At 67.6% G+C, this 112,283-nt stretch carries 105 protein-coding genes and 4 pseudogenes (1 of these 109 running past the window's edge); 57 read left to right on the top strand and 52 right to left on the bottom strand.

Annotated features, from left to right (window positions below; genetic code table 11):
- Together DIE02_RS05945 and DIE02_RS05940 are read right to left on the bottom strand one after the other, a co-directional pair.
- Positions 1-297 carry the 5' portion of a 2Fe-2S iron-sulfur cluster-binding protein gene (locus DIE02_RS05945; RefSeq protein WP_059527056.1) on the bottom strand. 6 nt of this gene lie to the left of the window's left edge, so only the first 297 of its 303 coding nucleotides appear in the window; its start codon is at positions 295-297; its stop codon lies beyond the left edge, outside the window.
- Positions 298-431: 134 nt separating this feature from the next.
- A complete protein-coding gene (locus DIE02_RS05940) occupies positions 432-2,321 on the bottom strand; it encodes a sigma-54-dependent Fis family transcriptional regulator (RefSeq protein ID WP_124485268.1) in 1,890 nt (629 codons plus the stop codon).
- 426 nt (positions 2,322-2,747) lie between these two features.
- Here DIE02_RS05940 and DIE02_RS05930 point away from each other — a divergent pair, with 426 nt between their 5' ends.
- Together DIE02_RS05930 and DIE02_RS05925 are read left to right on the top strand one after the other, a co-directional pair.
- Complete coding sequence (locus DIE02_RS05930) at positions 2,748-2,939, top strand: DUF2964 family protein (RefSeq protein WP_124485269.1); 192 nt, start codon at positions 2,748-2,750, stop codon at positions 2,937-2,939.
- Positions 2,940-3,182: 243 nt separating this feature from the next.
- Positions 3,183-3,470, top strand: a complete 288-nt coding sequence (locus DIE02_RS05925) for a DUF1488 domain-containing protein (protein WP_014898618.1) — start codon at positions 3,183-3,185, stop codon at positions 3,468-3,470.
- A 171-nt stretch (positions 3,471-3,641) separates the two neighbouring features.
- Here the strand turns inward: DIE02_RS05925 and DIE02_RS05920 are convergent, their stop codons facing one another.
- From DIE02_RS05920 to DIE02_RS05910, 3 genes are read right to left on the bottom strand one after another with little or no spacing between them, the layout of a single operon-like run.
- Positions 3,642-4,505 (bottom strand): MBL fold metallo-hydrolase, encoded by an 864-nt coding sequence (locus tag DIE02_RS05920; RefSeq protein ID WP_124485270.1) that lies wholly within the window; start codon positions 4,503-4,505, stop codon positions 3,642-3,644.
- 4 nt (positions 4,506-4,509) lie between these two features.
- Positions 4,510-4,836, bottom strand: a complete 327-nt coding sequence (locus tag DIE02_RS05915) for a hypothetical protein (RefSeq protein ID WP_124485271.1) — start codon at positions 4,834-4,836, stop codon at positions 4,510-4,512.
- Between the two features lie 13 nt (positions 4,837-4,849).
- Positions 4,850-5,389, bottom strand: coding sequence for a sugar ABC transporter (locus tag DIE02_RS05910; RefSeq protein ID WP_124485272.1), 540 nt, complete (start codon positions 5,387-5,389; stop codon positions 4,850-4,852).
- Positions 5,390-5,590: 201 nt separating this feature from the next.
- Here DIE02_RS05910 and DIE02_RS05905 point away from each other — a divergent pair, with 201 nt between their 5' ends.
- Positions 5,591-6,442 carry a LysR substrate-binding domain-containing protein gene (locus DIE02_RS05905; protein WP_124485402.1) on the top strand — a complete coding sequence of 284 codons (852 nt, stop codon included), beginning with the start codon at positions 5,591-5,593 and terminating at the stop codon, positions 6,440-6,442.
- A 229-nt stretch (positions 6,443-6,671) separates the two neighbouring features.
- On the opposite strand, the gene DIE02_RS05900 is transcribed toward DIE02_RS05905, so the two are convergent.
- Together DIE02_RS05900 and DIE02_RS05895 are read right to left on the bottom strand one after the other, a co-directional pair.
- Positions 6,672-7,070: a hypothetical protein gene (locus DIE02_RS05900; RefSeq protein WP_124485273.1), complete on the bottom strand. Its 399-nt coding sequence runs from the start codon at positions 7,068-7,070 to the stop codon at positions 6,672-6,674.
- A gap of 627 nt (positions 7,071-7,697) precedes the next feature.
- Positions 7,698-8,999 (bottom strand): NCS2 family permease, encoded by a 1,302-nt coding sequence (locus DIE02_RS05895; protein ID WP_044846874.1) that lies wholly within the window; start codon positions 8,997-8,999, stop codon positions 7,698-7,700.
- A 778-nt stretch (positions 9,000-9,777) separates the two neighbouring features.
- Here DIE02_RS05895 and DIE02_RS05890 point away from each other — a divergent pair.
- The gene (locus tag DIE02_RS05890) at positions 9,778-10,056 is read left to right on the top strand and encodes a hypothetical protein (RefSeq protein WP_027807295.1); all 279 of its coding nucleotides are present in this window, start codon (positions 9,778-9,780) and stop codon (positions 10,054-10,056) included.
- Positions 10,057-10,229: 173 nt separating this feature from the next.
- Here DIE02_RS05890 and DIE02_RS05885 read toward each other — a convergent pair whose 3' ends face one another.
- The 5 genes from DIE02_RS05885 to DIE02_RS05865 form a co-directional block, all read right to left on the bottom strand.
- Positions 10,230-10,604 (bottom strand): DUF2917 domain-containing protein, encoded by a 375-nt coding sequence (locus tag DIE02_RS05885; RefSeq protein ID WP_124485274.1) that lies wholly within the window; start codon positions 10,602-10,604, stop codon positions 10,230-10,232.
- Between the two features lie 252 nt (positions 10,605-10,856).
- Positions 10,857-11,144, bottom strand: a complete 288-nt coding sequence (locus DIE02_RS05880) for a hypothetical protein (protein WP_124485275.1) — start codon at positions 11,142-11,144, stop codon at positions 10,857-10,859.
- Positions 11,145-11,233: 89 nt separating this feature from the next.
- Positions 11,234-12,139 (bottom strand): metal-dependent hydrolase, encoded by a 906-nt coding sequence (locus tag DIE02_RS05875; RefSeq protein ID WP_124485276.1) that lies wholly within the window; start codon positions 12,137-12,139, stop codon positions 11,234-11,236.
- Between the two features lie 34 nt (positions 12,140-12,173).
- A complete protein-coding gene (locus tag DIE02_RS05870; RefSeq protein WP_124485277.1) occupies positions 12,174-13,961 on the bottom strand; it encodes an SDR family oxidoreductase in 1,788 nt (595 codons plus the stop codon).
- A gap of 49 nt (positions 13,962-14,010) precedes the next feature.
- Positions 14,011-14,910, bottom strand: a complete 900-nt coding sequence (locus DIE02_RS05865) for a M24 family metallopeptidase (protein ID WP_124485278.1) — start codon at positions 14,908-14,910, stop codon at positions 14,011-14,013.
- 499 nt (positions 14,911-15,409) lie between these two features.
- Between DIE02_RS05865 and DIE02_RS05860 the strand changes: the two genes are divergently transcribed.
- Positions 15,410-16,687 carry a haloacid dehalogenase-like hydrolase gene (locus DIE02_RS05860; RefSeq protein ID WP_124485279.1) on the top strand — a complete coding sequence of 426 codons (1,278 nt, stop codon included), beginning with the start codon at positions 15,410-15,412 and terminating at the stop codon, positions 16,685-16,687.
- Between the two features lie 127 nt (positions 16,688-16,814).
- Here DIE02_RS05860 and DIE02_RS05855 read toward each other — a convergent pair whose 3' ends face one another.
- The 3 genes from DIE02_RS05855 to DIE02_RS05845 form a co-directional block, all read right to left on the bottom strand.
- Complete coding sequence (locus tag DIE02_RS05855) at positions 16,815-17,588, bottom strand: slipin family protein (RefSeq protein ID WP_124485280.1); 774 nt, start codon at positions 17,586-17,588, stop codon at positions 16,815-16,817.
- On the bottom strand, positions 17,585-19,162 hold the full coding sequence (locus tag DIE02_RS05850) for a nodulation protein NfeD (RefSeq protein ID WP_124485281.1): 1,578 nt from the start codon (positions 19,160-19,162) through the stop codon (positions 17,585-17,587). Before DIE02_RS05850 ends, DIE02_RS05855 begins: the two co-directional genes overlap by 4 nt.
- 121 nt (positions 19,163-19,283) lie before the next feature.
- Complete coding sequence (locus DIE02_RS05845; RefSeq protein WP_124485282.1) at positions 19,284-20,318, bottom strand: AraC family transcriptional regulator; 1,035 nt, start codon at positions 20,316-20,318, stop codon at positions 19,284-19,286.
- A gap of 137 nt (positions 20,319-20,455) precedes the next feature.
- On the opposite strand from DIE02_RS05845, the gene DIE02_RS05840 reads away from it, so the two are divergent.
- The 6 genes from DIE02_RS05840 (at position 20,456) to DIE02_RS05815 (ending at position 28,030) form a co-directional block, all read left to right on the top strand.
- The gene (locus DIE02_RS05840) at positions 20,456-21,589 is read left to right on the top strand and encodes an acyl-CoA dehydrogenase family protein (RefSeq protein WP_044846910.1); all 1,134 of its coding nucleotides are present in this window, start codon (positions 20,456-20,458) and stop codon (positions 21,587-21,589) included.
- 245 nt (positions 21,590-21,834) lie between these two features.
- Positions 21,835-23,541: an AMP-binding protein gene (locus DIE02_RS05835; protein WP_124485283.1), complete on the top strand. Its 1,707-nt coding sequence runs from the start codon at positions 21,835-21,837 to the stop codon at positions 23,539-23,541.
- A gap of 114 nt (positions 23,542-23,655) precedes the next feature.
- A complete protein-coding gene (locus tag DIE02_RS05830; protein WP_124485284.1) occupies positions 23,656-25,185 on the top strand; it encodes a CoA-acylating methylmalonate-semialdehyde dehydrogenase in 1,530 nt (509 codons plus the stop codon).
- An 18-nt stretch (positions 25,186-25,203) separates the two neighbouring features.
- On the top strand, positions 25,204-26,106 hold the full coding sequence (gene mmsB / locus DIE02_RS05825; RefSeq protein ID WP_124485285.1) for a 3-hydroxyisobutyrate dehydrogenase: 903 nt from the start codon (positions 25,204-25,206) through the stop codon (positions 26,104-26,106).
- The gene (locus tag DIE02_RS05820) at positions 26,103-26,894 is read left to right on the top strand and encodes an enoyl-CoA hydratase (RefSeq protein ID WP_044846887.1); all 792 of its coding nucleotides are present in this window, start codon (positions 26,103-26,105) and stop codon (positions 26,892-26,894) included. Before mmsB ends, DIE02_RS05820 begins: the two co-directional genes overlap by 4 nt.
- Positions 26,891-28,030: an enoyl-CoA hydratase/isomerase family protein gene (locus tag DIE02_RS05815; protein WP_124485286.1), complete on the top strand. Its 1,140-nt coding sequence runs from the start codon at positions 26,891-26,893 to the stop codon at positions 28,028-28,030. The genes DIE02_RS05820 and DIE02_RS05815 overlap by 4 nt, the downstream gene beginning before the upstream one ends.
- A gap of 42 nt (positions 28,031-28,072) precedes the next feature.
- On the opposite strand, the gene DIE02_RS05810 is transcribed toward DIE02_RS05815, so the two are convergent.
- Positions 28,073-29,008 (bottom strand): LysR family transcriptional regulator, encoded by a 936-nt coding sequence (locus DIE02_RS05810; RefSeq protein ID WP_044846889.1) that lies wholly within the window; start codon positions 29,006-29,008, stop codon positions 28,073-28,075.
- 188 nt (positions 29,009-29,196) lie between these two features.
- On the opposite strand from DIE02_RS05810, the gene DIE02_RS05805 reads away from it, so the two are divergent.
- Positions 29,197-30,735 carry an MFS transporter gene (locus DIE02_RS05805; RefSeq protein WP_124485287.1) on the top strand — a complete coding sequence of 513 codons (1,539 nt, stop codon included), beginning with the start codon at positions 29,197-29,199 and terminating at the stop codon, positions 30,733-30,735.
- A gap of 176 nt (positions 30,736-30,911) precedes the next feature.
- On the opposite strand, the gene DIE02_RS05800 is transcribed toward DIE02_RS05805, so the two are convergent.
- Complete coding sequence (locus DIE02_RS05800) at positions 30,912-31,493, bottom strand: HD domain-containing protein (RefSeq protein WP_124485288.1); 582 nt, start codon at positions 31,491-31,493, stop codon at positions 30,912-30,914.
- A gap of 109 nt (positions 31,494-31,602) precedes the next feature.
- Positions 31,603-32,160: a helix-turn-helix transcriptional regulator gene (locus DIE02_RS05795; RefSeq protein WP_124485289.1), complete on the bottom strand. Its 558-nt coding sequence runs from the start codon at positions 32,158-32,160 to the stop codon at positions 31,603-31,605.
- Positions 32,161-32,705: 545 nt separating this feature from the next.
- On the opposite strand from DIE02_RS05795, the gene DIE02_RS05790 reads away from it, so the two are divergent.
- Both DIE02_RS05790 and DIE02_RS05785 read left to right on the top strand, forming a co-directional pair.
- Positions 32,706-34,109, top strand: a complete 1,404-nt coding sequence (locus DIE02_RS05790; RefSeq protein WP_124485290.1) for an HdeD family acid-resistance protein — start codon at positions 32,706-32,708, stop codon at positions 34,107-34,109.
- 416 nt (positions 34,110-34,525) lie between these two features.
- On the top strand, positions 34,526-35,257 hold the full coding sequence (locus tag DIE02_RS05785) for a ribonuclease T2 (protein ID WP_124485291.1): 732 nt from the start codon (positions 34,526-34,528) through the stop codon (positions 35,255-35,257).
- A 79-nt stretch (positions 35,258-35,336) separates the two neighbouring features.
- Here DIE02_RS05785 and DIE02_RS05780 read toward each other — a convergent pair whose 3' ends face one another.
- Entirely contained in the window at positions 35,337-35,972 is a 636-nt protein-coding gene (locus DIE02_RS05780; protein WP_124485292.1) for an isochorismatase family cysteine hydrolase, read from the bottom strand.
- Between the two features lie 260 nt (positions 35,973-36,232).
- On the opposite strand from DIE02_RS05780, the gene DIE02_RS05775 reads away from it, so the two are divergent.
- The 6 genes from DIE02_RS05775 to DIE02_RS05750 all read left to right on the top strand — a co-directional run bounded on the left by DIE02_RS05775 (position 36,233) and on the right by DIE02_RS05750 (position 43,067).
- Positions 36,233-36,859, top strand: coding sequence for a bifunctional 2-polyprenyl-6-hydroxyphenol methylase/3-demethylubiquinol 3-O-methyltransferase UbiG (locus DIE02_RS05775; RefSeq protein ID WP_185702592.1), 627 nt, complete (start codon positions 36,233-36,235; stop codon positions 36,857-36,859).
- Positions 36,860-37,079: 220 nt separating this feature from the next.
- Complete coding sequence (locus DIE02_RS05770; protein WP_124485294.1) at positions 37,080-38,033, top strand: LysR family transcriptional regulator; 954 nt, start codon at positions 37,080-37,082, stop codon at positions 38,031-38,033.
- A 63-nt stretch (positions 38,034-38,096) separates the two neighbouring features.
- Complete coding sequence (gene tcuA / locus DIE02_RS05765) at positions 38,097-39,506, top strand: FAD-dependent tricarballylate dehydrogenase TcuA (RefSeq protein WP_124528846.1); 1,410 nt, start codon at positions 38,097-38,099, stop codon at positions 39,504-39,506.
- Positions 39,493-40,707 carry a tricarballylate utilization 4Fe-4S protein TcuB gene (gene tcuB / locus DIE02_RS05760; RefSeq protein ID WP_124485296.1) on the top strand — a complete coding sequence of 405 codons (1,215 nt, stop codon included), beginning with the start codon at positions 39,493-39,495 and terminating at the stop codon, positions 40,705-40,707. The genes tcuA and tcuB overlap by 14 nt, the downstream gene beginning before the upstream one ends.
- A 58-nt stretch (positions 40,708-40,765) precedes the next feature.
- On the top strand, positions 40,766-42,085 hold the full coding sequence (locus DIE02_RS05755; protein WP_124485403.1) for an MFS transporter: 1,320 nt from the start codon (positions 40,766-40,768) through the stop codon (positions 42,083-42,085).
- A 598-nt stretch (positions 42,086-42,683) separates the two neighbouring features.
- On the top strand, positions 42,684-43,067 hold the full coding sequence (locus DIE02_RS05750; protein WP_124485297.1) for an ATP-dependent protease: 384 nt from the start codon (positions 42,684-42,686) through the stop codon (positions 43,065-43,067).
- Positions 43,068-43,144: 77 nt separating this feature from the next.
- Here the strand turns inward: DIE02_RS05750 and DIE02_RS05745 are convergent, their stop codons facing one another.
- Positions 43,145-43,894, bottom strand: coding sequence for a PGN_0703 family putative restriction endonuclease (locus tag DIE02_RS05745; protein ID WP_124485298.1), 750 nt, complete (start codon positions 43,892-43,894; stop codon positions 43,145-43,147).
- Between the two features lie 376 nt (positions 43,895-44,270).
- Between DIE02_RS05745 and DIE02_RS05740 the strand changes: the two genes are divergently transcribed.
- Positions 44,271-44,831, top strand: a complete 561-nt coding sequence (locus DIE02_RS05740; RefSeq protein ID WP_124485299.1) for a hypothetical protein — start codon at positions 44,271-44,273, stop codon at positions 44,829-44,831.
- Positions 44,832-45,138: 307 nt separating this feature from the next.
- Here the strand turns inward: DIE02_RS05740 and DIE02_RS05735 are convergent, their stop codons facing one another.
- Positions 45,139-46,110, bottom strand: coding sequence for an aldo/keto reductase (locus DIE02_RS05735; protein ID WP_260426272.1), 972 nt, complete (start codon positions 46,108-46,110; stop codon positions 45,139-45,141).
- Positions 46,111-46,217: 107 nt separating this feature from the next.
- Positions 46,218-47,195, bottom strand: coding sequence for an oxidoreductase (locus DIE02_RS05730; RefSeq protein ID WP_124485301.1), 978 nt, complete (start codon positions 47,193-47,195; stop codon positions 46,218-46,220).
- Between the two features lie 152 nt (positions 47,196-47,347).
- Between DIE02_RS05730 and DIE02_RS05725 the strand changes: the two genes are divergently transcribed.
- Entirely contained in the window at positions 47,348-48,229 is an 882-nt protein-coding gene (locus DIE02_RS05725; RefSeq protein ID WP_124485302.1) for an AraC family transcriptional regulator, read from the top strand.
- A 384-nt stretch (positions 48,230-48,613) separates the two neighbouring features.
- On the opposite strand, the gene DIE02_RS05720 is transcribed toward DIE02_RS05725, so the two are convergent.
- On the bottom strand, positions 48,614-49,558 hold the full coding sequence (locus DIE02_RS05720) for a LysR family transcriptional regulator (protein ID WP_124485303.1): 945 nt from the start codon (positions 49,556-49,558) through the stop codon (positions 48,614-48,616).
- Positions 49,559-49,696: 138 nt separating this feature from the next.
- Here DIE02_RS05720 and DIE02_RS05715 point away from each other — a divergent pair, with 138 nt between their 5' ends.
- Positions 49,697-50,461 (top strand): SDR family oxidoreductase, encoded by a 765-nt coding sequence (locus tag DIE02_RS05715; RefSeq protein WP_124485304.1) that lies wholly within the window; start codon positions 49,697-49,699, stop codon positions 50,459-50,461.
- Between the two features lie 76 nt (positions 50,462-50,537).
- Entirely contained in the window at positions 50,538-51,329 is a 792-nt protein-coding gene (locus tag DIE02_RS05710) for an SDR family NAD(P)-dependent oxidoreductase (protein WP_124485305.1), read from the top strand.
- A gap of 228 nt (positions 51,330-51,557) precedes the next feature.
- Here the strand turns inward: DIE02_RS05710 and DIE02_RS05705 are convergent, their stop codons facing one another.
- Positions 51,558-52,472 carry a glutaminase gene (locus DIE02_RS05705; RefSeq protein ID WP_044846902.1) on the bottom strand — a complete coding sequence of 305 codons (915 nt, stop codon included), beginning with the start codon at positions 52,470-52,472 and terminating at the stop codon, positions 51,558-51,560.
- A 220-nt stretch (positions 52,473-52,692) separates the two neighbouring features.
- Between DIE02_RS05705 and DIE02_RS05700 the strand changes: the two genes are divergently transcribed.
- Together DIE02_RS05700 and DIE02_RS05695 are read left to right on the top strand one after the other, a co-directional pair.
- The gene (locus tag DIE02_RS05700; RefSeq protein WP_124485306.1) at positions 52,693-53,403 is read left to right on the top strand and encodes a response regulator; all 711 of its coding nucleotides are present in this window, start codon (positions 52,693-52,695) and stop codon (positions 53,401-53,403) included.
- 64 nt (positions 53,404-53,467) lie between these two features.
- Entirely contained in the window at positions 53,468-54,598 is a 1,131-nt protein-coding gene (locus tag DIE02_RS05695) for an ATP-binding protein (protein ID WP_124485307.1), read from the top strand.
- 71 nt (positions 54,599-54,669) lie between these two features.
- Here DIE02_RS05695 and DIE02_RS05690 read toward each other — a convergent pair whose 3' ends face one another.
- Entirely contained in the window at positions 54,670-57,087 is a 2,418-nt protein-coding gene (locus tag DIE02_RS05690) for a patatin-like phospholipase family protein (protein WP_124485308.1), read from the bottom strand.
- A gap of 270 nt (positions 57,088-57,357) precedes the next feature.
- On the opposite strand from DIE02_RS05690, the gene DIE02_RS05685 reads away from it, so the two are divergent.
- From DIE02_RS05685 to DIE02_RS05675, 3 genes are all read left to right on the top strand, one after another.
- Positions 57,358-58,392 carry a rod shape-determining protein gene (locus tag DIE02_RS05685; RefSeq protein ID WP_124485309.1) on the top strand — a complete coding sequence of 345 codons (1,035 nt, stop codon included), beginning with the start codon at positions 57,358-57,360 and terminating at the stop codon, positions 58,390-58,392.
- A 320-nt stretch (positions 58,393-58,712) separates the two neighbouring features.
- Positions 58,713-60,938, top strand: coding sequence for an amylo-alpha-1,6-glucosidase (locus DIE02_RS05680; RefSeq protein WP_124485310.1), 2,226 nt, complete (start codon positions 58,713-58,715; stop codon positions 60,936-60,938).
- A gap of 100 nt (positions 60,939-61,038) precedes the next feature.
- Complete coding sequence (locus DIE02_RS05675) at positions 61,039-61,293, top strand: hypothetical protein (protein ID WP_044847902.1); 255 nt, start codon at positions 61,039-61,041, stop codon at positions 61,291-61,293.
- Between the two features lie 494 nt (positions 61,294-61,787).
- Here the strand turns inward: DIE02_RS05675 and penR are convergent, their stop codons facing one another.
- Positions 61,788-62,678 (bottom strand): beta-lactamase transcriptional regulator PenR, encoded by an 891-nt coding sequence (gene penR / locus DIE02_RS05670; RefSeq protein ID WP_124485311.1) that lies wholly within the window; start codon positions 62,676-62,678, stop codon positions 61,788-61,790.
- Between the two features lie 116 nt (positions 62,679-62,794).
- Here penR and blaPEN-bcc point away from each other — a divergent pair, with 116 nt between their 5' ends.
- Entirely contained in the window at positions 62,795-63,688 is an 894-nt protein-coding gene (gene blaPEN-bcc, locus DIE02_RS05665; protein ID WP_124485312.1) for a PEN family class A beta-lactamase, Bcc-type, read from the top strand.
- Between the two features lie 488 nt (positions 63,689-64,176).
- Here blaPEN-bcc and DIE02_RS05660 read toward each other — a convergent pair whose 3' ends face one another.
- The 3 genes from DIE02_RS05660 to DIE02_RS05645 all read right to left on the bottom strand — a co-directional run bounded on the left by DIE02_RS05660 (position 64,177) and on the right by DIE02_RS05645 (position 67,272).
- Complete coding sequence (locus DIE02_RS05660) at positions 64,177-64,377, bottom strand: membrane protein (RefSeq protein ID WP_044847905.1); 201 nt, start codon at positions 64,375-64,377, stop codon at positions 64,177-64,179.
- Positions 64,378-65,236: 859 nt separating this feature from the next.
- Entirely contained in the window at positions 65,237-66,613 is a 1,377-nt protein-coding gene (locus DIE02_RS05650; RefSeq protein WP_124485313.1) for an ATP-binding protein, read from the bottom strand.
- Positions 66,610-67,272: a response regulator gene (locus DIE02_RS05645; RefSeq protein ID WP_044847907.1), complete on the bottom strand. Its 663-nt coding sequence runs from the start codon at positions 67,270-67,272 to the stop codon at positions 66,610-66,612. Before DIE02_RS05645 ends, DIE02_RS05650 begins: the two co-directional genes overlap by 4 nt.
- 226 nt (positions 67,273-67,498) lie before the next feature.
- Here DIE02_RS05645 and DIE02_RS05640 point away from each other — a divergent pair, with 226 nt between their 5' ends.
- From DIE02_RS05640 to DIE02_RS05610, 7 genes and pseudogenes are all read left to right on the top strand, one after another.
- Positions 67,499-67,852 carry a YgiW/YdeI family stress tolerance OB fold protein gene (locus DIE02_RS05640; protein WP_044847908.1) on the top strand — a complete coding sequence of 118 codons (354 nt, stop codon included), beginning with the start codon at positions 67,499-67,501 and terminating at the stop codon, positions 67,850-67,852.
- A gap of 63 nt (positions 67,853-67,915) precedes the next feature.
- Complete coding sequence (locus DIE02_RS05635; protein WP_044847909.1) at positions 67,916-68,776, top strand: MurR/RpiR family transcriptional regulator; 861 nt, start codon at positions 67,916-67,918, stop codon at positions 68,774-68,776.
- A gap of 59 nt (positions 68,777-68,835) precedes the next feature.
- A pseudogene (locus DIE02_RS05630) lies at positions 68,836-68,949 on the top strand (GNAT family N-acetyltransferase); the annotation flags it as partial.
- Positions 68,950-69,061: 112 nt separating this feature from the next.
- Complete coding sequence (locus DIE02_RS05625) at positions 69,062-69,922, top strand: oxaloacetate decarboxylase (RefSeq protein WP_124485314.1); 861 nt, start codon at positions 69,062-69,064, stop codon at positions 69,920-69,922.
- 71 nt (positions 69,923-69,993) lie between these two features.
- Complete coding sequence (locus tag DIE02_RS05620; RefSeq protein ID WP_124485315.1) at positions 69,994-70,233, top strand: hypothetical protein; 240 nt, start codon at positions 69,994-69,996, stop codon at positions 70,231-70,233.
- 23 nt (positions 70,234-70,256) lie between these two features.
- A complete protein-coding gene (locus DIE02_RS05615) occupies positions 70,257-70,523 on the top strand; it encodes a YodC family protein (RefSeq protein WP_044847912.1) in 267 nt (88 codons plus the stop codon).
- Positions 70,524-70,668: 145 nt separating this feature from the next.
- On the top strand, positions 70,669-71,835 hold the full coding sequence (locus DIE02_RS05610; protein ID WP_124485316.1) for a cytochrome P450: 1,167 nt from the start codon (positions 70,669-70,671) through the stop codon (positions 71,833-71,835).
- Positions 71,836-71,853: 18 nt separating this feature from the next.
- On the opposite strand, the gene DIE02_RS05605 is transcribed toward DIE02_RS05610, so the two are convergent.
- Together DIE02_RS05605 and DIE02_RS05600 are read right to left on the bottom strand one after the other, a co-directional pair.
- Positions 71,854-72,180: a superinfection immunity protein gene (locus DIE02_RS05605; protein ID WP_044847914.1), complete on the bottom strand. Its 327-nt coding sequence runs from the start codon at positions 72,178-72,180 to the stop codon at positions 71,854-71,856.
- A 90-nt stretch (positions 72,181-72,270) separates the two neighbouring features.
- Positions 72,271-72,690 (bottom strand): rhodanese-like domain-containing protein, encoded by a 420-nt coding sequence (locus tag DIE02_RS05600; RefSeq protein ID WP_124485317.1) that lies wholly within the window; start codon positions 72,688-72,690, stop codon positions 72,271-72,273.
- Between the two features lie 111 nt (positions 72,691-72,801).
- Between DIE02_RS05600 and ftrA the strand changes: the two genes are divergently transcribed.
- The gene (gene ftrA, locus DIE02_RS05595) at positions 72,802-73,776 is read left to right on the top strand and encodes a transcriptional regulator FtrA (RefSeq protein WP_044847916.1); all 975 of its coding nucleotides are present in this window, start codon (positions 72,802-72,804) and stop codon (positions 73,774-73,776) included.
- Positions 73,777-73,925: 149 nt separating this feature from the next.
- Positions 73,926-74,669, top strand: coding sequence for a hypothetical protein (locus tag DIE02_RS05590; RefSeq protein ID WP_044847917.1), 744 nt, complete (start codon positions 73,926-73,928; stop codon positions 74,667-74,669).
- Positions 74,670-74,736: 67 nt separating this feature from the next.
- Here the strand turns inward: DIE02_RS05590 and DIE02_RS05585 are convergent, their stop codons facing one another.
- Both DIE02_RS05585 and adiC read right to left on the bottom strand, forming a co-directional pair.
- Positions 74,737-77,085, bottom strand: a complete 2,349-nt coding sequence (locus DIE02_RS05585) for an Orn/Lys/Arg decarboxylase N-terminal domain-containing protein (RefSeq protein ID WP_124485318.1) — start codon at positions 77,083-77,085, stop codon at positions 74,737-74,739.
- Positions 77,086-77,088: 3 nt separating this feature from the next.
- Positions 77,089-78,621, bottom strand: coding sequence for an arginine/agmatine antiporter (gene adiC / locus DIE02_RS05580; RefSeq protein WP_044847919.1), 1,533 nt, complete (start codon positions 78,619-78,621; stop codon positions 77,089-77,091).
- A 429-nt stretch (positions 78,622-79,050) separates the two neighbouring features.
- Between adiC and DIE02_RS05575 the strand changes: the two genes are divergently transcribed.
- The 5 genes from DIE02_RS05575 (at position 79,051) to DIE02_RS05555 (ending at position 84,299) form a co-directional block, all read left to right on the top strand.
- The gene (locus DIE02_RS05575; protein WP_124485319.1) at positions 79,051-80,121 is read left to right on the top strand and encodes a nitronate monooxygenase family protein; all 1,071 of its coding nucleotides are present in this window, start codon (positions 79,051-79,053) and stop codon (positions 80,119-80,121) included.
- A 127-nt stretch (positions 80,122-80,248) separates the two neighbouring features.
- Positions 80,249-81,703, top strand: a complete 1,455-nt coding sequence (locus DIE02_RS05570; RefSeq protein WP_059506616.1) for a M20 family metallopeptidase — start codon at positions 80,249-80,251, stop codon at positions 81,701-81,703.
- 60 nt (positions 81,704-81,763) lie between these two features.
- Positions 81,764-82,873 (top strand): malate/lactate/ureidoglycolate dehydrogenase, encoded by a 1,110-nt coding sequence (locus tag DIE02_RS05565; RefSeq protein WP_124485320.1) that lies wholly within the window; start codon positions 81,764-81,766, stop codon positions 82,871-82,873.
- Positions 82,870-83,427 carry a TfoX/Sxy family protein gene (locus DIE02_RS05560; RefSeq protein WP_124485321.1) on the top strand — a complete coding sequence of 186 codons (558 nt, stop codon included), beginning with the start codon at positions 82,870-82,872 and terminating at the stop codon, positions 83,425-83,427. Before DIE02_RS05565 ends, DIE02_RS05560 begins: the two co-directional genes overlap by 4 nt.
- A 293-nt stretch (positions 83,428-83,720) precedes the next feature.
- Positions 83,721-84,299, top strand: a complete 579-nt coding sequence (locus DIE02_RS05555) for an NnrU family protein (protein ID WP_124485322.1) — start codon at positions 83,721-83,723, stop codon at positions 84,297-84,299.
- A 185-nt stretch (positions 84,300-84,484) separates the two neighbouring features.
- On the opposite strand, the gene DIE02_RS05550 is transcribed toward DIE02_RS05555, so the two are convergent.
- From DIE02_RS05550 to DIE02_RS05540, 4 genes and pseudogenes are all read right to left on the bottom strand, one after another.
- Positions 84,485-85,222 (bottom strand): sulfite exporter TauE/SafE family protein, encoded by a 738-nt coding sequence (locus DIE02_RS05550; protein ID WP_124485404.1) that lies wholly within the window; start codon positions 85,220-85,222, stop codon positions 84,485-84,487.
- Between the two features lie 435 nt (positions 85,223-85,657).
- Positions 85,658-85,747 (bottom strand): annotated as a pseudogene (locus DIE02_RS36405) (hypothetical protein); the annotation flags it as partial.
- A gap of 131 nt (positions 85,748-85,878) precedes the next feature.
- Positions 85,879-85,953: pseudogene (locus DIE02_RS36400) on the bottom strand (DUF488 domain-containing protein); the annotation flags it as partial.
- Between the two features lie 59 nt (positions 85,954-86,012).
- A pseudogene (locus tag DIE02_RS05540) lies at positions 86,013-86,237 on the bottom strand (DUF2945 domain-containing protein); the annotation flags it as partial.
- Between the two features lie 246 nt (positions 86,238-86,483).
- Between DIE02_RS05540 and DIE02_RS05535 the strand changes: the two are divergent.
- The 3 genes from DIE02_RS05535 (at position 86,484) to DIE02_RS05525 (ending at position 89,841) form a co-directional block, all read left to right on the top strand.
- Positions 86,484-87,773: an FAD-binding oxidoreductase gene (locus DIE02_RS05535; protein ID WP_124485324.1), complete on the top strand. Its 1,290-nt coding sequence runs from the start codon at positions 86,484-86,486 to the stop codon at positions 87,771-87,773.
- Positions 87,774-87,789: 16 nt separating this feature from the next.
- On the top strand, positions 87,790-88,347 hold the full coding sequence (locus tag DIE02_RS05530) for a helix-turn-helix domain-containing protein (RefSeq protein WP_044847929.1): 558 nt from the start codon (positions 87,790-87,792) through the stop codon (positions 88,345-88,347).
- Between the two features lie 147 nt (positions 88,348-88,494).
- On the top strand, positions 88,495-89,841 hold the full coding sequence (locus DIE02_RS05525; protein ID WP_044847930.1) for a glutamine synthetase family protein: 1,347 nt from the start codon (positions 88,495-88,497) through the stop codon (positions 89,839-89,841).
- 23 nt (positions 89,842-89,864) lie between these two features.
- On the opposite strand, the gene DIE02_RS05520 is transcribed toward DIE02_RS05525, so the two are convergent.
- The 5 genes from DIE02_RS05520 to DIE02_RS05500 form a co-directional block, all read right to left on the bottom strand.
- Positions 89,865-90,392, bottom strand: a complete 528-nt coding sequence (locus tag DIE02_RS05520; RefSeq protein ID WP_124485325.1) for a GNAT family N-acetyltransferase — start codon at positions 90,390-90,392, stop codon at positions 89,865-89,867.
- A 108-nt stretch (positions 90,393-90,500) separates the two neighbouring features.
- Complete coding sequence (locus DIE02_RS05515; protein WP_044847932.1) at positions 90,501-90,890, bottom strand: lysozyme inhibitor LprI family protein; 390 nt, start codon at positions 90,888-90,890, stop codon at positions 90,501-90,503.
- Positions 90,891-90,940: 50 nt separating this feature from the next.
- The gene (locus DIE02_RS05510; protein WP_124485326.1) at positions 90,941-91,702 is read right to left on the bottom strand and encodes an N-acetylmuramoyl-L-alanine amidase; all 762 of its coding nucleotides are present in this window, start codon (positions 91,700-91,702) and stop codon (positions 90,941-90,943) included.
- A gap of 147 nt (positions 91,703-91,849) precedes the next feature.
- Positions 91,850-93,469, bottom strand: coding sequence for an FAD-dependent oxidoreductase (locus DIE02_RS05505; RefSeq protein WP_124485327.1), 1,620 nt, complete (start codon positions 93,467-93,469; stop codon positions 91,850-91,852).
- A complete protein-coding gene (locus DIE02_RS05500) occupies positions 93,469-94,983 on the bottom strand; it encodes a polyamine aminopropyltransferase (RefSeq protein ID WP_124485328.1) in 1,515 nt (504 codons plus the stop codon). The genes DIE02_RS05505 and DIE02_RS05500 overlap by 1 nt, the downstream gene beginning before the upstream one ends.
- Before the next feature lie 121 nt (positions 94,984-95,104).
- On the opposite strand from DIE02_RS05500, the gene DIE02_RS05495 reads away from it, so the two are divergent.
- The 6 genes from DIE02_RS05495 (at position 95,105) to DIE02_RS05475 (ending at position 99,320) form a co-directional block, all read left to right on the top strand.
- A complete protein-coding gene (locus tag DIE02_RS05495) occupies positions 95,105-95,491 on the top strand; it encodes a DUF350 domain-containing protein (protein WP_014898735.1) in 387 nt (128 codons plus the stop codon).
- 26 nt (positions 95,492-95,517) lie between these two features.
- The gene (locus DIE02_RS05490) at positions 95,518-96,570 is read left to right on the top strand and encodes an SPFH domain-containing protein (RefSeq protein ID WP_124485329.1); all 1,053 of its coding nucleotides are present in this window, start codon (positions 95,518-95,520) and stop codon (positions 96,568-96,570) included.
- Between the two features lie 9 nt (positions 96,571-96,579).
- Positions 96,580-98,100, top strand: coding sequence for a DUF4178 domain-containing protein (locus DIE02_RS05485; RefSeq protein ID WP_124485330.1), 1,521 nt, complete (start codon positions 96,580-96,582; stop codon positions 98,098-98,100).
- Positions 98,100-98,246, top strand: coding sequence for a hypothetical protein (locus DIE02_RS35420; protein WP_170296473.1), 147 nt, complete (start codon positions 98,100-98,102; stop codon positions 98,244-98,246). The genes DIE02_RS05485 and DIE02_RS35420 overlap by 1 nt, the downstream gene beginning before the upstream one ends.
- Positions 98,243-98,620 carry an adenosylmethionine decarboxylase gene (gene speD, locus DIE02_RS05480; protein ID WP_124485331.1) on the top strand — a complete coding sequence of 126 codons (378 nt, stop codon included), beginning with the start codon at positions 98,243-98,245 and terminating at the stop codon, positions 98,618-98,620. Before DIE02_RS35420 ends, speD begins: the two co-directional genes overlap by 4 nt.
- Positions 98,621-98,723: 103 nt before the next feature.
- Positions 98,724-99,320 (top strand): DJ-1/PfpI family protein, encoded by a 597-nt coding sequence (locus DIE02_RS05475; RefSeq protein WP_124485332.1) that lies wholly within the window; start codon positions 98,724-98,726, stop codon positions 99,318-99,320.
- A gap of 18 nt (positions 99,321-99,338) precedes the next feature.
- Here the strand turns inward: DIE02_RS05475 and DIE02_RS05470 are convergent, their stop codons facing one another.
- Entirely contained in the window at positions 99,339-99,791 is a 453-nt protein-coding gene (locus DIE02_RS05470; RefSeq protein WP_124485333.1) for a type II toxin-antitoxin system RatA family toxin, read from the bottom strand.
- A gap of 184 nt (positions 99,792-99,975) precedes the next feature.
- Between DIE02_RS05470 and DIE02_RS05465 the strand changes: the two genes are divergently transcribed.
- Complete coding sequence (locus tag DIE02_RS05465; RefSeq protein WP_124485334.1) at positions 99,976-101,016, top strand: bifunctional nicotinamide-nucleotide adenylyltransferase/Nudix hydroxylase; 1,041 nt, start codon at positions 99,976-99,978, stop codon at positions 101,014-101,016.
- A 74-nt stretch (positions 101,017-101,090) separates the two neighbouring features.
- A complete protein-coding gene (locus DIE02_RS05460; protein ID WP_124485335.1) occupies positions 101,091-102,524 on the top strand; it encodes a nicotinate phosphoribosyltransferase in 1,434 nt (477 codons plus the stop codon).
- 52 nt (positions 102,525-102,576) lie between these two features.
- Here the strand turns inward: DIE02_RS05460 and DIE02_RS05455 are convergent, their stop codons facing one another.
- On the bottom strand, positions 102,577-103,443 hold the full coding sequence (locus DIE02_RS05455; protein ID WP_124485336.1) for an NmrA family NAD(P)-binding protein: 867 nt from the start codon (positions 103,441-103,443) through the stop codon (positions 102,577-102,579).
- A gap of 177 nt (positions 103,444-103,620) precedes the next feature.
- Between DIE02_RS05455 and DIE02_RS05450 the strand changes: the two genes are divergently transcribed.
- Positions 103,621-104,529 (top strand): LysR family transcriptional regulator, encoded by a 909-nt coding sequence (locus DIE02_RS05450; RefSeq protein WP_124485405.1) that lies wholly within the window; start codon positions 103,621-103,623, stop codon positions 104,527-104,529.
- A 15-nt stretch (positions 104,530-104,544) separates the two neighbouring features.
- Here DIE02_RS05450 and DIE02_RS05445 read toward each other — a convergent pair whose 3' ends face one another.
- Positions 104,545-106,023: a PLP-dependent aminotransferase family protein gene (locus DIE02_RS05445; protein ID WP_124485337.1), complete on the bottom strand. Its 1,479-nt coding sequence runs from the start codon at positions 106,021-106,023 to the stop codon at positions 104,545-104,547.
- A gap of 126 nt (positions 106,024-106,149) precedes the next feature.
- Between DIE02_RS05445 and DIE02_RS05440 the strand changes: the two genes are divergently transcribed.
- A complete protein-coding gene (locus DIE02_RS05440; protein WP_124485338.1) occupies positions 106,150-107,037 on the top strand; it encodes a DMT family transporter in 888 nt (295 codons plus the stop codon).
- A 67-nt stretch (positions 107,038-107,104) separates the two neighbouring features.
- Here DIE02_RS05440 and DIE02_RS05435 read toward each other — a convergent pair whose 3' ends face one another.
- From DIE02_RS05435 to DIE02_RS05405, 7 genes are all read right to left on the bottom strand, one after another.
- Entirely contained in the window at positions 107,105-107,722 is a 618-nt protein-coding gene (locus DIE02_RS05435) for a hypothetical protein (protein WP_044848965.1), read from the bottom strand.
- Between the two features lie 70 nt (positions 107,723-107,792).
- Positions 107,793-108,410 (bottom strand): hypothetical protein, encoded by a 618-nt coding sequence (locus DIE02_RS05430; protein ID WP_044848966.1) that lies wholly within the window; start codon positions 108,408-108,410, stop codon positions 107,793-107,795.
- A 111-nt stretch (positions 108,411-108,521) separates the two neighbouring features.
- Complete coding sequence (locus DIE02_RS05425; RefSeq protein WP_124485339.1) at positions 108,522-109,142, bottom strand: hypothetical protein; 621 nt, start codon at positions 109,140-109,142, stop codon at positions 108,522-108,524.
- The gene (locus tag DIE02_RS05420) at positions 109,139-109,681 is read right to left on the bottom strand and encodes a hypothetical protein (RefSeq protein WP_124485340.1); all 543 of its coding nucleotides are present in this window, start codon (positions 109,679-109,681) and stop codon (positions 109,139-109,141) included. The genes DIE02_RS05425 and DIE02_RS05420 overlap by 4 nt, the downstream gene beginning before the upstream one ends.
- 55 nt (positions 109,682-109,736) lie before the next feature.
- Positions 109,737-110,879 carry a poly(3-hydroxybutyrate) depolymerase gene (locus tag DIE02_RS05415; protein WP_124485341.1) on the bottom strand — a complete coding sequence of 381 codons (1,143 nt, stop codon included), beginning with the start codon at positions 110,877-110,879 and terminating at the stop codon, positions 109,737-109,739.
- A 166-nt stretch (positions 110,880-111,045) separates the two neighbouring features.
- Positions 111,046-111,492 (bottom strand): lysozyme, encoded by a 447-nt coding sequence (locus DIE02_RS05410; protein WP_044848970.1) that lies wholly within the window; start codon positions 111,490-111,492, stop codon positions 111,046-111,048.
- The coding region (locus tag DIE02_RS05405; RefSeq protein ID WP_260441487.1) for a DUF2589 domain-containing protein at positions 111,476-112,283 on the bottom strand (808 nt) is incomplete at its 5' end. The genes DIE02_RS05405 and DIE02_RS05410, both read right to left, overlap by 17 nt.

Below are 112,283 nucleotides of genomic sequence, written 5' to 3'. Positions count from 1 at the left end.
GATCATGACCGCATCGGGCACGTCGAGCACGACATCCGAAGTCGCGACGGCCACGCACGGCAGCGTATAGCCGTCGGCCTTTTCCTCGCGGCTCAGGCCCGGCCATTCGATCGTATAGCGTACGCTGCCGCTGACGATCCTGCACAGGCAGCTTCGGCACGTGCCGTTGCGGCACGAGCGCGGCAGCCTGACGTGCGCGAACGCGGCGGCCTCGAGCAGCGTCAGCGAATCGGGCGCGTCGAACGTCGCGCCGAGCGGCTCGATGCGCACGAGAGGCGGGTGGTCGGGATCGGTCATGGGTGAAAGCGGGCGGCGAATCGGCAGCGAAGCGAGGAAAGGCAGCGCGATGCCGGAAGGCAACGCAAGCGCCAAGCATACCCGAAGCCGCCTGCGGGCGGCGCCCGTCGGGCGGGCAACCGGCCCGGAACGTGTCAGTGCCGGCGCAGGTAGCGGTACACGGTATTGCGCGCGAGCCCGAGCTCCCGCGCGGCGGCCGATACGTTGCCGCCGTGCCGTGCGAGCACGGCATCGATCACCGCAGCCTGGTGGCTCTGCAGCGTCGTCGCTTCGCGCACGTCGGCCGGTGCGGCTTGCGCCGCGGGTGCGTCGTCGCAGTCGAGCCAGAAATCGTCGGGCAGGTGCGCGAGCGTGATTTCGGCTTCGTCTTCGGCGAGCATGCCGGCCGTGCGCAGCACGTTGGTCATTTGCCGCAGGTTGCCGGGCCAGCGGTGCCGCATGAACGCGTCGAGCACGTCGGCCGCGAGGCGGCCCGGCATCGGCTCGCTGCGCGCCAGCCGCGCGAGGATCCGCTCGACCAGCGCCGGCAGGTCGGTGCGCGCGGCGAGCGGCGGCAGCGTGACCGCGAGCCCGTTGATCCGGTAGAACAGGTCTTCGCGGAACGTGCCTGCGGCGATCATCGCGCGCAGGTCGCGGTGGGTCGCGCAGACCACGCGCACGTCGACCGGCACCGCGCGTGCGCCGCCGAGCGGCATCACCGCGCGCTCCTGCAGCACGCGCATCAGCCTGACCTGCTGCGCGAGCGGCATGTCGCCGATTTCGTCGAGAAACAGCGTGCCGCCGTCGGCCTGCACGATCTTGCCGGGGCTGCCGCGCTTGCGCGCGCCGGTGAACGCACCGTCCTCGTAGCCGAACAGTTCGGCCTCGATCAGCGAATCCGGCAGCGCCGCGCAGTTGACCGCGACGAACGGGCCGTCCGCGCGCGGCGATGCCTGGTGCAGCGCACGCGCGAGCCATTCCTTGCCGGTGCCGGTCTGGCCGAGGATCAGCAACGGCAGGTCGCGTCCGCGGATCTTCGCGACGCGTTCGAGCACGGCGGCCATCCGCGCATCGCCGGTGTCGAGCGTCGCGAACGTGATCGCGTCGAGGTCCGGCGCCCGCGTGCGCACGGCGGGGGCGGGCGGCGTGACGGCGACGGTCGTCTTGTGCACTTCCGCGAATTCGCAGCGGGCGAGCACGCGCACGCCGGTCGACAGCGTGAGGCGGAACGGTGCGCCGGCCGCGCGGGCCGCCTGCTGCGCGAGTTGGCCGAAGTGCATGCCGAACAGCGCGTCGCAGCCTTGATGCTGCAATGCATCGAACGTCGCGCCGAGCTGGAATTGCGCGCTCCGGTTCGCGGCGATCAGCCCGCCGTCGGGGCCGAACGCGACGAGCCCGGCGAACAGCGAGTCGACGCAATCCTCGTGGGCGTGGAAGCGCAGCCGCAGCGCCTCCGCGCACTGGTTCGCGAACAGGTGGTTCTCGATCAGCTGCGCGGACATCCGCACGAGCGCGAGCGTATGGGGGCTGAAGCCGCGTGGGTCGCCGCTCACGTCGAGCGTGCCGAGGGTGCGGCCGAACGGATCGATGATCGGCGCGCACGAGCAGGTGAGGATATGGTTCGCGCGCAGGAAGTGTTCCGACCCGTGCACGGCGACTGCCTGGCCCGATGCGAGCGCGGTGCCGATCGCGTTGGTGCCGCGTGCGCCTTCGGCCCATGACACGCCGGTGCACAGCGCGACGCGGTTCGCCTTCTCGATGAAGTCCGCGTCGCCGATGCTGTGCAGGATCACGCCGTCGGCATCGGTGAGCAGCACGAGGCTTTGCGTGTCGGCGATTTGCGCGTGGAGGTCTTCCATCACCGGGCGTGCGTGCGCGAACAATGCGTGGTTCGTGTCGAGCAGTTCGCGCAGCGCGAGCCGCGACAGCGGCGAGAAATCGGGGCGCTCGTTCGCGCGCAGGCCGACCGCGGTCGAACGGGCATGCGCCTGCGCGAGCAGGTCGGTGCGGCCCGCGGTGGCGGGCAGCACGAAAGATTGAGGCATGTCTTGTCTCCTGTCGGCCCAAGTTAGCGCTTTAGCGCTTACTTGGGCCCCATGCTTCGCGGTCGGTCCGAGTTAGCGCTTTAGCGCTTATTTGGGCCCCATGCTTCGCAGTTGGCCGGAGTTGGCGCTTCAGCGCTTGCTCTGGTCCCACGCTTCGCGGTCAACCCGAGCCCGCACATCAGCGCGTTCCGAGGCCCCCGCTTCGCAGTCGAACCCTTTGACGCCCTGCACCGCACCATCCGCCACCCGGGCCGCCGCCGTCGATATCGCCTCATCATACAAGCGCCGCGCACGTTGTGCGACTGCGTACAAAAACCCCTTGCTTTTAAGCGCCCGCCTGCAATGATGGAAATGGAACATGCACGCGCCGTGTTCCGCATCGCAACATGCATGCGACGCGACATGCATCCGTTCGGGAGACGCATCATGGTTCGGACGGAACTGAGAGTCGTGCTGGCGGCCATCGCCACCTTCATCATGCTGGGCGGCATCGCCGTGGCGATCCACGGGCTGCTGTTCGACCTGAGCGACGCGGTGCAATACGGAGCGGCCGCGATCGCGGTGGGCGCCACGACCGCCGCGATCGCGCTGAACGTCTGGCCCACCGATCCTCACTGACGCCGTTCGGCAAAACGGTGCCGGATGTCGCGCTGGTCAGAGGAAATGCGCGTCGGAACGACGCACATCGCAAATTTTGCCTCCTGCGCGAAACCGTCTAAAGTGGAATGCAACCGGCATGCATTAGTCCGCGCCATACCCCCGTGGATCGTGCCTCTGCCGGCGAGCCCGCGTAAATTTTCGTCCGGCCGGTAGCGGACGACGGACGCGGTCATTTGCTTTCTACCGGTCGAGGCGGCTCCCATGCAGATCCATTTCACGAATGAGAAGCCCGAATATTCGGGGCGCGACCTGATGCTTGGTTTCACGGCGCTGGTCAATGGCGAGCGCGTCCAATGTCAGATCACCGCCGAGGCGCTGGAGGATCATTTCGGTGCGGCATCGCCGCGCTTCGAGGACATGGTCGGTGCGTACGATCAGCACCGCGAGCGGATCGAGGCAGCCGCACGGCGGTTGCTGTCCGAGACGCGCGCGCAATGCGTGACGCTGCGCAGCGGCTACGTGCGCTTCTACGAAGCGAACTGGCGCTGAGCCGGACGACCGGGCAGCTACGGAGCGGGCGCCGGATACCGGCGCCCGTGTCATATCGGCGCGGGCTCGTCCGGTAGATCGATCGCTTGTGCGGGACGATGCGCTGCACGGTCCGGGCATCGTGCGGCGCGATGGCGTGCCCGCGTTCCGTTTCGCTTGATCCCGTTTCGCTCAATCTGAGTCGATCAGCGCGTACGCGCCGCCCGTTGCGTCGTGCGTGCGCGCGATGCGTGCGAAGCCTGCGTCGGCGAGGTGCATGCCGGCAATCAGCAAGCGATCCGAAGCGACTTCGGCGAGCGTGGCCGCGCGGGTCGCCGATGCCTGCGACGGATCGTGATCGAACGCGATCGACACGTCGGGGCGAGCAACCTGGATCGGCGCGAAATGCACGAGATCGCCCCAGATCAGCAGGCGCTCGCCCTGCGATTCGACGCGATAGCCGGTGTGGCCGGGCGTGTGCCCCGGCAGCGGCACGGCGGCGATACCGGGCAGCACGTCGCCTGCCGCGATGGTGCGCAGTTGCGCCGCGCAGGCGTCGAACGCGCGCCGCGCGATTCGGACATTGATGCGCGCTCGCTCGCTGGCTCTCTCGTACATATCGTCGTCCAGCCAGAACATGCGTTCCCGTTCGTCGATGAGCACCTCCGCTTGCGGAAAGGCCGGGCGCCCGTCTGCGTCGAGCAGGCCGCCGATGTGGTCCGGATGCGCGTGCGTCAGCAGGACCGTGTCGATCTCGCGTGCATCGATGCCGGCTTGCGACAGCGACGGACGCAGCAGGCCGCCCCAGTTCCGGATGCCGCCGGCACCGGTGTCGACGAGCACGGTGCGGCCGTTGCCGCGTATCACGTAGCAGTTGATGTTGACCGCCGACGGCGTATGCATGCCGGCCCGGTGCATGATACGGGCCGCGTCGTCGACGTCGATGTTCGACAGCAGGTCGAGGCCGGCCGTCAGCGTGCCGTCGCTGATCGCGGTCACCGTGAAATCGCCGACTTGGCGGCGCGGGAAAGAAGGGCGTGGAATGAGTGCGCTCATGGGGTCAATGTCGGGCGTGAAGGTGGGTGGTGTCGTAGCCGAAGCAGCGGATGCGTGCGACGAATCCGGTGTGCCGGAGAATCTCGCGATCCAGTTCGGCCATGAACCGGTCCATCAATTCAGTGGTGCGAAATGACGCGATGCGAAAGCGGATCTCCGCGCTGACCGGATGTCCGCGGCCGAGCCGGATCGGCACGTACGCGACGTGGATCGTGCCGGGTGCGGCGCGCAACACCTCGGTGCAGAGCGTCTCGCAGGCTGACGACAGCGCATCGAGTGCCGCGCTGGACGGCATGCTCGTCCCGGGGATGAAAATCGTGACGCTGGGCATGGCCGGGCTCCCGTCAGCGTGCGGCCGACGTTGCCGTCGCGCTGACGAGCCGGTCGCCCATCGGCGCATAGCACCGGATCGCGGCGCCCGACGCATCGGACGCGAGCCGCGCCTGATCGTGATCGAGGACCGCCAGCCAGCGAGCGGCCGGCTGGCGGTCCAGCGCGACCGCATGCATGGCGGTGGCTGCGATACCTGCTCGCGCGAACGGGGCGGCGTCGTCGCACACGGCCAGCCATTGATGGCCGGAGACGGCCGGCGCAGGTGCCGCGCTGTCGTACACGTTACGGCGCCATTCGACGATGTGCGGCTGCCAGCGCGCGAAATTGCCGCCGCCCTTGTCGCGATACTCGGCCGACGTCAGCACGTCCGGGCCGTCGATCGTATGCAGCGCGAGGTAGACGGGGCCGTCGCCGCCGAGGGCGCGAAAGCGTTGCGACGTGCGGAAGCCGGATACCGAGATCAGCGCCGGCAGTTTGACGCGGCTGTAGAAGTTGTTCCACCCGGCTTCGACGGCGGGCTCGGCGATGCTGCATTCAACGGCATAGATCATGACATCTCCACGGGTGGCGAGCGGCCTTCTGAGCGATCGGCCGGCTCGACTGGTTGAGTTTTTGTCATGATAATGAGCGGAAGAATGGGCGGAAAACGATGATTCGTCACCATTCAATGACATTTGATCAAGCCATGACCGACGGCGGTCGGACCGGGAGCAATCGTGACGCGACGCAGGATTCCGAGCAATTCGGCATTGATGGCATTCGAGGCCGCGGCGCGGCATGGGAGCTTCGCGCGCGCCGCCGACGAGCTGGCGTTGACGGAAGGCGCGATCAGCCGGCAGATCGGCCGACTCGAGACGTTCCTGGGCGTCGCGCTGTTCGAACGGGTCGGCAACCGCGTGCGGGTGGCGCCGAACGGCGCGCGCTACGCGGCGCAGGTTCGCGAAGTGCTGGACCGGCTCGAGCGCGACAGCCAGTACATGATGGGGCAGCCCGGTGACGGCGGCAGCGTCGACATCGCCGTGACGCCGACGTTTGCGACGCGCTGGCTGATTCCGCGGCTCAAGGGATTCCAGACGCAGCATCCGAACATCACGGTGCATTTCGCCGATCGCGCCGAGCCGTTCGTACTGGCCGGCAGCGGCTTCGATGCGGCGATTCACTTCGAGCATCCGGCCTGGGCCGGCATGCATACGTACCGGTTGTGCGAGGAGGTGCTGGTGCCGGTCTGCCATCCGTCGCTGCTCGCGGGCGGGCAGCCGGACACCTTGCTGGGCACGCTGCCGCGCCTGCACAAGCGCCAGACGCCCGATGCGTGGTCGGCTTACGTGCAGGAGACGGGATTGCCCGTGAACAATCCGGCCGCCGGCGCCCGCTATGATCTTTACTCGATGCTGATCGCCGCGGCGCTGGCCGGGCTCGGCGTCGCGCTGGTGCCGCGCCTCTATGTCGACGCCGAAATCGCGCAGGGGCTGCTCGCGGCGCCCTGGCCGGACGGGCGGGGCGTGGTCAAGCGCTTCTGTCTCGTGTTGCCGGAGGCGCTGGAACTGGGCGAGGGGCCGTTGCAGGCCTTCGCGCGCTGGGTGCTCCGGCAGGCGGACGCGTGACCTGATGTCGCCCGCACCAGGCGGCTACCCGAACGAACACGCGGTCCTGCGGCGTCATGCCGTTCAGTTCTTCACGGAAAGGAAAGGCATCAGGCTTTCGGGCCGCTTTGGTCCGCCGCTTCACGAACCGCCTGTTTGCAAATCCGTCCATCGCGGTTTCGGCTTGTCCATGCCGCGAAGCGACAAGCCGAAACCGGTCATTCAGTCGAACCCGGACTGCCGCACCCGGTTATCGAGCCGGGTTGGTCGCCGTGATGAACGGGTCGAACGACATATGGACGTTACCCTCCAGCAGCAGGTTGATCGAGTATTGAACGTTGGTTCCCGCGCTGTTGACCCGCCCGCCCCACACGGCGCCGTCGAATTGCGGATATTGTTGCGGGTTGACCATGTTGGGAATCGCGCTCCCCCAGAAGCCGAGAATCGCGATGGATTCACCCGGGTCGAGGGAAACGGCGGACCAGACGATCGTGTCGCCGTTTTCGCATTTCGTCCGCAATTCATTGCTGCCTTCCGAACCGTCCCCGCTGTAGCCCGTCGAATCCACCATGAATACATATTTCGGCAGATTGTTTTCGGCAATGGCTTTCGCGACATTGACAATCACGTTTACGTAGATCGTTGCCATGACGACTCCTGATTATGAAACAGGCAATGTTTTTCCGGCCCCATGCCCATTCGCGTGGAGGATACCCCGTGCGTGCTTGATATATTGAATCACGCCGACCCGAATAAAACCGAAAGAATCACTCCTTTTGATGAGCGGGGAGAGCGCGCGACCGCAGAGATTTTCGGCCGTGCAAGCGGAATATAGCAGTCGGATTTTATAAATCAACCCGATAATTCCGGGGATAATTGCGGGCGTCATCAAAGTCATGCGTCGTATCGATTTGCGAAAATATCGATAGAAAATGGTGCTGTGCGACGATTAAGTGATGTCTTGTATTTTTAATATATCAGTCGCCAATATTTCGATTGGATATTTGGGGTAAATTCAATGCTTTTTGATACGCCGAAACGCATTGTTTCGCGTAATACAACCATCAATCCCGCCCGGGGAAATGCCCCCCGGGCATGCAGCTACGCGGGTGCCCGCCGATACAGGGCGCCCATGTGAAACGACCCGGCCGCAAATGCGACCGGGTCGTCAGGGGCCGTCCTTCTCGCCATGCCGTTCGGTTCCGCGACAGGAACCGGGCGGCACTACACGTGAAGGTGGCGTCTTTTGATCATGCCACGCACCGGGGCGCGTGCGTCACTCGCTGCCGAGATAGAAGAAGCGGAACAGGAACACGGCCGCGATGATCCACACGATCGGCTTGACCGTGCGGGCCTGGCCCGTCAGCAGCTTCAGGCCGCCGTACGCGATGAAGCCGAATGCGACGCCGTTCGCGATCGAGTACGTGAACGGCATCAGCAGTGCGGTCAGCGCGGCCGGCACGGCTTCGGTCGCGTCGTCCCACGGCACGTCGACCATCTCGCGCAGCATCAGGCACGACACGTACAGCAGTGCCGGTGCCGTTGCGTAGCCCGGCACGACGCCGGCGAGCGGCGCGATGAACAGGCACGCGAGGAACAGCACGGCGACGGTGATCGCCGTCACGCCGGTGCGGCCGCCGGCCTGCACCCCCGATGCGCTTTCGATATAGGCGGTGGTCGACGACGTGCCGAGCACCGAGCCCGCGACGATCGCGGTGCTGTCGGCGAGCAGCGCCTTGTTCAGGCGGTTCATCTTGCCTTCGACGAGCAGGCCCGCGCGGTTCGCGACGCCCATCAGCGTGCCGGTCGCATCGAACAGCTCGACGAGGAAGAACACGAGGATCACGTTGATGATGCCGGTCGACAGCGCGGCGCCGATGTCGAGCTTGAACAGCGTCGCGTCGATCGACGGCGGCGCGGAGAACACGCCGTGGAACTGGTTGCCGCCGAAGAAGAACGACAGGACGGTGACACCGATGATGCCGATCAGGATCGCGCCGCGCACGCGCAGGTGGTCGAGCGTGACGATCGTGAAGAAGCCGATGATCGCGAGGATCGTCGTGGGCTTGTGCAGGTCGCCGAGCGTGACGAGCGTGGCCGGGCTGCCGACGATCACGCCCGAGGTCTTCAGCGAGATGATGCCGAGGAACAGGCCGATGCCGGCGGTGATCGAGATGCGCAGCGATTTCGGAATGCCGTTGACGATCGCCTCGCGCACGCGGAACAGCGTGACGAGCAGGAACAGGCAGCCGGAGATGAACACCGCGCCGAGCGCGGCCTGCCACGTGAAGCCCATTCCCTTGACGACCGTATACGCGAAATACGCGTTCAGGCCCATGCCGGGCGCGCAGGCGATCGGATAGTTCGCGTACAGCCCCATGATGATCGATGCCAGCGCCGCGACGAGGCAGGTCGCGACGAACACGGATTCCTTCGGCATGCCGGCATCGCCGAGGATCGCGGGGTTGACGAAGATGATGTAGGCCATCGTCAGGAACGTGGTGACGCCCGCGAGTATTTCGGTGCGGAAGTCGGTGCCGGCTTCAGCGAAGCCGAAATACCGCTTGATGGATTCCATGAAGGCGTTTTCTCCGGTCGGGTTGTCGTGTTGCTTGTTGTTCGTGCCGAATTGTTGTAAGGCAGCGCGAGGCCGGCCTACTGTAACCAGCCACTATTGCCGCGCTATCGGCGGATTGTAATAGCGCGGATAGCTCGGACGATATAGTTGCGGGGCACGATCGGCCGCGTTCGCGCGAACGGTCGGACAGGCCGGCCGCGCGAGGAAGGCGCGCATTTTACCGGTTCGGACGAGGCGGGCAGGTAGAAACGATGGAAACGATTCGATGAGGGGCGGCGGGCCGGGCCGGCCGATGCGGGCGCAACGACATGACCGGCATGCGGCGCGCGGCCGCCGCGCGATGACATGCGATGACATGCGACTGCAATCGCGCACCCGCATGCTGGCCGAACGCAGGACGGTCGCAATGCATGCGCGAACGCGCGCGGCATGACCGGCGCGGGTGCGCAGCGGCGTGCAGCGGCCATTCATCAGTCCAGGCGGTTGCAGATATCGGGCTATCCTGCGCCGAACCCGTTCCGTCCGCAACTGTCATTTCGCGACGCGGGCGCGACTGTGGTTTCTGTGTAAAAGATTGCAAGACGTCATCGCGTTAACCGGCAAGTCTTTCTAGGATAGATACACCGCGCACACACGCCGGCCAGTCGTTGCCGACGCGGGGGAGTCGCAGTCCGTGCAGGGCAGGCGGTGAAGTGCGGTGACGGTCGTTGCGCATTCGGGCAGGCGCGACCGGTTGCGATTGCCCGATGCGGGTTCGTCCGTCATCCCGGAGGTGAGCATGTTGAACTGGATCAGCCGTTGGGCGATGCGGCACGCCCCCACGCCGGAAAAAACCGCTGCGTCGATGCTCGTGACGGCGCGCATGGAACTGTTCGCAGCCGAACAGCGCGTCATCGATGCGAAATTACAGGCGGATTACTGGCGTACGCGGGTGTCATTTCTCGAGGAGGTGCAAAAGCAAGGCATCGACCCGTGGGTGACCTCGCAGGCGGCGCAACGCCCCGACCTCGATGCCACTCCCCGCAGCACGGGCCCGCGTCTCGCCGCCAGCACCTGATGCACGCGATGCATGCAAGGGTTGCGCACGGCGCGCGATCGCTCGCGGCACGCACGCGCGTGCCGCGTCATTCGATACGCACCCGCGACGCATGGCGCCGCGGGTGCGTCCGTTTCCGGATGCGTTGATTCCGCGCGTTCCGGTGTCCCGTCGCGCGACGGAATCGCGCATCGTCAATCCCGTCTTCGCCATCGTCCGGCGAGCAAACGTTGCATTCGCGCGAGCGTACGTCTCAGCCGTTCGCCGCGCCGCACGTACGCCGTCGTGATCGACGCTTCGGCCGGCCGGTCGTCATCGGTGCCGAGCCAGATGCGATCGCCGCGCGCGATGCGCAGCACGTCGCCGGGTTGCACCCAGTAGTCGTCGACGCTCGGCGGCCGCGTGATCCACAGCGGTGCACCGTGCGCACGAATTTCCGCATCGCCCGGCGCGCGCCAGGTCAGCGTCGTGCGCGGCGCAACCGCGAATCGGATCACGACGGTCGGTAACGCGATCGCGCCGGCGCGGCGCGAATCGGGACGGTCGAACAACGGGCTTGCCTGGTCCATCGTCTTCTCCATTCGTTGAGCCGGACGGATGACGCGCACCAGAACAAAAAGGCCTCATCCGTTTCCGGTGAGGCCTCGTGTGACATGCGGTACTGCTCGGATGCTAACGCACAAGCGCCTCCCGTGATCCATTCTTTCGAATGTTCACCGGGCAATGATTCGCGATGGCGATGAGCTTGAACGTAGGCATGCGAACGAGTTTGTCGATGTCGTACGGCGTTGTCAACGACTATTTTCGAGAAACGTGGCGCGTCACGCGTCGCGCTGGGCGAGGCCGTTGACGAGCAGTTCGGACAGCAGGCCCGTCATGCCGTTCGGATGCGTGGCGGCGCGTGCCTTCAGCTGTTCGACGAGTTCGGCGTTGAGCTTGCACGCGAACGGCACGAGGCCCTGTTCCTGGTCGAGCTTGCGCTGCGCGCGGCGATCGAGCTTCGCCGCGTCCTCGGCGCCCTTGCCGAAACGGGCGGAGCTCGACTGCTTCAGCGCGTGCGTCAGCTTGAGCGCCTTGTTCTTTTCTAGATCGGTTTTCTTCATGGCCATCGCGGCACCTCCGGGAAATGAAGCCGCGATTGTACGCATTTCGGCGGACGCCCCCGCCGAAACCGTCGCGAACCCGCCGGCGAACCCGGTCACGCGCCTTTCGTCGTGCCCCAGTTGCCGCCGTGCGCGGCCGCCTGCGCGGCCGGCGAGCGCGCCAGATACGCGAGCGCCTGCTCGGTCGAGCCTTCGTGGTGCGGCGTATAGCCCGGCCTGAAATAGCGCAGCGCCGCGCCGATCACTTTCCAGAACGACGGCAGGTGCCCGCGCCGCGAACCCTTCCACCACGCGAGCACGAAACCCGGATAGCGGCCCGCGGCCGGATCGCGCCGGTACATGAACTTCGCGCCGCTCGTGATGAAGTAGAGCAGCAGCACGATCACGAACGCCATGTGCAGGCAGCGCTCCGGGTAGTTGCCGCCCATGTGGTTGTAGATGTCGAACGCGACGGTCCGGTGCTCGACTTCCTCCGCGCCGTGCCAGCGCAGCAGGTCGACCATCGTCGGGTCGGCACGGCCTTCGTCGAGCCCGTGCGCGTTGAGTACCCAGTTGCCGAGGTAGCCGAAGAAATGCTCGAGCGACGCGATCACCGCGAGCTGCTGCCGCAGCCAGAAGCGCGTATGGCCGATCTTCAGCCCGAACGGCGCTTCGCCCAGCACGCGCGTGAACAGCCAGTTCAGCTTCTGCGTGAACGGCTTCGTGTCGATCCCGTGCCGGTCGTAATAATGCTTGAGCACGCCGCCGTGCGAGCGCGAATGCACCGCTTCCTGGCGCAGGAAGCCTTCGGCTTCGTCGCGCAGGCGCGCATCGGTGATGTGCGGCAGCGCCTTGTTGTACACGCGGCAGAACCACAGCTCGCCTTCCGGGAACAGCAGGTTCAGCGTGTTGATGATGTGCGTGCTGCCCGGGTCGTTCGGCACCCAGGTGATCGGCGTGTCGCTGAAGTCGAACTTCACGTGCCGGGCCTTGATCTTGTGATAGTCGGCGGTAGCGGTCATCTGTGTCTCCGTTCCTGTGCGGCGGTCTGCGCCGTCAATGCGATGCCATGCTGATGCGGGCCAGCATCCGGCCGAACCACGGCATGAAGCGGCCGACGAAGCGCAGCGCGTGCGCCTCGGTGCCCACCGCCACGACCGGCCGGTTGCGCAGCACGCCGTCGACCATCGCCTGCGCGACGGTTTCCGGCTTCAGGCCGCGCATCTGGTACAGCTTCGTCGCGCGCTTGCGCAGCCGCGCTTCGTCCTGGGCGTTGGCGCCCGCGTATTGCGTCGACGCCATGATTCCGGTTTCCGCGAAACCCGGGCACACGGCCGTCACGCCGATGCCTTTTTCCGCGAGTTCCGCGCGCATGCATTCGCTGAGCATCAGCACGGCGGCCTTCGTCGTCGCGTACGCGGGCAGGTCGCGCGACGGCCCGAACGCGGCGGCCGACGCGGTGTTGACGATGTGGCCGCCCGCGCCGCGCGCGGCCATCTGCTGCGCGAACAGCCGCGAGCCGTGGATCACGCCCCACAGGTTCACGTGCAGGATGCGCTCCCAGTGCCGCTCGCTCGTGTCGAGGATGCCGCCGGCCATGCCGATGCCCGCGTTGTTGATCACGATGTCGGCGCCGCCGAGCTCGCTGCCGACCCATGCCGCGAGCGCTTCCATCTCGTCGGCGGCGCCGACGTCCACGCGTTTCGCGTATGCCCGCGCACCGGTCAGCCCGAGCAGCAGCGCGGTGCGCTCGGCGCTCGCGAGATCGATGTCGCACGCGACGACGGTCGCGCCTTCGCGGGCGAACGCGAGCGCCGCGCAGCGGCCGATGCCGCTGCCCGCGCCGGTGACGACCGCGACCTTGCCGCTGAACCGGCCGCTGGTCGCGCGGCGGCGTGCGTTCGCGAGCGCGGGCGGTTCCTCGCCCGATTCGACCGCGTCGATCAGCTGCTCGGCGAGGCCCGCGAAGCGCGCGGGATCGGCGAGCGGCAGCCAGTGGCCGGCCGCGACTTCACGGCGGTAGTACTGCGGCACCCAGCGCGACAGGTTCTCGGACAGCGCCGGGCTCACGTATTTGTCGCCGAGCGGCACGATCGTCTGCACCGGTGCATGTGCGTAGCGCTCGCGCGGCGCGAACAGGCAGCGGATGAAGTTCGCGCGATAGAGGCGCACGCCGCGCGCGCCGTCGTCGGCCTGCGTCGGGCGCGGCGCGGCCGGCGTCTTCTCGATCCGGCGCAGCAGGGCCGGCCATGCGCGGCCCAGCCACAGTCGCCAGCCGAGTTCAGGGACGAACGGCAGGTGGAACAGGTACACGTACCACGAGCGCACGAGCTGGCCGCCGAGTTTGCCGAGCGATGCGGGCGTCGGGTGCAGCACGCGTTCGCGCAGCCAGAAGCCGACGTGGTCGAGGCACGGCCCCGAGCACGACGTGTACGACACGATGCGGCCCGCAAGCCGCGGATCGGTGACGAACTCCCAGCCCTGGATCGAACCCCAGTCGTGCGCGATCAGGTGCACCGCGCGGCCGGGGCAGAGCGCGTCGATCACCGCGACGAAGTCGTCGGTCAGCTTCGCGAGGTGATAGTCGGCCGTGCGCTTCGGCACGCCGGACAGGCCCGCGCCGCGCACGTCGTAGGCGATCACGTAGTGCCTGCGCGCGAGCAGCGGCGCGACCTGCTGCCAGACGCTGCTGTCGTCGGGGTAGCCGTGTACGAGCACGACCGGCGAGCGGGCCCGGTCGCCCCAGGTTCGCACCGCGAGCGTCAGGTCGCCGGAGGCGACGGCCGTTTCGCTGTGGACCGATTCGAACAGGGCCAGCGGCGCTTCGTCGGAAAGAGGCTGCATCGTGAGTCCGTCGTTCAGGGATTCGGGAGGAAGGCGCAATGCGTGCGTGTCAGGCGGCGGCCTGCACGGTCGCGACGGCCGGCGCGCGTTCGGCCTGGCGGCGCTGCCAGCGGCGCACGTGCGGCAGGTCGTCGTCGAGCCAGTACGCGTCGTCGTCGGTGATCACCAGCAGCTCCTCGAATTTCGCGCCGACGCCGGCGAAGCCGAGATGCGGCTCCACGGCCCACAGGCCCGGCACGGGCGCATGCTCGGAGCGGCGGTCGATCGACCACAGCGGCGACCAGCCCTGCTGCTTCGCCGCGCGGCCCTGGTCGAGCAGCAGGTTGCGCGTCGCGTTCAGCCCGAAGCGCGCGACGAAGCGCGGCTTCGACAGCTTGTGGATCTTCGCGACGCGATGCGCGAGCACCTTGAACGGATAGGCCTTGTGGCGCGGCTCGACGCCCTGGCGACGGCACAGCGCGTCGACCGCCTGCGCGACCTCGGCCATCGGGCGGCGCGCCTTCACGAGTTGCACGATCAGGTCGCGATGGTCCATCAGGTCGTCCTGCAGCTGTTCGAGGATCGGGTTCCGGCCGAGGCAGTGCGCGTAGCCGACGTCCGCGACGATCCCGTCGAGCACGGGCGCGACGTCGAGGATCACCGGCATGTCGGTTTCGAGCTGGCGGTTGCTCGGGAAGAACGCGAGGTTGAAGCCGCCCATGTGCTTCAGGCCCGAGAAGCCCTGGAAGGCGGTGCGGTCGCCGAACCACGCGAACGGCTTGTGCAGCCAGTCGTGCACGCCGTTGTCCTGCAGCCATTCGGTCAGCAGGCGCGCGGCTTCCTTCTCGGTGATGCCGGGGTAGAGCATCGCGCCGACGGTCTCGACGCAGCGGTACGCAAGCTGCTGGACCGCGCGGAATTGCGGCAGCTCGTCGAGGTGGACTTCCGGCAGCGGATGGTGGGCGGTCATGATGCGTCTCCATGTGTCGGCCCGCGTTTGCGCGTCGGCGCGACGCGGGTCCGGTGCAAGGCTGGGGCGCTGACCCGGAATGCATCCGCCGGTGATCCGGTGGCGGGTTATTCAGTCAGCATTTAATGTGTCATTGATCGATGTAAAGATCATAGCGGGTTCGACGTGGCGCGGAGGTGAGGATTTCTCCTAATGAAGGCCGAAATGGAGGGGAAGCTCTAGGTTTGCGGCGGTCGGGGCGGATGGCCGTCGCTGCGCACGCATCCCGAGCGGGGCAGCCGGCCGGGGAGCGCCACGCCAGGCCGCGGCGCGGGCCTGGCATGTCGCGCTGGATCAACTCCCTGTCGTGTCGCGGCGCGACGCTGTCAAATTGCCGAAATAATTTCGTCACATCATTCGCCCCCGATTCGAAGCCTTCGCGGCTTCGCGGGGCCGGTGTGCCGCGCGTCGCGCGGGGGCAGCGACCGAAGCCGATTCGACCTTCCTACGGAGACAGACCATGCAACGCCGCAAGTTCATGAACACCCTGGCCGCGGCGACCGCTGCGACGCCGCTGATGCTCAAGGCCGGCATTGCCGGCGCGAAGAGCGCGACCGCGCCGGACGCGCTGGACCCGGGCCGCTGGTCGCCGTTCAACGCCGCGCGCCTGCAGGCGGTGCTCGACCAGCACGGCGTCGCGAGTGCGCGCTACGACGGGAAGCGCCGCCCGTACGCGGTGTTCGACTGGGACAACACGTGCATCATGAACGACTGCGAAGAAGCGTTGCTGATGTACCAGATCAACCATCTGCAGTACAAGCTGACGCCGGACGAGTTCGTCGGCGTGATGTGGAAGGACGTGCCGAAGGGCGCGTTCATGAAGGACTACACGACCGTCGACGGCAAGCCGGTGACGATGGAGGATCTCGCCGCCGACGTCGAGTCCGACTACCGCTGGCTCTACGCGAACTACAAGGGTTTCGGCGGCGACAAGAGCCTCGACGAGATTCGCGAGACCGACCAGTTCAAGGATTTTCGCGCGAAGCTGTACTTCATGTACGACGCGATCTGCGATACGCATCCGCTCGAAGTCGGCTACAAGTGGATCATCTACTTCTACAAGAACATGACGACCGCCGAGCTGCAGGCGATGGCGGAAGCGTCGAACAACTACGGTATCGGCGACGCGCTGCGCAAGGTCCGCTACGAAAGCCCGAAGGCGCTGCCGGGCAAGGCCGGCGTGGTGGCCGACACGCATTTCCACGGCATCCGCATTCACGAGGAAATCCGCGCGGTGATGCATACGCTGCGTGCGAACGGCATCGACGTGTACGTGAGCACCGCGTCGCTCGACGACGTCGTGCGCGTATTCGCCGGCAATCCGAACTATGGCTACGGCGTGCCGCCCGAGAACGTGATCGGCCTGCGTCTCGACATGCAGGACGGCAAGTACACGAGCACCTATCCGGCCGGCTGGCATTTCAACTGGGGGCCCGGCAAGACGGTGGGCATCCGCAACGTCCTCGCGTCGAAGAAGGGTTACGGCCCGCTGCTGGTGTTCGGCGACAGCGACGGCGACGCATGGATGCTGCGCGACTTCAAGGACACCGCGGCCGGCGTGATCGTCAACCGGATGAAGAAGGGCGAGATCGGCGCGGACAGCAAGCTCGCGGCCGAGCAGATCGGCAAGCCGGACGCGCGCTTCCTGCTGCAGGGCCGCGACGAGCACACGGGCCTGATGATCCCGGACGAGAAGTCGATCAAGTACGGCAAGACCGACCGCAAGCTGCTGGCCTGACGCGGGCCGGGCGGCGGGCATCCGGCATCCGGCATCCGGCTTCCGGCTTCCGGCCGCGGCGGCCCCGCGCCCGAGCGTCGCCCGTCGGCATCGGCCGCGGCGTCGCTCGGGCCGGCGCCCGCGCGTCTCACTGCTCGCGCGGCGGCCTCAATCGCTCCAGCAACGCCCCCAGCAGATCCACCGGCAGCGGAAACACGATCGTCGAATTCTTGTCCGCCGCGATCGTCGTCAGCGTCTGCAGGTAGCGCAGCTGCATCGCCTGCGGCTGCAGCGCGAGCCGCTGCGCGGCCTGCAGCAGCTTCTCCGACGCCTGCAGTTCGCCTTCCGCATGGATCACCTTCGCGCGCCGCTCGCGTTCGGCCTCGGCCTGCCGCGCGATCGCGCGGATCATCGTCTCGTTCAGGTCGACGTGCTTGATCTCGACCGTCGACACCTTGATGCCCCACGCATCGGTCTGCGCGTCGAGCGTCTTCTGGATGTCGGCATTCAGCTGCTCGCGTTCGGCGAGCAACGCGTCGAGCTCGTGCTTGCCGAGCACCGCGCGCAGCGTCGTCTGCGCGAGCTGGCTCGTCGCCTCGAAGAAGCGCGCGACCTGGATCACGGCCTTCTCCGGATCGACGACGCGGAAATACACGACCGCATTGACCTTCACCGACACGTTGTCGCGCGTGATCACGTCCTGCGCGGGCACGTCGAACACGACGGTGCGCAGGTCGATCCGCACGACCTGCTGGACGATCGGGATGATCAGCACGAGCCCCGGCCCCTTCACCTTCCAGAACCGGCCGAGCATGAAGACGACGCCGCGCTCGTACTCGCGGAAGATGCGGATCGACGATGCGACGAGCACCACGATGAAGACGATCAGGACGCTGCTGAAGCCAAACGTGTAGCCCATCATGACGGTGCTCCCTGGTGTTGTTGTTCGTGTGCCGGCACGTCGTAGAGCGGCGCGACGGTGAGCGTCAGCCCGTGGCGGCCGGTCACGCGCACGCGGCAACCGGCGGCCAGCGGCGTGCTGCTCGCGACGCGCCAGCGCTCGCCGTGCACGCGCGCCCAGCCCGCCGCCGACGGTGCGGCGCCGGCCGCGCCCTGCGGCTGGTCGGCGTGCAGGCCGTCGTCGAGCACTTCGCCGATGCTGCCGACCATCGCCTCGGCGCCCGTCACCACCGGCCGCCGCCGCGCGCGCAGCGCGACGCTCGATACGACGGCGACGAGCAGCCCGCCACCGGCCGCGAGGCCCACGATCACCGGCCACGGAATGCCGTAGCCGGGCACGTCGGTATCGATCAGCATCAGCGCGCCGATCGTGAAGGCGACGATCCCGCCGAAACCGAGCACGCCGAAGGTCGGCAGGAACGCCTCGGCGACGAGGCAGCCGAGCCCGAGCAGCACGAGCCCGAGGCCCGCATAGCTGACCGGCAGCAACTGCATCGCGAACAGCCCGATCAGCAGGCAGATGGTGCCGGCGACGCCCGGCAGCACGAAGCCGGGATTCGCGAACTCGAAGAACAGCCCGTAGATGCCGATCGTCAGCAGGATCAGCGCGACGTTCGGATCGGTGATGATCGACAGGAAGCGGCTGCGCCAGTCGGGCGCCAGCACGACGAGCGGCGCATGCGCGGTCGCGAGGTGCAGCGTGCCGGCGGTCGTCGTCACGGTGCGGCCGTCGAGCTGGCGCGCGAGGTCGGCCGGGTCCTGCGCGACCAGGTCGACGACATGCTGCGCGCGCGCCTCCGTTGCCGACAGGCTCAACGCCTCGCGCACCGCGCGCTCGGCCCACTCGGCATTGCGTCCGCGCAACTGCGCGAGGCCGCGGATGTACGCGGCGGCATCCTGGGTCGCCTTGCGGATCTCGGTCGACTGCGTGTCGTTCGGCAACTCGGCCGGTGTCGCGGATGCGCCGGACGCGCCCGATGCGCCGGCCGGCGACGGCTTCGTCGCACCTGGCGCCCCAGGCGCTCCCGGCGCGCCGCCGCCGATGCCGAACTGCACCGGCGATGCCGCGCCGAGATTGGTGCCGGGCGCCATCGCGGCAATGTGGCTCGCGTAGACGATATAGGTACCGGCGCTCGCGGCCCGTGCGCCACCCGGCGCGACGAACGCGGCGACCGGCACCGGCGAGCCGAGGATCGCCTTGATGATCAGCCGCATCGACGTGTCGAGCCCGCCGGGCGTATCGAGTTGCAGGATCGCGAGCGGCGCGTGCTCGCGCGCCGCGCGGCCGAGCGAGCGGACGATGAAGTCGGCGCTGGCCGGCCCGATCGCGCCGTTGACCGGAATCACGACGACCGGCGGCGCGGCGACGGGTGCGGCGACGGGCTGGGTAGCGGGGGGCGGCGCGGCAACCGCCGCGCACACGACGAGCAGCGCCGCGAACAGCGCGGCGCGCGCGACCCGCGCGGACAGCGGGTGACGGGGGCGGGCGCCGGGCGATGCAGGTGCCGGCGGCGGCCCATGACGGTGAATGTGCATCGGGGCGTCCGGGCGGCGCGCGGCCGCACGCCGTCCGGCTCGCGGAAAGGGCGTTGGCCCGATATTTGAAGATTAGGCGGTTTCGGCGGAAAGCGCGAAGGCGGTGCCGCCGGCCGCGCACTCAGCCGGCGCCGCCGCCCCGCGCGAGCGCTTCTTCCCGGTACTCGGCCGGGCTGCGCCCGCTCCATTTGCGAAACGCGCGGTAGAACGCGCTCGGTTCCGCGAAACCGGCGGCGGCCGCGACGTCGGCGATGGTTCGCGCCGGATCGGCCAGCGCCTCGAACGCGAGGTCGCGCCGCAGCGTGTCCTTGATCGACTGGTACGCGTGGCCTTCCTGGTGCAGCTTGCGGCGCAGCGTCGCCTCGGCCACGTGCAGCCGCGCGGCCATCCCGCCGGCGCCGGGCCACGCGGCGGGCGGCATCCCGCGCAGCACCGTGCGCACGCGCTGCGCGAGCGCGTTCGGGTTGCGGTACTTGACGATGAAGCTGGCCGGCGCGTTGCGCAGGAAGGTCTTCAGCGTCTTCGCGTTCTGCACGACCGGCAGCGTCGCGAATTCGGGATCGAAATCGACATACGAATCGGGCTGGTTGAAGCGCATGTCGTCGCACAGCATCGACGGGTATTCGTGGTCGGCCGGCGGCGTGTCGCAGCGGAAGCTCGCGTGCAGCACCGGGATGCGGCGTCCGATCAGCCAGCAGGTGAGCCCGTACACGATGATGAAATAGGTCGCGTACGTAAACATCGCGGGCGCCGCGGCGCTGTTGCGGTGCACGAAGCGCAGCCGCACGCGCTGCGGGTTCGCGTCGAGCTCCGCGTGCAGGTCGTCGAGCACGCAGTGCATGAAATTCACCGCGCGCGCCATCGCGTGCAGCCCGTCCTGCGCGGATAGCGCGGCCTGGCTCATCGCAATGAAGCTGCCGCTGCGCATCGGGTGGCGATCCTGCCCGAAAAACTCGTCGTCGAGCGCGCGCGCAATCGCGTTCCACAGCGCGCCGTATTGCTGCGCCGACACCCGCGCGCGCGGCTGCGCGAGCAGCGCGGGCGCGATGCCGGCCTGCGCGAGCAGCGGCTCGGCCGCGACGCCGCGCCGGGTGGCGAGCGCGACGCTATAGGCGACGAGGCTGATCGCGACGGTTCCCTTCTCTTCCTGCTTCATCGAAGCCGCCGGTATGGCAAAAACGCTCAGTGTAAATGAGCGGCGCGAGCATCGAACAGTCGCGCGCGCTTGCCTACACTTGTTGCATCGAAACGAAAGGTCGGTCGCGGCACGCGGCCGCGGGAGACAGCAGCGCCATGGACGAGCTTTACACCGAAGACCAGCGGATGATCCGCGACGCCGCGCGCGCTTTTGCCACCGAGGTGCTGGCGCCGAACGCCGCGCAGTGGGACCACGACGCGCACCTGCCCGACGCCGTCGTCGCGCAGCTCGGCGAACTTGGCCTGCTCGGGATGATCGTGCCGCAGGAACTGGGCGGCGCGTATACGGATTACGTCGCCTATGCGCTGGCGATGGAAGAGATCGCGGCGGGCGACGCCGCTTGCGCGACGATGATGAGCGTGCACAACTCGGTCGGCTGCGGGCCGATCCTCGGCTTCGGCACGCCCGCGCAGAAGGATCGCTGGCTGGCCGAGATGGCGGCGGGCCGCATCATCGGCGCATTCTGCCTGACCGAGCCGCAGGCCGGCTCGGAGGCGCACAACCTGCGCACGCGGGCGGAGCTGCGCGACGGCAAGTGGGTGCTGAACGGCGCGAAGCAGTTCGTGACCAACGGCCAGCGCGCCGGCGTAGCGATCGTTTTTGCCATGACCGATCCGGAAGCCGGCAAGCGCGGCATTTCCGCGTTCCTGGTGCCGACCGACACGCCGGGCTTCATCGTCGGCAAGCCGGAGAAGAAAATGGGCATCCGCGCGTCCGACACGTGCCCGATCACGTTCGAGAACTGCGCGATTCCGGAAGAGAACCTGCTCGGCAATCGCGGCGAAGGGCTGAAGATCGCGCTGTCGAACCTGGAAGGCGGGCGCATCGGCATCGCCGCGCAGGCGCTCGGCATCGCGCGTGCCGCATTCGACAAGGCGCGCCGCTATGCGGGCGAGCGCGTGCAGTTCGGCAAGCCGCTCGCCGAGCACCAGGCGATCCAGCAGAAGCTCGCCGACATGGCCACCCAGATCAACGCGGCGCGCCTGCTCGTGCATCACGCGGCGAAGCTGCGCACGGCCGGGCTGCCGTGTCTGTCGGAAGCATCGCAGGCGAAGCTGTTCGCGTCCGAGATGGCCGAGCGCGTGTGCTCGGACGCGATCCAGATCCACGGCGGCTACGGCTACCTCGTCGATTACGAAGTCGAGCGTCACTATCGCGACGCGCGCATCACGCAGATTTACGAAGGCACCAGCGAAGTGCAGCGCATGGTGATCGCGCGACAGCTTTGAGTCGCGACGCGCGCTCCATCGACAACCACGCAAACAACCAGACAGGCAGGCAAACAGGCAGGGCACGAGGGCAGCGCGGCAAACGCGGCACGCAACGACGTGACCGTGCGCCGCGCGACACGGAACCGGGCATGCGCTGCAGCGCTTGCCCGGTTGACCGCTGGGCATGGAGACTCGCCAGGGCATGGGACGTGAGTAAGCGCTAAAGCGCTAACTCACGTCGACAGGAGACAGGAGACGACACGATGACGGTACAGGCATTCCTGGACGCACGCGACTTTCTGCTGCGCCATCGCACCGACTACGAAACCGCTTACCGCGATTTCGAATGGCCGGTGCTCGATGCGTTCAACTGGGCGCTCGACTACTTCGACCCGATGGCGCGCGGCAACGACAAGCCCGCGCTGTGGATCGTCGACGCGGCCACCGGCACGGGCGACCCGTATTCGTTCGCGCAGATGTCCGAGCGCTCGTCGCGGATCGCGAACTGGCTGCGCGGCATCGGCGTCGTGCGCGGCGACCGGATCCTGCTGATGCTGCCGAACCGTGTCGAGCTGTGGGACGCGATGCTCGCCGCGATGAAGCTCGGCGCGATCGTGCTGCCCGCGACCACGCAGCTGTCGTCCGACGACGTGCGCGATCGCGTGCAGATCGGCGGCGCGAAATACGCGATCGTCGACGAAAACGAAACCGCGAAGTTCGAACAGGCCGATCTCGGCCTCAAGCAGAAGATCGTCGCCGGCGCGCCGCGCGCGGGCTGGCTCGCGATGAACGACGGCTACGCGGCGAGCGCCGCGTTCGAGCCGGACGCCGTCACGCACGCGAGCGATCCGATGCTGCTGTACTTCACGTCGGGCACGACGTCGAAGCCGAAGCTCGTCGAGCACACGCATCGCACCTATCCGGTCGGGCACCTGTCGACGATGTACTGGGTCGGCCTGCAGCCGGGCGACATCCACTGGAACATCAGCTCGCCGGGCTGGGCGAAGCATGCATGGAGCTGCTTCTTCGCGCCGTGGAATGCGCAGGCGTGCGTGTTCGCGTTCAACTACGCGCGCTTCGAGCCGAAGGTCGTGCTCGATGCGCTCGTCAAATACCAGGTGACCACGCTGTGCGCGCCGCCGACCGTGTGGCGCATGCTCGTGCAGCAGCCGCTCGCGTCGTTCGACGTGAAGCTGCGCGAGATCGTCGGCGCGGGCGAGCCGCTCAATCCCGAGATCATCGAGCGCGTGAAGAAGGCGTGGGGCATCACGATTCGCGACGGCTACGGCCAGACCGAGACGACCTGCCTGATCGGCAACACGCCGGGCCAGCCGGTCGTCGCGGGCTCGATGGGGCGGCCGCTGCCCGGCTACCGGATCGCGCTGCTCGACCCGGACGGCGCGCCGCTGACCGAAGGCGAGGTCGCGCTGCCGATCGGCGCCGGCGTGACGCGCCCGGTCGGCCTGATGACCGGCTATGCGAACAATCCCGACGCGACTGCCCACGCGATGCGCGACGGCCATTACCGCACGTCGGACATCGCGATGCGCGGCGACGACGGCTACTACGTGTACATCGGCCGCGCGGACGACGTGTTCAAGTCGTCCGACTACCGGCTGAGCCCGTTCGAACTGGAAAGCGTGCTGATCGAGCATCCGGCGATCGCGGAAGCGGCCGTCGTGCCGAGCCCGGACCCGCTGCGGCTGTCGGTGCCGAAGACGTTCATCACGCTGCGCCAGGGCTACGAGGAAAGCCCCGCGCTCGCGCTGGAGATCTTCCGCTTCTCGCGCGAGAAGCTCGCGCCGTACAAGCGCATTCGCCGCCTGCAGTTCGCGGAGCTGCCGAAGACCATCTCGGGGAAGATCCGCCGCGTCGAGCTGCGCCGCCGCGAGATCGAGCGCGGCGACGATGCGGCCATGCGGATGCCCGGCGAATACTGGGAAGAAGATTTCGCCGCCGAACTGAAATGACCGGCCGCGGGCCGCGCGCGCCGCGTTTTGCCGTGCGTCGCCCGCCACCGGACTGAACCGAACCGGCCGCGCGTGGCATCACGCCATGCGGCCCACTGCAAGGAGAGTGCACTGATGAACGCGAATCCGACGCCCCGCACGGGGCAAGACGTGCCGACGGTCAAGCTGCTGATCGACGGCGCCTTCGTCGAGTCCACCACGAGCGAGTGGCGCGACATCGTCAACCCGGCGACGCAGCAGGTCCTCGCGCGCGTGCCGTTCGCGACCGTCGCCGAAGTCGACGCGGCCGTGCAGGCCGCGCATGCCGCGTTTGCGACGTGGAAGAACACGCCGATCGCCGCGCGCATGCGCATCATGCTGAAGTTCCAGGATCTGGTGCGCGCGAACCTGCAGCGCATCGCGAAGACGCTGACGGCCGAGCAGGGCAAGACGCTGCCCGATGCCGAAGGCGACATCTTCCGCGGCCTCGAAGTGGTCGAGCATGCGTGCTCGATCGGCACGCTGCAACTCGGCGAATTCGCGGAGAACGTCGCGGGCGGCGTCGACACCTACACGCTGCGCCAGCCGCTCGGCGTGTGCGCGGGCATCACGCCGTTCAACTTCCCCGCGATGATTCCGCTGTGGATGTTCCCGATGGCGATCGTGTGCGGCAACACGTTCGTGCTGAAGCCGTCCGAGCAGGATCCGATGTCGACGATGCAGCTCGTCGAACTCGCGATCGAGGCCGGCGTGCCGAAGGGCGTGCTGAACGTCGTGCACGGCGGCAAGGAAGTCGTCGACGCGATCTGCACGCATCCGCTCGTGAAGGCGATCTCGTTCGTCGGCTCGACGGCGGTCGGCACGCACGTGTACAACCTCGGCAGCCAGCATGGCAAGCGCGTGCAGTCGATGATGGGCGCGAAGAACCACGCGGTGGTGCTGCCCGATGCGAATCGCGAGCAGACCCTCAACGCGCTGGTCGGCGCGGGCTTCGGCGCGGCCGGGCAGCGCTGCATGGCGACGTCGGTCGCGGTGCTGGTCGGCGAGGCGCGCGACTGGCTGCCCGATCTCGTCGCGAAGGCGAAGCTGCTGAAGGTGAACGCGGGCGCGGAAGCCGGCACCGACGTCGGCCCGGTCGTGTCGCGCGGAGCGAAGGCGCGCATCCTGTCGCTGATCGACGCGGGCGTGAAGGAAGGCGCGAAGCTCGAGCTCGACGGCCGCGACGTGAAGGTGGCCGGTTACGAGGAGGGCAATTTCGTCGGCCCGACGATCTTCTCCGGCGTAAAGACCGACATGTCGATCTACACGCACGAGATCTTCGGTCCGGTGCTGGTCGTGCTCGAAGCCAACACGCTCGACGAAGCGATCGCGCTCGTCAACGCCAACCCGATGGGCAACGGCGTGGGCATCTTCACGCAGAGCGGCGCGGCGGCACGCAAGTTCCAGAGCGAGATCGACGTCGGCCAGGTCGGCATCAACATCCCGATCCCGGTGCCGGTGCCGTTCTTCAGCTTCACCGGTTCGCGCGGTTCGAAGCTCGGCGATCTCGGCCCGTACGGCAAGCAGGTCGTGCAGTTCTACACGCAGACCAAGACGGTCACCGCGCGCTGGTTCGACGACGACGCGACGGCCGGCCCGGTGAACACGACGATCCGGCTGCATTGAGCCGCGGAGGACACGAACATGAAGATCGGTTTTATCGGACTGGGCCACATGGGGGCGCCGATGGCGCTGAACCTGTTGAAGGCCGGCCATGAAGTGCATGCGTTCGACCTGAGCGCCGACGCATTGCGCGCGCTGCAGGACGCCGGCGCGCAGGTCGCCGCATCGCCGCGCGACGCGGCATCGGGCGCGGCCTTCGTGATCACGATGCTGCCGGCCGCGCCGCACGTGCGCTCGGTGCTCGCCGGCGAGAACGGCGTGCTGGCCGGCCTCGGCGCCGGCGCGACCGTGATCGATTCGAGCACGATCGACCCGGCGAGCGCACAGGCGTTCGGCGCGCTCGTGCGCGAGCACGGCGGCGCGTTCGTCGACGCACCGGTGTCGGGCGGCACCGGCGGCGCGGCGGCCGGCACCTTGACCTTCATGGTCGGCGGCAGCGATGTGGATTTCGAGCGCGTGAAGCCGGTGCTCGCCGGGATGGGCAAGAACATCGTCCACTGCGGGCCGACGGGGATGGGGCAGGTCGCGAAGGTCTGCAACAACCTCGTGCTCGGCATCTCGATGGCGGCCGTGTCGGAGGCGATGTCGCTCGGCGTCGCACTCGGCATCGACCCGAAGGTGCTGGCCGGCATCGTCAACACGTCGACGGGCCGCTGCTGGAGCTCGGACACCTACAACCCGTATCCGGGCGTGATCGACACCGCGCCGTCGTCGCGCGGCTACAGCGGCGGCTTCGGCACCGACCTGATGCTGAAGGATCTCGGCCTCGCGAACGACGCCGCGAAGCAGGCGCGCCAGCCCGTCTATCTCGGTGCGCTCGCGCAGCAGCTGTACCAGACGATGAGCAGCCGCGGCGACGGGCAGCTCGATTTCTCGGCGGTGATCCGCCTGTACCAACCGGCCACCAAGAAGGACGCCTCATGATCGAACTGGACTACGTCGACGACGGCGCGATCGCGTGCGCGACGCTCAAGCGTCCGCCCGCCAACGCCTTCACCGCCGACGGGCTGCAGCAGCTGCAGGCCACCGTCGCCGAATTGAATGCGAACCCGCGCGTGCGCGCGCTGGTGATCACCGGCGACGGCCCGAAGTTCTTCAGCGCGGGCGCGGACCTGAACACGTTCGCCGACGGCGATCGCGCGGTCGCGCGCGCGATGGCCGCGCGTTTCGGCGCGGCATTCGAGGCGCTGCACGACGCGCGCGTCGTGACGATCGCGGCGATCAACGGCTATGCGATGGGCGGCGGCCTCGAATGCGCGCTCGCGTGCGACCTGCGGATCGCCGAGACGCACGCGCAGATGGCGCTGCCCGAGCCGTCGGTCGGCCTGCTGCCGTGCGGGCTCGGCACACAGACGCTGCCCTGGCTCGTCGGTGAAGGCTGGGCGAAGAAGATCATCCTGGCCGGCACGCGCGTCGACGCGGCGACGGCCCTCAGGATCGGCCTCGTCGAGGACGTGGTCGAAAGCGGCGCGGCCCGCGATGCGGCGCTGGCGCTCGCGCGCAACGTCGCACGGCAGAGCCCGCATGCGGTCGCCTACAGCAAGGAGCTGATCGGCCTCGCGCGCCGCGGCGTGCCGCGCGGCGCGGCGCTCGCGGTCGAGCGCGAGCGCTTCGTCGACCTGTTCGACACGAACGATCCGCGCGAGGGCGTGGCCGCGTTTCTCGGCAAGCGCGCGCCGCAATGGCACACCGACGGGGAGCCGCAACGATGAGCACGCCGGTGACGACTCATGACAGCTTCGCGCAACCCGCGCCGGAGGTGCTGTTTCGCGTGGTGAACCGCGTGGCGCTCATTACGCTGAACCGGCCGGCCGCACTCAATGCGTTGTCCTATTCGATGATCGGCGAGCTGACGGCGCTGCTCGAACGTTGCCGCACCGACGACCAGATCGTCGCGGTCGTGTTGCGCGGAGCGGGCGAGAAGGGCTTCTGCGCGGGCGGCGACGTGCGAGCGCTGCACCGAATGGTCGCGCAGCGCGAGACCTGGCTGCCGTTCTTCGTCGACGAATACCGGCTCGACTACGCGATCCACACGTTCCCGAAGCCGGTGGTCGCGCTGATGGACGGCGTGACGATGGGCGGCGGAATGGGGCTCGCGCAAGGCGCGGCGCTGCGCGTCGCGACCGAGCGCAGCAAGATCGCGATGCCCGAGACGCGCATCGGCCTCGTGCCCGACGTCGGCGCGACGCATTTCCTGTCGCGCATGCCGGTCGAGCTCGAGCTGTACGTGGGGCTGACGGGCGCGATGCTGTCGGGTGCCGACGCGCTGAGCGCGAAGCTCGCGGATCTGTGCGTGCCGTCGGCGTGGCTCGATACGTTCGAGACGCGCATCGACAGCATCAAATGGGACGGCGACGTGCTGCCGGCGCTGCGCAAGGTGTTCGAGCCGCCGTGCAACGTCGTGCCGCATGCGGCGCTCGATACGCAGACGGCGTGGATCGTCCGGCACTTCGACAAGCGCTCGACCGTCGAGCGGATCGTCGCGACGCTCACGCAGGAGCTCGCGCGCGACGAGCTGTCGCGCGAGCATCGTCAATGGCTGCAGGCGACGCTCGATGCACTCGCCGGCCATTCGCCGACGATGCTGTGCGTGACGCGCGAAGCGCTGCTGCGCGGCCGCCAGATGACGCTCGCCGAATCGTTCCGGATGGAGCTCGGCATCGTCGCGCGCGCGATCGAGGAGGGCGACTTCTGCGAAGGCGTGCGCGCGCATCTCGTCGACAAGGATCGCAAGCCGCGCTGGGCGCCGGCGTCGCTCGTCGAGCTGCGCGCCGAGCGCGTGCGGCATTTCCTGACGTCGCCGTGGAAACTGTTCGCGCATCCGCTCGCCGATCTCGGCGCGGCGTGAGCGCCGCGTGACGGCCCGGCGCGCCCGTGCGGCGCGTCGGTTTCAACCGGTTTTCTTGAGGCTCGCGGGCTCCGGCCGCTCGATCATCGGCGGCACCGCCTGCACGAGCGCGTCGATCACGCAGCGCGTCTTGCGCGGCAGGTAGCGCGTTTTCGGCCAGATCGCGTGAATGTCGCCTTCGCATACGAAGCAGCGATCGAGCACGACGACCATCTCGCCGCGCTTCACGTAATGATCGAGCAGCCAGCTCGGCAGCCACGCGATCCCGAACCCCGATGCGCCGGCCGCCGCGATCGCCTGCACGTCGTCGAAGCTGAGCTGGTGCGGCATGTCGATGCGCACCGTCGAGCCGTCCGGCGCGCGCAGGTCCCACGGCTGCGCGACGCCCGAGCGTGAGTACGCGATCGTCCGGTGGTTCCTCAGATCGTCGAGCGATTGCGGCATCCCGTAGCGCGCGAGATACGACGGCGCGGCGCCGAGGCTCCCGTATTGCGTGCCCAGCCGCCGCACCGCGAGGCTCGTGCTGTCCGCCAGCGAACCGATCCGCACCGCGAGGTCGATGCCTTCCTCGACCAGGTCGACGAAGCGGTCGGTGATCGACACGTCGATCCGCAGGTGCGGATAGGTGCGCGCGAGATCGAGCACGATGGGCGTCACGCAGTGATGCCCGAACGCGAGCGGCACGCTCAGCCGCAGCTTGCCGCGCGCTTCGTTGCGGCCGCAATCGAGATCGGCTTCGGCCGCTTCCAGCTCCGCCAGCGCGCGCACGCAGCGGTCGTAGTACGCCTGGCCGTCGTCGGTCAGGCTCTGGCTGCGCGTCGTGCGCTGCAGCAGCCGCGCGCCGAGCCGCTTCTCGAGCCGCGCGATCGCCTTGCCGACCGCCGAGCGCGTCATGTCGAGCCGTTCCGCGGCGAGCGCGAAGCTGCCGGATTCCACCACCTGGACGAAGGTCGTTACGCCGTCGAGTTTGTCGGTCATGGCGGGGTGTGCTGGGGTTGCCCTGATTGCGTCCTGTGATTCCCGAGTCCGGGGAAATGGACGCATCAATGGGGAGGGAAATTCTCACTATAGTACCGATTCCCGCGCAGCGTGCGTTTCCGGCCGCACGCGGCGCATCCTTCTCACCTGGAGGCGCACGGCCTGTCGAGGGCCGTCGCGCAATACGCATGACCCTATCCGACTCCCGCAGGAATGCGGTCGCGCTGGCGGCCGTCTGTCTCACGTCGCTGATGTTCGGCCTCGAGATCTCGAGCGTGCCGGTGATCCTGCCGACGCTCGAACGCGTGCTGCACGGCGACTTCAACGGCATGCAGTGGATCATGAACGCGTACACGATCGCGTGCACGACGGTGCTGATGGCGGCCGGCACGCTCGCCGACCGGTTCGGCCGCAAGCGCGTGTACGTGATCGGCACCGTGCTGTTCGGCGCGACCTCGCTGCTGTGCGGGCTCGCGCCGAACGTGCCGGTGCTGGTCGCGGGCCGGCTGCTGCAGGGCGCGAGCGGCGGCGCGATGCTGATCTGCCAGATCGCGGTGCTGTCGCATCAGTTCCGCGAAGGGCGCGAGCGTGGCCGCGCGTTCGGGATCTGGGGCATCGTGTTCGGGATCGGCCTCGGCTTCGGGCCGATCGTCGGCGGCGCGATCGTCGCGGCGGCGAGCTGGCCGTGGGTGTTTCTCGTGCATGCGCCGCTCGCGGCCGTCGCGCTCGTGCTGATTTGCGGCGCGGTGCAGGAGTCGCGCGATCCGCATGCGGGCACGCTCGACGTCGCGGGCATCGTCACGCTGTCGCTCGCGGTGCTCGGTCTCGCGTTCTATATCACGCAGAGCGCGGAGCTGGGGCTCATGAGTGCGGCCGGCGTCGGCGTGCTCGGCGCGACCGTGCTCGCGCTGGCCGGCTTCTTCGTCGCGGAGCGTACGAGCGCGCGGCCGATGTTCGACTTCTCCGTGTTCCGGCTTCGCGCGTTCACCGGTGCGATCTTCGGCTCGATGGGGATGAACTTCAGCTTCTGGCCGTTCATGATCTACCTGCCGATCTGGTTCCAGGTCGCGCTCGGCTACGACAGCGTGACGGCCGGCCTCGCGCTGCTCGCGTACACGCTGCCGACGCTGGTCGCGCCGCCGTTCGGCGAGCGGCTCGCGCTGCGCTACGGGCCAGGCGTCGTGATTCCGGGCGGCCTGTTTACGATCGCGGCCGGCTTCGCGCTGATGCGGATCGGCAGCGGCGTCGAGCACGCGAGCTGGCTCACGATGCTGCCCGGCTGCGTGATCGCCGGCATCGGGCTCGGGCTCACCAACACGCCGGTCACGAACACGACGACGGGCGCGGTGCCGAGTTCGCGGGCCGGGATGGCGTCGGGCATCGACATGAGCGCGCGGATGATCTCGCTCGCGCTGAACATCGCGACGATGGGCTTCGTGCTGGTCGCGGGGATCGTCGCGAGCCTGAAGGCCGGCGTCGCGGGAGCGGTCGATGTGGAGGCGCTGCGCGCGCTGGCGCAGCAGATCGCGTCGGGCCGCACCGACGGGCTGCAGGCGATCGCGCCGGCGCTCGCCAAGGCCGACCCGAACGGTGCGGCGCTGCACGCGGCGCTCGTGCACGGCTTCGGCTGGGTGATGGTGTACGGCGCGGCCGGCGTGGCCGTGCTCGCGACGGCAAGCGCGGTGGCGTTCGCGCCGGCGCGGCGGGGGGTGACGGTGTGTGAATGACGCGTGCGCCGCGCGTCGGGTGACGCGTCGTTGCCGTGACGCGGCAACGAGCGCCATCATCGGCCGGTCGTGTTCCTCGCCGCGCGTGGGCATCGCGCCGATTCCCGTCCGTTCAGGTGCGTGCGCATCTTGTGCGATTGCCGCACGCGGTGTGGTGCGCGGCTGGTTCCGCGCGCTTACGCGCCGTCGCCGCGTGTGTCGATCCTGCGTTGCGTGTCCGCGTCGACGATCGCACGGATCGCGTTGAACAGCGGTGCCGCGTCGGTGTAGCGCCGGCCGTAGCCGAGATTGAACGCGTAGTCGAAGTCCGGCGGATTGCTGCCCTGGTTGTGCTGCAGGATCGTCTCGAGCTTGTCGAGTGCCTTCGCGGCGCGCGCTTCCGGTGATGCCGCCGCCTCGTATTCGTCCCACAGTGCGACGATCTCGTCGCGCAGCGCGCGATCGAGCCCGGCCGTCAGCGTCAGCAGGTCGTCGCGTTCGTGCGTGCTCTTGTCCGGATGCGCGGCCTGCTCGATCGCGGGGATGTCGCCGTGCAGCGCTTCGCCGAGATCGTGGACGACGCACAGTTTCAGCAGCTTCGTCGTGTCGACGTCGGGCAGCGCGTCGGCGAACACGAGCGCCATCAGGCACAGCCGCCAGCTGTGCTCGGCCGTGCTTTCGGCGCGCCCGCTGGACGTGTGGCCGCTGCGCAGCACGTCTTTCAGGCGTTCGGCTTCGCGCAGGAAATCGAGCCGCGCGTGGATCGTGTCGAGGTTCATGGCTGGTGGGAATGCTTGGATCGTGCCGTCAAGCGTACGCCGTGCGGCCGCGCTGCGTCCACGCATGAAATATGCGCGCCGCGCTCGTACCCCGCGACCGCCGCGCGTGCTATAGCGTTTCGACGAGGCGCGCGGCGGAGCCGTCCGACAGCGTCATCCGCGTCCATCGGCAGGTGCTGCCGCGGATCGGCACGACGCGCGACGCATTGGCGCCGGTTGCGAATTCGACGCTCGGCGGCCCCGCGTGATCGTGCCAGCCGAGCGGTTCGAGCGCGGCTTCCATGCGGACGATCTCCGGCGACGCATAGCGCCACAGCGACGTGCCGAGCAGCGTCGGCAGCGGCCGCGAGAACTCGGCCGCGCGCGACGGCGAGCACGCGAGCAGCCGGTGCGTGAGGTCGCACACGAGATGCATGCGCGCCGCGCTGCTCGCGATCAGCCGCGCGAGCGCGTGGTCGCCCGCCGAATCGAGACGCGCGGCAAGCAGCCGCTCGGCCGTCGCGCGCTCGTCCGGTGACATCTGCTGGATGCCGGCTTCCCAGCGCGAGATCGTCGATTGGGCGACGCCGAACAACTCGGCAGCGTGGCTCTGCTTCACGCGATGCAGCGTGCGCCAACGCTTGAGTTGCGGGCCGAGCGGCGGGGTGTGAAGCGGTGAGGCGGGCATGTTCGTATTCCGTTCGGGATGCGGGCCGCGCAGGCGCCGCGTTGCGCAATGGATGAATGGGGCCGTCATTTCCGGGATGCCTGGATTACGACGAACCCGATCGGAACGCGCGTCGTCCGCCAAGGGTGGGTGTGCCGTCGGCGGTGATCGGTGTGCGCTGCATCGTGAGATCCAGACCTGCGATCGCCATCGTGACATGCCGAGCTTAGATCGTGTACGGCTGGTCGAGCAACGGTGCGGCCATCCCGGACGGTACGTCGAAACCCTCGGCGGAATAGCAGCCGCAACTCCGCCAATCGCGCCGTCTCTATCGACACGCCGGGCGTCCGGCTCCGCCGGCAATGTTTTCGCCAGGCTTTCAACCGGCTCCGCCATATCTTATTATTCGGCGAAAGCGGAGCGCGCCGGCCGTCATTGGACATGTCGACGCATGACGCGCCGGTCAGCATTGCCACCGTCCGACTTCCGCATCGCACGATGCACGATCGGCACGACCGGAGGCGCGTGATCTGCGCGTATCCCGAAAAAATCAATACGAGGGCGCCATGGTACGACTGGTATTGCTGCTGCTGGGCATCGAATATCTGCGAACGCGCTGGCGTGGACTGACCGTGCTGGGCTGGCTGTGGGTCGTCGCGGGCGTCGGCATCTTCGTCGATGCACTAGACGGCGCGCTGCATTTTCCGATCGAACTGTTCGCGTGGCTGTTCCTGATCGAGGGGCTTGCGACGCTCGCGGTGGCCGGCAGCGGCGTCGGCGGGCAACGCATCCTGCGCTACGTGAAGGGCATCGCGGTCGTGGTGGCCGCCGCACTCGTGTTCGCGGGCCATCATCACGGACACTTCCTGCTGTCGATGATCTTCGGCACGCTGTTCCTCGTCGACGGGCTGCTGCAGTGCACGTCCGCGTGGATGGTGCGTTACCGGCGCTGGCACGTCGCATTCGCGTGGGGCGTCGTCGAGATCCTGCTCGCGATCTTCTTCTACCAGCCGTATCCGACTCACTATGTGGGCACCGTGCCGTACTGCCTCGGCCTGCTGCTGATGTTCGGCGGCATGCACATGCTGAGCCTCGCCGCGCGCGTGCGGCGGCTGACGCGCAACCCCGCGTTCGTCACGTCGCCGGCGCCGGCGATCGTCCCCGACATCGACACGGCTGCCGACCTCCCGCGCTTCACGCAATCCGAATGGGACGGGCCGCCGGCCGACCACGAGCACGCGCTGACCGTGCACGTGTGGACGCCGACCGGCACGTCGAAGGCCGAGGCGCAGCGCTATCCGGTGATCGACCGCTACATCGCGGCGGTGGACGTCAACGGGGTTATCTCCACCGGCCATGCGGCGCTGGAGTCGCCCGAGGGCATCTACATCAGCCTGTATCCGGCCGTCGAGATCGATCGTTCTCCCGATGAATTCACACGGATCCTGCGCGCGACGCGCGAGAACGACGTACCCGGGCCGTTCCAGCCCGACTATGCGACCGAGTCGAAGGCGTGGTGTCCGTCGACCGTGCGCGTGCGGATCCGCAACTACGATCCGGCGAAGCTGGCCGCGTTCTGGTCGTCGTATCGGCAGACGGTCACGTACAACCTCACGCACCGCAACTGTTCGAGCACCGTGTCGAACGCGCTCGAAGCGGCGCTCGACGGCGCGGTGTGGCGGCTCAAGGGCACGCGGGCCGGGTGGGGCGCATTCGTGCGGCTGCTGCTCACGCCCGAGCTGTGGGTCGCCGCGCAGATCCGCAAGCGCGCGGTGACGATGGCCTGGACGCCCGGGCTCACGCTCGACTATGCGCGCGCGCTCAGCATGCTCGCCGATCCGCGTCCGTTCGCGTGGTGGAAGGTCGCGCGCTCGGCCGTGCAGGCGATCATCGCGTCGCGCCGCGCGTGGCGCGAGCAGGACAGCGCGGCGATGTCGTCCGGCGGATCGGAGGCCGCGTCGGTGAAATGATCGCGTGGCGCCGGACGAGGGCCGGCGCGTGAGCATCGGCGTGTGACAGATTCTCGCGCTCGAAGGCGCGGATTCGGCCGCGCGTGCGCGCATGCAGCTTGGCAGCAGCGAGCCGTGAGCAGGGGCATGCTGTCCGCGAGTTCGATGCTTTGCCCGTTCCGATCGCGACGCGATAGGGCCTGCCCGGCCGGCAGGCCGTCATCGTGGGGATGCTCCGTTGCAGGGCGAGCCGGCGTCTCCGGCGGAGAAGGGCGCGTATTGGTACCGGTGCCGGCGCTGACAAGGGTGGCGTTCGACTACGAATTCCTTCGTCCACCTTCATATTGATGCCACGTTGCGCGAGCAACAATCGCGGGCAGACATTCGACAACCTTGTGGCGCATCCCGCGACCGCAAGCCTTTTCCGAGGAAACGCCATGCTCAAGACGCTCGCCCGCGCCGCGGCCGCAATCGCCGTCGCATCCGCCTCGCTGCACGCCGTCGCGCAGACCAGCTACGACTACCTGCTGCTCGCTGCTTCGTGGGAACCCGGCTTCTGCGCGTCGCACGACACGCCGGAGTGTACGAACCTCGCCGGCACGTACGCGGCGACGAGCCTGTCGCTGCATGGTCTCTGGCCGAACCGGTACGACGGCAACCAGCCGTTCTACTGCGGCGTGCCGCAGAGCGACGTCGATCTCGACAACGCGCACCAGTGGTGCAGCATGGATGCGTATCCGGTCAGCACCGCGACCCGCAGCACGCTGTCGACCTACATGCCGGGCGTGGCGTCGTGCCTCGACAAGCACGAATGGTTCAAGCACGGCACCTGCTCGAACTCGGCGTCGCCGGATGCGTACTGGAACCAGGCGGCCGGCATGATCAGCCGGCTCGGCAACACGTCGTTCAACGCGTTCCTGCAGGCCAACGCGGGCAAGACGGTGACGCGCAACCAGCTGCTGTCCGCGTTCGAAGGCGCGTTCGGCAGCAATACGCGCAGCGCGGTGTCGCTGAAGTGCACGAAGACCAATGGTGTCAGCTATTTCACGGAAGCGTGGATCGCGGTCAAGACGAACGCGACCACGCAGTTTCCGAGCGCGGCCTCGCTCGTGACGGACGGGAATACGCAGGGGACGTGCCCGACGTCGGGCGTGTATATCGCGAAGTAACGCGCGAAGTCGCGCACGGCGTGATGCGCGAGGCGCCGTCCGGAAGCGTTCCGGCCGGCGTGGCGCGGATATCGTGCGCCTAAGCGAGCAGCCGCAGCGCGTCCGCGAGCGACAGCACCGTCGTGCGCGTCTCGAACGCCGTCGCGAACAGATGCTCGTGCACGACTTCATCCGGGTCGTAGCAGCAGTCCTTCACCGTATACAGCCGGAAATCCGCGTCGCTGGCGTGTGCGACCGACGACAGCACGACGCCGGTCGACGCAATCCCGACCAGGATCAGCGTATCGATACCCCGCGCGATGAGCCGCGCCTGCAGGTCGGTGCGAAAGAACACGCTCGCGCGATGCGCGATAGTCAGCGGCTCGCTGTCTAGCCGGCCGAGCTCCGGGCACGGGCCGTCGTCGACGAACAGGCCGAGTTGCTTGATCCCTTGCCCGTTCTTGTTGCGGGGGCTGACTTCCGGATAGCCGGGGCTGAAGCGGAGATTCGCGAAGCAGACGTGGACACCGCTCGCCCGGGCTGCATCGCACAGCTTGCGCGTATTGACGAGCAGGGTGGGGGCGACTGACGGAAAGAGGCCGAGGATGTCGGTCTGGTAGTGCATCACGATCAGCGCGGTTTGTGCCGGAACGATCGAGGGTATCGGCGCGTGCGTGCTGCCTTTCGCGCCTGCATGGCGAGTCGTCGCGAGATCTGAAGCGTGTTCCGGTTGCATGACTGATGCTCTCCCATGAGTCACTTCGGTGTTTTCAGAAAATCGGCCGCTCCGTATACGTCGTCAACCATTCCGGCGCGAGCGTGTTGGAACTCCGGCAATATAAACCGACATTTCATCTTGGTGCAGACCGGCCGAGCTGGCGAGTGCGGTACCGCCCTGGACGACCGGGTTCGGTCAGCTCTGGACATCGGGTCGGCGATACTGAAATGCCGGCAATCTGGCAAACTTCGCGAAACACCGACATTTGGAGAACGGTGGTGTCCATCAATGTACGCGGCACGGAAGGCTACGCGGAGCATGCACATTCGCTCATCGAGCAATGGCAAGACATCTCGTTCGAGGAACATCATCGGCCCATCCTGCATCTCGTTCCCGCGCTCCCGTCTTGCATTCTCGATGTTGGAGCCGGTATCGGAACCGATGCGGCTGCATTCGCGGCGATGGGGCATTCGGTCGTAGCCGTCGAACCGGTGGATGCGTTACGCGTTGCGGGAATCAGGCGGCATTCGTCTCTTCGGATCGAATGGCTGGACGATAGCCTGCCAGATCTCGCGATTTTGCGTACGAGGCGAAAGGAATTTGACTTCGTGATGCTGTCGGCCGTCTGGATGCACCTTGATGAAGACGAACGTCGTCGGGCGATGCCGCACGTCAGCGCTCTCCTGTGCGACGGCGCGGTGCTGGTCGTGTCCTTGCGTTACGGGCCGGTTCCGGAAGGACGACGGATGTTCGACGTCTCGGCGGAAGAAACCATCCAGCTCGCACGTGCTCATGGCTTGCGCAATGTGCTGAATGTCCAGACCGAATCCGTGCAGTGTGGAAACCGGCGTGCGGGTGTGACGTGGAGCCGATTGGCATTCGTCAAAGGCGGCACGCGGGGTTAGATTCGGTCGAAGGTCGGGCCCGGGATGCTTCGGTAAGCGCGCGTATGGAGCGATCAGCGCCGGTTCTCGAAGAGAGCGGTGGCAGTAAGGGGTTGGTCTCTGCCTGATATGTGCGACTGCTGCAGAGACGCACGCGCTATCAAGATCCAACCTCGACGCTGAGGATTGCCCGACGACGTTCTGTCAAAATATCCGCCCAATCCTTCTGATCGATCGCGGAATGGAACTCAGACAACTACGCTATTTTCTCAGTGTCGTCGAACACGGAAGCATGGGCAAGGCAGCGCTGGAACTCGGCGTGGTGACCTCGGCATTGAGTCAGCAGATCAGCCGTCTCGAAGGCGAACTGTCCACGCGCTTGCTGCAACGCACCTCGGCGGGCGTCGTTCCGACCGACGCAGGTCTGGCGTTCTGGCGTCAGGCGCAACTCGCGCTGCGTCATATCGACGATGCCGCGCTTGCCGCACGCTCGGCCCGTCTGTCGGGCCATGTCAGCGTCGGCATGGCGCCGAGCACGGCGAGCGTGCTGGGTGTTGCATTCATGCAGGCCATGCGCTCGCGCTATCCCGATGTACGGTTGCACATGGTCGAAAGTCTCTCCGGCTATCTTGCGTCCATGTTGAGCGCGCGTCAGATCGATCTCGCCGTGCTGTTCCGTGAGGAGTCCGCGCAACGCTGGAGCGTGCTGCCGCTGCTGGACGAGCGGCTGTTCCTGATCGGCGCGGGCGATCTCGATGGCATGCCGACGAGCGCATCCGTCCGGCTGAAAAATCTTGGCAGGCTTCCGCTGATTCTCCCCAGCGGCACGCACGGGCTGCGTTCGCTGCTGTTATCGGCGTTCAGGCGTGCCGAGTACGAGCCGAACATCGTCGCCGAAGTCGACGGCCTTGCGCTCCTGATGGACTTCGTCCGCACCGGCATCGGCGCGACGATACAACCGGGCGCGGCGCTCGCCAGGCCCGAGAACGTGATACTGACGAGCGTGCCCGTCGCTGAAAAATACGCCACGCGGCCCAACATGCTCGCCAGCATCTCCGATGACGAACTGTCTCCCGCCGGTCTCGCTGCGCGCGTGGTGCTCGCCGATGTCGCCCGTCGACTGGTGCAGGAAGGCCGCTGGCCCGGTGCGCGGCTGCGGGAACCTCAGCCTTCACAAAAAGTGAAGACCCGTTGACGGCTGGCTGGTAGCGACGCGGGCACGAGACCTTTACGATTTGTCCAAAAGGAGGCAAGTCTGATGGTCGATGTGCTCGTAATCGGAGGAGGCAATGCCGCGCTGTGTGCCGCATTGATGGCGCGCGAAGCGGGCGCCTCGGTCCTGCTTCTCGAATCCGCGCCGCGCGAATGGCGCGGCGGCAACTCGCAACACACGCGCAATCTGCGCTGCATGCACGATGCGCCGCAAGACGTCCTCGTCGACGCCTATCCGGAAGAGGAATTCTGGCAGGACCTGTTGAAAGTCACCGGTGGCATCACGAACGAGCATCTCGCGCGGCTGACGATCCGCGCGTCGTCGTCGTGCCGGCCGTGGATGCAGAAGCATGGGGTGCGCTTCCAGCCGCCGCTGTCCGGTGCGCTGCACGTGGCACGCACCAACGCGTTCTTCATGGGCGGCGGCAAGGCGCTCGTCAACGCGTATTACCGCAGCGCCGAAGCGCTCGGCGTCGATATCCGCTATGAAACGCCCGTTGATTCGCTTGAACTCGACGGCAGTCTCTTCATCGCGGCGCGCAGCGGCAGCCAGCGCTTCGAGGCGCGCGCTTGCGTGCTGGCGGCAGGCGGTTTTGAATCGAATCGCGAATGGCTGCGCGAAGCGTGGGGGCAAAACGAGCGCGGCGAATGGCCCGCCGACAACTTCCTGATTCGCGGCACGCGCTTCAACAAGGGCGTGCTCATCAAGCATATGGCCGACGCTGGCGCGGACATGATTGGCGACCCGTCCCAGTCGCATTGCGTCGCCATCGATGCGCGCGCGCCGCTGTATGACGGCGGCATCTGCACACGCATCGACTGCGTGTCGCTGGGCGTCGTGGTGAATCGTGACGCCGAGCGCTTCTACGACGAAGGCGAGGATTTCTGGCCGAAGCGCTATGCAATCTGGGGACGGCTCGTTGCGCATCAGCCGGGGCAGATCGGCTATTCGATCATCGACTCGAAAGCAATCGGCCGCTTCATGCCGCCGGTGTTTCCGGGCGAACAGGCCGACACGCTGCCGGAACTTGCGCGCAAGCTCGGGCTGCCGGAAGCGCGCTTCATGGAAACGCTCACGCGCTACAACGATGCGTGCCGCGACGGCACCTTCGACCACACCGCACTCGACGACTGCCACACCGAAGGCCTCGCGCCGCCCAAGACACACTGGGCGCGCCGCATCGAGACACCGCCGTTCTACGGTTATGCGTTACGGCCAGGCATCACGTTCACGTATCTCGGACTCAAGACCAATGACCGCGCGCAGGTTCACTTCGGCGGCAAAGCCAGTGAAAACCTGTTCGTCGCCGGCGAAATGATGGCCGGCAACGTGCTCGGCAAGGGCTATACGGCGGGCGTCGGCATGTCGATCGGCACGGCCTTCGGGCGCATTGCCGGGACGCAGGCCGCACGCGCCGCGCTCAAGACAACGGAGGCAACCAGTGCAGCAGTCTGACCCGCTCGCGCCCGAACGCACGCGCACGGCGTGCTCGGTCGATACGAAAAAAACTCCACACGGCAGCACGGCGCGCGTGATCCCCATCGTGCAGATGAGCGCCGCCGAAACCGAAGTGGCACGGCAGATGCAGATCTGCAACGCCTGCCGCTATTGCGAAGGCTTCTGCGCCGTGTTCCCGGCCATGACGCGCCGCCTGGAATTCGGCAAGGCGGACGTCAACTATCTGGCGAATCTCTGCCACAACTGCGGCGCGTGCTATCACGCGTGCCAATACGCGCCGCCGCACGAATTCGGCGTGAACGTGCCGAAAGCGATGGCCGAAGTCCGGCTCGAAACCTACACCGAATACGCGTTTCCTGCGTCGTTCGGCGCGCTGTACAAGCGAAACGGCCTGACTTTGTCGGTTGCATTGGCGGCCGGAATCGCGCTGTTTCTGCTGCTCGGTACGGCATTGCGCGGCGGCTTGTCGGGCGATGTCGCGCCAGCGAACTTCTACGCGATCTTCCCGCACGGCCTGCTCGCGGCGATGTTCGGCATCGTTTTCCTGTTCGCCATTCTTGCGCTCGGTCTCGGCGTCACGCGCTTCTGGCGCGACGTGTCGGCAGGAACGGCGAGCGCGAGCGCGCCAGCCGTCGCGGAAGCGGCCAGGAACGCGCTGACGCTCAAGTACCTGGACGGCGGCCACGGCGACGGCTGCAACGAAGAGGACGATGCCTTCACGCTGGCGCGGCGTCGTTTCCATCACCTGACGTTCTACGGCTTCATGCTGTGCTTTGCGGCAACCGCGGTCGCGACGCTCTATCACTATGCATTCGGTCTGGAAGCGCCGTATCCGCTTCTGAGCGTGCCGGTGCTGATGGGAACGGCGGGCGGCATCGGACTGATTGCAGGGCCGGCGGGACTGCTGTGGCTGAACCTGAAACGCGTTCCGGAGCGGGGCGATGCCCGTCAGCGTCCGATGGATCGCGGCTTCATCGCACTCCTGCTTCTGACGAGCGCATCCGGTCTCGCGCTACTCGCGCTCCGCACGACCTCGGCGATGCCGTTGCTGCTCGCGATTCATCTCGGCATCGTGATGGCGCTGTTCGCCACGCTGCCTTACGGCAAGTTCGCGCACGGCATCTTCCGCTCGGCGGCATTGCTCAAATCGTCGATAGAGAAGCGGCAACGCAACACGCTGAGCCTCGGTTCGGATTAGCAAGTCACTAGGGTGCGCCTTGGGCGCCCATCACCATAGACAAGAAGCAGGAGACGCAATGAACCGCACAGAATCGATCGCCGCCACGTCCGGCGTTTCGCCCATGACGAGGGCCGCCGCCGTGTTGCGCGTGACCAGCGGCAATTTCATCGAACAGTTCGATTTCTTTCTGTTCGGCTTCTATGCGACATCGATCGCGAAGATCTTTTTCCCGTCCACCAGCGAGTTCGCGTCGCTGATGCTCACCTTCGCCGTGTTCGGCGCGGGCTTCCTGATGCGTCCGCTCGGCGCGATCTTTCTCGGCGCGTATATCGACAAGGTCGGGCGGCGCACCGGGCTGATCGTTACGCTGTCGATCATGGCGAGCGGCACCGTTCTGATTGCCTGCGTGCCGGGGTACGCGACCATCGGCCTGGTCGCGCCGGCACTCGTGCTGCTCGGGCGTCTGTTGCAGGGCTTCTCGGCGGGCGCGGAACTGGGCGGCGTGTCGGTCTATCTCGCGGAAATGGCGACGCCCGGCAACAAGGGTTTTTACACGAGTTGGCAGTCGGCGAGCCAGCAGGTCGCCATCGTCGTGGCGGCGGCCATCGGTTACGGATTGAACCAGTGGCTGTCCGCGCAGCAGATCGCTGCATGGGGGTGGCGCGTGCCGTTCTTCATCGGTTGCGCGATCGTGCCGTTCCTGTTCGTGCTGCGCCGCTCGCTGCAGGAGACCGCGGCGTTCGAAGCGCGGCGGCATCATCCGCAGGCGCGCGAGATTTTTGCGATGCTGCTCGGCAATTGGCGCACCGTCATCGGCGGCATGCTGCTGACGGCGATGACTACCACCACCTTCTACCTCATCACCGTGTATACGCCGACCTTCGGGAAGTCGGTGCTGAAGCTGTCCACCTCCGACAGCCTGATGGTGACGCTGCTCGTGGCTGCGTCGAATTTTGTCTGGTTGCCGATCGGCGGCGCGATCTCCGACCGCATTGGCCGCAAACCGCTGTTGCTCGCCATTTCTGCGCTGACGATCTTCACGGCTTATCCGGCGCTGTCCTGGCTCGCCGATGCACCGAGCTTCGCGCGCATGCTGATCGTGCTGCTGTGGTTCTCGTTCTTCTTCGGCATGTATAACGGCGCGATGGTCGCCGCGCTCACCGAAGTGATGCCGGTCGAAGTGCGCGTCGCGGGCTTCTCGCTGGCGTTCAGTCTCGCGACGGCGCTGTTCGGCGGCTTTACGCCGGCCGTGTCGACGTATCTGATTCAGGTCTTGCATGACAAGGCCGCACCCGGCTACTGGCTGAGCTTCGCCGCGCTCTGCGGCTTTTGCGCGACGCTCGGGCTGTACCGTCGCCGCGCAGGCGGCAACGCGTCGGCGGCATCGTCGGCCTGAGGGCGATTACAGCGGCGTTTCCGTCACCCCGGCTTCGCGCCGGGCTTGCGCTTTTTCAGCGGCGACAAGAGGGGCGATGCGGTCCGACTTGCGCAGCAGCGCAGGCCACTCCGCTTTGCCGCAGGAGCGGCGGGTCTGTGGTTGACAGGCTCGTGTGTCCGGCGCGCAGATCATGGGCCGAAGGCTATTCGACTGACCGACGAGTGGGCTTTTCGGCAAGGGGAGCGGATTCAACCGGCAACGGACCGCCGGGGAGGTATCCAACGGCGTTCGATTCGGCCATTACGAGTCATGCACGACCGGCACCCGCATTGGCGCTTGAGTACCGGAGTGACGCCTGCGGCGATACGCTCGAAACTTGTTCCGCGATTTGCCGCGCCCGGTTGCTTTCTTCACTGTGCTCGCAATGCGGCAAAATGAGTGTCCTGTTGCCGGGCGGCCCCGATGAGTGGCGCACTGGAAGGCGTGCCCCCCGTTCACGGCGCCTTTGCTCCGGTCGACTGGTGGCGCGAGGCGGTGTGTTGCACCGTCCGGAATCGCGGCACCGGCCCGGGTGCGGCCCGTGCGATGATGTGCCCTGACCGACATGAGAGATGGAATGACGACTACCTTCGACGAGGCGACAACGGCGGCAATCGCCGCGTTTGCGCAATTGGATTTCTACACGGCTGTGCAAGCGATGCGCGCCGAGGCTGATTACGACCGCGAACTGGACCAATGGATCTCGCGCTATATCGACGAGCGCGGCGGCGGCGCGGACGATGCCGCATACGACGCCCTGCACGCGCAGGCGCAGGCAACCCCGGAATATGCGCAGTTCGTCGATGCGGTTCGCCGGGAAATCCTGGAATACTTCGGCGTGACCGACGATCAACTGGACTGGATGGTCGTGCTGCGCAATGACGACAGCGATGAGCTTTGGGCGGAAGTCAACCGGCAGCGCAGCGCGCTGGGAACCGGTGAAGTGCGCGGAGATCTCTGATCATTGCTTGCCGTTGGGGGCGCAGGTCGGGCTGGGTGCCCGGCTGGAGGTGATGCAATGCGTTCTTCGTGTTCCCGTCACGGTTCGAACGCTTCGATGATGGCTTGTCCATGCACCGCGATTCGTCCATCGAGCACCGACCAGGTCCCGATCCACTCCCTGTAGCTCGCGGAATGAAACGTCACTGCGTCGCCCGCAACTGCTTCTGCAAAGCTGGCAATTTCATCCCGGTGCCGGGCGAGGTTGTCCGGGGCGATGACATGGCCGGCTCGCGCCGCCGGTTCGGCGAAAATATAAAACAATGCGGGTGCGCGGTTGCGCCGGGCGCCTTCGGTCACCAAACCGAACGCGTGCTTGACCAGTTGCGCGGCATCGAGATGAACGTACCTCACGTCTCCTGAGCGCAATCGGTCGCGCATCCTTTCGTAACCCTTCATATTGGCGCCCCACACCGGACGGTCATAGGCGGCTGACAGGCTGACCGATTTCACGTCCCGGAAAGGCTCGAAACGCTTGCTCTCGATTCCGATGAGGCACCTGGGCGTCTGCACGATGGCGTCGAGCCAGGGATGCCGCCCGCCAGCCCATGGAAATCGCGCGCAGAATTCGATGTCTACCAGTTCCGGAACGCCTGCGTCCTCGAGGCCTTTCAGTGGCGGCAGTTGGCAAGGGCGTTCGATGAACCAGCCAAAGCAATTGACCGCGAGTGCCGCCGAGCTTTCAGGGCTCGAAAACTTGCCGGATTCAATCTCTTTGCCTCCGGCTTTCGCGAGGCGATCAAGCACGTGATCGACGGGAATCCCGGATAGAAATGGTTGGCCGCTCACACGTCCCCCCGCATCGGATCAATGAACATGCCGACCGGCGGAGCCAGCAAGGCGCTCGCGAGTCGGTCCAGCCGGATGTACCGTTCGACGCCCCACACTCGGTCACTGAGCGGGACGATGAAAGATGTCAACTCGGTTTGCCATGCCGAAACCCGCGGCCCACGTCGTCGACATGTCGGAAGATGCTACATAGGGAGCGAATCGATCGCAATGATCATTGCATCCCGGACGTGGTCGCCGTAGCCGTGGAGGCGCGAATGACGACAGCTCGGCTGGAGTCGCGAGAAAAGGCGGTATATATCAGGAAATAATCGCACGGCGAGGATGATCGTTCGCTATGCTGCCTGCGACAACGCACCTACTCCAGCCGATATACATGAGCACGACTGCGCGGACCATTCTCAAAGCCATTCTGAGCATCCCCATTGCCTTTGGGCTCGCCTATCCCCTTATCTATCCCGCTGAAGGCGGAGGCGTTCTCGGCGAAATGGAGATGCTTGGGCCGATCGGTGGCATCGTCGTCATCGCGGTTTTCCTGGCGCTGGTCTATGCCTACGCGAGCGACCTCAGGACCACCCTGAAATCGGTCAACCGAGGATCGCGTGCGGCCGAACCCAACAGCGTCTGGCTCATGTTCCTCTTGCCATACAACTTCATCGAGGACTTCTTCATTATTTCCAACGTCGCGAAGTCCCTGGAAGCGGAGTCTCGTATCAATCCGGCTCTGTCGGGTTTACGCTCGTTCGGCCGGATCAGCGGCATCGGGTGGTGTCTTGCCCAGGTTCTTTCGCTAATACCCAATACCGTTGGCTCCATCGCGGGCGGCGTTGCGGTTCTCCTCTGGATTTGGCACTGGGTGTTTGTGCGCCGAGCCAACAGGATGCTCGCCGGCAGTCAGGTCTCCGTGGCTGCTCTACCTGGACGAACAGAATCGTAGCCCTCGTTGGAAGCCGGATCGCGTACCGCACCGCTTTCGGCGAATAGGATGGGCGGGAGTCGTGGTGCACGGCGGGGAGTTACGAAGCAAACCCGCTCCCGAGAACAAGAGTTATGCATCTTTCAAACTTGCGCGAAATCGCAAGATGTCCGACAGGCCACAGCTCGGATACGTCGTGGCGTGGCCCCTGGTTACTTACGTCGTGTTGACCACAGTCTGGCTGAGGCGCGCGCCTTCAAGGCCGGAGTCTGCCGGATCAAAACCTGTCAACGTCGATCACTGCCTGCGCAAACGCCGAGTTGCTGTCCTAATGACCGAGTGTGGCCATCATTCCGGACGAATAGCGCTCGCCAGCTGCAGCGCCGAACGGAGCGGCCGCATCCAGGGCGTTCATCTCGTCCTGGGTCAGCGTGATATCGACGGCGGCGACGTTCTCTTCGAGATACCTGATGCGTCGCGTTCCCGGAATGGGCACCGTTCCGGTACTCGTCACCCATGCAAGGGCGAGCTGAGACGGCATGACGCCCTTTGCTTCAGCGATCTCGGTGATGCGGTCGACCAACAGTAGATTGGACTGGAGGTTCTCTCCCAGGAAGCGCGGATCGAACCGGCGGAAGTCGGTCGGATGCAGGTTATCCAGATGTTTCAGCGCACCGGTCAAGAAGCCCCGGCCGAGCGGCGAGTAGGAGACAAAACCGATTCCCAGCTCTCGGACGGTCGCCAGCACATCGTTGTGCTCGACGCCACGCTCGAACAGCGAATATTCCATTTGGACGGCCGTGAGCGGATGAACCGCGTGGGCTTTCCGGATCGTCTTTGCCGATGCCTCGGAAAGGCCGAGGTAGCGGATCTTGCCTTCGTGCACGAGGTCGGCTAGCGCGCCGATCGTCACTTCGATCGGCGTTGCCGGATCGATGCGATGCAGGTAGACGAGGTCGATGACGTCGGTCCTCAGGCGTCGCAGCGATCCTTCGACCGACTTTCGGATATGCGACGGATCGCCCGTGACCAAGGGCTTCTCACCTTCCATGGCGAGCTTGCCGTGCTCGGTGTAGCGAAATCCTGCCTTGGTCGACAGGATGACCTTGTCGCGCTTGCCTATGAAGGCCTTGCCGAGAAGCTCCTCGTTCATGAATGGGCCGTAGACCTCCGCCGTATCAAAGAACGTCACACCGAGGTCGAGGGCGCGCATGAGGGTTGCAAGGCTTTCGTGCTCGTCGCTGGGCCCGTAGGTAGTGCTCATACCCATGCACCCAAGGCCTTGCGCGCTGACCGCCATGCCTTGGCTCCCGAGTGATACCGTTCGCATGTTTTTTCTCCTGGCTACGTTGCCATAGTGGTTGGTGATAAGGCGCGACTGGTTGTCCCGAGTCGCATCGAATTTGCTCAATCCAGCGTCACGCCCGTCAGTTGTTCGCTGAGCTGCCACAAACGGCCGGCGGAGACGGGGTCGATGGCACGGGGCCTGACGCCGTGCATTTCAGGGCTCCCGTCGCTGGGAAGCGCGATGGCGATGTCGCAATCGGCGCAGTAGACGCCGCCCATGCCGGCTAGTTGAGGGCTCGTCGCGCACCACACGGAGGTGGCCGCCCCCTGTTCGGGCGTCTTCTTGTTGTTTTCCGGATCAATGACCGGCTTGCCCTCGGCATCGAAGATCCGGCTCGCTTCGATCTCGGAGGGCAGCATGTGGCGCGCTAGCGGGGTGGCAATGCCACCGGGATGGACGGCGAATGCGCGCACGTTCCAGTGCCGGCCGATTGAATCCAGCGCGACGGCGAACAAGGCGTTCGCGGTTTTGGCCTGGCCGTAGGCTATCCATCGGTCGTACTCACGACGCTCGAAATGAGGGTCGCGAAAATCGATGCCGGCGCGGCGATGTCCGTAGGAGCTGAGCGCTACGACGCGAGCCCCCTCCGCGCGCACGAGTGCGGGCCATAGCCGGCAGGTGAGTTGGAAATGGCCGAGGTGGTTGGCCGCGAACTGCATTTCGTAGCCGCGCGCATCGCGTGTCAGCGGTGCGGCCATGACTCCAGCGTTGTTGACAAGAATGTCCAGCGTGTCCGTCAGCGACAGTACGCGACTGGCGAATCTGTCTATCGCTGCAGGCTCCAGCAAGTCCATCGCTTCCACGATGACGTCAGGCATGGTCGCGAGGGCTGCTTTGGCCTGGGCTGTATCGCGGGCCGGCACGATGACCCTGGCGCCTGCGGAACGAAATGCACGGACGGTCTCGATTCCGATACCTGAAGCGCCGCCGGTTACCACGACGGTCTTGCCCGTAAGATTGATGCCACGGATCACCTCGTCGGCGGTCGAGGCGGGGCCGAAGCCTGAACCGATTGGTTTTTGAGGCGTGTGCGTCATACGGTTTCCTCGTTCAATTCTGCGTTTGGGACGCTCCATTGAATCGCAGCGACCGTTCGCGGCGGTAGCGCAATGCCGCCAATCTCTTGCACAATCCTGTCAATTGATGTTTCCGTAGCGGGTGCAATGCCCTGAGGTGTTTGGAGGCAGGCTTGGACCACTTGTACGAACTTCGCGCGCTGGTCGAGCGCCATGGCGGGGAAGGCCCGACTGAAACCGCCGTTGGCGGGCTGACGCTTTATGTCGAGACGGATCTTTCGGTGGTCACCTATGTGGTCCACCGGCCGGTTTTGGCCCTAATCCTCGGAGGGGCAAAGCGGACGGTGCTCGGAGGCCGGCTATTCGACATCGTGCCGGGCGACTACGTAGCCGTGTCCGTGGACCTGCCTGCGACAGGGCAGGTCACCCAGGCGCCATACTCCGCCGTCACGCTGGACCTGGACTTGGGCATGCTCGCGAGCTTGATCGCCGAGCCAATGGCGCCACAGGGCGGCGCCGCCGGCGTGGAGGTCAACCACGCCGGGCCCGATTTGCTTGATGCGATGTGGAGATTGGTCAGGTTGCTCGACCGGCCGGAGGACATTGCAGTCCTTGCGCCCATGATCCGGCGCGAGGTGTTCTGGCGGATTCTGCAAAGCCCGTGTGGCCCCATGGTCCGCCAGATTGCCATGGCGGACAGCCGCCTCTCGCAGGTGAGTCGTGCCATCACGTGGCTGCGCACCAATTTTTCGGAGTCGGTGCGGGTCGAACGCCTGGCCGCGTTGGCAGGGATGAGCCCAGTATCTTTCCACCGCCATTTCAAGGCGGCAACCGCCATGAGCCCGCTTCAATATCAAAAGCAAATCCGCCTCCAGACCGCTCGCGCCCGGCTTTTAGCGCAACAAGGAGATGTCGCAGGCGTCGGCTTTAGCGTGGGCTATGAAAGCCCGAGTCAATTCAGCCGTGAATATGCACGCCAATTCGGAGTGTCTCCCGCGCGTGACATGGCCCGTTTCCACGAGGCAGGAGCGCGCGCCCATTGCGTTGCAGACTAGCGATGCCGTTTCTCTCGTTCGACTTTCCCCCACGGGGCGTGCGGCCCGCAACGGATACCCGTCAATAATCAAATTTGCAACGTATGGAATGACGGTCCGCGGATTCCAACAATGCGGCGCGACCTTCGCCGTCGGACCGGGTTCGGCCAGTCGTGGATGTCGGCGGGTTCTATCGCATCGACATTCGAATGTCGCCTGCGCCGAGGTGACGGGCCGTCGCGCGAATGCCGTGTCCGGAGATGCTGAAATTTCCAGACAGTCGCCGACCGTGGTCAAAGGCTGGCCGGGGCCGTCATCCGGATGTCAGCGCGCCAGAGCACGGAACGATCGCGCTCCCGCAGCCTGAATGCCCGAACATGGCGGACGCATGTTCGGGATGCGCCTTCAACGCATCGCCGGCGTGGCGCCTGCCCGATTTCCGTCCTCCCGGTCCCACGGCGGCACGCCACCGAACGCATCGACCAGGAAATCGATCATGACGCGCACTCTGGCGCTCAAGTGTCGGCGGCTCGGGTAGACAGCAAGTATGTCGATCTCGGGTAGACGATACTCAGGCAACACGTGAACGAGTTTGCCTGCACGCAGATCGTCGTTGATCAGGAACGTGGGTTGCCAGATCAGCCCTTGCCCGGCGAGCGCTGCCGAGCGCGCCGTATCGCCGTTATTGGTATGCATATGGCAGTCGACCCTCACAGGATGGGTCTTGCCGTTACCATCGATCAGTTCCCATTCGTCGCCAGTGGCCGCATATGTGTACCCGATGCAGCGATGCTCGACCAGGTCCGTCAGCGCGGTCGGATGTCCGAAGCGGGCCAGATAGGCCGGCGACGCACACAAGATGTTTTGCGATGTCGCCAGCTTGCGTGCCGCGTGGTTGGTCGAGCCGGCGCGCGAGATGCGAATGGCGAGATCGTAGCCCTCGTCGACGATATCGACGACGCGGTCGATCAGCCCGATGTCGAGTTCGATTCGCGGATATTTCTGCATGAAGCCGGGCCATAGCGGCGCCAGATACAGAATGCCGAAGCTCACGGGCGCATTGATGCGCAGTCGTCCACGTGGTTCGACCGACGCGGATGACACAAGCCCCTCCGTCTCCGCAACCTCGTCGAGGATGGACTTGCAGCGGGCGTAGAGGGTCTCGCCGCCCTCGGTAAGGGACAGCGTGCGTGACGTGCGATTCAGGAGGCGCGTGCCGAGGTGCGCTTCCAGTTCATGCACGTACCGCGTGACGTTGGCCGGCGACGTGCCGAGCGCTTCCGCCGCGCGCGCGAAGCCGCCACGGCTCACCACCGTCACGAAAACCTCGAAGGCGCGAAGGCGATCCATACCAATCCTCGATCATTCACAAAAACTTAATGATAGGACCATTTTTTATGCCTTTCTGCAATCAAGACTGAAGCCTATATTGCTCTCACGGGCCAACGCATCGGGCGCTGGCCGACGCAGCGGATCAGGAGATTGGAAATGCAACGTTTGACAGGAAAAGTCGCCATCGTGACGGGTGCCAGCGCAGGTATTGGCCGCGCTACTGCGAAGCTGTTCGCGAAGGAAGGCGCCAAGGTAGTCATTGCGGCGCGGCGCGCGGCGGAACTCGAAGCGCTCGCGGCGGAGATCGCCAGCGAAGGCGGCGAAGCCGCGTATCTGGCCGGCGACGTGCAGTCGGAGGACTTCGCGAAAGCGCTGGTCGCGCTTGCAGTGAGCCGCTTCGGCCGTCTGGACATCGCCTATAACAACGCAGGTACGCTCGGCGAGATGGGCCCGACCACCGGTATTTCCGAAGCAGGCTGGAACGCCGCGCTGGCGACCAATCTGACCAGTGCCTTCCTGGGCGCGAAGCACCAGATTCCCGAAATGCTGAAGCAGGGCGGCGGATCGATCATCTTCACATCGACGTTTGTCGGTTACTCGTTCGCGTTTCCCGGCACGGCGGCCTACGCGGCGAGCAAGGCCGGGCTGATCGGCTTGACGCAGGCACTCGCCGCGGAGTACGGCGCGCAAGGCGTGCGGGTCAACGCGGTGTTGCCGGGTGCCGTGGACACGGAGATGTATCGAGGCATGAACGACACTCAAGAATCGCAGGCGTTCGTGACCGGGCTGCATGCGCTCAAGCGCGTGGCAAAGCCGGAAGAACTGGCGCGTTCAGTGCTTTATCTCGCATCCGACGATTCGTCCTTTGTCACCGGCACTGCCTCGCTGGTCGATGGCGGCGCATCGATTACGCGTACGTAAACCTGTTGGCGACATCCAGTCGTTCGAGACTCGATGTCGTCACGTCTGCTTTGTCCACGGAAAAAAGGAATCACTCATGAACCTGAATCTGACAGGCAAACTCGCACTGGTGAGCGGCAGCACAGCCGGCATTGGCCTCGCTATCGCCAGCACGCTGGCCCAGGAAGGCGCTCGTGTGATCGTGAACGGACGCTCCCGGTCATCTGTCGATGACGTCGTCGCGCAACTGAAAGCGGATACCGGCGGCGATGTGGCTGGATTTGCGGGCGACCTGAGTACGGCCGAAGCGGCCGACGAACTGGCGCAACGCTATCCGGGTGTGGAAATCCTGATCAATAACCTCGGCATCTTCGAGCCCAAGCCATTCGAAGAGATTCCTGACGCGGACTGGAAGCGCTTCTTCGAGGTCAACGTCCTGAGTGGCGTACGCCTCGCCCGGCTGTTTCTGCCGGCGATGAAGCAGGCCGACTGGGGGCGCATCATTTTCATTTCGAGCGAAAGCGGGGTGCAGATTCCGGCCGAAATGATCCACTACGGGGTGACGAAGACCGCGCAGATCGCAGTTGCGCGCGGGCTGGCCGAAGCCGTTGCCGGCACGGGCATCACGGTCAACAGCATCCTGCCGGGGCCGACGAAATCGCGCGGCGTGGGCGAATTCGTCGAGACGCTCGCGAAGGCCGACGGCAAATCGTTCGAAGCGTTCGAGAAGGAATTCTTCGAGAAGGTCCGTCCCACATCGCTCATCAAGCGATTCGGTTCGCCGCAGGAAGTGGCGTCCCTCGTCGCTTATATCGCCAGCCCGCTTTCGTCGGCGACGACCGGCGCTGCGTTGCGAGCCGACGGGGGCGTGATAAAGAGCGCCTTCTAGCTGCGTGGCCGGACTTGCGCCGGCCTATCCGAATCTTGCTCGCTCAATGTTCCGATGCGATCGGTTGTCGCGCTCGATTCATGACGAGTGCGACGTCCGGTTTCGGGCGTTGCGAGCGTGTCCTCCGGGTCGATTGCTGCCCGAGAACGAATTCCCGATTCAACGTGCCGGTGCGTGCCGAATCGATCGTCACATTGCGAAGAATGCGTTGCGCGTGCATTCTGTGCGTCAAAAAATCGACCGCCCCGTATAAGTCGTCAACCATTCCAGCGCCAACGTCCCCGCCAGCGAGTTCCCGTTCGCATCGAGCCCCGGCGCCCACACGCACACGGCCATCTCCCCCGGCAGCACCGCGACGATCCCGCCGCCGACACCGCTCTTGGCAGGCAAGCCGACGCGATATACGAAGTCGCCCGCCGCGTCGTAGGTGCCGCAGGTCAGCATCAGCGCCGACAGCCGCTTTGCCGAACTCGCGTCGACGACCCGCTCGCCGGTAACCGGCGCGACGCCCCCGTTCGCAAGAAACAGCGCGGCCTGCGCGAGCTCGACGCAGTTCATCGTGATCGCGCACTGGCGGCAATACGCGTCGACCACCGTATCGGGCGGCATCTGCATGTTGCCGAAGCTCGCCATGAAATGCGCCATCGCGCGGTTGCGTTCCGCGTGCTGCAGCTCCGACAGCGCGACGCGCGAATCGTAGTCGAGATCGGTCGCGCCGATCAGCCGCCGCACGAACTCGACGAGCGCCGTCTCGGCCCTGACGAAGCGGCGGCACAGCACGTCGGTGACGACCAGCGCGCCGGCGTTGATGAACGGGTTGCGCGGCTTGCCGCGCTCGCTTTCGAGTTGAACGAGCGAATTGAACGCGGTGCCGGACGGCTCGCGGCCGACCCGTTCCCACAGCGCGTCGCCCAGCAACTGGAACGCGAGCGTGCACGCGAACAGCTTCGAGATGCTCTGGATCGAGAAGCGCTCCCGCGCGTCGCCGACCGTGTAAACGTTTCCGTCCAGCGTCACGACGGCCATCCCGAACTTGTCGGCGGGCACCTTCGCGAGCTCGGGAATGTAGTCGGCGACGCGTCCCTGGCCGATCCAGGGGGCGAGTTCGGTATGGATGCGTTCGAGGATCGGCTGATAGTTCATCGCGTGCGAGGCAGGGCGGGCGGCCCGGTTTCCAAAGAGCCCGTATGGAACCGTTTCGGCGCCGGTTCGTCAAGCGCGGCGCCAATCGCGCCCTTATTTTTCGGATCTGCAAACAGGCAGGCGGCGGGCGCAGTATCATGCGGTACGTTTCGACCGATGGCCGGCAGCCGGTGCAAGCCTGCCGCCGCCGCGGTCTCCCCGTACGATCCGACCGTTGCCCATGCCTTTTCGCATCCTGCTCGTCGAAGACGACACCCGCCTGTCCACGCTGATCGCCGGCTACCTGCGCAAGAACGACTATGAAGTCGACACTGTGCTGCATGGTGACGCCGCCGTGCCGGCGATCCTGTCTACGCGCCCGGATCTCGTCATTCTCGACGTGAACCTGCCGGGCAAGGACGGGTTCGAGATCTGCCGCGAGGCACGCAAGCAGTACGACGGCGTGATCATCATGGTGACGGCGCGCGACGAGCCGTTCGACGAACTGCTCGGCCTCGAATTCGGCGCCGACGACTACGTGCACAAGCCGGTCGAGCCGCGCATCCTGCTCGCGCGGATCAAGGCGCAGCTGCGCCGCGTGCCCGCGCGCGCGGCCGAGGGCGCCGCGTCGCAGCCGGAGCGCTACACGTTCGGCCAGTTCTCGATCGACCGCACCGACCGCTCGGTCGTGCTGCCCGGCGGCGGCTCGCCCGACCTCACGTCGGCCGAGTTCGACCTGCTGTGGGTGCTGGTGTGCCGTGCGGGGGAGGTCGTCAGCCGCGACGACCTGATGCTGCAGCTGCGCGGGGTCGAATTCGACGGCCTCGACCGCACGATCGACGGGCGCATCTCGAAGCTGCGCCGCAAACTGCACGACGATGCAGGCAACCCGCAGCGGATCAAGACGATCCGCAGCAAGGGTTACCAGTTCAGCAAGCATGCGTGGGAATGACGCCACCCTGGCGCGACGCCGTCGGCCGCCGCGTCCCCGCATCGCACGATAGCCGGAAGCCGCGATGATCCGACGCACCCGTTCGCACCCCGACGCAGCGCCGCTTTCCGCGCTGCGCTATGTCAAATGGCGCTGGCTGCATTTCCGCCGCGCGTGGACCGACACGCGCGCCGACCGCATTCCGAGCTGGTCGCGCCTGTACGTGCGCACCTACCTGCACCTGCTCGGCCTCGTGCTGCTGACCGCGCTGGTGCCGGCGCTCGCGCTGTGCGTGGTGTTGTCGCCGGAAGTCGTGTGGCATGCGTTCGACGCGCTGCCGGGCGATATCTGGATCGTGCTCGCGTTCGTGTTCGCCGCGCCCGCGCTCGCCGCGTATCGGTGGATGCGGCCGGTCTGGTCGGATCTCGTGATGGTGCGCGAGCGCGCGATCGATTTCACCGGCGGGCGCTTCAACACGCGCGCACGCGAGTCGCACAGCGTGATCATCGGCCCGCTCGCGCGCACGCTGAATGCGCTCGCGATGCGCATGGAGCGGCTGATCGCCGCGCAGCGCGACCTGACGAACGGGATCTCGCACGAGCTGCGCACGCCGCTCGCGCGCGTGCGCTTCGCGCTCGAGATGCTGCGCGAACCGGGCTCGGCCGCCGAATACCACGGTGCGCTGGAGAGCATCGCGCAGGACGTGACGGAACTCGAGGAACTGATCGACATGAGCCTCACGTACGCGCGGCTCGAATACAGCTCGCTGCAGTCGAACCTCGAGCTGACCGCGCCGGTCGCGTGGTTCGAGCACCAGGTCAGCGACGCGCAGCTGCTGTATCCGGAGCGCGCGATCGAGTCGCGCATCGCGATCGCGTCGGACCTGCGCGTGAAGATGGACCGGCGGCTGATGTCGTACGCGATGCGCAACCTGCTGCGCAATGCGAGCAAATATGCGGCGTCGCGGATCGTCGTCGGGATCGCGATCGAACACGGCAACATCGCGATCTATGTCGAAGACGACGGGCCGGGCGTGCCGGAGAGCGAACGCGAGCGGATCTTCGACGCGTTCGTGCGGCTCGACCGCCGCACCGGCGGCTACGGGCTCGGCCTCGCGATCACGCGGCAGGTGCTCCACGCGCACAACGGCCGGATCGCGGTCGTCGATCCGGCCGAACTCGGCGGCGCGCGCTTCGAGATCAGCTGGCCGATCTAGCCGGCGTCCGGCTGCGCAAGGCGCGGGCGGTGACGCGGCGGATGCCCGCCGCCGCCATCCGCGCGCCCCCATCAGTATGTGCGGCCGAGCTGCAGGTAGATGTTGCGCCGGCCGCCCGGCGCGAGCGCGATACCCATGTACAGCGGACCGAATGAGGTCGACAGGCTCGTGAAGAACGTATAGCTCTGCTTGAGCGTGCCGCCGCCGACCTTCACGCCGCTCGACCACACGTTGCCGAGTTCCGCGCTGGCGCCGACCGACAGCGCCTTGATCGGGGACGCGTTGAACGTCATCAGCTGGTTCATGTAGGTCACGTTGCCGTACGCGAGTTCGTTGCCCGTCAGCTGGTCGGCCGCATACGCGGCCAGATGCTGGAACCCGCCGAGCGTGAAGTTGAACGCGTTGATCAGGTTGGTGCCGCCGATGCTCTTGCCGCCCTCGATCGTTGCACTGACGCTGTGCCGGCCGAACTGCTGCGCGATCATCGCCTTGGCGTAGAGCTCGGTGTAAGGCGTGTTGGATGTATCGGCGAGGTCCTCCGCGGACTGGCTGTTGTGCGACCACAGCGACCGTTCGACACGGAATTCGCCGTAGTAGCCGCGGCGCGGGAACATCGGATCGTCGAGCTGATCGATGACGAGCCGCGCACGCGCGGTCAGCGCCTGCGACGTGAAGCTCGGCCAGATCAGCGTCGAGCTGCCGTCATCGAACGGGAACGGCAGGTTGTAGTTCGGCGAGCCGTGCCCGGTCGCATAGCCGATACCCATCCGGAAGTCGCCGAGCCGCGCGATCGGCAGGCCGAAGTCGAGCCCGGTGCGCGCCGTCTGCATCAAGTACTGGTTCAGCTTCACTTCGCCGCTGTTGTCGTACAGGTTCACGTAGCGACGCTGGTATTCCGCATAGGGCGAAATGTACAAGCCGTATGCGGCCGGCAACGGCTGGCGCAATTCGACGCGCGCCGACTGCAGGTCGCTGCCGATCGTCGTGTCCGCGCGGAACTCGAGGCCCGATTCGGTGAGCCACGGCCGCCGGTAGCCGACGTGCAGGCGGAAGCCGCCTTCGTCGGTCGAGCTGCTCGACATCCCGACGCCGAACAGCAGGAAATTCGGCCCCCAGTATTTCTCCCGCGCATCGATCTCGAGCACGTTCTCGTCGCCGTGGCTCACGATCTGCTGCGTCACGCTCTCGAAATTGCCGCCGGTCGTCAGTCCGAGCAGGTCCTGGCTGACGGTCGCCGGATCGTAGGTGTCGCCCGGTCTCACGTGCAGCGCGTCGGCGACGACACGCTTGGGCACGCCGCCGGTCGTCTTGATCTCGACCCGCGTGATGCGGATCGGCGGCGGCAGCGGCTGCGCATGCGCGGACCGGTAGGCCGCGTACTGTTCCGGCGTGAGCGCGAGGTGCCTGAGCCGCGGCAGCGCCGCGGTCGCGGCGGCCGCGCCGGCGGCGATCGCCTGCTTCGCGTTCTGGAAATCGGTGAACGCGAGCGCGCCGAGGTCGGGCGTGAGCAGCACGTCCTGCGCGGCGAGCTGCTTGCGCTGCGACGTCACGTTCTGGCGGATCAGGATGCCGACCATCTGCTGCATCACGTCCGCCGGCGACGCGAGCGCGTCGAGCGGACGCAGCTGCGAGCCGATGTCGACGGCGATCACGACCTTCGCACCCATCTGCCGCGCGGTGTCGACCGGCAGGTTGCTGACGAGCCCGCCGTCGACGAGCGCGCGGCCGTTGATCTCGGCCGGCGCGAACAGGCCGGGCATCGCCATGCTCGCGCGGATCGCGAGCGGCAGCGAGCCGCGGTCCAGCACGACCATCTGGCCGGTCTGCAGGTCGGTCGCGACCGCGCGATACGGGATCGGCAACTGGTCGAACGGCTGGTTGGTCGGTACGGCGGCGGTCCAGTTCGCGAGCAGCGCCTGCAGCCGGTTGCCCTGCACGAGGCCGACCGGCGCCTTCACGCCTTTCTTGCCGAAGCCCAGCGTCAGGCTGTTGATGTACAGGCGCTCGTCCTCGCGGCTGGTTTGCGGCAGGTCGGCGCGGTCGGTCACGTCGAACGCGATGTCGGCCAGGTTCACCTCCGACAGTTGCTTCTGCATCTCGTCGGCGGCCATCCCGCTCGCATACAGGCCGCCGACCACGGCGCCCATGCTCGTGCCGGCGATGCAGTCGATCGGAATGCGGTTCTCCTCGAGCACCTTCAGCACGCCCAGGTGCGCGTAACCGCGCGCGCCGCCGCCGGACAGCACGAGGCCGACCGGCGGCCGGCCGGCCGGGCCGCCGTCGGCGTTGCAGGTCGATGCGGGCGTGGCGGCGGGGGCGGCCGCCGTGGCAGGGGCGGCCGGTGCGGCGGGAGTAGCCGCCGGCGCGGTGCGCGCGGCGGTGTCGGCGGCCGGCAAGGGCTGCGCGGCAACGGTGCAGCACCACAGCGCAACGAGCGTGGCGCCGAGCCGGCGCACCCCGAGCCAGCGGAGAGAGGCGGTCGCTGTCATGGTGGAATACCTGGCGTGATCGGGCGTCGGGCGCCTGCCGGGAGCAGGCAAGACCGAGAGATTACCGTGTTTTACAAGCGCAACGCGAGCGGCCGATGCGTAGCCGCGGGCCTGCCGAAACGCGGTTTCGGCAATTTCGTCGCGAAATAATCATTGGAATTGCTTAAAGTATCGGCACGATTTGCCGCTAAGACCTCAATGGGGCGGCGAAGGTGCGCCGCGGGGATGCGGCCTGGCCGCTTCGGCCGTTTGTTCAACAAAAGGGTAACCATGTCGACACCGCTGTTCGGAAAGTTGTTTGCGCAACCCGTTGCGATCGACCCTGGAACGGCGAGTACGCGGATCTATACGCACGAGCGCGGCGTGGTGCTGGATCAGCCGTCGGTCGTGTGCTTTCGCAAGGGCGTTGCGTCCGACGCGCGACCGACGCTCGAGGCGGTCGGCGAACTCGCGAAGGCGCTGCTCGGCCGCGAGCCGGGGCATCTCGAGGCCGTGCGGCCCATGCGGCACGGTGTGATCGCCGATGCGCACGCCGCCGAGCAGATGTTTCGCCGCTTCATCGACATGTCGCGCACGCGCTCGCGCTTCAGCCGCCGCGTCGAGGTCACGCTGTGCGTGCCGTCGGATGCGACGGCGGTCGAGCGTCGCGCGATGCGCGAGGCGGCGTTCGCGGCCGGTGTATCGGACGTCGAACTGATCGAGGAAGCGCTCGCCGCCGCACTCGGCGCGGGCCTGCCGGTGACCGAGCCGGTCGGCTCGATGGTCGTCGACATCGGCGCCGGGACGACCGAAGTCGCGGTGATCGCGCTCGGCGGTGTCGTCTATCGCGAGGCGATCCGGGTCGGCGGCAACCAGTTCGACGCGGCGATCGTCAATCACGTGCGCAACCTGTACGGCGTGCTGCTCGGCGAGCAGACCGCCGAGCGCGTGAAGGAGACGATCGGCTCGGCCACCAGCGCCGTGCCGCGCGCGTCGACGCGCGCGATCGGGCGCAGCGTCAAGGACGGCCTGCCGCGTTCGATCGAGCTGTCCAACCACGATGTGGCGGACGCGCTGGCCGCGCCGCTCAAGCAGGTGATCGGCGCGGTGAAGTCGGTGCTGGAAAACGCGCCGGCCGAACTCGTGACCGACATCGCACATCGCGGCATGATGCTGACGGGCGGCGGCGCGCTGCTCGCGGATCTCGAGCGCCTGCTGCGCGACGAGACCGGGCTGAGCGCGCGGATCGCCGACGAGCCGGCCACCTGCGCGGTGCGCGGCGCCGGGGAGGCGATGGGGCGGCTCGCGATGTGTCCGGTGGATTGACGCCGGCCGGGCAGGCGCGTTGGCGTTCGTTGCCGTTCTTCGAACCGTGATCCTCCAGTGTGGCGAACGTCGTCCGGTTTCTCCGGACCCGCTTGACACGTGGTGTCGACCACGATGCCCGGACATGCGCGAGCGGGCCGTGGCCGCGCGCCGTGCAAGCTGGCGGCCTGCTTCTCCAGGCGTCCGACACCTTTGAGCCGGCATTTCGGGCGGGGCGGGAGGCGCGTCTTTTTCGGCGCTGCGCGCGTCCCCCGTTCTGGCCTATCCTGTGCGAAACACGCGACGCGCGCCGCGCGTTGCGCCTCGACACAGGAGCATCGATGCCGAATCACGCCGAAGCCACCACGACGCAGGCGCCGCAAGTCGCGCCCGTCCCCCCGACCCAGGCGACAGGCCCCGCATTCATCGCGCCCGAAGCCGATCCGCAGGCGCTCGCACGCAACAACCAGTACGTCCTGAAATCTGGCGACGCGTTCGTCGTCAGCGACGCGCTCGGTGACGTCGGCGGCCATGACGACGGCCTGTTCGTCGACGACATGCGCGTGCTGTCGACCTGGCGCCTGACGTTCGGCGGCCGCGCGCCGTCGCTGCTGTCGGGCGCGACGAGCGCGGACAACGCGTCGTTCACCGCGCACCTGACGAACCGCCCGCTGCCGCCGCTCGGCGGTCGCGAGACGCCCGAGGGCGTGATCCACATCGAACGGATGCGCGTGCTCGCGGGCGACGTGCTGTACGAAGCGCTGACGCTGACCAACTATGGCGCGAGCGAGGCCGAGGTGCCGCTGTCGCTGTCGTTCGCGGCGGATTTCAAGGACATGTTCGAAGTGCGCGGCACGCAGCGCCCGAAGCGCGGCACGGTGGTTGCGCCGCGCGTCGACGGCGGTGCGGTGCGGCTGCGCTACGACGGCCTCGACAAGGTCGAACGCAACGTGACCGTGCATTTCTCGCCGGCGCCCGACGCGTTGTCGGTCGATCGTGCCGATTACACGCTGACGATCGCCGCGCAGGCGTGCGTGTCGATCTACCTGACCGTCGACGCGACGCTCGGCCGCGCGCACGACGGTGAAGGCCCGGGATGCGGGCGCGTCGCGCTGCGCACCGCGCTCGTCGGCGTGCATCGCGAGATGCGCTCGCGCCGCGAGTCGATGGCGCGCGTGAACACCGGCAATCCGCTGTTCGATGCATGGCTCGACCGCTCGCTCGCGGATCTCGGGCTGCTCACGACGCAGCTCGATACCGGGCCGTATCCGTATGCGGGCATTCCGTGGTTCTCGACGCCGTTCGGCCGCGACGCGGTGATCACGTCGCTGCAGATGCTGTGGCTGCAGCCGTCGCTCGCGCGCGGCGTGCTGCGCTTTCTGGCGGAGCACCAGGCGCGCGAGACGTCCGCGTTTCGCGATGCGGAGCCCGGCAAGATCATGCACGAATTCCGCCGCAGCGAAATGGCCGCGACGGGAGAGGTGCCGTTCGCGCTCTATTACGGCGGCGTCGACACGACCCCGCTGTTCATCGTGCTCGCGGGCGCGTACGTCGAACACACCGGCGACGATGCGCTGATCGACGAGCTGTGGCCCGCGCTCGAGCGCGCCGCGCAGTGGGTGATCGACAAGTGCGACCGCAATCCGTACGGGCTGCTCGACTACCAGCGCACGTCGGAGCGCGGTCTCGCGAACCAGGGCTGGAAGGACAGCCACGATTCGGTGTTTCATGCGGACGGCCGTTTTCCCGACGGCCCGATCGCGCTCGTCGAAGTGCAGGCGTATGCGTGCGCGGCGCTCGATGCGATGTCGATGTGCTCGCACCGGCGCGGCCACGCGGCCGACGCGACACGCTATGCGCTGCGCGCGAAGGCGCTGCGTGACCAGGTCGAGACGCTGTTCTGGATGCCGGAAGGCCAGTTCTACGGGATCGCGCTCGACGGTCACGGCGACCTGTGCCGCGTGCTGGCGTCGAACGCGGGCCATCTGCTCGCGTTCGGCCTGCCCGACGCCGAGCGCGGCGCGGCGGTCGCCGGCGTGCTCGGCTCGACGCTGTTCCAGACGGGCTGGGGCGTGCGCACGCTCGCGGCCGGCCAGCCGCGCTTCAACCCGATGGCCTATCACAACGGCTCGGTGTGGCCGCACGACAATGCGCTGATCGCGCGCGGGCTTGCGCGCTACGGCGACAAGACGGCCGCGGTGAACCTGCTGCGCGCGCTGTTCGAAGCCGCGGTCAGCTTCGAGATGCGGCTGCCGGAGCTGTTCTGCGGGTTCCCGCGCCGGCGCGGCGAGCCGCCGACCGCCTATCCGGTCGCGTGCCTGCCGCAGGCGTGGGCGGCCGGTGCGCCGTTCATGATGCTGCAGGCGTGTCTCGGCGTGAGCGTCGACGCGGCGCGCCACGAGGTGCGGGTCGAGCGCCCGGCGCTGCCCGAAGGTGTCGACTGGCTGCGCATCGACGAACTGCGCGTGGGCGACGAAACGGTATCGCTGACGTTCCGGCGCGTCGACGGCCAGGTGATCGCGTCGGCGGAGCAGCCGGGGCGGGTGAAGGTGGTCGCGGTGCTGTAGCGCATGCGGCTGCACGGACGTTGCGCGATGTCGTGCCACGTCCGCACGCAGCGGCATAGAATCGTGACATGACCCTTGAACGATGGCGGAGGCACCTACGATGACGACCGACAACCGGCCCGACGACGGCGAGCAGAAGAAGCTCGAGAACCTGGAAGCGGCGGTCGACCACCTGCACAAGTCGATCGAGTCGCAGAGCATCGCGGCTGGCGCGGCGAAGGGCATCCTGTTCAGCCTGATCGAAACGCTCGGCGCGCTGATCGGCGATCCCGACCTGCCCGAACATGCGCGCTCCGGGTACGAGGCGCTGCGCGACAAGGCGAGCGAATTGCGCCGCGGGCTCGACCGGCATTGACGAAGCGGCAGCCGGCGTCGGCCGCCTGGCCCGCGTCGGCGCTGCCCAATCCTGCACGGCGCGCACAAAACCCCGTGTGCTCAATGAGTTAGCCGGCCGGTGCGCAGGATATCCACAAGCTTGCCAACACAATCTGTGGAGAACCGGCCGGCCCCCGACCGGCCGCGCAAGCGCCGCCGCGAGGCCCCACACGATGACGCGTCATTGACCTGTCTGGCCCGATCTACTGAATCCCCTTTTGTATCAGGATGTTACGCGTCACATTGGTGGAATATCCACAGGCTTGCCAACAAAATCTGTGGATAAGTCTGACGTGATTGCTTCCTGATGGTTGACGATCCGGCGCGCGGCGGCCGCGGCGTCGAAGCCTTTGCGCACGGGCTGCCCGCTGCGTGCGTCGGCGCGATAATTCGTGCGCGATCAACGGGTTAGACCTCGGGTACCCAGGATATCCACATCCTTGCCAACACAATCTGTGGACAAGCCGGGCCGCATCATTCGAGCGGCGCGGTATCGGCCGCCTCCGCGACGATCCAGTCGCGAAACAGCGTCATCGCCGGCGAGAGCGGCTTCGACTTCAGCGACGTGAGCCAGTAGCCGCCCGCGCGCACGTCGATGTCGAACGGCCGCGCGAGCAGGCCGAGCTGCAGTTCGCGCGCGAACATGCAGGCTGGCGCGAGCGCGATGCCGGCGCCCTGCATCGCGGCCTCGACCATCAGCCGCGACGAATCGAACACGGGCCCGTTCACTGCCCACGGTTCGAGCGGCGCGGCATCGAACCAGCCGAGCCATTCGTCGGTGCGGTACGAGCGCAGCAGCGTTTCGTTCGCGAGATCGGCCGGCCGCGCGAGGCGCCGCGCGATCTCCGGCGCGCACAGCGCGGTGAGTGGGGCGTCGAGCAGCCGCTCGTTGCGCGTCGCCGGCCAGTTGCCTTCCCCGAAGCGGATCGCGAAATCGAGACCCTCGGCCGCGAGGTCGACGACGTTGTTGTGGGTCCGCAGCCGCAGCTCGACGAACGGGTGCGTGTCGCCGAAGCGCTTCAGTCGTGGCATTAGCCAGCCTATGGCAAAGGTGCCGACCGCGCCGAGCGTCAGCACTTCGTGGAAGCGCCCGCCGTCGAACTGCTTGAGCACGGTTTCGATCCGGCTGAATGCGTCGCTGAGCACCGGCAACAGCGCGCGCCCTTCGTCGGTGAGCCCGAGGCCGCGCGGCAACCGGGTGAACAGCGCACAGCCGAGCCGCTCCTCGAGCGAGCGCACCTGTTGGCTCACGGCCGCCTGGGTCACGCTCAGCTCGAGGCCGGCGCGCGTGAAGTTCAGGTGGCGCGCCGACGATTCGAACGCGCGCAACGCATTGAGCGGAAGGTGAGGGCGGAGCTTCGTCATAAGAATTTCTTTTGTCAGCGCTCAATTATCGTTGCTTGTCAGGCAACCGTAAAGTCACGATAGTGCTGTCTCGCCGGCCGGCCGTTCTGCATCCATTCCACCACGAGAGACACCCCATGACCTACTCATCGCAACGTCGAACCCTGCTGCTGGCCGCCGCGACGGCGCCGCTCGTCCTGACCGTCAGCGCGTGCGCGTCGCCGCCGGCTGCCGGGCAGGACGTTTCGTCCGCGACGTCGTTTGCCGCGCTCGAGCGCGCGGCGGGCGGCCGCCTCGGCGTGTGCGCGATCGACACCGCGGGCGGCCGGCGCGTGCAGCATCGCGCGGACGAGCGCTTCCCGTTCTGCAGCACGTTCAAGGCGATGCTGAGTGCGGCGGTGCTCGCGCAGAGCGTCGAGCGTCCGGGGCTGCTGCAGCAGCGCGTGGCCGTTGCGCAGTCCGATCTCGTGAACTACTCGCCGGTGTCGGGCAAGCATGTCGGCGCCGGGATGACCGTCGCCGAGTTGTGCGAGGCGGCGATCCAGTACAGCGACAACTCGGCCGCGAACCTGGCGATGAAGCTGATCGGCGGGCCGGCGGCGGTGACCGCGTTTGCACGTTCGATCGGCGACGACACGTTCCGGCTCGATCGCTGGGAGACCGAACTGAACACCGCGTTGCCGGGCGACCCGCGCGACACCACGACGCCGGCCGCGATGGCTGCGAGCCTGCGCGTGCTCACGCTCGGCGACGCGCTGCCGCCCGCGCAGCGTGCGCAGCTCGTCGCCTGGCTGCGCGGCAACAAGGTCGGCGACAAGCGGATTCGCGCGGGCGTGCCGGCCGGGTGGCAGGTGGCCGACAAGACCGGCACCGGCGACTACGGGACGACGAACGACGCGGGCGTGATCTGGCCGCCGTCGCGCGCACCGATCGTGCTCGCCGTGTATTACACGCAGACGCGTGCCGATGCGAAGGCGAAGGACGACGTGATCGCGGCCGCCGCGCGTATCGCGGTCGCGACGTTCGCGTGAGCGGGCGGCGCGGCGTGCGTTCATCGATGAATGCACGCCGTGCCGCAGTCGTGACCGGCATGTCGAAACGTTGTGCGATCAACGACTTAGATGACGCATGCTCAGGATATCCACATCCTTGCCAACAAAAATTGTGGACAAGCCCGCGCGCGGCCGCGTTCATCGCGCAGCGGGCGCGGCGCCGGCGTGCGTGAGGCTTGCCTGCCCGGTTCGAAGCGGCACGGACAAAACCTTTCGGATCAAGCGCTTGTGCGTGGTATGCGCAGGCTATCCACACGCTTGCCAACAAAATCTGTGGACAAGCGGCGTGGCGCGCGCGACATGCGGTCCGTCGCGTCGCGTGACGATGCGCGAACGGCACATCGCGTGACCGCGTGCCCGATTCGAAGCGGCGCGGACAAAGTCTTACGGATCAAGCGCTTGATCGCGGTATGCGCAGGCTATCCACATGCTTGCCAACACAATCTGTGGACAAGCCCGCCCGATGTTCAGCCATGCCGATCGTCGACCGAGGGCCAGCGCGCGAACGCGAACACCCACAACATGATGAAGTTCAGGACCGGGACGAACATCGTCAGGATCCACCAGCCTGAATGCCCGGTACGCCGAACGATGCGGACATACGGATAGACGACGATCGCGACGAGCACGAGCGAGACGATCAACTGCCCTGCGGTGAAGTGTTCCATGGTCTTCCTCGGAATGATGTGTCGTTGTCCGATGCGGGCGCAACGGCCGGCACCGTGGTGCCGCTGCGTGAAGTCTCGCGATGCGTGGCGCGTGCGGCTCGTGTGATCGTGACGCGTGGCAGGTGCGGGCGTCAAGCGGCGGGCAGGGTGCCGCTGTTGCGCCGGATCGTCCGTCTGCGCGCGCGGGCGAACCGCGTGCTGCCGCAACGGTGACGCGGCGCATGAATCATTGGCCGATCAACGGGTTAGCCGATGCGTGCGCAGGATATCCACAAGCTTGCCAACAAAATCTGTGGGTAAGTGCTGCGACGATCGCATCGCACATCATTGGGGCATCGACGTGGCATCGTGATGCGAAGTGCGGCGAACCGGCGCGTGTGACGGCCCGGCGCGCGCCGCGTCTGCATCACGCGTGCCAAAGTCCGTCGGATCAACGGCTTAGCGTTGCGGTGCGCAGGATATCCACAAGCTTGCCAACATTTTCTGTGGAGAAGTCCGCGTGGCGATCGCGCGGCGCGGCACATCGTGCAAACCGCCTCGTCCGCCGGATCCACCGTGAAGATGTTGAGGAGCACGACGGGTTGCGCGTCGACGCCGAACTGTTGCCGGATCGGGAAGTTCGGGTCCATCGATTTGAAATGTGGCATTGGGCGCCCCTGCAAGTAGTGCGGCGACGACTCGGAGGGAAGGGATCGGTACGCGATGTCGCGTCGAGGCGAGCGCCTGCTCGACGCGAGTTGGCGCATTCGCTGCGCACGAGCGCCAAACCCTTTCGGATCAATGGTTTGCTGCCGTTGGCGGCCGGTTGTCCACAAGCTTGCCAACACAATCTGTGGAAAAGCCGCCCGTCGGGCGTGTGTCAGGCCGGCACCGGAAAGCGCACCGTCACGGTCAGCCCGCGCCCGCCTTGCGTCGTGCCGAGCGCGACGGTTGCGCGATGCTGTTCGGCGATCCGCTTGACGATCGACAGCCCGAGCCCGCTGCCCGACGACGTGACCGCCTGCGCGCCTTCGCCGCGATAGAAGCGCTCCCATACGTCCGTGCGCTCGGCTTCCGGAATGCCGGGGCCGTCGTCGGCGACTTCGAGCACGGGCGTCGCGCCATCGAGACGCGCGGACACGTCGACGCGCGCGCCGACGCCCGCGTAGCGGATCGCGTTGTCGACGAGGTTGTTCAGCAGCACGCGCAACGTGTCGATGTTGCCGGCGGCCATCACCGGCGACGACACGATCGCGCCGAGGTCGATGCGGTGCGCATCCGCGACGCGCGTGCGATCGGCGACCACCGAGCGGCACAGCGCGGCGAGATCGACGGGCGCGGAGGCCGCGGCGGACGCCTGCGCGTCGGGTTCGAGGCGCGCGAGCGTCAGCAATTGTTCGGCGAGGTGGCCGAGGCGTGTCGTGCCCGCATGGATCTGCGCGAGGATCTGCTCGCGTTCGTCGGCCGTCGACGCGCGCCGCAGCAATTGCGACTGGATCGACAGCCCCATGATCGGCGTGCGCAACTCGTGCGCGGCATCGGCGATGAAGTGCCGCTGCAGCGTGAACGAACGGTCGAGCCGCGCGAGCAGGTCGTTGATCGCTTCGGCGAGCGGGCGGACTTCGTTCGGCATCGACGCGACGTCGACCGGCTCGAGATTGTTCGCATTCCTGCGCTTCAGGCCGGCCGCGATCGTGCGCAGCGGCCGCAGCCCCGCGCCGATGCCGAACCACAGCCCGATCGCGAGCACCGGCAGCATCGAGAACACCGGCCACAGCAGGTGCACCGCGATGCCCGCGATCGCTTCCCAGCGCGCATGGCGCGCCTGCGCGAGCCGGATCGTCGTGCCGCCGCGTTCGGTCACGTAGGTGCGCCACGGCTGGCCGCCGACGTCGACGCTGCCGATGCCCGTCTGCGCGGGCGGCGGCAGCGCGGACTTGCGATCGGTCGAATACACCAGCGTGCCGTTGCGCCAGACCTGCAGCAGCACGGCGTCGGGGTCGCCTGCCTCGAATTCGTGCTTGCCGTCGCGATGGTTGCGGAACGACAGTTCGCCGTTCGGGCCGACGACGATCTGCTTCGACATGCTGCGCATCTGGTCGTCGAGGAGATCGTCGAGTTCGCGCAGCGCGCCCCAGTAGGTGCCCGCGCTTGCGACCAGCCCGATCACGCACGCGGCCGGCAGCAGCCACGTCAACAGGCGCCGCCGCAGCGATGCGCTGCGCCAGCGCGCGATCGCGTGTTGCAGACGCATCATGCGGCATCACCGATCCGGTAGCCGACGCCGCGCACCGTGCGGATCATGTCGTGGCCGAGTTTCTTGCGCAGGTTGTGGATGTGTACCTGCACCGCGTTGCTCTCGATTTCCTCGCCCCAGCTGTACAGCCGTTCCTCGAACTGTTCGCGCGAGATCACGGCGCCGGGGTCGCGCATCAGTTCGTGCAGCAGCACGAACTCCTTCGGCGACAGCGTGACTTCTTCGTCGTTGAGCCAGACCAGGTGCTTGACCGGATCGAGCCGCAGCGGGCCGATCGCGAGCGTCGTCTGCGCGCGCCCTGCGTGGCGGCGGTTGACCGCACGAATGCGGGCGAGCAGTTCCTCGAGCACGAACGGCTTGACGAGGTAGTCGTCGGCACCGCTGTCGAGGCCGGCGATGCGGTCCGGCACGCCGTCGCGCGCGGTGATGATGATCGCCGGCAGGGTTTCGTCGCGGCGGCGCAGCGACGCGAGCACCGACAGGCCGTCGCGGTTCGGCAGCCCGAGGTCGAGCAGCAGCAGGCCGTAGCCGGTCGAGCGCAGCGCGAGCGTCGCGGCGTCGCCGTCCTTGACCCAGTCGACCGCGAAGCCTTCCTGTTTGAGGCCCTGTTCGAGCCCGCTGCCGATCAGCGGATCGTCCTCGACGAGCAGTACGCGCATGGATTCGTGTCTGTTGGCGGGCGCGGGCGCCCGGGGTTCCCATGATAAGCGCAGGTGTCTTAGGCCGAGCTTAAACACGGGCGCCTGCGTGCGTTCGCGCACTGGAACGTTGCGACGGCATGCCGCGGCGCACGGTCTTCAGCTTTGCTTAATCTTACGGTCCGTAATCTGGGGCCGTCGCGTTCAACGGAGCGCGACGCACTCGAAAAAATGGAGGAACGAGATCATGAAACACCTGACGAGAATCCTGGCGGTCGCGCTTGCGGTGCTGCCCGCCGCCGTCTACGCGCAATACACGGGGCCGTCCGCGCTGACCACGACGACCGTGAAGGAACTGCTCGCGAACGGCAAGGACGACCAGCACGTGCAGTTGCAGGGGCGCATCGTCAAGCATGCCGGCGGCGAGGACTACGAGTTCGCCGATGCGACGGGCACGATCCGCGTCGAAATCGACCACAAGCTGTGGGCGGCCGGCCAGCCCGTCAGCGACAAGAACGAAGTGAAGCTGACCGGCGAGTTCGAGCGCAAGTGGTCGGGCAAGGTGAAGGTCGACGCCGATCACGTGGAAGTGCTGCGCTGACCGGTGCACCGGTGCATACGGGGCCGGTGATACCATGGACGACCGGTTCCCGTTCTCACCAAGATGGCTGCCAATTTCGATGAACTCGCGTCCCGGATCCGGGCGCAATTTTCCGAACTGAGCCCGCAATTCCAGGCGGGCGCTGCATTTCTGCTCGATCATCCCGACGAGGTCGCCACCTCGTCGATGCGCAAGGTCGCGCAGCGCGCGCAGGTTCAACCCGCATCGCTCGTGCGGCTCGCGCAGCAATTCGGTTTCCCCGGCTGGAACGAGCTGCGCGACCTGTGCGTCGCGCGCGTGCGCACGCGTCCCGAGCCGCTCACGCAGCGTGCGCGTTCGCTCGTGCGGCCCGACGCGAAGGCGTCGCTCGCGCACGACCTGCTCGCCGCACAGCAGCACAATCTTGCCGCCACCGCCGCACAGAACGGGCACGCGCTCGCGGACGCCGCGAAGCTGATCCGCAAGGCGTCGCACGTGCATGTCGCGGGGTTCCGGTCGTGCTATCCGGTGGCGTTCGGTTTCGTGTACGGCTACCGGCTGTTCCGGCCGACCGTGTCGTTGCTCAACGGTGTCGCCGGCTCGCTCGAGATGGAGTTGCGCACGATCGCGAAGCAGAGCGTGACCGTGATCATCAGTTTCGCGCCGTATTCGGCGGAAGCGACGCGCGTCGCGCAGGCGGCGAAAGCGCAGGGCAGCAGGATCGTCGCGATCACCGACAGCGCGGTGTCGCCGATCGCGCTGCATGCGGACGCGCAGCTGATCTTCACGCACGACAGCCCGTCGTTCTTTCCGTCGCTGGTCGCCGCGCATGCGATGGCCGAGGCGCTGGTCGCGCAGTTGCTGGCGCTCGAAGGCAGCGATGCGATCACGGCGCTCGAGCGCACGGAAGCGGAACTGCATGCGAAGGGCGCGTATGTCGTGTAGCCGCACGCGCGGCTTCGACTGTCTTCCCTCCCGTTTTTCTCCTTGATCCGACGTAACCGATGACGTTCACCTACGACGTGACCGACGCCGGCGATGCGGACGTCCGCAAGCAGATCGCGGCGCCGCTCGTCCGGTTCAACGAAAGCCGGGCCGGCCCGGCCGACTTCCGGCCGCACACCGCGCCGCGCGCCGGGCCCTGACATCCGCATCGATATTTCATCGCGACCTGAACCGTCGCGGTACCGCGCGCGCGTATGCTGACGTCTCCATTCCGAGGAGACGTCAATGTCCGATTCCAACGTGCAGTTCCGTCAGGCCGAAACCTTCCGCGCGCTGCACACGCGCCCCGGCGCCTTCATCATCCCGAACCCGTGGGATGCCGGGTCTGCCCGGCTGCTCGCGATGGCCGGCTTCGAAGCGCTCGCCACCACGAGTGCCGGTTTCGCGTTTTCGAGAGGGCGGCCCGACAACGCGATCGGCCGTGACGAAATGCTCGCCCACATCTCGGAGATCGTCGCGGCGGGCGGCCTGCCGGTCAGCGCCGATCTCGAGAACGGCTTCGGCGACGCGCCCGACACGGTCGCCGAGACGATCCGCCTGGCGGCCGGCGCCGGCGCGGTGGGCGGCTCGATCGAGGATGCGACCGGCCGCGCCGATGCACCGATCTATCCGTACGACGCGGCGGTCGAGCGCATCGCGGCGGCGGTCGACGCGGCGCGCGCGCTGCCGTTTCCGTTCACGCTGACCGCGCGTTGCGAAAACTACCTGCACGGCCGCCACGACCTCGCCGACACGATCGCGCGGCTGGTCGCGTACCGTGACGCGGGCGCCGACGTGCTGTACGCACCGGGCGTGACCGATCCCGACGAGATCGCGGCGCTCACGCGCGCGGTCGGCGCGCCGGTCAACGTCGTGATGGGGCTGCAGGGCGGGTTGCTGAGCCTCGAGACGCTCGCGGCGCTCGGCGTGAAGCGCGTCAGCGTCGGCGGCGCGCTGGCGCGGGCCGCATTCGGCGCGTTCCTGCGCGCCGCGACGGAAATGGCGCGCGACGGCACGTTCACGTTCACGCAGGCGGCGGTGCCGGGCCGCGACCTCAATCGCTGGTTTTCGGCGCCAGACAATTCGCCCGTTCAGTTCGAACAATAAGGGCCGGTGAAACGTGGGAACGTTTCCAACCGAAAGCTGATTGACGGTAATCAATCGAAACTGCTGCCGATTTGAAGTTCGATGACGGCGCGAAAACCATCGATTATTCTCCGTATTCCGGCGGTGCGACCGTAACCGGCACGCAAGCCACGCCGGTTCTGGTGTCAGCCGCCCGCCACGCGAACCGGTGCCGCATATTGTTGCGATTTTCCGGTCGCTGTTTTTTTCGTATTCGGGAGTTGCCGGTTATTTATCGGATTGGTAATCTCCCGGATATCCGAATGACCTGCCAGCGGGCCGCCGGAAAATGAATATATAAAAAATCGAGAGAGCGATGACAATCCGAGAAAATCACCGCAGTGGCGTTCGCGTCGGCGATGTCGTGACGCTGAAAACCGGCGGGCCGCGCATGACCGTCACCTACGCGGGGCCGGTCGTGTTCGACGATGCCGACTGGCTGATCTGCCAGTGGTTCGACGACAGCGGCCACTTCCGGCAGGAAATGTTTCATCACGAAACGGTAGTGCCCGAACCGCGCGCGATTTCCGCCGGGCGCGTCCGCGTGCGCATGCAGGGGCACCGCTACCGGTCGGCAGCCTGACGACGCGCCCGTCGCGGCACCGCGCCGCTTGCCGGCCGCAGGTTGCCGCATCGCCGTGGCCCGCCGTGCCGGCATGCCGACGACATCCACGACATTTCACGTCAACCCGAAACATGCGGCGGCCCGGCGCGCCGATACTGCACGCATGAACCCGACCCATCCGATTGCCGCGGTCACGCACCGCGATCCCTACCCGTATTACGCGACGCTCATCGACGGGCCGCCGCTTGCGTTCGACGCCTCGCTCGGCCTGTGGGTCGCGAGCCGGGCGGCGAGCGTGACGGCCGTGCTCGGCCACCCGGCGTGCCGCGTCAGGCCGCTCGATGCGCCGGTACCGCCCGCGTTGCGCGGGTCGATGGCAGGTGCGCTGTTCGGCGAACTGGTGCGCATGAACGACGGCGCATTGCGGCACGACGTGCCGAAGCAGGCGCTGCGCGCGGCGTTCGCGCCGATCGATGCGAACGCGTTGCGCGAACGGGCCGCCCAACTCGCCGGCAGCCGGCTGCGCGCGCCGTATGACGCCGATGCATTGAACGCGTGGTGCCTGACGGTGCCCGTTTGCGCGGTCGCCGATCTGCTCGGCTTCGACAGCGCGCAACTCGACGATGTCGCCGCGCTGGTCGTCGACTTCGTCGCCGCGCTGTCGCCGCTGTCGGACGACGCCGCGCTGGCCCGCGCGAGCGAAGCCGCGCGGCAACTGCTCGACCGCATGACGGAACGCGTCGCGCGCACGCATGCGCAGGACGGTTCACTCGTCGCCGCGGTTCAGCAGGCGGCCGGCGCCGCGGGCTGGCACGCGAGCGGCGCGCTGGTCGCGAACCTCGTCGGGTTGCTGTCGCAGACGTGCGAGGCGACGGCCGCGTGGCTCGGCAACGTGCTGGTCGCATGGGATGGCACGGACGGCGAACGCGCGATGCCGGATACGGCCGCCCTCGACGCATTCGTCGCCGAGGTCGGCCGATTCGATGCGCCGGTGCAGAACACGCGCCGCTTCGTCGCGTCGCGCACGACGATCGACGGCGTGACCGTCGATGCCGGTGCGGCCATCCTGGTCGTGCTTGCGGCGGCGAACCGCGATCCGGCCGTGCATCGCGAGCCGCACCGACTGCTGCCGGGCCGCGCGCCGGGGCCGAACTTCGGGTTCGGCACGGGGCCGCACGGCTGTCCGGGCGAGCGGATCGCGCGGGCGGTCACGGCGGGGGCGTTCGGGGCGTGGTTGCGCGCGGGCGGTGACGCGCCGCGCGACAGGCTGGTGTGGGACTACCGGGCCTCGACCAATGTCAGGATGCCGAAGTTCGGCACGGCGAGGTAAGCGGAAAGGCGGGACTGCCTAGCGGCAACCTTGCTTCTCGGCCCATTGTTGCTGGGCGGCGACGCGGCGTTGCACGCGTTCAACGAGACCGGTCGAGAAGGTCCGCATGCTGATGCCGCGGCGCTTCGCGAGGATGGTTTGCGCGACGTCGGTCTGCGGGTTCGGCTGGCATGCCCAGTACAGCGTCATCAGCCAGCCGATGCCCGTCCACGCGAACAGCGCGTTGAACATCGCGATCGTCAGCTTGTCGTGCCGGCTGCGCCGATCGGCGACGATGGCCGGAAGAAAATAGAGCGCGATCGCTGCGACCGAACCGGCCACCTGAATCAGGACTGTGTGTTCCATGTTGCTGCTCCGTCCGAACTGCAATGAGGCTGATTGTCGCGCTTTTTCCGTTCGTGTGCCGGCAATTGATTGTTGCGTTTTCAATAACGATCAGCGCATGGCGACGCCCTCAGGCTGCACTTCGTTGCTCAACGCGAAACCTTCGTCGAGCCAGCCCGTGACGCCGCCGATCATCAGCTTCACCGGGCGGCCGAGGCGCGCGAGCCGGATCGCCGCGCGCGCGGCGCCGTTGCAGTGCGGGCCCGCGCAGTAGACGACGAACAGCGTGTCGGCCGGATGGTCGGCGAGCTTGCCGGCGACGATCTTGCGGTGCGGCAGGTTGCGCGCGCCGGGCACGTGGCCGGCGGCAAACTGCTCCGGCCCCCGGACGTCGAGCAGCACGAAATCCGGCGCGCCGGACGCAAGCGCATCGTGTACGTCCCAGCAATCGGTCTCGAAGCGCAGCGATGCTTCGAAGTGCGCAAGGGCGGCGGCGCTGTCGGCGGCGGGGACGTCGGTGACGTATGACATGAAAGGCGCTCCTGAAGGACGGCGCGGAATGCGCCGGAATGAAGGGCAGTATCGCGGTTCGGCGGCCGTCGCGGCAGTGGCGCGATCGACAAGTTCCGGTAACATCGCGCCATGCACAATCATCTCGTCGTCGCGCTCGCCTACGATCGCCTCTGCACCTTCGAGTTCGGCTGCGTGGTCGAACTGTTCGCGCTCGAACGCCCGGAACTCGGCGTCGACTGGTATCGCTTCGCGGTCTGCGCGAGCGAGCCCGGGCCCGTGCGCGCGGCGGGCGGCATCACGGTCGCCGCGCCGTACCGGCTCGCGATGCTCGATCGCGCGGACACCATCGTGATTCCCGGCTGGCGCGATCCGGACGAGCTGCCGCCGGAGCCGCTGCTGAAGAAGCTGCGTGCCGCGCATCGCCGCGGCGCGCGGCTCTGTTCGATCTGCTCGGGCGTGTTCGTGCTCGCGGCGGCCGGCGTGCTCGACGGGCTCACCGTGACCACGCACTGGCGCTACGCCGAGCGCCTGCAGGCGCGCTATCCGGCGCTGCGCGTGAATCCCGACGCGCTGTATGTTGACGAAGGGCAGATCGTCACGTCGGCCGGCTCGGCGGCGGGGCTCGACATGCTGCTGCATCTCGTGCGCCGCGATCACGGCGGTGCGATCGCGAACCGCGTCGCGCAGCGCCTCGTGCTGCCGCCGCATCGCGACGGCGGCCAGGCGCAGTTCGTGCCGCGCCCGGTCGCGCCGGGCGGCAGCGACCGGCTCGCTAAGCTGATCGACTGGATGCGCGCGCACGCGGCCGAGCCGCACACGCTCGCGTCGCTGGCCGCGCAGGCCGCGATGAGCACGCGCACGCTGCAGCGGCAGTTCGCGGATGCAACCGGGATGTCGCCGCTCGCGTGGCTGATCCGCGAGCGCGTGAACGTCGCGAAGGACATGCTCGAAGCGCATCCCGGGCTGTCGCTCGCGCAGATTGCCGCGCGCGCGGGGTTCGGTTCCGAGGAGTCGTTGCGCCGGCATTTCCGGCGCGTCGCGGCGACGAGCCCGGCTGCGTACCGGCGCGGGATGGATCGCGGCGTGAGGTCCACGGACGCGTGAGTGGTGCGTCTTTCCGCGCAGCGGCGGAACGAGTCCGTCGTTTGCTTCTTGTCGACTTCGAGCACGCGTAAGATGGCGATCGCCGTGCGGCGACCGTAGATGCGGCGCCGCCATTCCCGCTCGCAACGACAACGACAAGGACAATCATCATGGGCCTGCTGGGCAAGCTGTTCGGAAAGAAAACGCGTGACGAAGCGGCAGCGCCCGCGCGTTCCGCGCACGACGCAGGCGGAGCGTCGGAAGCAACGGAAGGATCCGACGATACGAACGAACAAGGCGGCCCCGACATCGCGCCGGAACTCGCGCCCGCGCTGAGGGCATTCCAGGCCGGCCGGCACGAGGCCGCGATCGCGGCCGCCGCGCCGCACGCGGAGCGGCTGGCCGATGCGGCGCGCCTCTGCGCGCTTTCATACTCGGCGATGAAGCGTTACCCGGAAGCGTTTCCGTACTGGCTCGCGCTGTTCGACCATGAGCCGAGCGCGCACAACGCGGTGCAGCTCGCGACGACGTCGGTGATGTGCGACGAAGTGGAGCGCGGCGAAGCGTGGATGCAGAAGGCCGCCGAGGTCAATCACGATACGCACGAGCAGTCCGACGTCGCGGCGCGCGTGAACTTCATTTCGGCGCTGATGCAAGGCGGCCACCTGCGCGAGGCGCTGCCGCATCTCGCGTGGGTGCGCGACGTGTACGGCCACGTGCGGATCACCGATTCGACCTTCCTCTACATGCGCGGCATTCCGTTCTTTTCGTCGTTCCTCGAGAACAGTCTCGAGATCCTGAAGGCCACGCAGCCGGCCGACGCGATCGCGCCGTGGTACGGGGAACTGAAGGGCAAGCTCGACGAAGAAGGCGAAGCGCAGCTTGCCGCGTGGGTTAATCAGTTGCCGGCATGACCGGCCGGTTCATCGCGCGTCGCGACGCCTGCCGCATCCTGCCGGCGCGGCGTCGCGGCGCGCATGCTCAGCGCGTGTTGGTATTGCGGGTATCGCGCGCGGTTTGCTTGATGCACGCGATCCGGTACACGCCGTCTTCGACTTCGACGCCATGCGTGTCGTGCGTGAAGCCGGGGAAGCGCAGGTCGTACTGCTCGAGCGCCTTCAGGTAGCCGAGCAGCGGGCCGTCGGCCGGCCCCGCGTTCTCGCCGGGCATCAGCAGCGGAATGCCGGGCGGATAGGGCACCACGCCCGTCGCGACGGTGCGGCCCGCCATCTCGGCGAGTTCCAGCATCTCGATGTCGTTGTGCACGAGATGCTCGTACGCCTCGGCCGGGCTGAAGTCGGGCTGCGGCAGCGTCGAGAAGCCGCGCGACATCATCTCGGTCGTCTTCAGGTCGCTCATCGCGCTGAACATCAGGTCGCACAGGTCGCGCAGGCCGAGCGTGCCGTAGCGGTCCGGATAGCGCGCGACGAGTTCCGGGAGCGCCTGCTCGAGCGGCGCGTTCGCATCGTAGTCGCGCTTGAAGTCGAGCAGCGTGTTGACGAGCGTGCCCCACTTGCCCTTCGTCACGCCGAGCGAGAACAGGAACAGGATCGTGAAGTCGGTCGTCTTCTCGACGACGATCCCGTGCCGGTCCAGGTACGCGGTGACGACCGACGCCGGAATGCCGACCGGCATCAGCCCGCCGTGCGGCGCGACGCCCGGCGTGACGATCGACACCTTGATCGGATCGAGCATGCAGTAATCGTCCTCGATCTCGCCGAAGCCGTGCCATGTGTCGCCCGGATGCAGTACCCAGCATGACGGATCGGTGGCGAGCAGCGTTTCGTCCGCTTCATGGAAGCGCACGCGCCGGCCCGTCTTGCGATCGACCACGGTGTCCGGCTGCCAGCCGTTGAAGAACCAGTCGTCGTTCTCCTCGCATTCCGCATGCAGCCGCGCGAGCATCCGGCGGAACGACACGGCCTCGCGGATCGCGTCGGTGGTCAGCGCCTCGCCGCCGGGGCCGTCCATCATCGCGGCGCTCACGTCGTTCGACGCGATGATCGCGTAGTTCGGCGACGTCGATGCATGCATCATGTACGCCTCGTTGAAGCGCGCGTGCTCGATCGGGTTGCGGCCGTTGCGGACATGGATGAACGACGCCTGCGACAGCGCGGCGAGCAGCTTGTGCGTCGACTGTGTCGCGAACACGGTCGGCTTGCTCGCGTCGTGCTGCGACGGATCGCCGTGCATCGCGTGGCGATCGCGGTAGATCGGGTTGAAGCGCGCGTAGCCGTACCATGCCTCGTCGAAATGCAACCGGTCGACGCTCTGGCCGAGCAGTTCCTCGATGCGCGTGACGTTGTAGCAGAGGCCGTCGTACGTCGAGTTCGTGATCAGCGCATGCACGGGCGTCGGGTCGATGCCGTCGCGGCCGCGCACGAGCGGGTTCGCGTCGATCGCGAGACGCACGGCGGCGGCCGTGAGCCGTTCCGGCATGATCGGCCCGATGATCCCGTAATGGTTGCGCGACGGAATCAGGTAGGTCGGAATCGCGCCCGACATCGTCATCGCATGCTCGGCCGACTTGTGGCAGTTGCGATCGCACAGCGCGACCTGGTTGCGCGTGACGCTCGCCATCAGGATCACGCGGTTCGACATCGACGAGCCGTTCGTCACGTGATACGTGCGGTGCGCACCGAACACGCGCGCCGCGTAGCGTTCGCTTTCGCCGATCGGGCCCGAGTGGTCGAGCAGCGAGCCGAGTTCGCCGACCGAGATCGACAGGTCCGAGCGGAACAGCGCTTCGCCGAAGAATTCGAAGTACGCGCGGCCGACCGGCGATTTCAGGAACGCGGTGCCGCCCGTGTGGCCCGGCGTGTGCCACGAGTATTCGTACACGCGCGAGAACTGCGCGAGCGCGCGGAACATCGGCGGCAGCACGGTTTCGCGGTAGCGTTCGATCGCGGCGACGATCCGCCCGCCGATGAACGCGGTCGTGTCCTCCAGCATCCAGATGAAGTCGTCGGCCTTGCGCATCGCGTCGACGGGAATCGCCGCCGCGCTCGCGCGGCTCGCGAGCAGGAACACCGGCACCGTCGCATTGCGCGCACGCATCGCGTCGAGCACGGCCTGCGCCGGCGCATGGCCGGGATCGTTGCCGAGCTCCCAGTTGAGCAGCAGGCACTGGATCGCGGGATCGGCGTCGACCACCGCGCGTGCGTCTTCGGCTGAGGTCGCGATCACGACGTCGACGAGCCGCGTGCGCAATTCTTCGACGAGCGCGGTGGCCGCGCGTCCGGTGGCCGTGCGTTCGTCGATGTCGTGCTGCACGAGCAGCGCCTTCATGCCGAGGCGGCGGAACGCCGGTTGGGTCAAGGAAGCGGTCATGGGTCATTCCCCCGTTTGTTGAGTTGCCGGGATGCCTGCTGCGGCGGCCGGCGAGCGTGCGTGAAGGCGGGCGGCCTCGTGTTGGCCGACGGAGATCCAGAAGGCCGCGACGAGCGCGACGATGGTCACGCCGAGCGCGAGGTAGCGCACCCAGCGCGGCGAGCGGCCGCCCGGATGGACATGGGTTTCCTCGATTTCGCGCTGGCGGTTGATCGACAGCTCGTAGAACACGATCGTCGCGATCACGAAGATCAGCGACCAGCGCGTCTGCTGGCCGTCGGAGCCGACCATCGCCCACAGCGCGTAGACGGCGCCGATCAGGCCGACGATCGTGTAGAAGGTGAACTGGTGCGACGGCATCTTGCCGTAGCCGAGCACCTTGATCGCGATGCACGAGTAGATGTACGGCAGCAGCGTCATGATCACGGCGATCGACGCGATCTTGCCGAACTGCTCGCTCGCGCTCGGCGACATCGTCGCGAGCACCTGCACCGACATGATGACCGCGACGATCGCGAGGCCGGCCGACGGCACGTTCTTCGAGTTGACGCGGGCGAACACGCCGGCGAACAGGCCGTCGTCGGCCGCGGCCTTCGCGGTCTGGCCGACCAGCAGCGTCCAGCCCGCGAGCGAGCCGAGGCAGCCGAGCGCCGCGCAGATCGCGACCGCGTTCGCGGCGGTGTCGCCGAGCGCGAGGCGCGCGGCATCCGCGAACGGCGCGCTCGACGCGAGCAGCGCCTTGTTCGGGATCATCCCCATGATCACGGTCGAGCTGAGCACGTAGCAGACGGCCGCAAGCACGACGCCGCCGACGGTCGCGATCGGCACGTTGCGCGACGGGTTCTCGACGACGCCGGCCGACACCGACGCGCTCTCGACGCCGATGAACGCCCACAGCGTGAAGTTCAGCGTCGCGCCGATCGCGCTGAAGCTGCTCGCGCCCGACACGTTCCAGCCGGCGAAGTACACGTCCTTGCTGAACCAGAACCAGCCGAACACGGCCATCCCGAGGATCGGCACGAGCGCGAAGATCGTCGTGACCGACTGCACGCGGCCGACCACGTTCGGCCCGAGGATGTTCGCGTAGGTGAACAGCCAGATCACGAAGATCTGCGCGAGCGCGAACACGAGCGGGTCGTGCAGGACCGGGAAGAAGTGCGTGAGATAGCCGAGGCCGGCGACCGCGAGGCCGACGTTGCCGAGCACGTTCGCGAGCCAGTAGATCAGGTTGGTCTGGTAGCCGATGTACGGGCCGAAGGCCTTGCGCGCATACGCATACGGGCCGCCGGCGGCCGGGTCGATCGCCGCGAGCTTCGCGAACACCAGCGCGAGCGACACGGCGCCGACCACGGTGATCAGCCAGCCGAAGATCGCGATGCCGCCGGTGGCGGCGAGGTTCGCGGGCAGCATGAAGACGCCGGAGCCCATCATGTTGCCCGCGACCATCAGCGTGGCGGGGATGACGCCGATTTTCGGCGCGGCGGTCGCGGCTGGCGCGGCGGCGGAACGGGAGGAGGACGAGCTGGCATCGGACATGCGAGGCTCCTTGAATGGTCGTGATGCGGTTGAGGTGGCGCGGCCCGGCGCCGGTCGACGATTCCGGAATGGATCGTCGTTTTATTGAACGACAGCATCTTATATCTTAATTAGGTTTGAATAAGGGTAAGCGATACAATTTAATATCTTGAATATTGATGTCGATCATTGAAAAGGGTGAAACGCTTTGGTGCGGATGACGGTGGCTGCACCGGGGCGAATGGCCTGTCTGGGCCGTCCGGACGGTGGTTCCGGGGTGAAGGTGAGATGCGGGTCAGGTTGAACGGATAATCGATTTTTGCCGAACCGGTTAATTCAATTTGCGGGCTGAATGAGTCGGCAAACCCTGATTGAGTTAGTCGGTTATTATCGAGCGCTCGAAATGCGCTCGCCCGCGCCATTGATTACGTCTACCGAACGGTGATTCCGATGACGATGCTGCCTTCCCGCCTGCCGCTGATCCAGGCTCCGATGGTCGGTTCCCTGAGCCCGCTGACGATTGCGGTCTGCGAGGCGGGCGGGCTCGGCTCGCTCGCATGCGCGGCACTCGGCCCGCAGCAGTTGCGCGACGAAATCGCGGCGATCCACGCACGCACGCCGGCGCCGTTCAACGTCAACTTCTTCTGTCATGCGCCGCCCGCGCCCGATGCCGAGGTCGACGCGCGCTGGCGCGCGGCGCTGGCCGGCTACTACGCGGAAGCCGGGCTCGATGCGGCCGCCGTGAAGGGCGGCCCCGGTCGGGCGCCGTTCGACGACGCGATGTGCGCGGTCGTCGAGGAACTGCGCCCGGCCGTCGTGAGCTTCCATTTCGGTTTGCCGGACGAAGCACTGCTCGAACGGGTGCGGCGCACGGGCGCGTTGATCGTCTCGTCCGCGACGACCGTCGAGGAAGCGCGCTGGCTCGATGCGCGCGGCGTCGATGCGATCGTCGCGCAGGGCGCCGAGGCGGGCGGGCATCGCGGGATGTTCCTGACCGACGACATCCACGCGCAGCCGGGCCTGTTCGCGCTGCTGCCGCAGATCGTCGATGCGGTGCGCGCGCCGGTGATCGCCGCCGGCGCGATCGCCGATGGCCGCGGCATCGCGGCCGCGTTCGCGCTCGGCGCACGCGCGGTGCAGATCGGCACCGGCTACCTGCTGACGCCGCAAGCCGGCCGCTCGACGCAGCACCGCGCGGCGCTGCGGGCCGCACGCGACGACGGCACGCGCGTGACCAACCTCTACACGGGCCGCCCCGGACGCGGCCTGCTGACGCGCTTCATGCGCGAGCAGGGGCCGATGAGCGCGCTTGCGCCCGCGTTCCCGCTCGCGACGGCGGCAGTCGATCCGCTGCGCGGCGCGTTCGAGCGGCAGGGGCGCGACGATTTCTCGCTGCTGTGGTCGGGCGAGGCCGCGGCACTCGCGCGGGAAGAGGATGCCGGGGTGCTGACCCGGCGGCTGTGGGACGACGCGATCGCGTGCGCGGCGGGGTTGCGCGACGCATTCCCGCAGGCCGTTTGAGCGGGGGCGCGACGCGCTGCGGGAAACGGGCCCGAACGGGCCCTGAATACGGCCACGGAAAGCGCCCCGGGGCGGGGGCATCGGCGTATCATCCGGTTTTTCGTCAGCCCTATCCAGGCACCCCACCATGACCTCCGTCGACACTACCCCCGTCCTCGACCATGACAAGCTCGTTACCTTCGTCGAGCGCAAGTGGAACGATGAAATCCTCCACGCACTGACCGACTACATCGCGATTCCCGCGAAGAGCCCCGCCTTCGACCCCGACTGGGCGAAGCGCGGCTATCTCGAACGGGTCGTCACCGATGCCGCGCAGTGGGCCGAACGCCAGCCGGTGAAAGGCCTGAAGCTCGAGATCGTGCGCTTGCCCGGCCGCACGCCGGTGATCTTCTTCGAAACCCCCGCAACCCGCTCGGGCAGCACCGACACGATCCTGCTGTACGGCCACCTCGACAAGCAGCCCGAATTCGACGGCTGGCGCGCGGACCTCGGCCCGTGGACGCCGAAGTTCGAGAACGGCAAGCTGTACGGCCGCGGCGGCGCGGACGACGGCTACGCGATCTACGCGAGCCTCGCCGCGCTCGGTGCGCTCGACGAGCAGGGCGTCGAACGCCCGCGCTGCGTCGGCCTGATCGAGACCTGCGAGGAGTCGGGCAGCTACGACCTGCTGCCGTACGTCGATGCGCTGCGCGACCGGCTCGGCCAGGTGTCGCTCGTCGTGTGCCTCGATTCGGGCGCCGGCAACTACGACCAGATGTGGCTCACGACGTCGCTGCGCGGGCTGGTGTCCGGCGACCTGCAGGTCGAGGTGCTCGAGGAGGGTGTTCACTCGGGCGTGTTCGGCGGCATCGCGCCGTCGAGCTTCCGCGTGATGCGCCAGCTGTTCGAGCGCCTGGAAGACGCGAAGAACGGCAACCTGCTGCCGGGCGTGTTCCATTGCGAGATTCCCGACAGCCGCGTGCGCGAGGCCGACGCGGCCGCCGCGATCCTCGGCGACGCCGTGTGGAAGGGGCTGCCGTGGGCATGCGGCGCGGACGGCAAGCCGGTGCTGCCGACCACCACCGATCCGCGCGAGGCGCTGTTGAACTCGACGTGGCGTCCGTCGCTGTCGGTGACGGGCGCGGCCGGCCTGCCGGCGCTCGCCGACGCGGGCAACGTGCTGCGTCCGCGCACCGCGTTCAAGCTGTCGCTGCGCCTGCCGCCGCTGGTCGATGCCGCTCAGGCCGTGCAGCAGCTGAAGGAACTGCTCGAACTCGATCCGCCGTACAACGCGAAGGTCACGTTCAAGCCGGATGCGGGCGCCGCGACCGGCTGGAGCGCGCCGGATCTCGCGCCGTGGCTCGCGTCGTCGCTCGACGCCGCGTCGCGCCGCCACTTCGGCGCGGACTGCGCGTACATGGGCCTCGGCGGCACGATCCCGCTGATGAACGTGCTGCAGGCCGGCTTCCCGTCCGCGCAGTTCATGGTGTGCGGCGTGCTCGGGCCGAAGTCGAATGCGCACGGCCCGAACGAGTTCCTGCACGTGCCGTACGCGAAGAAGCTGACCGCGGCGGTGGCGGACGTGATCGCGTCCGCGCGCTGAGCGTTCGCGCCGTCTGTCCCGACCCGACCGGATCCAACCCGACCTGACGGAGCCTTGCCGATGACCGCGCTGCCGACCCCCGATACCGACCCGCTGCGCATGCGCGCCGAACCGCTGCACGCGTTCGTCGCGGCACTCTGGGAGCGGGTCGGCAGCAGCGAGCGCGAGGCGCGGCTCGTCGCCGATCACCTGGTCGGCGCGAATCTGGCCGGGCACGATTCGCACGGGATCGGGATGATCCCGAACTACGTCGCCTCGTGGCGGGAAGGGCAGCTGCAATTGAACGGGCACGCGTCGATCGTCCGCGACGGCGGCGCGGTGCTCACCATCGACGGCGGACGCGGCTTCGGCCAGGTGATCGCATTCGAGGCGATGGTCGAAGGCATCGAGCGCGCGCGACGCATGGGCATCTGTGCGATCGGGCTGCGCGACGTCCATCACCTCGGCCGCATCGGGCACTGGGCCGAGCAGTGCGCGCGCTCGGGGCTCGTGTCGTTCCATTTCGTCAACGTGCCGGGCGACTTGCTCGTCGCGCCGCTGCACGGCACCGATCCGCGCTTCGGCACGAATCCGTTCTGCGCCGCGTATCCGCGCGCGGGGCGGCCGCCGCTGCTGCTCGATTTCGCGACGAGCGCGATCGCGTACGGCAAGACGCGGGTCGCGTACAACCAGGGCAAGCGCGTGCCGGCCGGGTCGCTGATCGACCATCGCGGCCAGCCGACCGACGATCCGGCCGTCATGCACGAGCAGCCGTTCGGCGCACTGCTGCCGTTCGGGCTGCACAAGGGGTATGCGCTGGCCGCGATGTGCGAGATCTTCGGTGGCGCGCTGGTCGGCGGGCATACGACCTACGGCGGCACGCTGCAGAAGACGAGCGCGATCGTCAACGGGATGCTGTCGGTGCTGATCGATCCTGACGCGTTCGATGCGGCCGATGCGCAGCGCGAAGCCGATGCGTTCGTCGAATGGGCGAAGGCGTCGCCGCAGGCGGGCGATGCGCCGGTGCGGATGCCCGGCGAGCCGGAGGAGGCGAGCCGCGCCGCACGCGGCGTGGACGGCATTCCGGTCGATCGTGCGACGTGGCGGCAGATCCGCGAGAGCGCGGCGGCCGTCGGCTTCGACGACGCGGAACTCGACGTGTGGACACGGCGCTGCACGGAGCCCGCATGAGCTGGCAATCGGAGAAGGCGCACGGCGAGGAGATCGCGTACCGGCTCGCGCCGCTCGGCAAGGTAGAGGTCGTGCGGTTCTTCAGCGGCGCCGCGATGCGGCTCGACGGTGTGATGTTCGGCTTCATGTCGCGCGGGTCGCTGTTCCTGCGCGTCGACGACGTGAACCGTCCCGCGTTCGTGGCGGCGGGGATGGGGCCGTTCTCGTATGAGCGCCCTACGCGCACCGTTGCGCTCGAGGGTTATTACGAAACGCCGGCCGACGTGCTCGAGGATGCGGGCGCGCTGTTCGACTGGTGCCGCGGCGCGTATCGGGCGGCGTTGCTGGCGGGGGCGCCGAAGCGCAAGGCGAAGGGGAAGGCGGCACCGAAGCCGCCTGCGGAGCCGAAGACGGCAGCTGCGTCGACGCCGGCGGCGAAACGGAGTGTGAAGCTGGCTGCGAAAGCGTCCGCGAATCCGTCGGGGAAAGCGCCCGCGAAACCGTCCGCGAAAGCGGCGCCGAAACCCGTTTCGAAACCGGCCGCGAAATCCGTGGCGAAGCGCAAGCAACCGTAGCGTCGGCCGCCCATCGTCGTTGCGCGACGATTTACGTTGTCCTGAGTTTGCGACTCGCGAAGCGCGGGGAGATGCGCCAGATTCCTGCCAACTGCACGGGATGTACGAAAGCATCAACCTTGCCGAACCGTGCGTGCGTCATGCTTCACAACGACGGCTACGGCGTTTATGATCGGCGCGGATCGCGTCCGCGTCTGGCGCGACCCGCGCCGGCCGTGTCGCCGGCCTCGCGAACGGCGCATCGAAAGCCGCGCGAATGATTCCCCACTCATCGTTCCAGACGGAGACAACCGATGCTCGTCCTGATTCTCGGTTTAGCGATCTTCCTCGGTGTGCATTCGATTCGGATCGTCGCGGACGGCTGGCGATCCGCGGCCATCGAGCGGATCGGCGAGAAACGCTGGAAGGGCCCCTATGCGATCGCGTCGATCGTCGGCTTCGTGCTGATCATCTGGGGTTACGGGATCGCGCGCCAGGGCGGGACGCTGCTGTGGGTGTCGCCCGTCGGCGTTCGCCATCTCACCGGCATGCTGACCGCGATCGCGTTCGTGCTGATTGCCGCGTCCTACGTGCCGCGCAACCGCATCAAGACGCTCGTCGGCCATCCGATGGTGGCCGGCGTGATGGTATGGGCGATCGCGCACCTGCTCGCGAACGGCACGCTGCACGCGGTCGTGCTGTTCGGCGCATTCTTCGTGTGGTCGCTGGTCGATTTCGTCGTGTGGCGCGCGCGCGATCGCCGCAACGGCGTCCGCTATCCGGCCGGCAGCCTGTCGGGCGATGCAGTGGCGATCGTCGCCGGGCTCGTCGTATGGGCCGTCTTCGCTTGGTTCCTGCACGGCCCGCTGATCGGCGTGCGGCCGTTCGGTTGAACGCGCGCGCCTGCAAGCATTGACGAGCGGGGCGCGCAGGCCGCCCGCCGCGCCCGCGAATCCGCCGCGACATCGAGGCGGGCGCATTGCCCGCCATCGCTCGGCGCACGGGGCGCCTGCCGATCGATGGCGAGTGCGTCGCGACCGACGGCATGCGTGCCGTCGGCGCGATCGGGGCGCGCGCGTCAGATCGGCTTGACGAACAGCCCCACGGTCAGCGCGGCGCCGATGCAGACGATCGCAATCCGCAGCACGCGCTCGTTCACGCGGTGCAGCGCCCACGCGCCGAGCAGGCCGCCGACGATCGCGCCGCCGCCGAGCGCGATCGCCGCCTGCCAGTGGAGGTGCGGCGAGGTCAGGAACAGCACGACCGCCGACGCGTTCATCACGCCCGCGAGTGCGTTCTTGGTCGACATCGCGTGACGCGGCGACAGGCCGGCCATCGTCAGCGCGGCCATCATCAGGAAGCCGATGCCGCCGCCGAAGTAGCCGCCGTAGATCGCGATCAGGAACTGCGAGATCGCGGCCGTGACGGGGCCGACATGCTGCGTGCCGGCGCCGGTCTTGCGGAAGAAGCTGCCCCATGCGAACACGACCGTCGCGAACAGCACGAGCCACGGCACGAGGTGCGAGAAGATCGACGACGGGGTTTTCAGCAGCAGCAGGCCGCCGAGCGCGCCGCCGACCACGCTGATCGCGAACAGCGCGCGAAACGACAGCTTGCCCGCGCCGCGCACCATGTTCCGGCTGGCCCAGCCCGTCGTGACCTGGCCGGGAAACAGCGCGACCGTCGACGTGATGTTCGCCGCGAGCGGCGACATTCCCGACACGATCAGCGCGGGCAGCGTGACGAACGAGCCGCCGCCCGCGAGGGCGTTTTGCAGGCCGGCCCACAGGCCGGCGACGATGATGAGGGCGAGCATTGGTGCGGAAGCGAAGAGGTGGCAGGGGGCGCGGGGGAACGCGCGATGGTCGCCCGATGGTAATGCAGGATCGCGGCGGCGCAAAGCGGGCCGGCGCGCGGCGTTGCGGGGGCGCGGGAGCGCGGGCGATCGACGTGGGGCGTTGCGTCGGGCATGACGCTTTCGCGCCATTTCGCGTTTCGCCCGCGCCGTCACGCACCCGACCGGTGTCGCGTCACGCGTTCGGCTGCGTGTCGGCGTTTCCGCTGGCGCATCGCCTTCGACGTCCGGATAGACGATCGTACCGTCGTCCCGGATCACCGCGCCGGCAGTACGACGCACGGGCTCCACGCGGTTCTTGCCCATGATGTGCAGCACCGTTTCGCCGCGCGCGATCAGGTAGTCGGACACGATGCGCCGATGACAGCGCCACGACATGGCTTCCGAACGCATGATCGTGCAAAGCTGCCGGTGCCCTTGCGCGATCAGCTGTCGAGGCCCGCTCGAAACTCGGGCGACAGCGCGTAATCGGCGTAGCGATGGAAACTGCGGTTCGTCCGGAAGTCGTTGACGTCGTCGGGCACGCCGAGCGACTTGCCTCGCAGGCCGCCGAGTGCGGCGATGTGCTCGTAGGCGATGGCGGCCGCGGCCAGCTCGCCGGGAAGCGTTGCTTCGTTGAACTGCGGATTCGTGCGCGAACGCGTCATCTTCCGGATATCGGCGAGCAGCGCGATGTCGGACGCGTCGAGCATCTCGATGAACGCGTCGAGCGTGCGGTTCGAATGGCCGATCGTGTAGAACGGGAGCGCCACGAATCGTCCTTGCCGGCAACGCGTTCGAGCACGTGCCCGCGGTGCGCGGCGATGTGGTCGGTGCGGTCGCTCCTGATCTCGTATTGCGGATCGTCGGGCGATGCGTGTTCGCGATGACCCTTGTAGTCGAAATCCTGCGTGTGGATCGCGATGGTCGTGCCGGTCACGTAACCGGCTTCGGAATTCCAGCGGACGTGGTCGTCCGGCTTGAATGGCGTCGTCATGCGGGGAGCCTCGTTGCATCGGTGCGGTGTCGTCGGTCGTTGCCGTACGCGTTATCGGCGCTCGCCGGGCATGGAAAAAGATACGGGCGGCGGGGGCGTGCCGGGCTGCGGACGCAAGCGTCGTGCCGGCGCCCTGCGAGCCTTCATTTTCCCAACGACGACGATCCCATCCTCCCGCTTGCCTCCGTGAAATTGACGTGCTAATTTTTCATGAAATTGGACGACTGAAATTTCACGGGAGCCCGCATGTTCGTGCAGTCCGACCGTCACGTCGCAAGCTACTACGCCGGCACCTACCCGGCGCCGATCCCGCGGCGTCCCGAACTGGACGAACGCATCGACGCCGACGTGCTGGTCGTCGGCGCGGGCTTCAGCGGGCTGCACACGGCGTTGCGCCTGGCGCTCGCGGGCAAGCGCGTCGTCGTGCTCGAAGCGAGCCGCGTCGCGTGGGCCGCATCGGGCCGCAACGGCGGACAGGCGCTGCTCGGCTGGTCGTGCGACATGCAGCCGCTCGAGGATTCGCTCGGCCGCGACGGCGCGCGCATGCTGTGGGACAGCATGCGCTGGGCCGCGGCCGAAGTGCGCGAACTGCCCGCGCGGCACGGCTTCGACATCGACTATCGGCCCGGCAGCCTGTGGGCCGCGGTGCGGCCGCGTCGCGTTGCGTTGCTCGCACAGGCCCGCGACGAAGCCGCGCAGCGCTGGGGCTACGACCGGCTGCGCGTGATCGGGCAGGACGAGATGCCCGAATGGATCGGCAGCGCGCGCTATCTCGCCGCGCTCTACGATCCCGAGGCCGGCCATCTGAATCCGCTGAAGCTCGCGCTCGGTCTTGCGCAGACGATCGAACGGGCCGGCGGCCGCATCTTCGAGCAAAGCCGCGTGCTCGACTGTCGCGAGACGGCCGGCGGTCACGTCGCACGCACCGCGCACGGCGAAGTGCGCGCGGACGTGCTGGTGCTCGCGTGCAACGCGTACGTCGACCGGCTCGATCCCGAGCTGTCGCGCCGGTTGCTGCCGGTCGGCACCTACCAGGTCGCGACCGCGCCGCTTTCGGCGGACGTCGCCCGCTCGCTGCTGCCGCAGAACAGCTGTGTGATCGACAACCAGTTCGTGCCCGACTACTTCCGCCTGAGCCCCGACAACCGTCTGCTGTTCGGCGGCGGCTGCACGTATCTCGGCGGGATTCCGGCCGACATCGCGGCCGCGACGCGCCCGCATCTAGAACGCGTGTTCCCGCAACTGGCCGGCGTGCCGCTCGACTACGTATGGGGCGGTCACATCGACATCAGCATGCGCCGCACGCCCGACATCGGCCGCCGCGGCCAGCGTTTATGGCTGCAGGGCTTCTCGGGGCACGGCGTGCTGCCGACGCTCGCCGGCGCGCGCGCGGTCGCCGATGCCGTGCTTGGCGACGATCACCTGCTCGCGCAGTACCAGCGCATCCGCAACCCGCGCTTTCCCGGCGGCGACCGCCTCGCCGCGCCGCTGGAAGCGATCGGCAAGGCCTGGTACCGTTTGCGCGATACCGTCTGACGTACCGGAACTCATCATGAACGAACAGGAAGAGATAGAAAGTCTGGCGATCCTGATCCGCGACCTGCGCAAGCATCGCAAGGTCACGCTCAACGATCTCGCGGAACGGATCGGCCGCTCGGTCGGCTTTCTGTCGCAGGTCGAGCGCGGGCTGTCGCGCCCGACGGTCGCGGATCTCACCGCGATCGGCGAGGCGCTCGGCGTGCCGACCACGTATTTCTACAGCCTGAGCAAGCCGCGCAGCGTGCCGTGGGTCACGCGGCCCGACGAGCGGCGCACCGTGTATTACGCGGCCGGCATCACGGACATCCTCGTGTCGCCGAACATGCGCTCGCGCTTCTCGATCCTCGAGAGCCATCTCGCGCCCGGCGCGAGCAGCGGCGAGCGCTCCGTCGACGACAGCGACGAGCAGGGCGGCTTCGTGCTCGAAGGCGAGCTGACGATCTGGATCGACGGCGACGACACGCCCGTCACGCTCGGCCCGAACGACGCATTCCAGCTTCCCGCGCACAAGCGGTTTCGTTACGCGAACCTGGGCGACGCGCCGGCGCGCGTGATCTGGGTGTTCACCTGAGTTCGCCGGCGGGCGGTCCGGCGGATCGTCGCGCCGTGCTGCTGGTTTGCAGTACTGATCGACATCGGGTATGGGGCGTGCCGCATGCCGATGAGTCCGGTTCGCCGCGCTGCGGCACCGTCATACAAGACATGGAAAGGATGAGACATGGCAGACGTCGTTCCCGTGCTGGTCGATGAAGTCCGCGCATTCCGGCAGGCGCATCCCGAGATCCGTTATGTCGACCTGATCTGTCTCGACCTGCCGGGCCATTTCTACGGCAAGCGTTATCCGATCGATGCGCTCGAGAAGGTCGCGTCGGGCTCGCTGCTGAAGCTGCCGCAGAACTGCGTGCTGCTCGGCACGCAGGGCGGCCTCTACAAGATCGGCGATTACTGCTTCAACGACGGCGACCCCGACGCGCCGCGCCGCCTGATTCCCGGCACGCTGAAGCCGGTGCGCTGGGAGCGGCAGCCGCTCGCGCAGATGCTGATCAGCTCCGACGGCACGGACGCGCCGATCGAGTTCGAGCCGCGCGAGGTGCTGGCGCGCGTGCTGCGGCGGTTCGCGGCGCGCGGCATCCGGCCGGTCGTCGCGTTCGAGCTCGAGTTCTACCTGTTCGCCGCGCAACTCGCGGACGGGCTGCCGCAGTATCCGCGCGACCGCTTGAGCGACGATCGCGACGACCAGCCGAACATGCACATCGAACGCCTGTCGCGGTTTTCCGATGTGCTGCACGAGATGGTCGAGGCCGCGCGCGAGCAGGGCGTCGACGCGACGGTGATCACGGCCGAGCTCGGGCCCGGCCAGTTCGAGATCAACTTCGGCCATACCGACGACGCGCTGCGCGCGGCCGACTGGTCGGCGCTGTTCTGCCGCAGCACGCGCGGCGTCGCGCTGCAGCACGGCTATCGTGCGAGCTTCATGGGCAAGCCGTACCTGCATGCGCCGGGCAGCGGGATGCACGTGCACGTGAGCCTGTATGACGACGCGGGCCGCAACCTGCTCGCCGCGGACGCGCAGCGGCCGCTGCGGCATGCGGTGGCCGGCTGCCTCGCGCTGCTGCCGCACTGCATGCCGGTATTCGCGCCGAACCACAATGCGTTCCGCCGCTACGGCTCGATGGTGAATGCGGCGAGCCGTGCAAGCTGGGGCTTCGAGGATCGCGACGCGTGCATCCGGATTCCGGAATCGGATGCGCGCAATCTGCGCATCGAGCATCGGCTCGCGAGCGCGGACGCGAATCCGTACCTGGTGCTCGCGGCGATCCTGTCCGGGATGGAGCATGGGCTCGACGCACGGATCGAGCCGATCGCGCCGCTCAACGACGATCGCGGCAGCGGGATCGATTTCCCGAAGGAGATGCTGTCGGCCGTCGCGGCGATGCAGGATCACGCGGCCGTGCGCGACGGGCTCGGCAGTGAATTCGTGATGGTGTATTGCGAGAACAAGCGGCAGGAGGAACTGGATTTTCGCAACGAGATCGGGGCGCGCGAGTATCGGTGGTTTCTTTGACGTGCTGCGCCGACCGGCGCGGACTATGGAAGTGCGCGCCAGTAGCGCACTTCGTCGATCGACGTCCCGTCGATGTCGAACGTCTTGATGTCGCTTTCGGCGACGAAGCCTTCACGTTCGTAGAACGCTCGCGCGCGGCGGTTCTGGACGATTGCCCAGAGCGACACCCATGCATGCCCCCCGTCGTGCAGCGACCGGCAAGCATGCCGGACCAGCGCCGTGCCGATTCCTTTGCCGCAATGCAGCGGATGCAGATAGATCGCGTGGATTTCACCCCACGCGCGATCCTTGTCGGCGTCGCGCGTCGTGCCGTACGCGACCCAGCCCGTCACGCCGTCTGCGTCGAATGCGACCGTGACGCGCGTTTCGCCTGCCGCGAGCGCGCGGTGCCAGAAGTCGGTACGTTGTTCGACCGACAAACCTGCAAGGAACGACGCCGGCATGATGCCGTCGTAGGTGGCCCGCCACGATGCGACGTGGATCGCGGCGATGGCTGCGGCATCGGCCGGCGTGGCTGTGCGGATGGCGATCGTGGTCGTGTTCGAGGGCATGCGTGCGTGGTTTGACCGGTTGCGGGATACAACGATGAAGCAGCCCCGTTCAACGCCGTGAATCGGGCGTGCATGCAGGTGCGGTGTCGCGCCGCACCTGCACCGTCCTTACTCGCCGAGCTTCGCCGTCACGCACCCCGTGCTCGAGCATTCGCGCTCGCGTTCGCGCAGGAACGACAGGCGCGATTGCGTGAAGTCGATCGCGCATTGCAGGTTCACGAGATAGCCGTCGTCGCGCGTTTCGCTGCAGCGGTCGTCGCGCCGCTTCATCCACGCGAGCTGGCCGGTCTTCAGCTTCGCCTGCTGGTCGCCGCTCAGTTGCTTGCGCACGCGGCCGTACTCGTCGTTCAGTTCGCGGTCGACCTGCGAGAACTCGTTGCTGCTGCAGTACACCTGGTCGAACGCACTGCGCGGTTTGCCGCAGCCGGCCGCCTGCGCGGAGAACGGCACGGCAAGCGCGAGCAGCGCGCAGGAAACGAGCAGATTCTTCTTCATCATTGTGGTGCTCCTCACTGGGTGAAAACTGTTGAAACCGACCGGCGCCGCCTTTACCTGGCCGCCGTACATGCGTCGATCCCGCCCGCGATCGCGGTGGCGAGGCGCTGGATCGTCTCGCGCTGCGCGAGCCGTTTTTCCTCGTCGGGATTGACGATCACGCCCGCCTCGACCAGAACGGCCGGGATCGGCGCGGTACGCAGCACGACGAGATCGTCGAAGCGGTGGATGCCGAGTTGCGGATCGATCAGCGGGCGGTTCTCGCCCTTGATCGGCTGCGCGTGATACAGCGACGGCCGTTCGCCGGCCGCGACCAGGCGTTCGGCGATCGCTTTCGCGCAACGCAGGCTTTCCGTGTAGTGCGGATTGCGCTCGGACACGAACACGGCGAAACCGCGGAATTCGCGCTGCCGGCCCGCGTCGATGAACTGCTGCTGCATCGAATCGTGATGGATCGACACGAACAGATTTGCGTCCGACGCCTGCGTCGAGCGCTGGTCGAGCGCGATCTCGCGGCCGTCGGCCGACGTGCGCAGCACGCGATCGCCGTGCGCGGCGAGTGTCTCCGCGACGGCGGTGGACAGGTCGAGGTTGTACCGGTATTCGACGCGGCCGCTTGCGCCGGTGGCACCCGGGTGGGCCGGCGTATGGCCGGTGTCGACGACGACGTAGCGGCCGGAGGCCGGCTGTGCGTCCGGACCTGCCGCATCGGCCGCATGCAGCGCGAGCGGCGCGCCGAGCAGCGGGCCGCATGCGAGCAGGCGCGCGGCGGCGCGCACGAACGGACGAAGGCGTCGAAGGGTTCGGTTTGTCATTGTTGTTGTCGAGGAGGGCATGCGGCGCGTCGTATGGCGCGCACCGTCGGCCTGCTCAATGCAGTCGGAATGTCGCGCGATTATAGCGGTTGCCGGCGGCGCCGCAATGACGGAATGCGCTGCGTCTCGCGCGCCGGAAACCGGCGCTCAGGCGAGCACGCGCCGGGCCGCGAGCATGCCCCAGTACGATGCTTCCTCGAACAGCGACAGCCCGGACAGGTCCGCATGCGCGAACACGACGGGGCCGTCGGCCTCGCGGAGCGCGAGCAGCCCCGGCCGGCTCAGGAAGCCGACGTCGGGCGTCGCCATCGCGTGGCCGCGCACGGTGATCTCGAGCGCCGTCGCGTGCTTCCACAGTTCGCGTCCGTAGACGGCCTGCAGGTCGATCGCGGCCTGTTCGCGCAGCGCGTCGGGCTGCGCCTGCGCGAGCCAGCGGCGCGTATCGTCCGGCGTTTGCGTATTCAACGCCTGATAGGCGGAGAACACGGAGCGGGTCGGCGGCGACATCCGGATCAGCTGGTGCGTCGACACGACATAGCCGAGCCCCGCGCCGTCGTAGACGACGTTGTCCCACGCGAGCGGCACGCCGGCTGCCTCGGCCGGCATCCCGTCGAGCAGGAAATTGGACACGAGCCACGGCGCGCGCGGCGGCAGGTCGCGCGCGGGATCGAAGCCGTACGCGCGCAACTGCGGAAACACGCGAGCCGCGACGAACAGCGGCATGGCGCTGACGACGCGCCGCGCCTTCAGCGTGAACGTCGACAGCGTGCCGTCGTCGGCGATGCGCGCACACAGCACGTCGACGCCGCCCGCGCGCTCGGTCGCGCGAACGGCGAAGCCGCGCCGCGACCACGCGTTCGAGCCGGTGCGCGCGGCGATCGAGTCGCTCAGCTTCGTCACCATCGTATGCAGCCCGTCGGGCCAGGTCAGCACGGCGCCGTCGCCCGCGTCGCTCGCGTGGCCGCCGCGCGACGAGAAATAGTGCAGGCCGGCCCACGCGGACACGTGCTCGTAACCCGCACCGTAGTCGTCGCGGCAGCAGTAGTTCAGGTACCAGTGCAGCGCGGTCGCGGTGTAGCCCTCGTCGAGCAGCCACTGCCTGAACGAGCGCCGGTCGAGCGCGCGCCAGCGCGGGTCGCGCGACGATTCCGCGAGCGGGATGCAGAACACCTTGCGGCCGTCCGCGCCGCGCGCGGAGCGCAGGCTGTCGGTGTAGGCGAAGAAGCGCGTTTGCTGCGCGAGCGCATCGGCGTCGAGGCCGGCCGTCGGCACGATGCCGTCCTGCCACTGGCCTCCGATGAACAGCCGTTCGTCGGGGGCGTGCACGAGCGCGCGTTCGTCGTACGCGGGTTGCGCGGAGAACGGCGCCGCTTCGATCACGCCGAGATCGGCGAGCATGTCGCGCAGATGTGCGGATTCGAGCGACGGCAGCGGCAGGTAGTGTGCGCCCTTCGGATAGCCGAGTTCGCCGAAGCGGCCGCCGGCCGCATTGCCGCCGAATTCGGGACCGGCGAGCACGACGAAGCGTGTGTGCCCCGCGCGCGCGAGCTGCCACGCGCACGACAACCCGGCCGCGCCCGAGCCGAGGACCGCGACGTCGGTCTCGATCGTGCCGGACGGCGGCGGCAGCGCCGCGTGGTCGCGCAGCGCATGGCCTTCGCGCATGCCGGGGTAGCCGACGCGCGGCGTCGTCTCGATCCAGCCGGTGCGGCCGCACGCGGCGAGCGACGCCGCCGCGGACGCGACGAGGAACGTGCGGCGATCCATCAGCGCAGCACGTGCTTCCAGTCGTCGTCGAAGCGGCGCACGAGCGGCTGGTCGTTGAGTTCATTCGGCGACATCGGCAGCGCCGGCATGTCGGCCGGGAAGTGGAACATCTCGGCGGCCGTCTGCGCGTCGAGCCAGCGCGTCGGCACCGAATAGCGTGTCGGCACGGTGAAGTCGCGACGCTTGCCGGCGATCACAAACCCCCAGTCGCCGAACGACGGCACGTAGCAGTGGTACGGCCAGGTGTTGAGCCCGGCTTCGCGCAGCGTCGCGATGATCGTCCAGTACGCGTGCGGCGCGAAGTACGGCGACGTCGACTGGATCACCGCGTAGCCGTTCTCGGACAGGTGGCGCGCGAGCAGCCGGAACACCGGCACCGAATACAGCCGGCCGAGCCCGAAGTTGGTCGGATCGGGGAAGTCGACGACGATCGCGTCATACACGTCGGCGTTCGATTCGAGCCAGCGCACCGCATCGTCGTTGATCATCTGCACGCGCGGGTCCTTCAGCGAACCCTGGTTCAGCTTCACGAGCGGCGCCGAAGTCGAGAACAGCTTCGTCATCGCGGGGTCGAGATCGACGAGCGTGATCCGTTCGAGATTGCGGTGCTTGAGCAGTTCGCGCACCGCGAGGCCGTCGCCGCCGCCGAGCACGAGCACGCGCTTCGCCCACGGCAGCGCCTCGATCGTCGGATGGATCAGCGCCTCGTGATAGCGATGCTCGTCGCGCGACGAGAACTGCAGGTTGCCGTTCAGGTACAGCCGCATGTCGTCGTGCCACTGCGTGAGCACGATGCGCTGGTACGGCGTCGTTTCCGAATAGATCGTCTCGTCGCCGTACACGCCGTGCTCGGCCCAGTGCGTGATGCGGTCCGACAGCGCGAAGCCGGCGACGAGCAGCCCGATCACGAGCGACGCGCGCATCAGCTTGCCGCGCACGTTGCGGATCTCGGCGCGGAACAGGTGCGTGGTCCACAGCGCGACGAACGCGTTCAGCAGCCCGAACAGGAAGCTCGTGCGCAACAGGCCGAGACGCGGCGCGAGCACGAGGGGGAAGATCAGCGACACGGCGAGCGAGCCGAGATAGTCGAAGGTCAGCACTTCGCTGACGGTATGGCGGAACGCCTGGCGGCGCTGCTGGAACGCGCGCATCACGAGCGGGATCTCCATCCCGATCAGCAGGCCGAGCGCGAGCACGAGCGCGTAGAGCGCCGCGCGGAACGGCGCGGCCAGCCACGCGAACACCGCGAACAGCAGCGCTGCCGACACGCCGCCGAGCAGGCCGACGAGCAGCTCGATGTCGACGAAGCGGTCGAGCACGTCGTCGTCCTCGACGAACTTCGCGAGCCACGAGCCGATCCCCATCGCGAACAGGTAGCAGCCGATCACCGACGAGAACTGCAGGATCGAATCGCCGAGCAGGTAGCTCGACAGCGCGCTGCTGATCAGTTCGTAGCCGAGCCCGCACGACGCGAGCACGAGGATCGACAGGACGAGCGCGCGCTTATGCAGCATGGCGCGTCCGTTGTGCAGTGCTCGTCAATGTGGATATACTGGCGCGGATTTTCGTGGGGTGGCCCGCCATGGGCCGGCCTGAGACGGGGCGGCGAACCGAGCACAAAATCCGAGGAAAAGAATGAATAGTGCCTATCTTTATGCGGTTCATTTGCTGTCGGCGTTCGTGCTGCTTTTCGTGTTCGCGGCAGTGTACCTGAAGGTCACCCCGTTCGACGAACTGGCCCTGATCCGCGACGGCAACGCGGCCGCGACGCTGTCGTTCGGCGGCGCGCTGGTCGGCTTCTGCCTGACGCTCGCGTCCAGCATCGCGCACAACTCGACGCTCGGCGAAGTCGTGCTGTGGGCCGTCGGCGCAATGGCCGTGCAGCTCGTCACCTACGCGGTGCTGACCCGCCTGATTCCCGGCATGAACCATGCGATCGAGGATCGCAACGTCGCGATGGGTGGCCTGATGGGCACCGCGTCGCTCGTCGTCGGCATCATCAATGCCGCCTGCCTGACCTGACACGCCACGCGTCCTGGGAGACCGACATGAGTCTGGGTTCGTTTATCCGCAAGCAGTTCATCGACGTCCTGCAATGGACGGAAGACACCGACGGCGTGCTGGCCTGGCGCTATCCGATGGAAGACCAGGAGATCCAGTACGGCGGCCAGCTGACCGTGCGCGAAACGCAGGTCGCGATCTTCGTCAACGAAGGCAAGGTCGCCGACGTGTTCCAGCCCGGGCTGTACAAGCTGGAAACGCGCACGCTGCCGGTGCTCACGTACCTGAAGAACTGGGACAAGTTCTTTCAATCTCCTTTCAAGTCGGACGTCTACTTCTTCAGCACGCGGCTGCAGCTCGGCCGGCGCTGGGGCACCGCGCAGCCGGTGACGATCCGCGATCGCGAATTCGGCTTCGTGCAGCTGCGCGCGTTCGGCATCTACTCGTACCGGATCGTCGATGCGGCCGCGTTCCACCGCGAGGTGAGCGGCACGCGCGCGCAGTACTCGGTCGACGATCTCGAGCAGCAGCTGCGCAACCTGGTCGTCACCGCGATGAGCACGACGTTCGGTTCCGCCGACGTGCCGTTCGTCGACATGGCCGCGAACCAGACGCTGCTGTCGCAACGCGTCGCCGAGGCGCTGGTGCCGGTGTTTACGCGCTACGGCCTCGCGCTCGATGCGTTCGCGGTCGAAAGCGTGTCGCTGCCGGCCGAGTTGCAGAAGGCGCTCGACCTGCGGATCGGCGCGGGGATGGCCGGCGATCTCGCCCGCGCGACGCAATACCAGACGGCGCAGGCGATTCCGCTGGCCGCGCAGAACCCGGGCGGCATCGCGGGTGTCGGCGCGGGGCTCGCGGCCGGCGCGGCGATCGGGCAGGCGATGGCCGGCCAGATCGCGGGCGCCGCGCAACCGGCGCCGGCCGCACCGCCCGCGCCCGTCGCGGCACCGGTTGCCGCCGCGCAGCCGGCCGCACCGGCCGAAGGGACCGATTACGTGCAACGCCTCGAACAGCTGAAGGCGCTGCTCGACAAGGGCCTCGTCACCGAAGAGGACTATGCGCGCGCGAAGGCGGACATCCTCGCGAAGCTCACCCGGTAAGCGTCGCGCATGTTCAGTACTTCGTGCCCCCAGTGCGGCGCGCCGGTCGAGTTTCGCTCGGCGGCGGCGGTGATGGCCGTCTGCGCGTTCTGTCGCAGCACGCTGCTCAAGCGCGGTGCCGACGTCGAGCGCATCGGCGAGCTGGCCACGGTGCTCGACGACGCGTCGCCGATCCAGATCGGCACGGCCGGGCGCTACGGCAAGCGCACGTTCACGGTGCTCGGCCGCATCCAGATGACCTACGACGCCGGCGTGTGGAGCGAGTGGTACGTCGTGTTCGACGACGGCGCGTTCGGCTGGCTGTCGGATGCGTCGGGCCAGTATGCGGTCACGGTGCGCGAGCCCGACGATGCGTCGGGCGGCGCGTGGCCCGCGTTCGGCACGCTCGAACCGGGCATGCGGATCGACCACGGCGGCCGCGCCTATCTCGTGTCCGACGTGCGTACCGCGCGCTGCACGGGCGGCGACGGCGAGTTGCCGTTCCGCATCGATGCGGGCTGGGAAGCGCGCGTCGTCGACCTGCGCACCGGCAATGCATTCGCGACTTACGACTATTCCGACGCCGACGCGAACGGCGGGAGCCCGGCCGTCTACAGCGGCGAAGCGATGGAATTCGACGCGCTCGCATTCACGGGGCTGCGCGATACCGACAACGACACGCGGGAGAAACGGGGCGCGCAGATGGTGCCGTTCGCGTGCCCGAGCTGCGGCGCGCCGCTGTCGTATGCACCGAACCTCGCCGACTACGTCGTGTGCGGCAGCTGCCACGCGGGCGTGCAGTGCACGGCCGAGCAGCAGACCGTGTTCGCCGCGCAGCGCAAGCTAGATGCGGTGAAGGGCGCGCTTGAGCTCGGTGCGACCGGCACGTTCGACGGCGTGAAGTACACGGTGATCGGCATGATGCGTTGCCGCGTGCCGGGCGACGACGAGACGTGGGACGAATACCTGCTGCTGAACCCGAAGCGCGGCTTCCTGTGGCTCGTGCAGAGCGAAGGGCGCTGGGAACGCGTGCAGGTGCTCGATCACTGGCCGACGATCGGCGGCGAGTCCGACGTCACCGACGAAGGCAAGACCTATCGACTGCGCGAGACGTACGACTCGGAAGTCGTGTACGTGGTCGGCGCGTTCAACTGGCGCGTGCAGATCGGCGACCGCACGTCGATCGCCGACTACGGCTGGCAGAAGGACAAGCTCACGCGCGAGCGCAGCGCCGCGGAAATCGTCTGGTCGCGTGCGCGGCCGTTGTCGGCCGGCGCACTGGCCGAACGCTTCGCGACGCCGGCGCTCGCGACGGCAGTGGTTGCGTCCGCAACGGGTTCCGCCGGGACGTCGACGGGCCTGTTCGGCGCGAAGCAGCCGCATAGCTTCGCACCGCTGCCGATCGTGTTCAGCGCGATGCTCGTGATCTTCAACCTGGGTTCGCTGTTCTCGTTCAGCGGCCGCTCCGTCTACGTGCTGATCGGCCTGCTCGTGCTGTGGCTGCCGGAATGGCTGTGGAAGGGCTTCGCGTCCGACGGGGGCAACTCGTAATGCGTTACATCCTCTACGGACTTTACGGGCTGATCGTCGTCACGCTGTTCAGCTGCGCGTCGCTCGGCGGCAGCGGTTCGGGCGGCAGCGGCTGGGGCAGTTCGTCGGCGCGCAGCGGCTATTCGTCGTACGGGTCGCACAAATGACGGCACGAGACGGTATCGCCGCGCCGCGTGCGACGCTCGGCTCGCACGTGCTGGCCGATCTCGCCGGCATCGACGCGGCACTGCTGCGCGACGCCGCGCGGCTCGAGACGATACTCACCGACGCCGCGCAGCAGGCCGGCGCACGCGTGATCGGCGCGCATTTCCATCACTTCGGCGGTGAGCATGGGGTGACGGGTGTCGTGCTGCTCGCGGAGTCGCACATCACGATTCATACGTGGCCGGAGCACGGCTTCGCGGCCGTCGATGCGTTCATGTGCGGTGCCGCGCGCGCCGCCGAGGCGGTCGATGCGATCGCCGCCGCGCTCGGCACGCACGCGCAGGTCCGGCAGCAGGTGGCGCGCGGCGTCGCATGAGCGACCGGGGCGACAGCGGTGGTCGCGCATGCGACGACGCGCTGCACCGATTTCGCGAACCGCTTATGATCGTGCGGTACGACGTCCCCACGCAGAGGTCCCCATGCACATCGCCATCCTGACCTTCGACGGTTTCAACGAACTCGATTCGCTGATCGCGCTCGGGATTCTCAACCGGGTCAGGCAGCCGGGTTGGCGGGTGTCGATCGCGAGCCCGACCGCCCGCGTGCGCTCGATGAACGGCGTGACGATCGACGCGCAAGCGTCGCTGCAGGACGCCCGCGACGCGGACGCCGTGCTGGTGGGCAGCGGCGTGCGGACCCGCGACGTCGTCGCCGATGCCGCGTTGATGGCGCAATTGCAGTTCGACCCCGCGCGGCAGTTGCTCGGCGCGCAGTGCTCGGGCACGCTCGTGCTGGCGAAGCTGGGCTGGCTCGGCGATGTCCCCGCGTGTACCGACCTGACCACGAAGCCGTGGGTGCAGGAAGCCGGCGTGGCCGTGCTCGACCAGCCGTTCGTGGCCAGCGGGAACGTCGCGACCGCCGGCGGGTGCCTGTCGTCGCAGTATCTGGCCGCGTGGTTCATCGCCCGTCTGGCCGGCATCGAGGCCGCGCGCAGTGCGATTCACTATGTCGCGCCGGTGGGCGAGAAGGACGATTACGTCGCGCGCGCGATCGCGAACATTTCGCCGTTCCTCTGATGCGTGCGGCGTCGCGCGTCAGCGCGGCAGCGCTTCGGCTTCGGCCCAACGCTTGAACGAGTCGAGACGCCGGCGCGTGTGCACGAGATAGAACGCGCCGATCAGCGGTTCGAGCAGCCAGCGCAGCCAGGACGGCTGCGCACGGAAGTGATACGTGAACTTCACTTCGGTCGTGCCCGGTGTGTGCTCGGTGAAATTCCAGCTGCCGCTGAAGCGTTCGAGCACCTTCGGCCCGTCGACCATTTCGACGGCCGCGACCTGCGGCGGACGGTACGAGATGTAGCGCGACACCATCGTCGCGCCCGACTGGCTGCGGCAGAACGCATCGACGCCGACGTCGGCCGTCATCCCGTCGGGCAGATACGCGTCGGCAAGGAAGCTGTCCCACACGAGCCGCCGCGCGTAGTCCTGCGACCACGTGAAGAGGCGTCTGCGATCGACGCCGACGATCCGGCTGACTGAGATCCTCATGATGGGTAGCAAGCGCAACGCTGTAATCGGGATGAAATCGAGTGTAACCCGCCAAAGCCGCGCAATTCTTCAGACTTCGTCAAGTCGAGCGCGCGCTCGATTGACCTTCTCCGGGAATTCCCCTACGATCGATTCCATGCCTTCGGGAAAGACCCGAAGCGTTTCAATCTCTTGAGGGAGCCTCATGAGTACGCAACAGAACCGGCGCTTCGACGCGCTCGTTTTCATTGGTCGTTTCCAGCCTCCGCATCGTGGTCACCTGAACGTGCTGAAGTCCGCACTGAGCCGGGCCGAGCGCGTATGCGTGCTGATCGGATCGACCGACAAGCCCCGCACCATCAAGGATCCGTTCTCGTTCGACGAGCGCCGCCAGATGCTGGCTTCGCTGCTCGAGCCGTCCGAGCGCGAGCGCGTGACGGTCGCGCCCGTGCAGGATTCGACGTACAACGACGGCGACTGGGTGCGCTGGGTGCAGGATGCCGTGGCCGCCTCGCTCGGCGAGGTCGCGCAGCGCAGGGTCGGGCTGATCGGCCACGAGAAGGACGCCACGTCGTATTACCTGCGGATGTTCCCGCAATGGGAACTCGTCGACGTCGATGCGACCGAAGACATCTCCGCCACCGAAATCCGCGATCAGTACTTCGCCGAACGCACCAACAGCTTCGTGCAATGGGCCGTGCCGGAACCGGTGTTCGGCTGGCTCGAACGCTTTCGCACGCAGCCGGCATTCGCGCAGCTGAAGGCCGAGGCCGAATTCATCGCCGGCTATCGCAAGGCGTGGTCGGCCGCACCGTATCCGGTCACGTTCGTGACGGTCGACGCGGTGGTCGTGCACTCGGGCCATCTCCTGCTCGTGCGCCGGCGCAGCGAACCGGGCCGCGGCCTGTGGGCGCTGCCGGGCGGGTTCGTGAACCAGGACGAACGGCTCGACGCGGCCTGCATCCGCGAACTGCGCGAGGAGACCGGCCTGAAGCTGCCGGAGCCCGTGCTGCGCGGCTCGATCAAGGATCGCCAGGTATTCGACCATCCGACCCGCTCGCTGCGCGGCCGCACGATCACGCATGCGTGCCTGTTCAACTTCCCGACCGGCGAGTTGCCGCGTGTGAAGGGCAGCGACGACGCCGACAAGGCGCGCTGGGTGCCGCTCAACGAATTCGCGCAGATGCGCAACGTGATGTTCGAGGATCACTTCGAGATCGCGTATCACTTCCTGGGGAAGCTGTGACACGCTGATTCCCCGGATTCCGGTCCGCCGCGACAGACGCGGCGGCACTTCAACGGCCTAGAGGAGCTCTAGCCATGCAAAACGATCCCGGCGGCTTTGCCGCGGTTCTCGCCAATCCGATCCTCAACACGGATTCGTACAAGGCTTCCCACTTCCTGCAATACCCGCCCGACGCGCAGGCGATGTTCTCGTACGTCGAGTCGCGCGGCGGCCGCTATGACCGCACGCTGTTCTTCGGCCTGCAGATGTTGCTGAAGGACTATCTGTGCCGGCCGGTCACGCACGCGATGATCGACGACGCGCGCGATTTCTTCGCGGTGCACGGCGAGCCGTTCAACGAGGACGGCTGGCGCCATGTCGTCGAGCACTACGACGGCTACCTGCCCGTGAGGATCCGCGCGGTGCCCGAAGGTTCGATCGTGCCCGTGCACAACGTGCTGATGACCGTCGAATGCGACGACCCGAAGGTGTTCTGGCTCGCGTCGTATCTGGAGACGATGCTGCTGCGCGTGTGGTACCCGGTGACGGTCGCGACGCGCAGCTGGCACCTGCGGCAGACGATCCGCCGCTTTCTCGAGAAGACCGACGACGATCTCGCGCAGCTGCCGTTCAAGCTGCACGACTTCGGCGCGCGCGGCGTATCGAGCGCGGAGTCGGCCGCGATCGGCGGCGCGGCACACCTCGTGAGCTTCATGGGTTCGGACACGGTGCTCGGCGTGCTGGCCGCGAACCGCTTCTATCGCGAGCCGATGGCCGCGTACTCGGTGCCCGCGGCCGAGCACAGCACGATCACGTCGTGGGGGCGTGAGCACGAAGCCGATGCGTACCGGAACATGATCGCTCGCTTCGGTTTGCCGGGCGCGATCGTGTCGGTCGTGTCGGACTCCTATGATCTGTTCGCCGCGCTTGAACTGTGGGGTGGCCCGCTGCGCCAGGCGGTGATCGATTCGGGCGCGACGCTCGTCGTGCGTCCCGATTCGGGCGACCCGGTGAAGATCGTGCTGCAGACCGTGCGCGCGCTCGATGCTTCGTTCGGCTCGACCGTAAACGGCAAGGGGCGGCGCGTGCTGAACCGCGTGCGCGTGATCCAGGGCGACGGCGTCGACGAGCTGTCGATCGACGCGATCCTTTCCGCACTCGACGACGCGGGTTATGCGGCCGGCAACGTCGTGTTCGGGATGGGCGGCGCGCTGCTGCAGCAGGTGAATCGCGACACGCAGCGCTTCGCGATGAAGTGCTCGGCGATCCGGCGCGGCGACGTGTGGCACGGCGTGAGCAAGGATCCGGTTACCGATCCGGGCAAGCGCTCGAAGCAGGGCCGGCTCACGTTGCTGCGCAATCGGCGCACGGGAGAATACCGGACGGTGACGCTGCCGGTCGCGTGGGACGATCGCGCGCTGGAAGGCGAGTGGTATGACGCGCTCGAAACGGTGTTCGATACCGGGAAAATGCTGGTCGATACGACGTTCGCCGAGGTGCGGGCGAGGGCGCACGCAGGGGAGGCGTGATCGAGCCACCGGGGCGGCGGCGTGGCAACGTCAGCCGCCGCCCCGGTCGCGCTCAGGCGACGCGGGCGACGAGGGCGTGCAGCACGGCGTCCGCGTCGATTTCTCCTCGAACGACATCCGCGCGCGCCGACTCGAAGTCGATCCAGCCCTCGTTGAAGCCGTCGAGCATGCGCATGCGCGGCTCGGGGTGGCGCATCCGCTGCGCATCGAACAGCGCCGCCCACGTGCTGCGCGGCACGGCTTCGGCACGCACCGGGTGCCCGAACACGCGGGTGAACGCGTTCGCGAGGTCGTTCGGGCTGACCCGCCGGGGCCCTTCGAGTTCGACGATGCGTGCGCCGGTCCATTCGTCCTGTAGCAGCGCGGCCGCCGTCCGGCCGACGTCTTCGGTTGCGACCATCGGCACCGGCTTGTCGAGCGGCTGGAGAAAGCTGTAGATGACGCCGGCGTCGCGTGCGGTTGCTACGTCCCACGCGGCATTTTCGAGGAACCACGCGGGGCGCAGGAACGTGACGGGTATCGGCAAGTCGTCGAACGCCTGTTCGATCATCGTCAGTTGCGTCAGCAGATTCACCTGCGTCGCCTGCGCGCCGATCGTCGACAGACAGACGACCTTGCGTGGCCGAGCGGCGCGCAATGCCGCACCGACGGCATCGATGACGGCGCGCGTTTCGGGGAATCCCGGCGACGGATCGAAGCATGGCGGCAGCAGGACGAAGACGCCTTCCGTGTTCGAGAAGGCCGTCGTCAGCGCGGCGGTGTCGGTCATCTCGGCAAGTGCAACATCGCAGCCGCGCGCGACCCACGGCGCAGCGCGATCCGCGGTGCGCGCGACGGCGCGCACGGGCCGGCCGGCCGCGAGCAGCGTTCGGGCGAGCGCGCCGCCGACCTGTCCGGTGATACCGGTAATGGCATACATGGTTTGGAATCCTCATCGAGAAGGGAGCGGGCGCGCCGAAAGATGCGGGCGCCGGAACTGCATGCCGCGTTCGGGCTTGCCGTCGCGATGCATCGGGTTGCATGATAGGAGGCGACGATTCCTGATGGAATCGAATCCATGTCATTTGATTGGTGATTGTTTGTCATGAATGAAATCCTGGGGATCGACGGGCGGATTCTGGCGAACGTGGGCGTGCTGGCCGCGATCGTCGAAAGCGGCAGCTTCGCGCGCGCGGCTGACGCACTCGGCTTGTCGCCGTCCGGCGTCAGCCGGGCCGTGGGCCGGCTCGAGGCGCGCGTCGGCGTGCGGCTGCTCGATCGCACGACGCGCTCGGTCACGCTGACGGACGAAGGGCGCCGCCTGTACGAAGAGATCGGTCCGCTGCTCGCGGGCATCGGCGATGCGGTGACGCTGGCCGCCGGCTCGGCCGCCGCCGTGCGCGGCAGATTGCGCGTGAACGTCGACGCGTATTTCTCGCGGCGGGTGCTGGCGCCGCACCTTCCGGCGTTGCTTGCACGCCATCCCGATCTGTCGCTGGAACTGGCCGCGCGCGAGCAGCTCGGCGATCTGGTAGCCGACGGATTCGACGTTGCGGTGCGGTTCGGCGAGCCGCCGTCGTCGTCGCTGGTGGCGCGCAAATTGCTGGAGACGCGCGCGGTGACGGTCGCCGCGCCCGCCTACGTGAAACGGCACGGGCGTCCTGCGGCGCCGGGCGATCTCGCGGGCCATGCGTGCATCCAGATGCGCAACACGCTGACCGGCCAGCCGCTCGAATGGATCTATCAGCTCGGCCGCAAGCGCGTGCCGGTCAGGACGACGGGCAGGCTGCTCGTCAACGACGCCGGCACGATGCTCGGTGCATGTCTGGCCGGTGTGGGCATCGCACGCTTCAAGGCGAGCGGGGTAGCGGGCTTGATCGAGCAGGGGCGGCTCGTCGAGCTGCTCGCGGATTGGCGCGGCGAGGCATTTCCGCTGTTTGCCTACTATCCGTCGCGTCACCTGCCGCCCGCGAAGGTGCGGGCATTCGTCGATTTCGTCGCGGAAATCGTGGCGACCGGCAAATAGCGCGATCGCCCGCCGTCAACGTTCGCCGGCGAGCGCGCGCCCGTTCGTGTCCGGTTGCGCGATCGCGTGCTCCGACATCCGCGCCGCCTCCATCGCCCGCCCGAGCGCATCGAACACCGCCGGCCCCTTGCAGCGCGACACGTTGAAGCGCATGAACGACGTCGCGCCGTGCGACGCACTGAACACGTTGCCCGGCGCGAGCACCACATCGTGGTCGAGCGCATGGCGCGCGACGCGCGCGGCATCGAGCCCGTCGGGCAGCTCGGCCCACACGAACAACCCACCGCGCGGTTCCGTCCAGATCCCGAGCCCGGCGCGCGCGAGCCGCCGGATCGTTTCGCCCATCGCATCGGCCAACTGCATACGGAGGCCGTCGAGATGGCGCCGGTAGGTGCCGTCGACCAGCAGCCGGTGCACGACGTTCGCGCCGATCTGCGCATTGCCGAACGACGTCGCGAGCTTCAGGTCGACGAGCGCGTCGATCCATTCGGGGCGCGCGGCGATATAGCCGCAGCGGATCGCGGCCGACAGCGTCTTCGAGAAGCTGCCGATCGACACGACGCGCGAGAGCCCGTCGAATGCCGCGAGGCGCGGCGCGGGCGTGCTTTCGAAATCCGCGAAGATGTCGTCCTCGACGATCAGCAGGCCGTGCTCGGCCGCGAGCGTGAGCAACCGGTGCGCGACCGGCGGCGCGAGCGTCGCGCCGGTCGGGTTGTGCAGCGCCGCGTTCGTGATGTACAGGCGCGGGCGGTGTTCGGCGAGCACCTGCTCGAAGCGCGCGAGATCGGGGCCGTTCGGCGTGTACGGCACGCTGACGATCCGTGCGCGATGCGCGCGCAGCAGCGCCTGGAAGTTGAAGTAGCAAGGATCGTCGAGCACGACGGTGTCGCCCGGCTCCAGCAGCAGCCGGCACACGAGATCGAGCGCGTGCGTGCCGCCGTCGGTCAGCATGATCTGCGCGGGCTCCGCATGGACGCCGTGCTGCGCGAGCCGCCACGCGAGTTGCTGGCGCAACGCGGGCAGCCCGAGCGGTGTCGCGTAGTCGGTCAGCGCGTCGGGTTCGTCGCGCGACACCGCACGCAGCGCACGTCGCAGGCTCTCGTCCGGCAGCCACGACGACGGCAGCCAGCCGCAACCGGGCTTCACCGAGCCGGGCGCCGCCTCGAGCGACTGGCGCGACAGCCACAGCGGATCGAGTTCGCGATCGAGGCGCGGGCCGAGTTCGGCGAGCGCAAGCGGCGGCGCATGGCCCGACACGTAGAAGCCGGAGCCGCGCCGTGCGACGAGCACGCCTTCGCTCGCGAGCCGCTCGTACGCATCGACGACGGTCGATTTCGACACGTGCAGCGCGTCGGCCATCATCCGGATCGACGGCACGCGCGCGCCGGGCATCAGCGCGCGGCTCGCGATCCGCGCGCGCAGCGTATCCATCACGGTTTCCACGCGCGTGCGCGACGGCGCGGGCGGAGCAGGGGCTTGCACGGAAAGGCTCATGGCGGGAGGGAACTGTACGGCCGGTTGTCCAGTACAGTTTGTCCGAATTGTATTGGGCTGTAGCTTACGCGCTTTTCGCGGGCGGCGGATCATCGGTCATCCACCTTGTTCCGACCAGGATTTCCCGTGCAAAAGACGACCGACGGATGGCTCAGCGGCCTGCTGGGCGTGATCATCTTCAGTGGCTCGCTGCCCGCGACGCGCATCGCGGTGCAGGGGCTCGACCCGCTGTTCCTCACGTTCGCGCGCGCGACGATCGCCGGCGTGCTCGGCCTGATCCTGCTCGTCGCGCTGAAGCAGAAGCGGCCGACGCGTGTCGAGACCGCGTCGCTCATCGTCGTCGCGCTCGGGGTCGTGGTCGGTTTTCCGCTGCTGACCGCGCTCGCGCTCAAGCACGTGACGTCCGCGCATGCGATCGTGTTCGTCGGGCTGCTGCCGCTCGCGACCGCGCTGTTCGGCGTCTGGCGCGGCGGCGAACGGCCGCGGCTGCCGTTCTGGGTCTTCTCGCTGGTCGGCAGCGGCGCGGTGGCCGCGTTCGCGCTGCGCAACGGCGGTCGAGCGTCGGTGGCGGGCGATGCGTTGATGCTGGCCGCGATCGTCGCGTGCGGGCTCGGCTATGCGGAAGGCGCGCGACTGTCGCGCCAGCTCGGCGGCTGGCAGGTGATCTCGTGGGCGCTCGTGCTGTCGCTGCCGGTGATGCTGCCGCTCACGTGGTTCACGTGGCCCGCGACGTTCGACGGCGTCGACGCCGCCGCGCTGTGGGGGCTCGCATACGTGTCGCTGTTCAGCATGCTGATCGGCTTCGTGTTCTGGTATCGCGGCCTCGCGCTCGGCGGGATCGCGGGCGTCGGCCAGTTGCAGCTGCTGCAGCCGTTCTTCGGTTTCCTGCTCGCGGCCGGGCTGCTGCACGAGACGGTGCCGCCGTCGATGCTCGTCGTGACGGTCGTGGTCGTCGGCTGCGTGGCCGGTGCGAAGTATTTCTCGAAGATGGCGCCGGTGCGGCGCGCGGGCTGATTCACGCAAGGAGCGCTCGCGCGACGACGTGACGGGGGCCGCCCGTGCGCCGTCGCGCGTGCGCCGTTTACCCCATCACCACGTTCGCGAGCCGGAACTGGTACGCGGTCGCGGTCGTGCCGCCACCGCCGCCCGTCATCACGATGTCGGCGCTCTTGATGCCGAGCAGCGACAGTTCGGTGTTGATGTCGGACAGCACGGCCGAATTCATCACCGCGCCCTGTTCGATCTGCGACGCGGTGCCGATCCACAGCGTCGGCTTGAACTCGAACACGGCCTTCTGGCCCGGCACGATCCCCGTCTTGTGCGCGAGCAGCCGGTTGTCCTTGAAAACCGACGCGGTGATCGCTCCCTGGCTCAGGTCGTTGCGCAGCTGGATCTCGCGCGACGTCGGGGCGGGGCCGGCGAGCGCGAGCACGTTGCCCGACGTCGAGCGCGACACGTTGAAGACCTGTCCGTTGTCCGCGCGCTTCTGCGGCATGTAGTTGCCGTCGGCATCGCTCGCGGAGACGGTCGTCAACAACGGGAACACGAACGGATGGTTGTCGCCGCGCCCGCAGTTGGTGATGACCTTCCACGCGATCGCGAGCTCGTCGAAGTCCGTGGACACGTTCTTCTGGAAGATCACGATCTGGCTGTTGTTGACGTCGTTCGACAGGTTGACGAAGTTGAGATTGATGTCCATGAGTCACCTTGATTCGATTCGGATAACTGATTGAAAGGGCGCCGGCCGTGCATCGCCGGCGCACGGACCGTTACGCCATCACCACGTTTTCCAGCCGGAACGTGAACGGCGTCGAGCGCGGGCCGGGGCCGCCGCCGGTCATCACGATGTCGGCGCTCGCGATGCCGAGCAGCGACAGTTCCGTGTTGATGTCGGAGATCACCGCGGAATTCATCAGCGCGCCCTGTTCGATCTGCGACGCGACACCGATCCAGATCGTCGGCTTGAACTGGAACACCGCCTTCTGGCCCGGCGCGACGGAGGTCTTGCGCGCGAGCGCGTTGCCGTCCTTGTAGATCGTCGCGTTGATCGCGCCAGCCGGCAGGTCGTTGCGCACCTGCACCTCGGAGCTCGCGCCCGGGTCGCCGCCGAGCTGCAGCACGTCGCCCGAGCTGGAGCGCACGACCTGGAACACCTGGCCGTTCGCCGCGACCTGCTGCGGCATGTAGTTGCCCCAGCTGTCGCTCGCGCTCACGCTCATCGTCATCGGGAACTTGAACGGATGGTTGTCGCCCTGGCCGCAATTGCGGATCACCTTCCACGCGATCGCGAGTTCGTCGAAGTCGGTCGCCACGTTCTTCTGGAAAATCACGACGCTCGAGTTGTTGGCGTCGTTCGAGCGGTTGATCAGGTTCAGTTGGATATCCACGTCGTTGCTCCTTGAGTTTGAAAAAACGGCAGTCGGTCTGCCGCACACCTTTCCCGCCGGCCCGGCCGCGAAGCCGTGCCGTCAAGCCGGTTCAAGCCGTGTCGGGCGGCACTACGCGCGCACGATGTGTTCGAGCGCGAACGCGAACGGCTGCGCGTCGGTGCCGGTGCCGCCGCCCGTCATCACGATGTCGGCCGCGGCTACGCCCGCCAGCGCCAGCATCGTGTTCGCGCTCGACATCACCGCCGCGTGCAGTGCGCGGCTTTCCTGTATCTGCGACGCCACGCCGATCCACAGCGTCGGCGTGAAGCGGAACACCGCCTTCTGCCCGGGCGCGACCGCTTCCTTCACCGCGATCAGCCGGCCCGCGCTGAACGCGTTGACGTTCACGGCGCCGCGCCGCAGCCGATTGACGACTTCGATGTCGCCGCCCGGCGCGTCGGCCGGGTCGGGCACGAGCCGGCCGCGTCCGGTCGGCTGCGCGTCGATCACGAAGCGCACGCCGGCGGGCGCCGTGACGCGCGGCGAGAAGTTGCCGTGCTCGTCGCCGAGCGCGACGTCGATGTCGGTCGAGTAGTCGAACGGATGGAAGCAGTCGCGTCCGCAATGACGGATCACCTTCCACGCGATCGCGAACGTATCCAGATCGGGGATCACGTCGCGCTGGAACAGCACGACCTCGCTGTTGCCGCAGTCGTTCGAGCGGTTCACGAAGCGGAGCTTGATGTTCATGATGCTTGCTCCTCATCCGGCGTGCCGCGTTCGTCGCGCAGCGTGCGGTCGGCCCACTGCGCGAGCGCGGGCGCGACGCCGTTCGCGAGCGACGCGACGTGCAGCGCATGCGCACGCGCCTGCGCCTGCAGGTCGCCGGCGAAGCGCCCGAGCGCCATCGCGGCATCGGCCGGGCCGCGCGTGCGGCCGAGATGGTCGAGGTATTGCGCGGCCGCGTCGGCCATCGCGCCCGCGTGCTGGAGGTGGCTCTGCGTGAAGCGCGTCGCGAGATCCGCGTTCAGGGCCGCCAGCTCCTTGACCGCGGCGGCCGAACTGCCGAGCCCGAACCGTTCGAGCTGGCCGCGCCACAATGCGTCGGTCGCGGCCTGGCATGCATCCGTGTAGCGATGGCCGGCGAGCAGCGCGGTGTGCGCGAACGCGCGCCACGCGGGGCTGGCGGACGTGCCGCCGGTGCCGGTCGTCTGCGCGGCGAGCTTGCCGAACAGCTGGAGCGCGTCGGCGTGCGCGCGTTCCCATTGGGCGATGAACGTGGAGAACATGGCGATTCCTCGTGAAGAAGGAGCGATGACGGCGCGACGGCAGCCGCTACGCGGATTACCGACGCGCGGCGCCGAGGCGCTGCACCATCTGCATCACGGCGGCCATCTGCGGCGCGTCGCGGCGGTAGAAGCCGGGTTGGAGCGGATCGGTGCTCGTATAGCCCCAGAAATCCCAGCAGCCGAGCGGATTGACGGCCGATTTCTCGACCTGCGGATACAGCACGATCAGCCGGTTCGTGTCGGCGATCTCGTTGTAGCCGACGCCGCGAATCATCCGCTCGCCGACGGTCGCGACGTTCTGCACGCAGCCGTGGAACACCACGTGCACCGCGCAGGTCGCGCGTTCGCAATCGGCCGGCACGTACGCGTAGCCCGTATCGCCGAGCGACGCGCGGCGCTGCGGATCGAACGCGCGCTGGTCGAACGCCAGCAGCTTGCCGCCAGCCTGCGCGGCGGGCGCGTTGAGCGGCTTGTCGGGCGTGCCGTAGATCCAGCGCACGATGTCGTGCGCCTGTTGAAAGCCGCAGTTGTCGATATACGGGCTCGCGTTCGCACTGCACGCGTTGTCCTCGGGGCGGTTCGTGATGAACGCATGCCCGGCGTCCGGCGATTGGCGATACTGAAGGTTCGCGGCCGGAACCTGCGCGAGCGTGTAGAAGCGCACGGTCTGGTCGACGACGCGCGTGAACACCACCGTATCCTTCGCCCCGCTGAACACGTAGATGCGTTGGCCGCGCAGGTTGGCCGGATCGTCGATCTCGTCGCGCTGCGCGAACGTGCGCGCGGCGCGCCATGCGTCGGCCGCGGAGGGCGCGGGGCCGATCGGCTGCATGCACAGCGTGGTCGCGGCCACCGCCGGCGGGATCAGCGCGTTCGCGCCCGCGCAATAGAACGGCCCGCCCGCGACGATGCCCGCGCCGATCAGCCGGCTCGAGAACGCGACGTCGAACTGCGCGGCCATGAAGCCGCCGGACGACAGCCCCGACACCGACGTGCGCTGCAGGTCGGCGCCGTATGCGGGCAACGGATCGGCGGGGGCGGCGAGCGCGGCGTGCGGCGCGAGCGCAGCCAGGGCGGCAACGGCAACGGTAACGGTGGCGGTGACGGCGGCGCAAGCGGCGCCCAGCGCGCGGCGCACTACGTGCGAGGCGGTGGTGCGGGGCAGCGTCGTGCGGCCGGGCGAGCGGGTGACGTTCATGCGGGGCTCCTGTCGTGACGAGTGGTGAATGACAAGGGTTGTAACGGTATGGATGCAGCAAGACTTCAGCGACGGTTTCAGCTTACGGGCAGCCGACGCGCTGCGAAATGGCGCGAACGACACGCACGACGACCCGTGACGTTCGGCCGGTGCGGCGTCACGGCGCTCACGACAGAAACAGCGCGCGCTCGGCCCGGCGGCGCTTCGTGAGGCCCGCGAGCGGCTTGCCGCCGGCCTTGTTCCAGACGAGGAACTGGTCGGCCGCCCGCGCGCTCGCGCCGGCGTTCAGGTAGCGCAGCAAGGTCGACGAGCGCAGCCGTCCGGCGCCGAGGTTGAAGACGAACGACATCAGCGCATCGAACTGCTGCTGCGTGACCGGCACGCGCAACAGCTTGCGCAGGTTCAGCTCGGCGCCGCGCAGGTCATGCCGCAGCAGCGCCTCCGCTTCGGCCGGCGTCAGCGGGCGCGTGAAGCGCTCGTTCGGCAGGATCAGGTGCCCGTAGCCGATCGTCGGCTTGCCGACCGCGTCGAGATAGCGCGCGAGCCGCAGCCCCTCGAACTGCTTGATCAGCGCGATGCCTTGCTCGCCGGTGCGTTCAGGCTGGTTCGCCATCGTCGTTCTCCTTGCTGCCCGGCCGTGCGCGCGGCACCAGGCGATGCGTGTATTCGTCGATCACGCGCATGATCGCTTCGGGCGGCGGCAGCGCCGCGAACTGCATTTCGATGTCGATGTGCTCGGTGTCGCGCTGCCGCGCACTGCCCGGCGCGGCGTCCTTCTTCTCCGAGCGCGGCGCGAACGTCACGTAGAAGCGGCCGCGCTGGTCGTCGTTGCCCGAGATGCCGCCGGCCGGCAGCGCCTCGGTGAAGTCGCCGCGCACGGTCAGGTGCACGACCATCCGGTCGAGCGCGAGCCCGCGCGGCGTGGCGAGCGCGACGAGCGGCACCGGCATCGTGTGCTCCGCGTCGAGTGCGACCGTGACCTCGCGCGGCGCGAGCAGGCCGTCGTCGCGCAGATCGAAGAACTGGTCGAGCACGGCGGTGTACTGGTGCGCGAGCAACTGGTTCGCGGCGGCGGCCGCGTGCTGCATCCCGCGTGCGATCTCGTCGAGCGCGATGCCGCGCGGCGGCGGGCGTTCGTCGTCGGCCGGGGCGCCAGGCGGCGGGGCGGGTGGGGTAGGCGGCGTAGGCGGCACGGGTGGCGCGGGTGGTACGGGTGGCACGGGTGGCACGGGTGGCACGGGTGGCACGGGTGCGGCGGGCGACAAGCCGCCGGTCGATGCGCCGGGCGCGGCGGTGGGGGCGTCGTTCGCGCCCGATGCGGCGCCGGCCGGCCAGCCGGCGGAACCGGGCGTCGCGTGGCGCGCCGGATCGACGCCTGCCGCCGCCGCCGCCGCCGCCGCCGGC

Source organism: Burkholderia sp. Bp8991, assembly GCF_003853795.1.
Taxonomy (GTDB): Bacteria; Pseudomonadota; Gammaproteobacteria; order Burkholderiales; family Burkholderiaceae; genus Burkholderia.
This window is presented reverse-complemented; position numbering and strand designations above follow the sequence as displayed.

Coding starts and splice junctions, on each gene's coding strand:
- DIE02_RS05680 (WP_124485310.1), top strand. CDS start 58,713: ATGCCGAATCACGCCGAAGCCACCACGACGCAGGCGCCGCAAGTCGCG.
- DIE02_RS05600 (WP_124485317.1), bottom strand. CDS start 72,690: ATGTCATACGTCACCGACGTCCCCGCCGCCGACAGCGCCGCCGCCCTT.
- DIE02_RS05470 (WP_124485333.1), bottom strand. CDS start 99,791: ATGAGGATCTCAGTCAGCCGGATCGTCGGCGTCGATCGCAGACGCCTC.
- DIE02_RS05525 (WP_044847930.1), top strand. CDS start 88,495: ATGGCAGACGTCGTTCCCGTGCTGGTCGATGAAGTCCGCGCATTCCGG.
- DIE02_RS05850 (WP_124485281.1), bottom strand. CDS start 19,162: ATGCACATTCACCGTCATGGGCCGCCGCCGGCACCTGCATCGCCCGGC.
- DIE02_RS05485 (WP_124485330.1), top strand. CDS start 96,580: ATGTTCAGTACTTCGTGCCCCCAGTGCGGCGCGCCGGTCGAGTTTCGC.
- DIE02_RS05640 (WP_044847908.1), top strand. CDS start 67,499: ATGAAACACCTGACGAGAATCCTGGCGGTCGCGCTTGCGGTGCTGCCC.
- DIE02_RS05740 (WP_124485299.1), top strand. CDS start 44,271: ATGAGCACGACTGCGCGGACCATTCTCAAAGCCATTCTGAGCATCCCC.
- DIE02_RS05790 (WP_124485290.1), top strand. CDS start 32,706: ATGGTACGACTGGTATTGCTGCTGCTGGGCATCGAATATCTGCGAACG.
- DIE02_RS05625 (WP_124485314.1), top strand. CDS start 69,062: ATGTCCGATTCCAACGTGCAGTTCCGTCAGGCCGAAACCTTCCGCGCG.
- DIE02_RS05800 (WP_124485288.1), bottom strand. CDS start 31,493: ATGAACCTCGACACGATCCACGCGCGGCTCGATTTCCTGCGCGAAGCC.
- DIE02_RS05570 (WP_059506616.1), top strand. CDS start 80,249: ATGACCTCCGTCGACACTACCCCCGTCCTCGACCATGACAAGCTCGTT.
- DIE02_RS05555 (WP_124485322.1), top strand. CDS start 83,721: ATGCTCGTCCTGATTCTCGGTTTAGCGATCTTCCTCGGTGTGCATTCG.
- DIE02_RS05860 (WP_124485279.1), top strand. CDS start 15,410: ATGCAACGCCGCAAGTTCATGAACACCCTGGCCGCGGCGACCGCTGCG.
- DIE02_RS05410 (WP_044848970.1), bottom strand. CDS start 111,492: ATGGCGAACCAGCCTGAACGCACCGGCGAGCAAGGCATCGCGCTGATC.
- DIE02_RS05835 (WP_124485283.1), top strand. CDS start 21,835: ATGACGGTACAGGCATTCCTGGACGCACGCGACTTTCTGCTGCGCCAT.
- DIE02_RS05550 (WP_124485404.1), bottom strand. CDS start 85,222: ATGCTCGCCCTCATCATCGTCGCCGGCCTGTGGGCCGGCCTGCAAAAC.
- DIE02_RS05685 (WP_124485309.1), top strand. CDS start 57,358: ATGTCGACACCGCTGTTCGGAAAGTTGTTTGCGCAACCCGTTGCGATC.
- DIE02_RS05785 (WP_124485291.1), top strand. CDS start 34,526: ATGCTCAAGACGCTCGCCCGCGCCGCGGCCGCAATCGCCGTCGCATCC.
- blaPEN-bcc (WP_124485312.1), top strand. CDS start 62,795: ATGACCTACTCATCGCAACGTCGAACCCTGCTGCTGGCCGCCGCGACG.
- DIE02_RS05695 (WP_124485307.1), top strand. CDS start 53,468: ATGATCCGACGCACCCGTTCGCACCCCGACGCAGCGCCGCTTTCCGCG.
- DIE02_RS05590 (WP_044847917.1), top strand. CDS start 73,926: ATGGGCCTGCTGGGCAAGCTGTTCGGAAAGAAAACGCGTGACGAAGCG.
- DIE02_RS05715 (WP_124485304.1), top strand. CDS start 49,697: ATGCAACGTTTGACAGGAAAAGTCGCCATCGTGACGGGTGCCAGCGCA.
- DIE02_RS05805 (WP_124485287.1), top strand. CDS start 29,197: ATGACCCTATCCGACTCCCGCAGGAATGCGGTCGCGCTGGCGGCCGTC.
- DIE02_RS05520 (WP_124485325.1), bottom strand. CDS start 90,392: ATGCCCTCGAACACGACCACGATCGCCATCCGCACAGCCACGCCGGCC.
- DIE02_RS05530 (WP_044847929.1), top strand. CDS start 87,790: ATGAACGAACAGGAAGAGATAGAAAGTCTGGCGATCCTGATCCGCGAC.
- DIE02_RS05735 (WP_260426272.1), bottom strand. CDS start 46,110: ATGGCGGTCAGCGCGCAAGGCCTTGGGTGCATGGGTATGAGCACTACC.
- DIE02_RS05885 (WP_124485274.1), bottom strand. CDS start 10,604: ATGGACCAGGCAAGCCCGTTGTTCGACCGTCCCGATTCGCGCCGCGCC.
- DIE02_RS05425 (WP_124485339.1), bottom strand. CDS start 109,142: ATGAACATCAAGCTCCGCTTCGTGAACCGCTCGAACGACTGCGGCAAC.
- DIE02_RS05910 (WP_124485272.1), bottom strand. CDS start 5,389: ATGATCTATGCCGTTGAATGCAGCATCGCCGAGCCCGCCGTCGAAGCC.
- DIE02_RS05475 (WP_124485332.1), top strand. CDS start 98,724: ATGCACATCGCCATCCTGACCTTCGACGGTTTCAACGAACTCGATTCG.
- DIE02_RS05940 (WP_124485268.1), bottom strand. CDS start 2,321: ATGCCTCAATCTTTCGTGCTGCCCGCCACCGCGGGCCGCACCGACCTG.
- DIE02_RS05495 (WP_014898735.1), top strand. CDS start 95,105: ATGAATAGTGCCTATCTTTATGCGGTTCATTTGCTGTCGGCGTTCGTG.
- DIE02_RS05900 (WP_124485273.1), bottom strand. CDS start 7,070: ATGGCAACGATCTACGTAAACGTGATTGTCAATGTCGCGAAAGCCATT.
- DIE02_RS05815 (WP_124485286.1), top strand. CDS start 26,891: ATGAGCACGCCGGTGACGACTCATGACAGCTTCGCGCAACCCGCGCCG.
- DIE02_RS05750 (WP_124485297.1), top strand. CDS start 42,684: ATGACGACTACCTTCGACGAGGCGACAACGGCGGCAATCGCCGCGTTT.
- DIE02_RS05890 (WP_027807295.1), top strand. CDS start 9,778: ATGTTGAACTGGATCAGCCGTTGGGCGATGCGGCACGCCCCCACGCCG.
- DIE02_RS05435 (WP_044848965.1), bottom strand. CDS start 107,722: ATGGACATCAATCTCAACTTCGTCAACCTGTCGAACGACGTCAACAAC.
- DIE02_RS05820 (WP_044846887.1), top strand. CDS start 26,103: ATGATCGAACTGGACTACGTCGACGACGGCGCGATCGCGTGCGCGACG.
- DIE02_RS05560 (WP_124485321.1), top strand. CDS start 82,870: ATGAGCTGGCAATCGGAGAAGGCGCACGGCGAGGAGATCGCGTACCGG.
- DIE02_RS05445 (WP_124485337.1), bottom strand. CDS start 106,023: ATGAGCCTTTCCGTGCAAGCCCCTGCTCCGCCCGCGCCGTCGCGCACG.
- DIE02_RS05660 (WP_044847905.1), bottom strand. CDS start 64,377: ATGGAACACTTCACCGCAGGGCAGTTGATCGTCTCGCTCGTGCTCGTC.
- DIE02_RS05730 (WP_124485301.1), bottom strand. CDS start 47,195: ATGACGCACACGCCTCAAAAACCAATCGGTTCAGGCTTCGGCCCCGCC.
- DIE02_RS05770 (WP_124485294.1), top strand. CDS start 37,080: ATGGAACTCAGACAACTACGCTATTTTCTCAGTGTCGTCGAACACGGA.
- DIE02_RS05610 (WP_124485316.1), top strand. CDS start 70,669: ATGAACCCGACCCATCCGATTGCCGCGGTCACGCACCGCGATCCCTAC.
- DIE02_RS05505 (WP_124485327.1), bottom strand. CDS start 93,469: ATGGATCGCCGCACGTTCCTCGTCGCGTCCGCGGCGGCGTCGCTCGCC.
- DIE02_RS05930 (WP_124485269.1), top strand. CDS start 2,748: ATGGTTCGGACGGAACTGAGAGTCGTGCTGGCGGCCATCGCCACCTTC.
- DIE02_RS05795 (WP_124485289.1), bottom strand. CDS start 32,160: ATGCCCGCCTCACCGCTTCACACCCCGCCGCTCGGCCCGCAACTCAAG.
- DIE02_RS05675 (WP_044847902.1), top strand. CDS start 61,039: ATGACGACCGACAACCGGCCCGACGACGGCGAGCAGAAGAAGCTCGAG.
- tcuA (WP_124528846.1), top strand. CDS start 38,097: ATGGTCGATGTGCTCGTAATCGGAGGAGGCAATGCCGCGCTGTGTGCC.
- DIE02_RS05690 (WP_124485308.1), bottom strand. CDS start 57,087: ATGACAGCGACCGCCTCTCTCCGCTGGCTCGGGGTGCGCCGGCTCGGC.
- DIE02_RS05895 (WP_044846874.1), bottom strand. CDS start 8,999: ATGGAATCCATCAAGCGGTATTTCGGCTTCGCTGAAGCCGGCACCGAC.
- DIE02_RS05510 (WP_124485326.1), bottom strand. CDS start 91,702: ATGACAAACCGAACCCTTCGACGCCTTCGTCCGTTCGTGCGCGCCGCC.
- DIE02_RS05865 (WP_124485278.1), bottom strand. CDS start 14,910: ATGACCGCCCACCATCCGCTGCCGGAAGTCCACCTCGACGAGCTGCCG.
- DIE02_RS05755 (WP_124485403.1), top strand. CDS start 40,766: ATGAACCGCACAGAATCGATCGCCGCCACGTCCGGCGTTTCGCCCATG.
- DIE02_RS05925 (WP_014898618.1), top strand. CDS start 3,183: ATGCAGATCCATTTCACGAATGAGAAGCCCGAATATTCGGGGCGCGAC.
- DIE02_RS05705 (WP_044846902.1), bottom strand. CDS start 52,472: ATGAACTATCAGCCGATCCTCGAACGCATCCATACCGAACTCGCCCCC.
- DIE02_RS05605 (WP_044847914.1), bottom strand. CDS start 72,180: ATGGAACACACAGTCCTGATTCAGGTGGCCGGTTCGGTCGCAGCGATC.
- DIE02_RS05490 (WP_124485329.1), top strand. CDS start 95,518: ATGAGTCTGGGTTCGTTTATCCGCAAGCAGTTCATCGACGTCCTGCAA.
- DIE02_RS05515 (WP_044847932.1), bottom strand. CDS start 90,890: ATGATGAAGAAGAATCTGCTCGTTTCCTGCGCGCTGCTCGCGCTTGCC.
- ftrA (WP_044847916.1), top strand. CDS start 72,802: ATGCACAATCATCTCGTCGTCGCGCTCGCCTACGATCGCCTCTGCACC.
- DIE02_RS05465 (WP_124485334.1), top strand. CDS start 99,976: ATGAGTACGCAACAGAACCGGCGCTTCGACGCGCTCGTTTTCATTGGT.
- DIE02_RS05420 (WP_124485340.1), bottom strand. CDS start 109,681: ATGTTCTCCACGTTCATCGCCCAATGGGAACGCGCGCACGCCGACGCG.
- DIE02_RS05870 (WP_124485277.1), bottom strand. CDS start 13,961: ATGCAGCCTCTTTCCGACGAAGCGCCGCTGGCCCTGTTCGAATCGGTC.
- DIE02_RS35420 (WP_170296473.1), top strand. CDS start 98,100: ATGCGTTACATCCTCTACGGACTTTACGGGCTGATCGTCGTCACGCTG.
- DIE02_RS05810 (WP_044846889.1), bottom strand. CDS start 29,008: ATGACCGACAAACTCGACGGCGTAACGACCTTCGTCCAGGTGGTGGAA.
- DIE02_RS05855 (WP_124485280.1), bottom strand. CDS start 17,588: ATGATGGGCTACACGTTTGGCTTCAGCAGCGTCCTGATCGTCTTCATC.
- adiC (WP_044847919.1), bottom strand. CDS start 78,621: ATGTCCGATGCCAGCTCGTCCTCCTCCCGTTCCGCCGCCGCGCCAGCC.
- DIE02_RS05575 (WP_124485319.1), top strand. CDS start 79,051: ATGACGATGCTGCCTTCCCGCCTGCCGCTGATCCAGGCTCCGATGGTC.
- DIE02_RS05565 (WP_124485320.1), top strand. CDS start 81,764: ATGACCGCGCTGCCGACCCCCGATACCGACCCGCTGCGCATGCGCGCC.
- DIE02_RS05720 (WP_124485303.1), bottom strand. CDS start 49,558: ATGGATCGCCTTCGCGCCTTCGAGGTTTTCGTGACGGTGGTGAGCCGT.
- DIE02_RS05920 (WP_124485270.1), bottom strand. CDS start 4,505: ATGAGCGCACTCATTCCACGCCCTTCTTTCCCGCGCCGCCAAGTCGGC.
- DIE02_RS05460 (WP_124485335.1), top strand. CDS start 101,091: ATGCAAAACGATCCCGGCGGCTTTGCCGCGGTTCTCGCCAATCCGATC.
- DIE02_RS05615 (WP_044847912.1), top strand. CDS start 70,257: ATGACAATCCGAGAAAATCACCGCAGTGGCGTTCGCGTCGGCGATGTC.
- DIE02_RS05905 (WP_124485402.1), top strand. CDS start 5,591: ATGGCATTCGAGGCCGCGGCGCGGCATGGGAGCTTCGCGCGCGCCGCC.
- DIE02_RS05875 (WP_124485276.1), bottom strand. CDS start 12,139: ATGACCGCTACCGCCGACTATCACAAGATCAAGGCCCGGCACGTGAAG.
- DIE02_RS05645 (WP_044847907.1), bottom strand. CDS start 67,272: ATGCGCGTACTGCTCGTCGAGGACGATCCGCTGATCGGCAGCGGGCTC.
- DIE02_RS05650 (WP_124485313.1), bottom strand. CDS start 66,613: ATGATGCGTCTGCAACACGCGATCGCGCGCTGGCGCAGCGCATCGCTG.
- DIE02_RS05780 (WP_124485292.1), bottom strand. CDS start 35,972: ATGCAACCGGAACACGCTTCAGATCTCGCGACGACTCGCCATGCAGGC.
- DIE02_RS05710 (WP_124485305.1), top strand. CDS start 50,538: ATGAACCTGAATCTGACAGGCAAACTCGCACTGGTGAGCGGCAGCACA.
- DIE02_RS05500 (WP_124485328.1), bottom strand. CDS start 94,983: ATGCTGCATAAGCGCGCGCTCGTCCTGTCGATCCTCGTGCTCGCGTCG.
- DIE02_RS05415 (WP_124485341.1), bottom strand. CDS start 110,879: ATGAACGTCACCCGCTCGCCCGGCCGCACGACGCTGCCCCGCACCACC.
- DIE02_RS05840 (WP_044846910.1), top strand. CDS start 20,456: ATGGACGAGCTTTACACCGAAGACCAGCGGATGATCCGCGACGCCGCG.
- speD (WP_124485331.1), top strand. CDS start 98,243: ATGACGGCACGAGACGGTATCGCCGCGCCGCGTGCGACGCTCGGCTCG.
- DIE02_RS05915 (WP_124485271.1), bottom strand. CDS start 4,836: ATGCCCAGCGTCACGATTTTCATCCCCGGGACGAGCATGCCGTCCAGC.
- DIE02_RS05830 (WP_124485284.1), top strand. CDS start 23,656: ATGAACGCGAATCCGACGCCCCGCACGGGGCAAGACGTGCCGACGGTC.
- DIE02_RS05845 (WP_124485282.1), bottom strand. CDS start 20,318: ATGAAGCAGGAAGAGAAGGGAACCGTCGCGATCAGCCTCGTCGCCTAT.
- DIE02_RS05880 (WP_124485275.1), bottom strand. CDS start 11,144: ATGGCCATGAAGAAAACCGATCTAGAAAAGAACAAGGCGCTCAAGCTG.
- DIE02_RS05455 (WP_124485336.1), bottom strand. CDS start 103,443: ATGTATGCCATTACCGGTATCACCGGACAGGTCGGCGGCGCGCTCGCC.
- mmsB (WP_124485285.1), top strand. CDS start 25,204: ATGAAGATCGGTTTTATCGGACTGGGCCACATGGGGGCGCCGATGGCG.
- penR (WP_124485311.1), bottom strand. CDS start 62,678: ATGACGAAGCTCCGCCCTCACCTTCCGCTCAATGCGTTGCGCGCGTTC.
- DIE02_RS05635 (WP_044847909.1), top strand. CDS start 67,916: ATGGCTGCCAATTTCGATGAACTCGCGTCCCGGATCCGGGCGCAATTT.
- DIE02_RS05535 (WP_124485324.1), top strand. CDS start 86,484: ATGTTCGTGCAGTCCGACCGTCACGTCGCAAGCTACTACGCCGGCACC.
- DIE02_RS05700 (WP_124485306.1), top strand. CDS start 52,693: ATGCCTTTTCGCATCCTGCTCGTCGAAGACGACACCCGCCTGTCCACG.
- DIE02_RS05585 (WP_124485318.1), bottom strand. CDS start 77,085: ATGACCGCTTCCTTGACCCAACCGGCGTTCCGCCGCCTCGGCATGAAG.